The sequence below is a fragment of the Vibrio neonatus genome (genome assembly GCF_024346975.1).
GTDB lineage: Bacteria > Pseudomonadota > Gammaproteobacteria > Enterobacterales > Vibrionaceae > Vibrio > Vibrio neonatus.
In genome coordinates this window covers 1,672,473-1,787,815 of the sequence record NZ_AP024885.1, presented here as the reverse complement: position 1 = coordinate 1,787,815, position 115,343 = coordinate 1,672,473, and the positions used below count along the sequence as shown (strand labels likewise).

At 43.7% G+C, this 115,343-nt stretch carries 114 protein-coding genes and 1 pseudogene (2 of these 115 cut by a window edge); 89 read left to right on the top strand and 26 right to left on the bottom strand.

Features of this window, described 5'->3' with window-relative positions:
• The 31 genes from OCU38_RS08250 to OCU38_RS08105 all read left to right on the top strand — a co-directional run.
• On the top strand, window positions 1-485 hold the 3' portion of the coding sequence (locus OCU38_RS08250; protein WP_261822705.1) for a viperin family antiviral radical SAM protein. It extends 397 nt beyond the left edge of the window; the window shows 485 of its 882 coding nt (coding positions 398-882); the start codon falls outside the window, past its left edge; the stop codon is at window positions 483-485.
• A complete protein-coding gene (locus OCU38_RS17125; RefSeq protein WP_449357034.1) occupies window positions 482-766 on the top strand; it encodes a ParE family toxin-like protein in 285 nt (94 codons plus the stop codon). Before OCU38_RS08250 ends, OCU38_RS17125 begins: the two co-directional genes overlap by 4 nt.
• 80 nt (window positions 767-846) lie before the next feature.
• On the top strand, window positions 847-1,596 hold the full coding sequence (locus tag OCU38_RS08245) for a DUF4344 domain-containing metallopeptidase (protein ID WP_261822704.1): 750 nt from the start codon (window positions 847-849) through the stop codon (window positions 1,594-1,596).
• A gap of 146 nt (window positions 1,597-1,742) precedes the next feature.
• Window positions 1,743-1,925 carry a Flp family type IVb pilin gene (locus OCU38_RS08240; protein WP_261822703.1) on the top strand — a complete coding sequence of 61 codons (183 nt, stop codon included), beginning with the start codon at window positions 1,743-1,745 and terminating at the stop codon, window positions 1,923-1,925.
• A gap of 323 nt (window positions 1,926-2,248) precedes the next feature.
• The gene (locus OCU38_RS08235; protein WP_261822702.1) at window positions 2,249-2,428 is read left to right on the top strand and encodes a Flp family type IVb pilin; all 180 of its coding nucleotides are present in this window, start codon (window positions 2,249-2,251) and stop codon (window positions 2,426-2,428) included.
• Between the two features lie 15 nt (window positions 2,429-2,443).
• Complete coding sequence (locus OCU38_RS08230; protein ID WP_390625218.1) at window positions 2,444-2,881, top strand: prepilin peptidase; 438 nt, start codon at window positions 2,444-2,446, stop codon at window positions 2,879-2,881.
• 12 nt (window positions 2,882-2,893) lie between these two features.
• Complete coding sequence (locus OCU38_RS08225; RefSeq protein ID WP_261822700.1) at window positions 2,894-3,757, top strand: RcpC/CpaB family pilus assembly protein; 864 nt, start codon at window positions 2,894-2,896, stop codon at window positions 3,755-3,757.
• Window positions 3,757-5,076: a type II and III secretion system protein family protein gene (locus tag OCU38_RS08220; protein ID WP_261822699.1), complete on the top strand. Its 1,320-nt coding sequence runs from the start codon at window positions 3,757-3,759 to the stop codon at window positions 5,074-5,076. Before OCU38_RS08225 ends, OCU38_RS08220 begins: the two co-directional genes overlap by 1 nt.
• Entirely contained in the window at window positions 5,073-5,531 is a 459-nt protein-coding gene (locus OCU38_RS08215; RefSeq protein WP_261822698.1) for a hypothetical protein, read from the top strand. Before OCU38_RS08220 ends, OCU38_RS08215 begins: the two co-directional genes overlap by 4 nt.
• On the top strand, window positions 5,531-6,799 hold the full coding sequence (locus OCU38_RS08210; RefSeq protein WP_261822697.1) for an AAA family ATPase: 1,269 nt from the start codon (window positions 5,531-5,533) through the stop codon (window positions 6,797-6,799). The genes OCU38_RS08215 and OCU38_RS08210 overlap by 1 nt, the downstream gene beginning before the upstream one ends.
• Window positions 6,796-8,079: a CpaF family protein gene (locus tag OCU38_RS08205; RefSeq protein WP_261822696.1), complete on the top strand. Its 1,284-nt coding sequence runs from the start codon at window positions 6,796-6,798 to the stop codon at window positions 8,077-8,079. The genes OCU38_RS08210 and OCU38_RS08205 overlap by 4 nt, the downstream gene beginning before the upstream one ends.
• The gene (locus tag OCU38_RS08200; protein WP_261822695.1) at window positions 8,076-8,987 is read left to right on the top strand and encodes a type II secretion system F family protein; all 912 of its coding nucleotides are present in this window, start codon (window positions 8,076-8,078) and stop codon (window positions 8,985-8,987) included. The genes OCU38_RS08205 and OCU38_RS08200 overlap by 4 nt, the downstream gene beginning before the upstream one ends.
• Entirely contained in the window at window positions 8,987-9,829 is an 843-nt protein-coding gene (locus OCU38_RS08195; protein ID WP_261822694.1) for a type II secretion system F family protein, read from the top strand. The genes OCU38_RS08200 and OCU38_RS08195 overlap by 1 nt, the downstream gene beginning before the upstream one ends.
• 1 nt (window position 9,830) lies before the next feature.
• Complete coding sequence (locus tag OCU38_RS08190) at window positions 9,831-10,895, top strand: SPOR domain-containing protein (protein WP_261822693.1); 1,065 nt, start codon at window positions 9,831-9,833, stop codon at window positions 10,893-10,895.
• A 13-nt stretch (window positions 10,896-10,908) separates the two neighbouring features.
• Window positions 10,909-11,382, top strand: a complete 474-nt coding sequence (locus OCU38_RS08185) for a TadE/TadG family type IV pilus assembly protein (protein ID WP_261822692.1) — start codon at window positions 10,909-10,911, stop codon at window positions 11,380-11,382.
• On the top strand, window positions 11,369-11,902 hold the full coding sequence (gene tadF / locus OCU38_RS08180) for a tight adherence pilus pseudopilin TadF (protein ID WP_261822691.1): 534 nt from the start codon (window positions 11,369-11,371) through the stop codon (window positions 11,900-11,902). Before OCU38_RS08185 ends, tadF begins: the two co-directional genes overlap by 14 nt.
• Before the next feature lie 16 nt (window positions 11,903-11,918).
• Window positions 11,919-13,424 carry a TadE/TadG family type IV pilus assembly protein gene (locus tag OCU38_RS08175; protein ID WP_261822690.1) on the top strand — a complete coding sequence of 502 codons (1,506 nt, stop codon included), beginning with the start codon at window positions 11,919-11,921 and terminating at the stop codon, window positions 13,422-13,424.
• Window positions 13,425-13,431: 7 nt separating this feature from the next.
• Window positions 13,432-14,073, top strand: coding sequence for an OmpA family protein (locus tag OCU38_RS08170; RefSeq protein ID WP_261822689.1), 642 nt, complete (start codon window positions 13,432-13,434; stop codon window positions 14,071-14,073).
• Between the two features lie 111 nt (window positions 14,074-14,184).
• A complete protein-coding gene (locus OCU38_RS08165; protein WP_261822688.1) occupies window positions 14,185-15,645 on the top strand; it encodes an O-antigen ligase family protein in 1,461 nt (486 codons plus the stop codon).
• A gap of 254 nt (window positions 15,646-15,899) precedes the next feature.
• Window positions 15,900-16,802, top strand: coding sequence for a LysR family transcriptional regulator (locus OCU38_RS08160; RefSeq protein ID WP_261822687.1), 903 nt, complete (start codon window positions 15,900-15,902; stop codon window positions 16,800-16,802).
• Between the two features lie 271 nt (window positions 16,803-17,073).
• A complete protein-coding gene (ccmA, locus tag OCU38_RS08155) occupies window positions 17,074-17,691 on the top strand; it encodes a cytochrome c biogenesis heme-transporting ATPase CcmA (RefSeq protein ID WP_152819697.1) in 618 nt (205 codons plus the stop codon).
• Window positions 17,691-18,359, top strand: coding sequence for a heme exporter protein CcmB (gene ccmB, locus OCU38_RS08150; protein WP_261822686.1), 669 nt, complete (start codon window positions 17,691-17,693; stop codon window positions 18,357-18,359). Before ccmA ends, ccmB begins: the two co-directional genes overlap by 1 nt.
• Before the next feature lie 27 nt (window positions 18,360-18,386).
• Entirely contained in the window at window positions 18,387-19,136 is a 750-nt protein-coding gene (locus tag OCU38_RS08145) for a heme ABC transporter permease (protein ID WP_152819698.1), read from the top strand.
• Between the two features lie 3 nt (window positions 19,137-19,139).
• The gene (ccmD, locus tag OCU38_RS08140; protein ID WP_261822685.1) at window positions 19,140-19,346 is read left to right on the top strand and encodes a heme exporter protein CcmD; all 207 of its coding nucleotides are present in this window, start codon (window positions 19,140-19,142) and stop codon (window positions 19,344-19,346) included.
• Window positions 19,343-19,828, top strand: coding sequence for a cytochrome c maturation protein CcmE (ccmE, locus tag OCU38_RS08135; RefSeq protein WP_152819700.1), 486 nt, complete (start codon window positions 19,343-19,345; stop codon window positions 19,826-19,828). The genes ccmD and ccmE overlap by 4 nt, the downstream gene beginning before the upstream one ends.
• The gene (locus OCU38_RS08130; RefSeq protein ID WP_261822684.1) at window positions 19,825-21,783 is read left to right on the top strand and encodes a heme lyase CcmF/NrfE family subunit; all 1,959 of its coding nucleotides are present in this window, start codon (window positions 19,825-19,827) and stop codon (window positions 21,781-21,783) included. The genes ccmE and OCU38_RS08130 overlap by 4 nt, the downstream gene beginning before the upstream one ends.
• Window positions 21,783-22,337 (top strand): DsbE family thiol:disulfide interchange protein, encoded by a 555-nt coding sequence (locus OCU38_RS08125; RefSeq protein WP_261822683.1) that lies wholly within the window; start codon window positions 21,783-21,785, stop codon window positions 22,335-22,337. Before OCU38_RS08130 ends, OCU38_RS08125 begins: the two co-directional genes overlap by 1 nt.
• On the top strand, window positions 22,334-22,810 hold the full coding sequence (locus OCU38_RS08120; protein WP_261822682.1) for a cytochrome c-type biogenesis protein: 477 nt from the start codon (window positions 22,334-22,336) through the stop codon (window positions 22,808-22,810). The genes OCU38_RS08125 and OCU38_RS08120 overlap by 4 nt, the downstream gene beginning before the upstream one ends.
• Window positions 22,810-24,030 (top strand): c-type cytochrome biogenesis protein CcmI, encoded by a 1,221-nt coding sequence (gene ccmI / locus OCU38_RS08115; RefSeq protein ID WP_261822681.1) that lies wholly within the window; start codon window positions 22,810-22,812, stop codon window positions 24,028-24,030. Before OCU38_RS08120 ends, ccmI begins: the two co-directional genes overlap by 1 nt.
• A 74-nt stretch (window positions 24,031-24,104) precedes the next feature.
• Window positions 24,105-24,890 carry an MlaA family lipoprotein gene (locus tag OCU38_RS08110; RefSeq protein WP_390625217.1) on the top strand — a complete coding sequence of 262 codons (786 nt, stop codon included), beginning with the start codon at window positions 24,105-24,107 and terminating at the stop codon, window positions 24,888-24,890.
• 119 nt (window positions 24,891-25,009) lie between these two features.
• Window positions 25,010-25,696 carry a DNA-3-methyladenine glycosylase I gene (locus OCU38_RS08105; RefSeq protein ID WP_261822680.1) on the top strand — a complete coding sequence of 229 codons (687 nt, stop codon included), beginning with the start codon at window positions 25,010-25,012 and terminating at the stop codon, window positions 25,694-25,696.
• Window positions 25,697-25,796: 100 nt separating this feature from the next.
• Here the strand turns inward: OCU38_RS08105 and OCU38_RS08100 are convergent, their stop codons facing one another.
• The 3 genes from OCU38_RS08100 to OCU38_RS08090 all read right to left on the bottom strand — a co-directional run bounded on the left by OCU38_RS08100 (window position 25,797) and on the right by OCU38_RS08090 (window position 28,652).
• The gene (locus OCU38_RS08100; protein ID WP_261822679.1) at window positions 25,797-27,083 is read right to left on the bottom strand and encodes an OmpP1/FadL family transporter; all 1,287 of its coding nucleotides are present in this window, start codon (window positions 27,081-27,083) and stop codon (window positions 25,797-25,799) included.
• 281 nt (window positions 27,084-27,364) lie between these two features.
• Window positions 27,365-28,087 (bottom strand): DUF3379 domain-containing protein, encoded by a 723-nt coding sequence (locus OCU38_RS08095; RefSeq protein WP_261822678.1) that lies wholly within the window; start codon window positions 28,085-28,087, stop codon window positions 27,365-27,367.
• Complete coding sequence (locus OCU38_RS08090; protein ID WP_261824262.1) at window positions 28,080-28,652, bottom strand: sigma-70 family RNA polymerase sigma factor; 573 nt, start codon at window positions 28,650-28,652, stop codon at window positions 28,080-28,082. Before OCU38_RS08090 ends, OCU38_RS08095 begins: the two co-directional genes overlap by 8 nt.
• A 208-nt stretch (window positions 28,653-28,860) precedes the next feature.
• On the opposite strand from OCU38_RS08090, the gene fadI reads away from it, so the two are divergent.
• Together fadI and fadJ are read left to right on the top strand one after the other, a co-directional pair.
• Window positions 28,861-30,168, top strand: a complete 1,308-nt coding sequence (gene fadI, locus OCU38_RS08085; protein ID WP_261822677.1) for an acetyl-CoA C-acyltransferase FadI — start codon at window positions 28,861-28,863, stop codon at window positions 30,166-30,168.
• Window positions 30,168-32,279 (top strand): fatty acid oxidation complex subunit alpha FadJ, encoded by a 2,112-nt coding sequence (gene fadJ, locus OCU38_RS08080; protein WP_261822676.1) that lies wholly within the window; start codon window positions 30,168-30,170, stop codon window positions 32,277-32,279. The genes fadI and fadJ overlap by 1 nt, the downstream gene beginning before the upstream one ends.
• Window positions 32,280-32,513: 234 nt before the next feature.
• Here the strand turns inward: fadJ and OCU38_RS08075 are convergent, their stop codons facing one another.
• Both OCU38_RS08075 and OCU38_RS08070 read right to left on the bottom strand, forming a co-directional pair.
• Window positions 32,514-33,677, bottom strand: a complete 1,164-nt coding sequence (locus OCU38_RS08075; protein ID WP_261822675.1) for a threonine/serine exporter family protein — start codon at window positions 33,675-33,677, stop codon at window positions 32,514-32,516.
• A 109-nt stretch (window positions 33,678-33,786) separates the two neighbouring features.
• Entirely contained in the window at window positions 33,787-36,564 is a 2,778-nt protein-coding gene (locus tag OCU38_RS08070; RefSeq protein ID WP_261822674.1) for an insulinase family protein, read from the bottom strand.
• Window positions 36,565-36,781: 217 nt separating this feature from the next.
• Here OCU38_RS08070 and sixA point away from each other — a divergent pair, with 217 nt between their 5' ends.
• Entirely contained in the window at window positions 36,782-37,246 is a 465-nt protein-coding gene (gene sixA / locus OCU38_RS08065; RefSeq protein WP_261822673.1) for a phosphohistidine phosphatase SixA, read from the top strand.
• Between the two features lie 148 nt (window positions 37,247-37,394).
• Here the strand turns inward: sixA and smrB are convergent, their stop codons facing one another.
• The gene (gene smrB, locus OCU38_RS08060; RefSeq protein WP_023402758.1) at window positions 37,395-37,925 is read right to left on the bottom strand and encodes an endonuclease SmrB; all 531 of its coding nucleotides are present in this window, start codon (window positions 37,923-37,925) and stop codon (window positions 37,395-37,397) included.
• A 62-nt stretch (window positions 37,926-37,987) separates the two neighbouring features.
• Between smrB and prmB the strand changes: the two genes are divergently transcribed.
• The 5 genes from prmB (at window position 37,988) to OCU38_RS08035 (ending at window position 41,741) form a co-directional block, all read left to right on the top strand.
• Entirely contained in the window at window positions 37,988-38,920 is a 933-nt protein-coding gene (gene prmB / locus OCU38_RS08055) for a 50S ribosomal protein L3 N(5)-glutamine methyltransferase (protein WP_261822672.1), read from the top strand.
• 161 nt (window positions 38,921-39,081) lie between these two features.
• Window positions 39,082-40,170, top strand: coding sequence for a chorismate synthase (gene aroC / locus OCU38_RS08050; protein WP_023402760.1), 1,089 nt, complete (start codon window positions 39,082-39,084; stop codon window positions 40,168-40,170).
• Window positions 40,171-40,268: 98 nt separating this feature from the next.
• Window positions 40,269-40,796, top strand: a complete 528-nt coding sequence (locus OCU38_RS08045; protein WP_261822671.1) for an elongation factor P hydroxylase — start codon at window positions 40,269-40,271, stop codon at window positions 40,794-40,796.
• 3 nt (window positions 40,797-40,799) lie between these two features.
• Window positions 40,800-41,066: a YfcL family protein gene (locus OCU38_RS08040; protein WP_261822670.1), complete on the top strand. Its 267-nt coding sequence runs from the start codon at window positions 40,800-40,802 to the stop codon at window positions 41,064-41,066.
• 147 nt (window positions 41,067-41,213) lie between these two features.
• Window positions 41,214-41,741: an NADPH-dependent FMN reductase gene (locus tag OCU38_RS08035; RefSeq protein WP_261822669.1), complete on the top strand. Its 528-nt coding sequence runs from the start codon at window positions 41,214-41,216 to the stop codon at window positions 41,739-41,741.
• Window positions 41,742-41,814: 73 nt separating this feature from the next.
• On the opposite strand, the gene mnmC is transcribed toward OCU38_RS08035, so the two are convergent.
• Window positions 41,815-43,887 carry a bifunctional tRNA (5-methylaminomethyl-2-thiouridine)(34)-methyltransferase MnmD/FAD-dependent 5-carboxymethylaminomethyl-2-thiouridine(34) oxidoreductase MnmC gene (gene mnmC / locus OCU38_RS08030; RefSeq protein WP_261822668.1) on the bottom strand — a complete coding sequence of 691 codons (2,073 nt, stop codon included), beginning with the start codon at window positions 43,885-43,887 and terminating at the stop codon, window positions 41,815-41,817.
• A 119-nt stretch (window positions 43,888-44,006) separates the two neighbouring features.
• On the opposite strand from mnmC, the gene fabB reads away from it, so the two are divergent.
• From fabB to purF, 10 genes are all read left to right on the top strand, one after another.
• Entirely contained in the window at window positions 44,007-45,218 is a 1,212-nt protein-coding gene (gene fabB / locus OCU38_RS08025; RefSeq protein WP_261822667.1) for a beta-ketoacyl-ACP synthase I, read from the top strand.
• A gap of 121 nt (window positions 45,219-45,339) precedes the next feature.
• Window positions 45,340-46,473, top strand: coding sequence for a 4-phosphoerythronate dehydrogenase (locus OCU38_RS08020; protein WP_261822666.1), 1,134 nt, complete (start codon window positions 45,340-45,342; stop codon window positions 46,471-46,473).
• Window positions 46,470-47,483, top strand: a complete 1,014-nt coding sequence (locus OCU38_RS08015) for an aspartate-semialdehyde dehydrogenase (protein ID WP_021712638.1) — start codon at window positions 46,470-46,472, stop codon at window positions 47,481-47,483. The genes OCU38_RS08020 and OCU38_RS08015 overlap by 4 nt, the downstream gene beginning before the upstream one ends.
• A 228-nt stretch (window positions 47,484-47,711) precedes the next feature.
• Window positions 47,712-49,433 (top strand): FimV/HubP family polar landmark protein, encoded by a 1,722-nt coding sequence (locus OCU38_RS08010; RefSeq protein ID WP_390625258.1) that lies wholly within the window; start codon window positions 47,712-47,714, stop codon window positions 49,431-49,433.
• A gap of 68 nt (window positions 49,434-49,501) precedes the next feature.
• Window positions 49,502-50,287 carry a tRNA pseudouridine(38-40) synthase TruA gene (truA, locus tag OCU38_RS08005; RefSeq protein WP_261822664.1) on the top strand — a complete coding sequence of 262 codons (786 nt, stop codon included), beginning with the start codon at window positions 49,502-49,504 and terminating at the stop codon, window positions 50,285-50,287.
• Window positions 50,288-50,461: 174 nt separating this feature from the next.
• Window positions 50,462-51,385, top strand: coding sequence for an acetyl-CoA carboxylase, carboxyltransferase subunit beta (gene accD, locus OCU38_RS08000; RefSeq protein WP_023402770.1), 924 nt, complete (start codon window positions 50,462-50,464; stop codon window positions 51,383-51,385).
• A 41-nt stretch (window positions 51,386-51,426) separates the two neighbouring features.
• Window positions 51,427-52,701: a bifunctional tetrahydrofolate synthase/dihydrofolate synthase gene (gene folC / locus OCU38_RS07995; protein WP_261822663.1), complete on the top strand. Its 1,275-nt coding sequence runs from the start codon at window positions 51,427-51,429 to the stop codon at window positions 52,699-52,701.
• Complete coding sequence (locus OCU38_RS07990; protein WP_261822662.1) at window positions 52,691-53,305, top strand: SPOR domain-containing protein; 615 nt, start codon at window positions 52,691-52,693, stop codon at window positions 53,303-53,305. Before folC ends, OCU38_RS07990 begins: the two co-directional genes overlap by 11 nt.
• A gap of 63 nt (window positions 53,306-53,368) precedes the next feature.
• Window positions 53,369-53,866, top strand: coding sequence for a CvpA family protein (locus OCU38_RS07985; protein WP_021712644.1), 498 nt, complete (start codon window positions 53,369-53,371; stop codon window positions 53,864-53,866).
• 21 nt (window positions 53,867-53,887) lie between these two features.
• Window positions 53,888-55,405, top strand: coding sequence for an amidophosphoribosyltransferase (purF, locus tag OCU38_RS07980; protein ID WP_021712645.1), 1,518 nt, complete (start codon window positions 53,888-53,890; stop codon window positions 55,403-55,405).
• 190 nt (window positions 55,406-55,595) lie between these two features.
• Here purF and OCU38_RS07975 read toward each other — a convergent pair whose 3' ends face one another.
• Window positions 55,596-56,471, bottom strand: a complete 876-nt coding sequence (locus OCU38_RS07975; protein WP_040890039.1) for a LysR family transcriptional regulator — start codon at window positions 56,469-56,471, stop codon at window positions 55,596-55,598.
• Between the two features lie 218 nt (window positions 56,472-56,689).
• On the opposite strand from OCU38_RS07975, the gene OCU38_RS07970 reads away from it, so the two are divergent.
• From OCU38_RS07970 to recR, 6 genes are all read left to right on the top strand, one after another.
• A complete protein-coding gene (locus OCU38_RS07970; RefSeq protein WP_261822661.1) occupies window positions 56,690-57,760 on the top strand; it encodes a response regulator in 1,071 nt (356 codons plus the stop codon).
• Window positions 57,761-57,834: 74 nt separating this feature from the next.
• On the top strand, window positions 57,835-58,254 hold the full coding sequence (locus OCU38_RS07965; RefSeq protein WP_261822660.1) for a YbaN family protein: 420 nt from the start codon (window positions 57,835-57,837) through the stop codon (window positions 58,252-58,254).
• Between the two features lie 414 nt (window positions 58,255-58,668).
• Window positions 58,669-59,214, top strand: a complete 546-nt coding sequence (gene apt / locus OCU38_RS07960) for an adenine phosphoribosyltransferase (RefSeq protein ID WP_261822659.1) — start codon at window positions 58,669-58,671, stop codon at window positions 59,212-59,214.
• Window positions 59,215-59,239: 25 nt separating this feature from the next.
• Window positions 59,240-61,411 (top strand): DNA polymerase III subunit gamma/tau, encoded by a 2,172-nt coding sequence (gene dnaX / locus OCU38_RS07955; protein WP_261822658.1) that lies wholly within the window; start codon window positions 59,240-59,242, stop codon window positions 61,409-61,411.
• A 72-nt stretch (window positions 61,412-61,483) separates the two neighbouring features.
• The gene (locus OCU38_RS07950) at window positions 61,484-61,813 is read left to right on the top strand and encodes a YbaB/EbfC family nucleoid-associated protein (protein ID WP_021712651.1); all 330 of its coding nucleotides are present in this window, start codon (window positions 61,484-61,486) and stop codon (window positions 61,811-61,813) included.
• 16 nt (window positions 61,814-61,829) lie between these two features.
• Window positions 61,830-62,429: a recombination mediator RecR gene (gene recR / locus OCU38_RS07945; RefSeq protein ID WP_023402780.1), complete on the top strand. Its 600-nt coding sequence runs from the start codon at window positions 61,830-61,832 to the stop codon at window positions 62,427-62,429.
• A 71-nt stretch (window positions 62,430-62,500) separates the two neighbouring features.
• Here recR and aqpZ read toward each other — a convergent pair whose 3' ends face one another.
• Window positions 62,501-63,184 (bottom strand): aquaporin Z, encoded by a 684-nt coding sequence (gene aqpZ / locus OCU38_RS07940; RefSeq protein ID WP_261822657.1) that lies wholly within the window; start codon window positions 63,182-63,184, stop codon window positions 62,501-62,503.
• An 84-nt stretch (window positions 63,185-63,268) separates the two neighbouring features.
• Window positions 63,269-63,520 carry a YkgJ family cysteine cluster protein gene (locus OCU38_RS07935; protein ID WP_152819724.1) on the bottom strand — a complete coding sequence of 84 codons (252 nt, stop codon included), beginning with the start codon at window positions 63,518-63,520 and terminating at the stop codon, window positions 63,269-63,271.
• A gap of 175 nt (window positions 63,521-63,695) precedes the next feature.
• On the opposite strand from OCU38_RS07935, the gene OCU38_RS07930 reads away from it, so the two are divergent.
• On the top strand, window positions 63,696-64,133 hold the full coding sequence (locus tag OCU38_RS07930) for a YcgN family cysteine cluster protein (protein ID WP_315972564.1): 438 nt from the start codon (window positions 63,696-63,698) through the stop codon (window positions 64,131-64,133).
• A 3-nt stretch (window positions 64,134-64,136) separates the two neighbouring features.
• On the opposite strand, the gene OCU38_RS07925 is transcribed toward OCU38_RS07930, so the two are convergent.
• The 4 genes from OCU38_RS07925 to gap form a co-directional block, all read right to left on the bottom strand.
• Entirely contained in the window at window positions 64,137-65,105 is a 969-nt protein-coding gene (locus tag OCU38_RS07925; RefSeq protein ID WP_261822655.1) for a ChaN family lipoprotein, read from the bottom strand.
• A gap of 17 nt (window positions 65,106-65,122) precedes the next feature.
• Window positions 65,123-65,959 (bottom strand): 23S rRNA (guanine(745)-N(1))-methyltransferase, encoded by an 837-nt coding sequence (rlmA, locus tag OCU38_RS07920; RefSeq protein WP_261824261.1) that lies wholly within the window; start codon window positions 65,957-65,959, stop codon window positions 65,123-65,125.
• A 131-nt stretch (window positions 65,960-66,090) separates the two neighbouring features.
• The gene (locus OCU38_RS07915; RefSeq protein ID WP_261822654.1) at window positions 66,091-66,975 is read right to left on the bottom strand and encodes a D-hexose-6-phosphate mutarotase; all 885 of its coding nucleotides are present in this window, start codon (window positions 66,973-66,975) and stop codon (window positions 66,091-66,093) included.
• A gap of 148 nt (window positions 66,976-67,123) precedes the next feature.
• Window positions 67,124-68,119, bottom strand: a complete 996-nt coding sequence (gene gap / locus OCU38_RS07910; RefSeq protein WP_021712662.1) for a type I glyceraldehyde-3-phosphate dehydrogenase — start codon at window positions 68,117-68,119, stop codon at window positions 67,124-67,126.
• 325 nt (window positions 68,120-68,444) lie between these two features.
• On the opposite strand from gap, the gene msrB reads away from it, so the two are divergent.
• The gene (msrB, locus tag OCU38_RS07905; RefSeq protein ID WP_261822653.1) at window positions 68,445-68,858 is read left to right on the top strand and encodes a peptide-methionine (R)-S-oxide reductase MsrB; all 414 of its coding nucleotides are present in this window, start codon (window positions 68,445-68,447) and stop codon (window positions 68,856-68,858) included.
• A gap of 58 nt (window positions 68,859-68,916) precedes the next feature.
• A complete protein-coding gene (locus OCU38_RS07900) occupies window positions 68,917-69,222 on the top strand; it encodes a YeaC family protein (RefSeq protein ID WP_261822652.1) in 306 nt (101 codons plus the stop codon).
• Between the two features lie 202 nt (window positions 69,223-69,424).
• On the opposite strand, the gene ansA is transcribed toward OCU38_RS07900, so the two are convergent.
• Both ansA and sppA read right to left on the bottom strand, forming a co-directional pair.
• Complete coding sequence (gene ansA / locus OCU38_RS07895; RefSeq protein ID WP_261822651.1) at window positions 69,425-70,450, bottom strand: asparaginase; 1,026 nt, start codon at window positions 70,448-70,450, stop codon at window positions 69,425-69,427.
• A 133-nt stretch (window positions 70,451-70,583) separates the two neighbouring features.
• Window positions 70,584-72,445 (bottom strand): annotated as a pseudogene (gene sppA, locus OCU38_RS07890) (signal peptide peptidase SppA).
• A gap of 301 nt (window positions 72,446-72,746) precedes the next feature.
• Here sppA and OCU38_RS07885 point away from each other — a divergent pair.
• The 3 genes from OCU38_RS07885 to OCU38_RS07875 all read left to right on the top strand — a co-directional run bounded on the left by OCU38_RS07885 (window position 72,747) and on the right by OCU38_RS07875 (window position 77,493).
• A complete protein-coding gene (locus OCU38_RS07885) occupies window positions 72,747-74,750 on the top strand; it encodes an NADPH-dependent 2,4-dienoyl-CoA reductase (RefSeq protein ID WP_261822650.1) in 2,004 nt (667 codons plus the stop codon).
• 56 nt (window positions 74,751-74,806) lie between these two features.
• Window positions 74,807-75,355: an NAD(P)H nitroreductase gene (locus OCU38_RS07880; protein ID WP_261822649.1), complete on the top strand. Its 549-nt coding sequence runs from the start codon at window positions 74,807-74,809 to the stop codon at window positions 75,353-75,355.
• A gap of 185 nt (window positions 75,356-75,540) precedes the next feature.
• Complete coding sequence (locus OCU38_RS07875) at window positions 75,541-77,493, top strand: DNA topoisomerase III (RefSeq protein WP_261822648.1); 1,953 nt, start codon at window positions 75,541-75,543, stop codon at window positions 77,491-77,493.
• A gap of 94 nt (window positions 77,494-77,587) precedes the next feature.
• Here the strand turns inward: OCU38_RS07875 and OCU38_RS07870 are convergent, their stop codons facing one another.
• Both OCU38_RS07870 and OCU38_RS07865 read right to left on the bottom strand, forming a co-directional pair.
• Window positions 77,588-78,274: an SDR family oxidoreductase gene (locus OCU38_RS07870; protein ID WP_261822647.1), complete on the bottom strand. Its 687-nt coding sequence runs from the start codon at window positions 78,272-78,274 to the stop codon at window positions 77,588-77,590.
• Between the two features lie 83 nt (window positions 78,275-78,357).
• Window positions 78,358-79,098 carry a YciK family oxidoreductase gene (locus OCU38_RS07865; RefSeq protein ID WP_261822646.1) on the bottom strand — a complete coding sequence of 247 codons (741 nt, stop codon included), beginning with the start codon at window positions 79,096-79,098 and terminating at the stop codon, window positions 78,358-78,360.
• A gap of 88 nt (window positions 79,099-79,186) precedes the next feature.
• Between OCU38_RS07865 and sohB the strand changes: the two genes are divergently transcribed.
• Window positions 79,187-80,245 (top strand): protease SohB, encoded by a 1,059-nt coding sequence (gene sohB / locus OCU38_RS07860; protein WP_152819736.1) that lies wholly within the window; start codon window positions 79,187-79,189, stop codon window positions 80,243-80,245.
• A gap of 153 nt (window positions 80,246-80,398) precedes the next feature.
• Here sohB and feoB read toward each other — a convergent pair whose 3' ends face one another.
• The gene (gene feoB / locus OCU38_RS07855) at window positions 80,399-82,669 is read right to left on the bottom strand and encodes a Fe(2+) transporter permease subunit FeoB (protein ID WP_261824260.1); all 2,271 of its coding nucleotides are present in this window, start codon (window positions 82,667-82,669) and stop codon (window positions 80,399-80,401) included.
• A 570-nt stretch (window positions 82,670-83,239) separates the two neighbouring features.
• On the opposite strand from feoB, the gene cmk reads away from it, so the two are divergent.
• The 6 genes from cmk to pyrF all read left to right on the top strand — a co-directional run bounded on the left by cmk (window position 83,240) and on the right by pyrF (window position 88,541).
• Window positions 83,240-83,917, top strand: a complete 678-nt coding sequence (cmk, locus tag OCU38_RS07850; protein WP_261822645.1) for a (d)CMP kinase — start codon at window positions 83,240-83,242, stop codon at window positions 83,915-83,917.
• Between the two features lie 121 nt (window positions 83,918-84,038).
• On the top strand, window positions 84,039-85,709 hold the full coding sequence (gene rpsA, locus OCU38_RS07845) for a 30S ribosomal protein S1 (RefSeq protein WP_021712674.1): 1,671 nt from the start codon (window positions 84,039-84,041) through the stop codon (window positions 85,707-85,709).
• A 79-nt stretch (window positions 85,710-85,788) separates the two neighbouring features.
• Complete coding sequence (gene ihfB, locus OCU38_RS07840) at window positions 85,789-86,073, top strand: integration host factor subunit beta (RefSeq protein WP_152819737.1); 285 nt, start codon at window positions 85,789-85,791, stop codon at window positions 86,071-86,073.
• A 200-nt stretch (window positions 86,074-86,273) separates the two neighbouring features.
• Window positions 86,274-86,579 carry a LapA family protein gene (locus OCU38_RS07835; protein ID WP_261822644.1) on the top strand — a complete coding sequence of 102 codons (306 nt, stop codon included), beginning with the start codon at window positions 86,274-86,276 and terminating at the stop codon, window positions 86,577-86,579.
• A gap of 8 nt (window positions 86,580-86,587) precedes the next feature.
• Window positions 86,588-87,757 carry a lipopolysaccharide assembly protein LapB gene (lapB, locus tag OCU38_RS07830; protein WP_261822643.1) on the top strand — a complete coding sequence of 390 codons (1,170 nt, stop codon included), beginning with the start codon at window positions 86,588-86,590 and terminating at the stop codon, window positions 87,755-87,757.
• A gap of 91 nt (window positions 87,758-87,848) precedes the next feature.
• Window positions 87,849-88,541: an orotidine-5'-phosphate decarboxylase gene (gene pyrF, locus OCU38_RS07825; RefSeq protein WP_152819738.1), complete on the top strand. Its 693-nt coding sequence runs from the start codon at window positions 87,849-87,851 to the stop codon at window positions 88,539-88,541.
• A 70-nt stretch (window positions 88,542-88,611) separates the two neighbouring features.
• Here the strand turns inward: pyrF and miaE are convergent, their stop codons facing one another.
• Complete coding sequence (miaE, locus tag OCU38_RS07820; RefSeq protein WP_261822642.1) at window positions 88,612-89,382, bottom strand: tRNA isopentenyl-2-thiomethyl-A-37 hydroxylase MiaE; 771 nt, start codon at window positions 89,380-89,382, stop codon at window positions 88,612-88,614.
• Between the two features lie 158 nt (window positions 89,383-89,540).
• On the opposite strand from miaE, the gene cysB reads away from it, so the two are divergent.
• Both cysB and OCU38_RS07810 read left to right on the top strand, forming a co-directional pair.
• Window positions 89,541-90,515 (top strand): HTH-type transcriptional regulator CysB, encoded by a 975-nt coding sequence (gene cysB / locus OCU38_RS07815; RefSeq protein ID WP_261822641.1) that lies wholly within the window; start codon window positions 89,541-89,543, stop codon window positions 90,513-90,515.
• 50 nt (window positions 90,516-90,565) lie between these two features.
• The gene (locus OCU38_RS07810; protein WP_261822640.1) at window positions 90,566-91,756 is read left to right on the top strand and encodes an SAM-dependent methyltransferase; all 1,191 of its coding nucleotides are present in this window, start codon (window positions 90,566-90,568) and stop codon (window positions 91,754-91,756) included.
• 6 nt (window positions 91,757-91,762) lie between these two features.
• Here the strand turns inward: OCU38_RS07810 and ald are convergent, their stop codons facing one another.
• Complete coding sequence (gene ald / locus OCU38_RS07805; RefSeq protein ID WP_261822639.1) at window positions 91,763-92,887, bottom strand: alanine dehydrogenase; 1,125 nt, start codon at window positions 92,885-92,887, stop codon at window positions 91,763-91,765.
• A 156-nt stretch (window positions 92,888-93,043) separates the two neighbouring features.
• Between ald and lrp the strand changes: the two genes are divergently transcribed.
• The 5 genes from lrp (at window position 93,044) to serS (ending at window position 100,239) form a co-directional block, all read left to right on the top strand.
• Window positions 93,044-93,535: a leucine-responsive transcriptional regulator Lrp gene (gene lrp / locus OCU38_RS07800; protein ID WP_021712683.1), complete on the top strand. Its 492-nt coding sequence runs from the start codon at window positions 93,044-93,046 to the stop codon at window positions 93,533-93,535.
• 116 nt (window positions 93,536-93,651) lie between these two features.
• On the top strand, window positions 93,652-96,855 hold the full coding sequence (locus OCU38_RS07795) for a DNA translocase FtsK 4TM domain-containing protein (protein WP_415846798.1): 3,204 nt from the start codon (window positions 93,652-93,654) through the stop codon (window positions 96,853-96,855).
• Window positions 96,856-96,887: 32 nt separating this feature from the next.
• Window positions 96,888-97,490, top strand: coding sequence for an outer membrane lipoprotein chaperone LolA (lolA, locus tag OCU38_RS07790; protein WP_023403594.1), 603 nt, complete (start codon window positions 96,888-96,890; stop codon window positions 97,488-97,490).
• 9 nt (window positions 97,491-97,499) lie between these two features.
• Window positions 97,500-98,846, top strand: coding sequence for a replication-associated recombination protein A (locus OCU38_RS07785; RefSeq protein WP_261822638.1), 1,347 nt, complete (start codon window positions 97,500-97,502; stop codon window positions 98,844-98,846).
• An 85-nt stretch (window positions 98,847-98,931) separates the two neighbouring features.
• A complete protein-coding gene (gene serS, locus OCU38_RS07780) occupies window positions 98,932-100,239 on the top strand; it encodes a serine--tRNA ligase (protein WP_023403596.1) in 1,308 nt (435 codons plus the stop codon).
• Window positions 100,240-100,309: 70 nt separating this feature from the next.
• On the opposite strand, the gene OCU38_RS07775 is transcribed toward serS, so the two are convergent.
• The 4 genes from OCU38_RS07775 to bioA form a co-directional block, all read right to left on the bottom strand.
• Window positions 100,310-100,624 carry a helix-turn-helix domain-containing protein gene (locus OCU38_RS07775; RefSeq protein WP_261822637.1) on the bottom strand — a complete coding sequence of 105 codons (315 nt, stop codon included), beginning with the start codon at window positions 100,622-100,624 and terminating at the stop codon, window positions 100,310-100,312.
• Window positions 100,611-100,943, bottom strand: coding sequence for a type II toxin-antitoxin system RelE/ParE family toxin (locus OCU38_RS07770; protein WP_021712689.1), 333 nt, complete (start codon window positions 100,941-100,943; stop codon window positions 100,611-100,613). The genes OCU38_RS07775 and OCU38_RS07770 overlap by 14 nt, the downstream gene beginning before the upstream one ends.
• 459 nt (window positions 100,944-101,402) lie before the next feature.
• On the bottom strand, window positions 101,403-101,696 hold the full coding sequence (locus tag OCU38_RS07765; RefSeq protein ID WP_261822636.1) for a hypothetical protein: 294 nt from the start codon (window positions 101,694-101,696) through the stop codon (window positions 101,403-101,405).
• Between the two features lie 445 nt (window positions 101,697-102,141).
• A complete protein-coding gene (gene bioA / locus OCU38_RS07760; protein WP_261822635.1) occupies window positions 102,142-103,422 on the bottom strand; it encodes an adenosylmethionine--8-amino-7-oxononanoate transaminase in 1,281 nt (426 codons plus the stop codon).
• A 121-nt stretch (window positions 103,423-103,543) separates the two neighbouring features.
• On the opposite strand from bioA, the gene bioB reads away from it, so the two are divergent.
• From bioB to bioD, 4 genes are read left to right on the top strand one after another with little or no spacing between them, the layout of a single operon-like run.
• Window positions 103,544-104,596, top strand: coding sequence for a biotin synthase BioB (gene bioB, locus OCU38_RS07755; protein WP_261822634.1), 1,053 nt, complete (start codon window positions 103,544-103,546; stop codon window positions 104,594-104,596).
• Window positions 104,583-105,767 carry an 8-amino-7-oxononanoate synthase gene (gene bioF, locus OCU38_RS07750; protein ID WP_261824258.1) on the top strand — a complete coding sequence of 395 codons (1,185 nt, stop codon included), beginning with the start codon at window positions 104,583-104,585 and terminating at the stop codon, window positions 105,765-105,767. The genes bioB and bioF overlap by 14 nt, the downstream gene beginning before the upstream one ends.
• Complete coding sequence (bioC, locus tag OCU38_RS07745; RefSeq protein ID WP_261824257.1) at window positions 105,767-106,561, top strand: malonyl-ACP O-methyltransferase BioC; 795 nt, start codon at window positions 105,767-105,769, stop codon at window positions 106,559-106,561. Before bioF ends, bioC begins: the two co-directional genes overlap by 1 nt.
• Entirely contained in the window at window positions 106,558-107,235 is a 678-nt protein-coding gene (gene bioD / locus OCU38_RS07740) for a dethiobiotin synthase (RefSeq protein WP_261822633.1), read from the top strand. The genes bioC and bioD overlap by 4 nt, the downstream gene beginning before the upstream one ends.
• A 50-nt stretch (window positions 107,236-107,285) precedes the next feature.
• On the opposite strand, the gene OCU38_RS07735 is transcribed toward bioD, so the two are convergent.
• On the bottom strand, window positions 107,286-107,450 hold the full coding sequence (locus OCU38_RS07735; RefSeq protein ID WP_261822632.1) for a hypothetical protein: 165 nt from the start codon (window positions 107,448-107,450) through the stop codon (window positions 107,286-107,288).
• Between the two features lie 320 nt (window positions 107,451-107,770).
• Between OCU38_RS07735 and htpX the strand changes: the two genes are divergently transcribed.
• From htpX to OCU38_RS07685, 10 genes are all read left to right on the top strand, one after another.
• The gene (gene htpX / locus OCU38_RS07730; protein WP_152819746.1) at window positions 107,771-108,646 is read left to right on the top strand and encodes a protease HtpX; all 876 of its coding nucleotides are present in this window, start codon (window positions 107,771-107,773) and stop codon (window positions 108,644-108,646) included.
• A gap of 236 nt (window positions 108,647-108,882) precedes the next feature.
• Entirely contained in the window at window positions 108,883-109,305 is a 423-nt protein-coding gene (locus OCU38_RS07725; RefSeq protein WP_261822631.1) for a nuclear transport factor 2 family protein, read from the top strand.
• Window positions 109,302-110,072: an SDR family NAD(P)-dependent oxidoreductase gene (locus OCU38_RS07720; RefSeq protein WP_261822630.1), complete on the top strand. Its 771-nt coding sequence runs from the start codon at window positions 109,302-109,304 to the stop codon at window positions 110,070-110,072. Before OCU38_RS07725 ends, OCU38_RS07720 begins: the two co-directional genes overlap by 4 nt.
• A complete protein-coding gene (locus tag OCU38_RS07715) occupies window positions 110,069-111,364 on the top strand; it encodes an NAD(P)/FAD-dependent oxidoreductase (protein WP_261822629.1) in 1,296 nt (431 codons plus the stop codon). Before OCU38_RS07720 ends, OCU38_RS07715 begins: the two co-directional genes overlap by 4 nt.
• Entirely contained in the window at window positions 111,361-112,122 is a 762-nt protein-coding gene (locus tag OCU38_RS07710; protein ID WP_261822628.1) for a DUF1365 domain-containing protein, read from the top strand. Before OCU38_RS07715 ends, OCU38_RS07710 begins: the two co-directional genes overlap by 4 nt.
• A gap of 25 nt (window positions 112,123-112,147) precedes the next feature.
• Window positions 112,148-113,386, top strand: coding sequence for an SAM-dependent methyltransferase (locus tag OCU38_RS07705; protein ID WP_261822627.1), 1,239 nt, complete (start codon window positions 112,148-112,150; stop codon window positions 113,384-113,386).
• Window positions 113,387-113,409: 23 nt separating this feature from the next.
• Entirely contained in the window at window positions 113,410-113,949 is a 540-nt protein-coding gene (locus OCU38_RS07700; protein ID WP_261822626.1) for a DUF2878 domain-containing protein, read from the top strand.
• Window positions 113,930-114,484: a hypothetical protein gene (locus OCU38_RS07695; protein WP_261822625.1), complete on the top strand. Its 555-nt coding sequence runs from the start codon at window positions 113,930-113,932 to the stop codon at window positions 114,482-114,484. Before OCU38_RS07700 ends, OCU38_RS07695 begins: the two co-directional genes overlap by 20 nt.
• 2 nt (window positions 114,485-114,486) lie before the next feature.
• Complete coding sequence (locus tag OCU38_RS07690; RefSeq protein ID WP_261824256.1) at window positions 114,487-115,023, top strand: DUF3833 domain-containing protein; 537 nt, start codon at window positions 114,487-114,489, stop codon at window positions 115,021-115,023.
• A gap of 177 nt (window positions 115,024-115,200) precedes the next feature.
• A protein-coding gene (locus OCU38_RS07685) for an alpha/beta fold hydrolase (protein ID WP_152819753.1) crosses the window boundary here: on the top strand, window positions 115,201-115,343 show its beginning. It continues 667 nt past the right edge of the window; 143 of the gene's 810 nt are visible here — the first part of the coding sequence; it begins with the start codon at window positions 115,201-115,203; the stop codon falls past the right edge of the window.

The window sequence follows — 115,343 nt, the reverse complement described above, 5'->3', positions numbered from 1 at the left end:
AGCAACAAATTGGTCGAGTTACCCCTAAGAGTCAAAACTTATCTTCAGAGCGTTTACAGTCCATCTTTCAAAAAGTGAGGCATTACTCGCCCACGACCGAGTTGAAAATCAATACAGTAGTGAATCAATTTAATCACCAAGAAGATTTCACAAGCTTAATTGGTGATCTTCAACCCGACAAGTGGAAGGTGTTGCGCGTTCTGCCTGTCTTCGACTCTATCCAAACCATTAGCAATCAAGATTTTGATGCCTTTGTTGAACGTCATCAGTTGGTGGCGGATGTCATGTCGGTCGAAAATAATGATTCAATGACCAATTCGTATCTGATGCTAAGTCCTGACGGCGCGTTTTTCCAAAATGGAAATGATGCACAAGGTTATTTTAAAAGCAGTCCTTTACTTAGTAGCAACGTTGAGGTGGCATTGGCAGAGACAGGGTTTAATGCTGCGAAATTTGCCCAGCGTTATGAATTGGTGGCGGTATGAATCGTCAAAAAATAATAGTGGTCGATGGAGTGACGATTCAAGTCAGTACGCCTAAAGGGCAGCCTAGAGTAGTAACTATGGCTAAGAGTATGGTTTCGAGAATAAGAACGAATGATATTCAGAGGGGTATGAGGCCAAAGGTGCTGCAAAAAAATAAAAATTGGTTGAGCTACCGTATTAATCGAAAATATCGTCTATTGGTTGAGCGAACGTGCAGGAACACAGGCCCTTACTATTGTATGAGTCGTACTGAATTTGACTATTGGATTAGTACTTTATGAGTCTGTTTGTGTTTTTCAGTTTTTGTAAGTTGATTTTTACTACACTTAACTTAACTTATCTATCAAATCAAGAGGTTAATATGCTAAGGACAGCATTGGTTGGATTGCTTTTTGTTACGTCTTCTGTGTTGGCGAGTGAGTCGGTTGAGCTTAAGTATCAATCACCGAAGGGGGAGGATGAGCAAGCGGCTTACCAGTTGATTGTAGAGAGCGGCATTAACCAACAATTTTCTGCGTTGGTGGAAGAGGTGTTTCCTTTTAATAATGCTATGACGCTGGTTTATGGTGGTGATGAAGGCCCGCTGTATGATCCTAGTATCCATACTTTATTTATCCCTTATAGCTTTATCCTTGAAGCGCAGCACTACTTTTCTCAAAACATGCCAGCAGATGAAGTTAATCAAGGCGTGTTAGATACTTTGATGCATACCTTATTGCATGAAGCTGGGCACGCTCTTGTTGCCGATATTGAAATCCCTATTCTTGGGCGAGAAGAAGATGCGGTTGATAACCTTGCGACTATTATCATGCTTGAGTATTTAAAGAATGGCGCACAAGCGGCTATTAATGCGGCGGATATGTTTAGCTATGAATCCGAAGAGGGGAGTGAATATTATGATTTTGGTGAGTATGTTGGTGATCACAGCTTTGATTTACAGCGTTACTTTTCCACGCTTTGTTTAGTTTATGGCCGTGATCCTAAAGCGCATGAAGATTTATTAAATGAGGTTGAAGGCGATTATCTTGCTGAGCAAAAAGAGGTGTGTGAAGAAAACTATCAGCAATTGAGAGTTAATTGGCATCAGTATTTAAAGGAAGATAAAAATTAATACTTATTCAGTAAGTCACACATTCATATTAATAGTTATTTTTAATTGTATGTAACCTTATAAAGAAGCAATGCTTATTTTGAAGATTTTGTTTTAGTCCTTCTTATTTTTTAAAATAAACTATCACCCACTTTAATTTTTAATTAATGTTTGAATTATTTAAACGATTCCTAGCAGACCAACAAGGTGTAACTGCCATCGAATATGGAATGATGGGAGTTGCACTCGCTGGCGCACTTGCTCTGATTATGGGCAATCAAGAAAGTGGCTTTATTGCTGCTCTTTCTTCACTTTACGGTAGCATTCTCATCGCAATTCAATCTGCATAATAAACCACCTGAAAATGTATGTTATTTCATCATGAAAATTTACATGTTGATTACACATCACTACATCAAGATTAATGTCCCAAAAATTTAATTATCAGAGCTAGGTTAATCTTTATTGATAAAGAGTTAGATTGTGATGCTTGTCAATTTTTAGATGTCTATCACATGCTTATTGTTTTTTAGTTTTTATAAAAGTGTTAACAGCTTGTTTCCTTTGCTTGTGGTGGCGATTTGGTCTCTCTTGGGTGTTGTTCTAGCTCGATTTATTCTGAACAAGATTTCTGGGATTTCCCTAACATGATGATTTAATAAGGAACATGAACATGTTTAAAACTTTTTTGACTCGTTTTATTAAAGATGAACGCGGTGTTACTGCGATTGAGTATGGTCTGATTGCTATTGCTATTGCAGTTGTAGTTGGTGCTGCAATGACAAATGTTGGTGACAATGTTAAGACAATATTTGACGCAATAGCCGCAGCCATTAGTACTGCAGCAACCTAATAATTTGGTATTATATTGATAGTCGCTTATATAACAATAAATCTATATATAGTTTTTTCTGATATTAGATTCCGAGTGATTGATAACTATTCGATTATTTTGCTATTAATTACTAATTTAGTTATTAGCGGAGAATGGATGTTATTTAGTGAAATGATTAAGTCAATATTCATTTGCTCGATATTTGGTAGTTTATTGTTTAGTATGCGATTTTGGGCAGGTGGTGATAGTAAACTTATTATTGCTCTTGCCCCTTTATTTCCATTTTATCTGTTAGATGAAATATTATATTTAATAATATTGTTTGGTGGAATTTTATCTTTGATATATTGGATTAAATATCGACTGATTTTTATTGAAAAAAAAGATAGAGGTGTTCCCTATGGCGTAGCAATATTAGCCGGGTCTAATATATACCTTTATGGAATATTGAGTGGTTTAATTATTGTCTAGAGTTGTCGCATTATGAGTTCACGTGTTATTTTTTTTCTGTCTTTTATATGCATATCCATTGGTTTATTTGCATTATTTCAAAATGTTAATTCGAGAGCTGAAGCACAAGCTAAAAGACAGGCTCAAACTCAGGTAGTAGAAAAAAAGGAAATAAAATTTGCTGTTTGGCGTAGCAAAGAGCAAATAATGCGAGGTCGAGTTGTAAGCGAAAACCAGTTAGACCGAATTATTTTATCAGAGAAAGAGGCTAACGCTATCGGTGTAAATCGCGATGTTGAGCTTAAATTAGAGCAAGATAGTAGGGCGAACAATCTAATTGAAAAAGGAGAATATGTATTCCCTGAGATGTTTACTGCTCCAGATAAGCCCGGTTATTTAGACCTTTTAGCTTCTGAAGGAATGATTCTATACCCACTTCCTATTTCCACTATAAATTTAATTAATAACTATATTCGTCCTGGCGATATGATTGACATCATTTCTGTAAGCTCACCATTGACTAATTTAGCAGATACAGGCGCACGTATTACTCAATTTCAGGGGGTAAAAGCTCGCACCATTAAACGTGGCGTACGAGTACTTGCTTTTGAACAAAACCCCGTTGATTCAAAAGAACAGTCTAAACAAAGTGGTAACTCGTTAAGCCCAAGAGTTTCCGCCTCAGGAAATTCAAAAACCACTGTTGTCATTGAAATAGAACCTAATTTCGTTTCTCGCCTTTCGTTAGCTCAGCGAACCATGCACTTGGAAATCTACCGGTCGCAATCAACAGGAGAAATTCCTCCTGCAAATATGAGTGATGTGATTGAAAACTACCAAGGCATTCGAGAGTTGCGCGGCGCAGAAACTCAGACCACCAATGTAGAGGTTTACTAATGCTTAATAAATGGTGTAGCAAACTGATATTGGTGCTTTGCTTTGTTTCAACGCAAGCGTTCGCCTATTTGATTCCGCTGAATGACGCTCGCTCAGTGCGTACTAAACAGCAAATCGGCACGGTTTTTATGAGCCAACCGACGATTGCGGATTATAAGGTAATCAACGAGCGTCAAATTGTAGTGTTTGGCAGTTCCCTCGGTCAGACACGTTTGATGATTTACGATATCGATGGCCGCCTTGTAGTCTCAAGAGTGGTTGAAGTCACCCAGCCCCTCAATAAAGTTCGTGATGAAATTAAGAAGCGCTATCCAGAACTGGATATCGAAGTGGTCTCTATGGGCTCTAAAGTTGCGGTGAATGGGTTCGTATTTACCGAGAAACAGCGCGACGGCATTTATGCGTTAGTTGCTAGCATGCTCGATAAACAGCCAGTGGCACGTTTTCCCACTACTGATGCGCCTTTGACAATGGCCGATCCTCAAACTGAGTTTTATCGAAACAATACTTATGATGGCTTGATTGAAGGCTTAGAAATGAGCTCTCCGTTTCAGGTCAATGTACGTACTACCATTGCCGCTGTAGGCAGTGAGTTTCGTGAAACAGTCGGCATTGATTGGACTTCTGGCGGATCTCCCGGCGTATTTACTTTCCCCGACCTTACTGCTTCAGATATCTCCGCCACCATTACTGCATTAGCTAATGATAATTTAGGTGAAGTATTGGCGGAGCCAAATCTAACGGTACTCTCTGGTCAAGAAGCCTCTTTTTTGGTTGGTGGTGAAATCCCTATGATCACCTCAGATACCAATGGTACAACCATCAGTTTTAAAGAGTTTGGTATTGGCTTAGATATTGCGGCAAAAGTGCATAACGAGCAGGAAATACGCTTGCGCGTACAGCCAAGTGTCAGTGTGGTAGAGCAAATCTACAAAACGACCACAGCAGAAGTACCTCAATTGGCAACCCGGAAAGCCAACACCACGATTCAAATCGCTGATGGTCAAACCTTTATGATTGGTGGTTTGATGAATACCGAAGACATTGAATCATTACAGAAAATCCCTTTATTGGGCGATATCCCGCTGTTTGGCGCTTTATTTAGTAAAGCGACCACTAATAGAAAAACCACCGAAGTGGTTATTATCGCCACAGTGAATTTGGTTAAGCCGACCAAAGCGAATGAATTGGTTATTCCTAGAATCCATAAAACCAACACCTTAAGCCGTTGGATGGGTATGAGTAAAGAATTTGCTGAGCAAGATCAACAAGACTCTAATTTGATAGAGCTTCTTAATAGCGGAGGTTTTGCACAATGAAACCCTTATTAATACTACTTGTATTGGTTATCGCTGGATGTGCGGATCACGCTCTGCAGCATAGAGGCACTGAAACTGTCGCCTACCAAGAGCAACATAAATTTGAGCTTAGTTTTGAATCTTTGGCGCAGAAAATTGAATTCGAGCGTATTCAAGAAATTGTAAGTCAGTTTGATGAAAAGCAAGTTCGTTATGATCTTTACGTGCCAGCACAGTTTCAACAGCAAGGTGAGCAAATTGTGCAGTTTTTAAAGTCAATTCATGTTCGCCCTGATTGGATAGAAAGTCATTCACAGCAGCAAGGACAATCTCTCACTTTAATTGTTTCTCAATGGCAATCAGTGGTTGATTATTGCCGTCCTCTGACGATCGTAAAGCCTCATCCTCAAGCGGGTTGCGCGGTAGAAACCAATAGAACGATTCAACTTGTTAATCCTGGTACGAGAGTAAATTAATGGCCAATATGTTCGATCTCTCCGAAGAGCTCTCTCTTGATATAGATAAGAAAAAAACAGCCACACCAAAAAGCGTTGCGCCGAAGCAAAGTGGGGGGGCAACGCTGTTTTTCTCCGATAACGAATGTAAAGAAGCGGTTATCGAAGCGTATGTTTTCGAAGGTTTAGAAGAACCCAAATGTTTTAAAGGCACTCCTCAACCTGAAAAAGATCAAGCGTTAGGTGATGTAGTACTAGTGCAATTAACTTCGTCCGTTGATATTGAAGCGGACGCGCAAGAGATTAATGCCACACTGCCGAATAACAAAACCGTGATTTTACTGGGTCAAACAGATTCAATTCATGTATTACGCCGACTTGAAAAACTCGGTTTTTATTATCTGCCATGGCCGGTAGATAGAGCTGAGCTGATTGAATGTTTAAAGCAAGCCAGCCTTGATGAAAGAAAACGCTATGAAAGTGGCTATTTTCGAAAAGCCAAGCGAGTTGCGGTAGTAGGTACAAAAGGCGGTATTGGTACTTCGGTTATTGCAACCGAGCTGAGTGTGCTACTGGCTAAAAAAGGCAGTCGTACGATCTTGGTCGATCATCATTACACACAGAGCAATATAGACATCATTCTTAGTCAAAAAGATCTTGAACAAGTTGATGTTAGCAGTATTACTGTTGAGCCTAGCAAGCTTGATGAAGAGTCAGCTACCAGTTATCTAAATGAAGTGGAGCATAATTTCTTTTACCTTGGTTTTACTGGCAAAGACAAAATTGAAGAGCTAGAAAAATACACCAATATCATCAGTGAAAAATTGGCTCGTCAAGCTAACTTTATGATCAGCGATTTTTCTGGTTCATTAGATTTTCCTTTAAATCCGCAAAAATTAATGTTCGAAAACGATGTCGTTGTATTGGTGACAGAGCCTTCTGTATCTGGCGTACGAGCGACTCAAAGGCTGTTAGATAAGATAAAAGATATTGCCATTCCGCAACTGGTTCGCCCGCGTGTCATGGTGGTAGTTAATCATCATCGCCCAGAGGGTTCGTTTAACCTTAATCTTGAAGAAGTTGAACGCTTTTTGAAGGTAAAAGCTGATGTAATAATTCCATTCTACAAAACAGCATCCAAGCAGCTAATTGATGGAAAAAAACTGCATCAATTAGAAAAAGGTAAGCAAACGCCATTTACTCAATTGTCGATGGCGATCAACGGACAAAACCCTAATAAAAAATCGGGATTATTTGCCAAGTTTTCTTTAAAGCGAGGTAAGAAATGAGCTTAACCCGAGAGTTATACGAACAATTTAGAGCCAAAATTTTTGAAGTCATTGATGCGGGAATTCTCAATGACATGACTCGAGAAGAGCTTACTAAACAGATAGAAAGAGCTATCGCTAAGTTGTGCGAAAACTATCCTGTCCCTGTGCCCTCAGTAACTCGCAGTGAGCTTACCAAAAATTTGGTTGATGAACTGATTGGCTTAGGGCCATTGCAACAGTTAATGGAAGACGAATCGATTTCTGACATTATGGTAAATGGTGTGGATGAGGTATTTATTGAGCGTAACGGTAAGACGCAAAAAGCCGACATTTCGTTTATCAACCATAAACAGCTGTTAGAAATTGCCAAGCGAATCGCCAATAACGTCGGTCGCCGCGTGGACGAATCTAGCCCTTTATGTGATGCCCGTCTTGCTGATGGTAGCCGCGTAAATGTTGTGATTCCACCGATCGCGTTAGATGGGGTTGCCATCTCGATTCGTAAGTTTAAAGAGCAGAAATTAGGTTTGCGAGAGTTAGTAGGCTTTGGCGCTATGTCTCCTGCTATGGCTCGTGTATTGATGATCGCAGCTAGGTGTCGTTTAAATATCATTATCTCTGGTGGTACAGGCTCAGGAAAAACCACCATGTTAAATGCTCTTTCTCAATACATTGGTAATGATGAGCGCATTTTAACCATTGAAGATGCCGCGGAACTTCGTATTCAGCAGCCTCACGTTGTGCGCCTAGAAACTCGCCCGGCCAGTACAGAAGGCTCTGGCGCAATTACTCAGCGTGATTTAGTAATAAATGCCCTACGTATGCGTCCTGAACGCATCATCCTTGGCGAGTGCCGCGGCGCGGAAGCGTTTGAAATGCTCCAAGCTATGAATACAGGTCACGATGGTTCGATGTCAACGTTGCACGCCAACACACCTCGTGATGCATTATCTCGAATTGAATCCATGGTAATGATGGCAAACCTTGCTTTGCCTCTTGCGGCTATTCGTCGAACTATTGTATCTGCAGTGCATTTAATCATTCAGGTTAACCGCTTGCGTGATGGTAGCCGTAAAGTCACCAGTATTTCTGAGTTGTATGGATTGGAAGGTGAAGCACCGGTAATGGAAGAAATTTTCCGTTTTGCGCCGGATGATGAACAAGGAAAAGATAAGGTAAGTGGACAATTTGTCACCTCTGGCTTGCCGAGTCGCTCACAGATTCACATTAGTGCTTCTGAATACGGGTTATCTCGTGAATTAGAAGCTGCCTTCGAGATGGAAGCGGAGCCAGTATGATGAGTTGGGCGTTTTTAACTATTGCTGTGTTAGGGCTGGGCTTAGCGCTATATTTTAAGCGCAAACCTGACCCCCGTTATGTATTTTTGGAACACGCCACTCAGAAAAAAAACAAAGAGGTATCTGCCGTAGATATCAAAGGACTGACTAAGTCTCAGTTTTTACAGAGTTTAACTAGTTTGTGGAATGTTATTTCAGCGGCTCTTGGTAAGTTTCCCATCCCCAAAATTATTGTTTTTATTACGGTGATTAACGCTGCCGCAGTGTTTGTTAACCAGAAGTGGCTGAGCTTTCCACAAACTGAAATTTGTATTGCTGTAACCGTGCTAGGTTTGTTCTTTGGCATTCGCTCGCTGGTTGATAAAAGACGTAAAGCGTTTGATACCGATTTTCCCGATGCGTTGAACATTTTAATGAGTGCAGTAACGGCAGGCGAGAGTATTAACGCTGCTTTTGCTTACGTTTCTAAAGTATCAGATAACGATGTAGGTAGAGAGTTTAAAGATATTTCAGATCGTATGCGGCTCGGGGAGGAAGTTGCAACTATTTTCGAGCGCTCATGTAAGCGTTTCCCTTATCCTGCATTTTTGTTTTTTGTGATTACCATTCGCGCCAACATGGAGCGAGGTGGTCAGCTAAAGAGCGTTCTTGGGAAGTTGATTCGAGTTCTGGTAGAAGCCCGCAATCTAGAAAAGAAAAAGATGGCAATGACTTCTGAAGCTCGTATATCAGCAAAAATAGTAGGGGCAATTCCGTTTCTTTTTTTAATTTTCCTCAATTGGGTTAATCCAGAAGATCTTAATTATGTTTTATTTCATCCAGATGGACGTTGGATTCTCTATTATTTATTGATAAGTGAGGGAGTTGGTATGTTCCTAGTTTGGTGGTTAGTTAAGAGTATTCGTTGATGATAGTTATTACATTTTTTATATTGATATCTGCAATAATAGCGTATGGAATTACTCGTTATCTAGAGTATAAAGCTAATAAATATAAGGTTAAAACTTTTCTAGACGATAGGAAGCATATCAATTTTAGTTTATTTCATGAGATTATTGGTAGTTTTGGGAGAATCAAACAGCGAGAAATGCGTGATAAGTTTGAAGATGCTGGAATATATAATCGTGAGTTACTTCGCTATTATACACCAATAAAAATAGGTCTATTAATTTTATCAAGTATTTGTATATTATTATTTGTCTATGAAACAAAATCCATGTTAATTAGTGTTATGATAGCTATTGTAACTGTTATTATTATTCCAGATAGTTATTTAGCGATGCGAAAGAAAAAACTAATAGAAAAAAACTCTCGTCAACTTCCTTATATGATTGACATGATGTCAGTATGTGTACAAACAGGTATGACATTAGAGGCTGCATTCAGATATTTAGGTAATGAGCTGAAGAGTTTTGATAAAGACCTTTGTTATCAAATTCGTAAAACCTCTGATGCAGCGGAAGTAAAAGGTATGGAGGCTGCTTTGTCTGATCTTAGCAGGCGAGTTCCTACTCCTCAAGTTCGAAGTTTTACATTGACGTTAACCCAAAATATTCAATATGGTACATCTGTAGCACCTGTATTATCTGATTTAGCGGAAGACTTTCGTAATGAACAAATATTAATAATGGAAGAGAAAATAGGTAAGTTAGCCGCAAAAATGAGTGCGCCATTAATTTTATTTATTATGTTTCCAATTATTATATTGATTTTGGCTCCAGGTATATCCCGTATGATGTCAGGTAATTAGTATGAAGTATTTAATTATTGCTTTAGCTCTGTTTGTAACTGGATGTACGACTACAAACAAGGTCTCAGATCAGCAGGCAATTAGTCAATTTACTGTAAGCCAAAATTACCCAGGCTTAATTGAGTTTTATAAAAAGAAAGTGATTGATGATCAAAGTGATTGGCAAGCACAGCAAGATTTAGCGCAGGCATATTTAAGTTACGGCGACCTTGAATCTGCTGATTTTTATATTCAGCGAGTATTGTCATTGTCACCAAATCCATCTGCAACTGCGTATTTTATTAAAGGGCAGGTTCAGGCTCGCAATCTAGACTTTAGCAGTGCATTAGTAAAATATAAGCAAGCTATTGATAAAGGGTTAAACAGTGCCGAGCTATATATGCAGCAAGGTATTGCTCTTGCGCAAACTAAACAGTATTCAATGGCAATTGATAGCTTCAATAAGGCAAGATTGCGCGGCTATGACGATGTAAGTGTTAAAAATAATATCGCCATGGTGTACATTTATCAGCGCGATTACCAATCGGCTATCGATATTTTACTGCCGCTTTATGAAAAAGATTCGAGCAATGAAACGATTAATGCCAATTTAGAAATTAGCATGTTGAAGCAAAAGAAAGAGGAACAAGGTGAAAACTCTTCTTTACTCACCGATATATCTTCTGTTGATGAAAATGCGGATAGCTCTGTGGTGACTTTGAAGAATGATGTTGTTAGCGATGAAGTGGAAGTCACCACCATTTCAGCTGAAGAGTTTTTTACCGCTCAGTCTGTTGAACAAAAGTCTCAAAAAAAACCTGTAAAAAAGAGTGCTTCAAAGTCTAAAAGAACCTATCACATTCAGTTAGGTGCATACGACACTATGGCCGAGGCTCTAGAAAAAAGAAACGGCTTATTGAGTACTCAATTACCTATTACTATTCGTCCTGTAGAGCTGCAAAACTCTGAAACTTGGTATCGACTGCTTAGTGGTAATTTTGCCTCTTATCGACAAGCGATGAGTTTTGCTAAGCAACACCAAGAAATATTAAACCCCCATGAATATTTTATTCAAGTAACTCGATAAGTGGTTGGCATTAATGAATAAGCAAAAAGGCGTGATATCAATTGAATTTGGCTTAGGAGGGTTCGCTCTTTTCTTTGTATTGTTCGCTGTGTTTGAAATGGCACGTTTTGGTTATTCCGTGAATATGACAGACACAACTTTGTCTGAAAGCACCCGAAAAGTTCGGATTTTCGATGGTCAAACATTGGAAGTGGCTTATGAAGATCGTTTACAAGAAATCTTTGAAGATGACGATTCTTTTTGGAATCAAATTGGCTTAGTTACCGCTGATAACTTTGAATTTACCATTTTCCGCTATGCATCTTTACCTGATGTTGCTTCAGATACGGTCGAAAAAGGATGTGGAGAACGGTGTCCTATTGTCATCTATGAATTGACTTATCGCTATAGCCCAGTTGTGTTCGATACCTTGCTTCCCTCGGCTAATATCACTCGACGCATTATGACTGTGCAAGAGCACGAAGGCTGGGAAGATGAAGATGCATAATCAAGACAAGCAAAAAGGCGGTTTTACCGTCGAAGCGGTATTTGGCATGACGGTGCTGGTCATTATGATGTTTTTTATTGCAGATTTGGCGCAAATGATCTCAGCGAAGACCCAAGCAAGCCGTGTCAGCTACTCATTAGCAACAGCAACTAAAGAGCGTTCTCGTTTTTTTGATGCTAGGCACAGTCTTAATCAAGCTGACTTTGACTTAATCAACGATATAGCGGCTGACTTGTTACGAAGACAGGCTCCAGAGAAGCAAGATGGATATGGGCTAACTGTAGAGGGTTATACCGACGGTAATCCTAATGTAGTCAGCTTTAGTAAGGATTTAGATAGTGGAGAGGAGTGTATGCCTCAAACTGCTATTTCAGAATTAGATCATTTGCGCCCAGTGCGTGAAGACGGTGTCACTTTCCCTATTTATCAAGTAACAGTGTGTTTGAAAATGGAAGGTTTCTCTCAATATTTCCCCGGTATGAGGTATGTCAATAGCTCATCGGTGTTGCCGGGAAGGTAAACAAGGAAGGTAGGGTATGAAGAATTTTAAGCGTCAAAAAGGTGTCGCGGTAATTATTGTTGCCTTGAGTATGGTGGCAATTGGCGGTATGGCGCAATTGACCATTGAAGGCGGTCGAATGATCCAAGAGCGAGATCGATTAGCTGATGCCACTGAAGCCGCGACGCTAGCCGTTGCGATTGCTAACAGTGATGAACAGCATGTGTCAGATGAACTTGCGCGTAAGTATCTTGAAAATTATCTGCCTAATATAGATATTGGTGATGTTCAGGTAACTCGCACCGAAGGGAAAGAAGAGATCGATGGCAACCAACTTTATTATGTGCAGTATGAAGTGGGTGCCGATGTGGGCTTTGAACGACAAATGGGCTTTATTGATAGCTCGTCAGACAGTTCATCTTATAAAGTTGGTAATGATGCTATGGCGCGAACTTATATGTTGCCATCGGATTTAGACCTTGTGTTTGTTGCTGATTTTTCTGGGTCTATGGCCGTGAATAAGTGGGGTGACAAATATCGCATTGACCATTTGAAGGAGCAAGTTGGTATTATATCCAAAGACCTTTTGTCTAGTGGTGCTACTAACGCTGGTTATGCACATCGAATTGGATTTGTACCTTTTAACATGCGTACCCAAGAAAAGCTCAATGATCAGATGCGCTGTGTAACTGAACTTGAGTATGTGACTAAATCGGTTAATGGTGTTTCTGTTCCGTACGGAGATATAAATTGGGTTCAATGGGGGGCACATTCATGGAATGATGTAACTAAGTGCTATAGTTCCGGCTCCAAGTGCCCGAGTTACCTGACTCAAGAGGATGCTCAGCGTCAGGCGGCAATCATTCGAGATGTGTTCTATGAATCTAAATATGAAATAGAGGCTGAAAATATTAAGACTGATTATTACCGCTATCCAGATCCAAAATCCTATGTTGATATTAAGAAAACGGTAGCAAATTGGCGTATTAGTAAGACAGAAAACTTGAATCTGCATCCTAGATCTAACAGCAACGGCACAGAACTGTATGATACTGGATTTTGTAATACTAACTCTGGTTTTTATACCCTACCTCTATCCCTTGAGGCACCTAATATACAGAATATGGAGGCCAGTGGTTGGACATCTGTGTACCAGGGCCTGATTCGCGGAGCACAGTTACTTGCTGACGGTAGACCGACGGTGGAAAATGAAGAGGCCCTAGAAGATTATTACAAAAGAGCACAGATGTTACTAATATTGAGTGATGGTGAAGAGAAACCTTTTACACAAACTTTTTCTGAGTTGGTTAATGCTGGGCTCTGTGACAAGATCCGTAAACATTTTGAAGATCATGATCGTCTTCCTTATATTGGTGTGATCGGCATTGATTTTGAAGCCTCGGCTGAAAAGACTTTTGAAGATTGTGCAGACGAAATTATCGATGTAGATGACAGCAAAAAGCTACTCGAAAAAATCCAAGAACTGATCCAAAAAGGTGCCGCTACCAATGGAGTTTCTCGTTTATATGATAAAAATCTCTAGGAGCACTATGAAATTTTCTTTCGCCCCTTTTATTGCGTGCTTAACTATCGCTTCAATGCCCGCTATTGCGGCCAATGAAATGAATGACAAAATTGAACAGCTTTGCGCAACAGAGCATATGTTGATTAAACATTCAGTGAATATTGGTCAGGCAAACGCGGTTGCCGGAAACAGGGCGCAGCATTATCAAATTCAACCGGCATTGACTGAGCAACAAAAAGCGAATTTAAAAACGACCCAAGTAAGCCTTGGTGATGATTGCCTAGAGTTTTTAAGTCAGCAAGATGTGCTTTCTATTGATACAGAAGGCGTCATAGCCAGAGTGTATTTTAATTTTGATAATAGTGATTTAACACAAGCGTCTAAATTAACACTTACTGCTTTAGCTAAGCGCATGCAGTCATTAAATGAAGTACCAAAACTTAATGTAGTGGGGCATACCGATAATGTTGGCTCTGAAAGCTATAATCAAGAACTAGGTAAGCATAGAGCCATGTCGAGCAAAGTGTTTCTTGTTGAATCTGGAGTGGAAAAAGAGGTGCTGCAACCACACTCGGAAGGATTCAATAAACCACTGCGAGACAATCAAACCGAGCAAGGGCGTGCAACCAATCGACGCGTCGAAATTGTTGTGGCTGAATCATCTTAACCTGCATGTTTTCAATATATTAGTATAAACTGGAGTTAGGTTACGAGTCAGTCTATTATCATTTTGTAAGGTATCCACTAATTAGTAGTTCAAAGACGGTTAGTTGATCGTATGCCACAGTTTTTATTCAAACAAGTGTCTCTAGTTAACCTAGAGACACTTGTTTTTCTTTCTACTAAAGTAAAATTTTATTCTATGCACTTTTTAAAACAACGATATGCTTTAAGCACCATTATTCTCGTTATCGTCGCTCTATTTAGCTTCAATTTGTATGTGCTACCTGATCAGCAGGTGCTTATGTACGATTATAAGCGATTGTTTTTATGTGCTATTTTAGTCTTTGTTGCCTTGAGTCTAGTATTCAGCCATACCTTGAGAGAGAGGTTGGTAGGACGATTTGCAAGTAGCAGTTATTTAGTAAAAAGTCTCGTAGTGATATTTTTTGGTTTTGCGTTTTTTGCCGATCTGTTCGGTTTATTTCCGCACAAGGCGATTCCGCTTTATTTCTATTTCATCGGTTTGTGTTTTTTGATTGTAACTTTTGCCTTAGAAAGGCCATCGTCCAAAACCTTTAGACTCTTTTCTTGGATTATAGTCCTTTGTTTCCTTTCGGTATTTGTTGGATACACAGTTGCTACTTTTTACGGTGAAGGCACCACTATTTTTATGATTCTTAGCTATGTGAACCCAAGGTTTCTTAATCAAGTTCAAATATGGCTGATTATCCCATCGTTATACATTGCACTGGTATCAAACAAACGCGTTAGCTATTTATTACCGATTTTGAATTTTGCCATGATGTTTGCGTTAGACGCTAGAGGACTAGCGATTGCTTCATTCGGTGGAATCGTTTTATGGATGATGGTAGATCGATCTCAAAGATGGAAGATAGCTAAGGTCTCACTAGTCTCATTACTACTTGGGTTATTGGTTGCTGTTATTTTCTTAACGCCATTACCGAGTTATTTGATGCATGGAGAAGCTACACCTTCATTATTAGATATGCGAGATACAACCAATGATCGCTTGCAGGTATGGCGCAATGCTATCGGCATGTATCGATTTTGGGGACTCGGTGGGGATGGCTATTTTTGTACTTCTATACTTGAGATCAGACCTCATAATTCAATAATTAGTGTGTTATTAAATTGGGGTGTTATTCCTACACTTTGTTATATCACCTTAACTTTGATTTTGTTGAAACAAGTATTTAATGAGACAAATAGACGATATCGAGTGATAGGTTTATCTGTGCTTTCAGGTTTAGCATTGAGCTTAGTATCAAATGTTCTAGATTCACCCTTTAGCTTATTACTCGCCTGTATGTTTACAGGTTGGTTTTGTGGTCGAACCAAATTGACTTCAACTAAAATACATAGTAAATGGATTCATGCTTTATTAGTGGTTGCTTCTATACTTACTATTGTATGTATTTCATACAAGGTATCAGATAGAGTGAAAAATAACTTCTATCTTGATCTAAAGCAAGAAACTTTAGTACCACAATTCTGGCTAGCAAATAACTGCCCAGACATAAGGAATGTCAACACAATACCCACTAATAAGCACTAGGTTGCAGTAAATTTAATGGCTCAGTCGACAATATTAATCAAAACAATTTGTCATGCGTCAAATTATTGATTTTCTTAACAATCATGCAATAGAAATATGCATCAAAACACTGTATAACCGATGGATTATTTCACCCATTAATAATTCTGGTGCATATTAATGCATCCAGTAAAAATAATAAAAGTCAGTCAAAAATCGATAGCTAGTTACTAGAGATATTTGAAGAATTATAAATATTTGGATATGGGAACATCATGATTGAAGCAATTGAAGCTTTCATATTAGCAGCCGAACATAATTCGTTCAGTATTGCTGCAAAAAAATTAGGCAAGAGTCAATCGGCGGTCAGCCAACTTATTCATAACTTAGAGATAGATCTTGGTTATGAGTTATTTGATCGTCGTGGACGCTTTATTTCCCTGAATGACAATGGTCATGCTTTGTTAAAACAAGCGCGTATGGTTAAAGCGCAATATTCACGCTTTGTGTTACACGCCGAGCAACTAAAAACCAACCAAAAACAGAGGATCAATATTGGTATTGACCCTTTGCTTTGCCCTAAAAACACCACTCGATTGATTCAACAATTTGAAGTTACTTTTTCATCAGTCGAAGTCCATTTAGTTTATCGCGATAGTCAGTCATTAAATGACTTATTGTTGGCTAAAGATTTGGACATAGTGATTGGCGGAAATGATGCCTTTTTACCAGCATCTGAGTATCATACGGAAAGTATCGGCACGGTTGAGAATGTGTGGATTGCCAAAGAAGATGCGATTCAGCGCATTAACTCGGCAGAGCAGTTGTTTGAATTGAGCACTTATCGCTACTTGATACCGCCTCAATTTGAAACAGAGTCATTAAAATCTATTACTGAGATTGCCTCAGTTTGGCGCATTGATGACATTAATACCTTGTTTAAAATGTGCGAGTCGGGTTCAAACATCGCCTGTATTCCGCACAATGCACTGACAGTGTTGCCTATGTACGAAGAGTTGCGAGTGGTCTCTTCGCGCTTATTGCCAAAGGTGAAAAAAGGATTGGTGTTAAGCTGGCACCTTGATACGCGCACCGCGCCTTTCTGCAAATGGATTAGTCAATCTCTGCAGCAGAAAACTCAAACTAATACGGTCACCAGAGTGTTAGAAAGCGCGTAAATTGAGTGTTTTTTTACCACTTATCGCGCTCATATTAATCAAAGCCTAGTATTTACTAGGCTTTGTTGCGTTTAAATACCTATAAACTGTGATTTAGCAAGTGTATAAGGGGAGAATCTAGGTTGCTGAGTCAGAAACTTGATGCGCTTCAAATCATTACTAGCTTGTTACTGAAATTAGGCGATTTCGCTTATAACTTAATCGCTTAGGCTGTATGGGAGTTAACAGCTTGTGATAGTATATTGACTCTTTTTCATAGATGAATTTGTTGATGCTACAAGTTACGGAACTATCTGCAATTAGAGATGAAAGAATTTTGTTTGAAAACCTGTCTTTTACTATGCAGGCAGGCGATCTTGTGCAAGTTGAAGGGCGCAATGGTACTGGCAAAACGACGTTATTACGTATCATTGCCGGGCTTGGCGACAAAGAGTCTGGAGAGATTGAATGGAAGCAACAGTCCATTTTTTCAGATAGAGACAGCTTTCATCAAGACTTGTTATTTTTAGGCCATCAAACCGGCATTAAAAGAGACCTTAGTGCATTCGAAAACTTGTCTTTTTATCTTAACATTAGTGGGCAGTCCTATACCCATGATGAAGTTTGGCAAGCGTTAACCAAAGTAGGTTTAGCCGGTCGAGAAGATGTGCCAGTGGCGCAATTGTCGGCAGGTCAGCAAAGACGGGTGGCGCTAGCAAGGCTGTGGTTGAGTAAACATCCGCTGTGGATTTTAGATGAACCATTGACCGCAATCGACAAACAAGGTGTTAAAGTCCTTGAACAACTGTTTTTACAGCATACAGAGCAAGGAGGCATGGTGTTGTTAACTACCCATCAAGATATGTTCGAAAATTGCGCTACGCTTCGTAAAATAAGGCTGGGGCATTAATGTTAAGTCATATGTGGGCGATCATCCGTCGTGAGTTGCTCATCGCATTCAGACGCCGAGCAGACATCTTTAACCCGCTGTGGTTTTTTATCATAGTCATTACTTTATTTCCTTTAGGTATTGGGCCTGAGCCAAACCTTTTAGCGCGAATTGCGCCTGGGGTGGTGTGGGTTGCTGCGCTGTTAGCTGCATTGTTGTCATTGGAGCGATTGTTTCGTGATGATTATCAAGATGGCGCTCTTGAACAACTGATGCTGATGCCGCTACCATTGCCTTTAGTGGTGATTTCAAAAGTCATTGCGCATTGGATTCTGACTGGCTTACCTCTTATTCTGATTAGCCCATTACTGGCAATACTATTAAGCCTTAGCTGGGATTCTTGGACTGCCGTGGTTATTACCTTATTACTTGGTACGCCCACATTAAGCTTTCTTGGCGCGATTGGTGTTGCGCTTACAGTAGGGCTCCAAAAAGGTGGCGTGCTACTGAGCCTTCTGATCTTACCTTTGTATATTCCGGTACTTATCTTTGCCACATCAGCGATTGATGCGGCGGGTATGGGAGGTTCGTATAATGGTCAACTTGCCATTATGGCTTCTATTTTGGCTGGTTCTATAACATTAACGCCTTTTGCAACTAGCGCGGCATTGCGCGTGTCGGTAAATTAACTTTAATTTTCTCTGAGAGTAAAAAACATGTGGAAGTGGCTCCATCCTTACGCAAAATCTGAAGCAACTTACAATCTTTGTGGCAAGTTGCAACCGTGGTTTACAGCTTTAGCTTTAATTCTCCTTGCCTGTGGCAGTGTATGGGGTTTGGCATTTGCGCCCAGTGATTACCAACAAGGGGATAGCTTTAGAATCATTTATATTCATGTGCCGTCGGCGATTTGGTCGATGGGAGCGTACATGGGAATGGCCATTGCTGCTTTCATCGGGTTGGTTTGGCAATTAAGGTTGGCGAGTTTAGCCGCTCTGGCAATGGCACCAATTGGCGCGGTGTTTACCTTTATCGCGCTAGTAACAGGCGCGATATGGGGCAAACCAATGTGGGGAACTTGGTGGGTTTGGGATGCACGTTTAACGTCTGAGCTAGTATTGCTGTTCCTCTATCTGGGTGTTATTGGCCTATATCATGCCTTTGATGACCAAAAAACGGCCGCCAAAGCAGCGGGTATTTTAGCGGTTGTTGGCGTGATCAATTTACCAATTATTCATTTTTCTGTTGAATGGTGGAATACCCTTCATCAAGGCGCAACGATCACCAAGTTTGCTAAACCTTCTATTTCTAACGATATGTTGTGGCCTTTACTGCTTAATATTTTCGGCTTTGCCTTCTTCTTAGGCTCAGTGACCATGATTCGTTTTAGAACCGCGATTTTGCAAAAAGAGGGTCATAGACCTTGGGTGCAGGAACTCGCTAAACGTACTTTCAGCAAAGGGTAACGCATGCATTTTGATTCTTTTTCAGAGCTATTTTTTATGGGAGGTTACGCCTCCTACGTTTGGGGTGCCTTTTTCATTACCTTTGGCGCCCTTGGATTGATTTTTGTATCGAGTTGCTTAAGTAGCAAAGCAACATTAAAAGAAGTGAAAAATAAAATGGACCGCCAAGCGCGAATTGATGCCGCTAAGAATATGGAGAACACGTTATGAACCCTAGACGTAAAAAAAGGATGGGCTTGATTGTCGCGCTGTTAGTCGGTTTAGGGTTAACCGTGGGATTAATGCTGTATGCACTCAATCAAAACATGGATCTCTTCTATACTCCTACTGAAATAGTGAACGGAAAACCTAACGGTGAAAAACCAGAAGTAGGACAGCGTCTTCGCATCGGAGGCATGGTAGTTGCCGGTACGGTTTCTCGTGATTCACAATCTTTGCGCGTGTCGTTTGATGTTGCCGATGTAGGCCCTTCAGTAACCGTGGTGTATGACGGCATTTTGCCTGACTTGTTCCGAGAGGGGCAGGGCATTGTTGCTCAAGGTGTATTGGTTGATAGCCATACCGTAGAAGCGTTTGAAGTCCTTGCAAAACACGATGAAGAATATATGCCACCAGAAGTTGCTGAAGCAATGAAGGTGACTCATGAACCTCTTCAATATACTCAAGAACAAAAACAAGGAAGCGGTCAATGATTGCTGAATTAGGGCATTTTGCTCTTATCGTCTCACTGGCGATGGCGGTGCTGTTAAGCGTGCTGCCTTTGTGGGGGGCGTCAAAAAATAATGCTTTGTTGATGAACACGGCAAGACCTTTGTCTTGGGGCATGTTCATCTTACTTGGGATTTCTTTTTTCATCTTGTGTTGGTCGTTTTACCACAACGACTTTACCTTGCAATACGTCGCAAGTAACTCAAATAGTAATCTTCCTTGGTACTACCGAATTACAGCAGTTTGGGGAGCGCACGAAGGCTCTTTATTGCTTTGGGTATTAATCCAAGCGGGATGGACAGTAGCGGTAGCAACCTTTAGCCGTGGCATGCCGCAAGAGTCTGTGGCGCGCGTGTTAGCGGTTATGGGTATGATAACGGTCGGTTTCTTACTGTTTATCATAGTCACATCAAACCCATTTGATAGAACCTTGCCGTATTTCCCAGTTGATGGCAGAGACTTAAACCCGTTACTACAAGACCCAGGGCTGATTATTCACCCTCCAATGTTGTATATGGGCTATGTTGGTTTCTCGGTAGCGTTTGCGTTTGCGATTGCTTCATTGATGGCTGGCCGTTTAGATACCGCATGGGCTCGTTGGTCAAGACCGTGGACCATTGCCGCATGGTCATTTTTGACTGTGGGCATCGCACTAGGTTCTTGGTGGGCGTATTACGAGCTTGGCTGGGGCGGCTGGTGGTTCTGGGATCCAGTAGAAAACGCCTCTTTCATGCCATGGCTTGCAGGCACCGCATTGATGCACTCTCTTGCTGTAACAGAAAAACGCGGCACGTTTAAAGCATGGACCGTATTGCTGGCTATCTCGGCATTCTCGTTAAGTTTGCTTGGTACCTTCTTAGTTCGTTCAGGTATTTTGGTGTCGGTGCACGCCTTTGCCTCTGATCCGGCACGCGGCATGTTCATTTTGGCATTCTTAGTGGTGGTGATTGGCGGTTCGTTGCTGCTGTTCGCCCTGAAAGGTGCATCCGTACGAGTACGTGGTAATTTTGATCTAATTTCTCGCGAGAACGCTCTGCTGGCCAACAATGTGTTACTGATAGCGGCACTGGTTGTGGTCTTGGTCGGGACTTTACTGCCGTTAGTACATAAGCAGTTGGGGCTAGGCTCAGTGTCTATTGGCGCGCCTTTCTTCAATATGCTATTTACATGGTTAATGGTGCCATTTGCGTTCCTATTAGGTATCGGTCCATTAATGCGCTGGAAGCGCGATAGCATTAAACAATTTGCTAAACCTCTATTAATCAGTGGCGTCATTTCATTGACGTTAGCGGCAGTGATGGTTTGGCTGTTGAGCGAACGTTTCACTGGACTTGCCTTTCTTGGCTGGGTAATGGCGCTGTGGATTGTTTGTTTGCATATCTTTGAGCTTCACCAACGCGCCACACATCGTCATTCATTTGCGGTGGGGCTGACTAAACTCCCTCGTAGCCATTGGGCAATGATGAGTGCGCATATTGGTTTAGCTGTGACCGTTATCGGCATTGCTATGGTGCAAAATTACAGTATTGAACGTGATGTGCGACTTGCTCCGGGTGAGAATTTTAATATCGAAGGTTATAACTTCCATTTTGAAAACCTGAGAGACAATGACGGTCCAAACTACGACGGTTACATTGCCGACTTTAAAGTGACTAAAGACGGTAAGTACATTAATACATTGCACGCTGAAAAACGCTTCTATACCACAGCTCGTTCAATGATGACTGAAGCGGCGATTGATGCTGGCGTCACACGCGATCTTTACATCGCGATGGGTGAAAAGCTCGATGACGGAGTTTCATGGGCAGTGCGCATTTATTACAAACCGTTTGTACGTTGGATTTGGGCGGGAAGTTTGTTTATGGCATTGGGCGGTGCTATCGCCATCAGTGATAGACGCTACCGTTTTCGCGGTAAAACAGTTAAGAAGGAAGCGTAATGAATAAGAAAGTATTATTTGTCCCTTTGCTGCTGTTTATCGTGTTAGCTGTGGTGTTTGCCACTCAGCTAACTCGAAATGCTGGTGGCGACGATCCGACTAAATTGGAATCGGTGTTGATCGGCAAGAACGTACCAGTGTTTAAGTTAGAAGATCTAGAAACTCCAGGGTTGTTGCATGACCAAGCCATTTTCACCGGACAACCACTGCTGTTAAATGTCTGGGCGACTTGGTGTCCAACGTGTTATGCCGAGCATCAATACCTGAATGAGTTGTCATCTCAAGGGGTAAAGATCATTGGTTTGAATTACAAAGATGACCGTGGCAAAGCCATTAAATGGCTACAAGATCTTGGCAATCCTTACATGGTGAGCTTGTTCGATGGCAGAGGAATGTTAGGGCTAGATCTTGGCGTGTACGGCGCGCCAGAAACCTTCTTAATTGATGCTAAGGGCGTGATTCGTTACCGTCACGTGGGCGATGTTAACGTTAAAAACTGGCAAGAAAAACTCGGCCCTATGTATCAACAAATGCTCGATGAGGTGAAATCATGAAGAAATGGTTTATCGCTATTATCGCATCCATGATGTTCAGTATTACCGCACACGCGGTGATTGAAGTACATGAATTTGATACCCCAGAGCAAGAACTGCAATTTCAAGAATTGAACCACACTTTGCGCTGTCCTAAGTGTCAGAACAACACTATTGGTGATTCGAATGCTGAACTGGCATTAGATCTTCGTGAAAAAGTGTATGAAATGACCAAAGAAGGCAAATCAAAGCAAGAGATCGTGGATTATATGGTGGCGCGCTACGGCAATTTTGTGACCTATAAACCGCCGTTTACCTTAGGTACCGCCATTTTATGGTTGGGACCGGTTTTTGTCGTGCTGATTGGCTTTGGCTTTATTTTAACTCGAAGCCGACGTAAACCTGCTAAAGCAGCAGGTAATGCCACCTTAAGTGAAGAAGAGCAGCAACGCCTAAATGCTTTGCTAAAAGACGATAATGGAGACAACAAATAATGACGTTGTTTTGGATTTCTACCTTAGTTATTGTCCTGTTTGCAGCGGCCTTAATTATAATCCCACTAGTTAGAAAGCAGGTGGTTAACGATGCTGAGCGTCGTGATGAGCTCAATAAAACCATCTTTAGAGAGCGAGTTGCTGAGTTAGCAGTTGAAGATGAAGAAGGTATCGTTGTTGATAAAGAAGAGTTGATTGTTGATCTTAAACAGGCACTTCTTGACGATATTCCTGCTGAAAAACAATTGGCTTCCACAAAATTGAGCTCTCCAGTGTTAGTAGCGGTTGTTTCTGCGGTATTACTGCTTGGGGTGTCATACGGTTTCTATGCTAAGTTTGGCGCAATTAATGAGGTTAAGCATTGGCAAGATGTTAGTGCTAACTTACCTGCGCTAAGCAAGAAGTTAATGGATAGCAATGGTCAAACATTAACTGACCAAGAGCTAAACGACTTGACGTTAGCACTGAGAACTAACCTTCATAAAAACAGTGATGATGCGACCGGTTGGTTATTGCTTGGACGTATTGGTCTTGCCAATCGCGATATGCAAACAGCCATTGGCGCAATGAAACGTGCGCGTAAATTGGAGCCAACCAACGTTGATATTCAATTGGGGCTTGCACAAGCATTGACCTTATCCAATGATGAAGTCGACCAACTTGAATCAGAACGTCTATTGCATGACCTATTGCGCCAAGACTATGTTGATTTGCGAGTCTTTTCTTTGTTAGCATTCAGCGCCTTTGAAAAACAAGACTATGCGGGCGCCATTCGTTACTGGCGTACCATGCAACAGTTAATTGGTGCTGATGACAGCCGTTACGAAATGTTAGAGCGCAGCATCAATAGTGCACGTAGTAAAATGGGCGACACCGCAGTAGCCATTCCTGGCGTTACCAGAATCGGTATTTCTATTGCCGATAACGTGACTTTGCCAGAGCAAGGCGTGTTAATTGTATCGGTTCATCGTGAAGATGGTTCACCAATGCCGATAGCGGCTGCTCGTTATGGTTTAGGCTCTTTTCCTCGTATGATCATGATGGATGACGGCAATAGCATGCTTGAAGGGCTAAAATTATCGAGTTTAGATAAGTTTATTGTTCGTGCTCGCATAGATACCGATGGCGATGTGTCTACTAAGGATGGCGATTGGTTTGGCGAAAGTGCTGTTACTGCGAAGGGAGAAGATGTAACTTTAGTCATTAATAGTCAATACTAATACTATCAATGATGGGTGTAGCGGCAACTCCGCTACACCTCATTTAATTATTCGAAAGGGAACGGATATCCTACATGCGAAAAATCTGGATATTAATTGTTATATTAATGGCTGGTTGTGCCTCTCATTCTCAGCAAGATCAGTCTCAACAAGGACAGTTGCAACAAGAGAGCGCAGAGTCAGACACAACAAGCAACGTTAATGACCCTTTCGAAGGTTTTAACCGCATTATGTGGGATTTTAACTATGAGATCCTCGACCCTTACTTGGTGCGCCCCGTATCATTGACCTACACAGGTTACACTCCTCGTTTTATCCGTACCGGTATCAGTAACTTCTTAGCCAACCTTGATGAACCAGCAAGTATGGTGAATAACTTATTAATGGGTAACGGCAGCCTTGCTTTAACTCATTTAAACCGTTTCTGGATAAATACCACCTTTGGTGTTGCCGGGCTGTATGACGCTGCATCTCACGGCGGTATCGCTAAACAAGATGAGCGCGCATTTGGTGACGTATTAGGTAAGTGGGGCGTTGGCAATGGGTGGTACTTTGTCTTTCCTGCTTATGGTCCTTGGTCACTGCGAGAAGCCGGAGACTTTGCTGATGGTCTCTATCCACCGTTATCTTACTTAAACTTCTGGGCAGGGCTTGGTAAATGGGTCTTTGAAGGCATGGAGATACGCGCCGCGTTAGTGTCTCAAGAAAGCACTCTTGAAAACTCCCCTGATCCTTATGTGTTGACTCGTGATGTATTCTTACAGCGCAGAGACTATAAAGCTGAGGTGACTGATGAAGAAGCGGTAGATGAAGACCAAGAAGATTATCTGGATAGTTACCTTGATGATGATGACTTTTAAATTCAGTACATCATAAAATTTGCAGACAATTCTCTCTATACGTGTAATCCTTTTGTGCAGTTAACTGCCAAGTGAAGTTATTCACTGCTGTTGTTTATTAGACAGACACTAGGTTCTTTATGCATCTCGAAAAATTTTCCGATATCTATCGCCGTGCTTCTCATCGTAAAGGTGGGGATGCACAGCTTGAGCTAAGGCTCACACATCCTGCAACCTCCGATGAAATACGACAAATTCCTGATGACCGTTGGTTATCTGAGTTCAGCATGAAGGTCTTTCAATGCGGCATTTCATGGCAAGTCGTTAGAAACAAATGGCCTAATTTTGAGGAGCTATTCTTTGAGTTTAAGCCAGAGCTACTATTGATGCTTTCTGACGAGCATTGGGAAATGAAAGCCAAAGAACCTAAAATTATCCGTCATTTAGCCAAAGTGATGACCATTAAAACCAACGCTGAAATGTTGATGAACGCTCGCCTGGAACATGGCTCTTTTTCGCAAATGGTGGCGAATTGGCCGGCAGAAAATATCACCGAATTGTGGGATTACTTAAAGAAACATGGCAGTCGTTTAGGCGGCAATACTGGTGCTTATGCTTTAAGAGCAATGGGCGTAGATACCTTCATTTTATCTTCAGATGTAGAAAGTTACCTGCGTAGTTACGATATTATTGATGGCGGTCGTGATACTAAAAAATCACGCTTGGCAGCCAATAAAGCTTTTTGCCACTGGCAGAAAGAGTCGGGCAGAAGTATGAGTGAAATTAGCCAGATTATTGCTTTTGGTGGTGGGGATAATCGAGTTTAGATTGTCGTTGATGTTCTAAGTTATCTATAAATAGAAAAGGTGTTGAGATTGCTCTCAACACCTTTTTTTAAACGTTAGCAAATGTGCCTATGCGTTTATATTAGAATTTTTGGCTGTACTGTAGGCCTACTAGGATTGCATCAGCACGAGTGGTTGCTGTAATCGTGTTATTACCAAGGCCAACTGAACCATCTGGAAGTGGAGCAGGGAATTGCGTTGATTCACTAACATTTTGATCAGAGCCAATCAGGTAGGTGATACCAAAGTCTAGAGTTGAGTTTTCGGTAAAGTGGTAACTAGCACCTGCGGAAATCCAGTTACGATCCGAATCTGGTACAGAGATAGATGTTAGCTCATCTTGAGCGCTAGTATCGTGCATGTAACCTGTACGTAGTTCAACTTTATCCGTTACGTACCAAGTACCACCGATAGCAAAGTGCCAACCGTCTTGCCATTGGTATTGTTTATTGTACTCACCTTGGATATATCCACTACTTAAGTTGTGGAAATCGATTTCATCAAATGCACCCCAACCAATCCACTGTACAGAGTAGTGAACTGCGAAGTCGGTATCTTTGATGTGGTGGTAACCCGAGAATTCAGCCATATCTGGAAGAGGCAATTCAATTTCTTGTCCTTTGTCATCCGATACTTTTATATCTGGGCTATAACGGTAAGATAGGCCCCAGCGGTTGTTTTCATCTAGTTCATAAACAGTACCGACATTAAAGCCTACAGCCCAACCATCTGCATCTTCTACATCAACTGTTTGCATTGGAGCAGGAAGACCAAGTTCTGTGCCACCACGACGGAAAGTACCTTGACCGTAGATAACATCAAGGCCGGCACCAAAACTCCATTGTTCATTCAGGCGATATGAACCTGCAAGACCAATATTCATGCTCTTGATGTCAGTCTCACCGCCATATACAGAGTTGGTATAGTGTGAACTTCCTGAGAAGTCAGTGCTAGTTCCGAAGTTAGAATAAGCGTTTACACCCACTGCAAATTTTTCATTGATTGGTACGATAAGGTGAATGTTTGGAGCAAATGCTGTGCCACCCACATCGTCGTAATCTTGGTAATCGGTAGTCGCAATAGTTGTTCCATTTACGGAAGTTGTACCACTGCCATTTGATACCGAGATGTCAGTAATGATAGTTTCGAAACCAAGCGACAAAGATGTTTTATCAAAAAGGGCCATCGTTGCTGGGTTACGAGCCATAGAAGACGCGTTGTCTGCGATTACAGCATCACCTGCGAATGCACGACCAATACCAGTAGCTGATTGTGCGTTAAGTTGGAAGCCAGCAGCATGTGCTTGAGAAGTCGCTGCAACTACTGCAACTGCAAGTAGGGAGCGTTTAAGAGTACGCATCTTATTCATTAATAATTTCCTTTTGTTTTACGCTAAAATCCTAGCGTATCAACCGGTCTTAAATTTCGAAGTCGGCTGATACTATTGCTAAATATAGTTTTAACAACTCAGACCACTACTAAAAATAGTGCGTTTGTTCATTTTTGCGACAAAAAAGGCTTAATTTTAGGTATTTATTGTGTTACTTAGAGTTATTGCTCTAAATCAATGATTGGTGCGATAAATTAGTAGAAATTGATAACCCCTTAACATATCTACATGTAAGGGGTTGAAATTATAGAGATAATTATTTAGGAGAGGGGTTTTATCATTTTAGACAACTGTTTTGCAATATCTGTAACATTTTCACCCTCTTCGCCGACCAAAATCATGGAGGCAGAGCCTATGGGCATTACAGCACCGGACAGTTTATTTTCATGAAAGTTCACTGACTGATCGGAGCTAACATCGGTAATAAACAGCGTAATTCGCCCTTTTTCTCCCTGAAAAACCATGTGCAAGGCGTTATTTCCACCAAATCCACAGTGATTTAAGTAGTAGACATGGTAAGGGAAGGTTTCCGTAAACTGATAAGCAAAAGGTGTCAATTTGGTATTAATTTGACTGGACTGTACTTGCTCATCAAGTTTGTCGGTAAATGGGCGTTCATCAATCACATGTTTTACCGCAGTATCAGCCAAACTGGCATGAGCGCTAGAAACAATCTCAGGAGTCAAATTAAATTGACCCACTAATACGCCAACAGCAAAAGCAACGGAGGCGGCAATAGCAAAACTGCGTTTGGCGAAAGTTGGTCGCACTACGTTAGTTTCACCGCTCTGGTTGAACAAAATCTTATCCGCCAAATTATCAGGTACATCGACACGCATTGCTTGCTCGATTCTGGCGTCTAAGCTCAGTATATCGTCAGTAAACTTGGCATTTTGTTCACTGCTGGCAATCGCATTGAGTAACTCTTCGTCTCTCGCTTTCGGATCCGACATAATACGGCGGCGAAATTCTAAATCATCCATTTTGCCTCCCCTGATTTGAAGTGGTTGAATCTAGTAATTCTTTTAGTTGGTTTCTAGCCCTAAACAGGCGGGTCATCACAGTGTTTTTATTCAGATCTAAGATATCGCCAATTTCTTCACCGCTGAATCCGCCAACAACTTGTAAAAACAACGGTTCACGATATTCCAAATCAAGACGCATAATTTGAGCTTGTAACCACTCACTTTGATGAAAGCCATCATCGCTAATATGTGCTTCATTTCCAGGATCGTCGATATCAACAAGATCTAACTGCTTTCTTTCAAAGCGTCGTGCGTTTTCACGCCTTAATATGGTGATAAGCCATGATTTAGCGGCTTTTTCATCTAAAAGAGAATCTAATGCTTTCCATGCACGCAAGCAGGTTTCTTGTACTAGATCTTCGGCGATAGAACGATCTTTACATAACCAATAAGCGTAACGGAACAGGTCTCTGTGATAAGCGCGCACCAGCGCTTCATATCTTCTTTGTTTATCCATATTAGAGTTGACCTGAGAGAGCGACTTTTTCTTTCGAGATTTCGCTTTCTTGTCGAAAATCTGCATAAGTGCCACACAAGCTCCTTTTTATGTGTGTCTAGGTTCTTATGAACTTTACAAGAATATAAAACGGACGCAAAGCCAATATGTAGAAGAATTGCGTCTTATTTAGGTGATAGCACCCACATTTAAGATCTAATTCAATCACACACTTTGATTTTGTTAACAATTTTATTACAATATTGAGGTCTGACCTCTTAACTAAGGAAGTGTAATGGGATTACAGCAGTTAACTACTCGGCAGGGAGATAGGGTAGCAGTGGTGGCAGGGTTAAGAACCCCCTTTGCCAGACAAAGCACTGAGCTAAAAGATATGCCTGCATTGGATCTTGGCAAGATGGTGGTCAGTGAAATGCTTGCCCGTACCGATATTGATGCCTCTTTAATTGAGCAGGTTGTGTTTGGACAAGTGATTCAAATGCCCGCTGCGCCAAACATTGCCCGAGAAATCGTGTTAGGCACAGGTATGAGCATCAATACCGATGCGTACAGTGTAACGCGAGCTTGTGCGACCAGCTTTCAGGCTACCGCGAACGTTGTTGAATCAATTTTGGCGGGCAATATCGAAGTCGGCATTGCAGGAGGGGCTGATTCCTCGTCAGTGCTACCGATTGGCGTTACGAAATCTTTAGCCGCAAACTTATTGGCGCTGAGTAAAGCGCGCACTTTGCCGCAGAAGCTCAAAGTGATTAGCCGTCTTAAAATGAAAGATCTTATGCCTGTTCCTCCTGCGGTAGCGGAGTATTCAACAGGTTTGTCTATGGGGCAAACCGCAGAGCAAATGGCAAAGACTCACTCTATTTCTCGCGCAGATCAAGATGCACTGGCGCACCGCTCACACGCATTTGCTGCTAACGCATGGAATGAAGGAAAAATTCGCGACGAAGTCATGACCGCCTATCCAGAACCTTACAAAAATTGGATTGATACAGACAATAACATCCGTTTTGATTCCACCATCGAAGGCTACGCTAAATTACGCCCTGCCTTTGACCGCCAATTTGGTTCAGTTACCGCCGCTAATTCAACGCCACTGACTGATGGTGCAGCTGCCATTATGCTAATGACCGAAAGCAAAGCCAAAGCGCTTGGTCTAGAGATATTGGGTTATATCCGCTCTTATGCCTTTTCGGCAACCGGTGTCGAAAAAGATATGTTGATGGGACCATCTTACGCCACACCGATGGCATTGGATCGCGCAGGGCTGACCTTAAACGATTTGACCTTGATTGACATGCACGAAGCTTTTGCCGCGCAAGCGTTAGCTAATGTGAAGATGTTTGCTAGTAATAAGTTTGCTCAAGAAAAACTGGGCAGAGACAAAGCCATTGGCGAGATTGATATGGATAAGTTCAATGTCTTGGGCGGCTCTATTGCCTACGGACATCCATTTGCAGCTACTGGCGCGCGCATGATTACTCAAACATTAAGAGAGCTTAAACGACAAGGCGGAGGCTTTGGTCTCAATACCGCCTGTGCCGCTGGTGGACTTGGCGCGGCAATGATTTTGGAGGTGGAATAATGACTGAGCTTAAAACCTTTAATTTAAGCATAGATGAAGAGCAACTGGCTTGGTTATCTATTGATGTGCAGGGTGAGAAAATGAATACCTTGCAGGCCGCATTCGCCGATGAAATGAGTGACATTTTGTCGCAACTTGACCAGGAAAAGTCAGACATAAAAGGGCTTATCATTCATTCGTTAAAGCCCGATAATTTTATTGCTGGCGCTGATGTGCGCATGTTAGACGCATGTACAACCGCAACTCAAGCCACAGAGTTAGCCACTACAGGGCAGAAAATGTTTGCCCAGCTTGGCGATTTTCCTTTTTCGGTGGTTGCCGCCATTCATGGCCCTTGCTTAGGAGGCGGTTTAGAGCTTGCTCTTGCCTGTGACTACCGCATTTGCAGTGATGATGATATTACTCGCTTAGGCTTACCTGAAGTTCAGTTAGGTTTGCTACCCGGCTCTGGAGGTACACAACGATTACCTAGGCTTATTGGGTTAATGCAGTCATTGGATTTAATTCTGACCGGCAAACAAGTGCGCGCCAAGAAAGCCAAAAAACTGGGCTTAGTGGATGCGAGTGTGCCAAGCAGTATCTTCCTTGAGGTTGCGAAATCCTATGCCCTAAAATCTAAGCCTAAACGTAAATCCCCAGCGAAAGAGAAGCTGATTTCAAGTATTGGGCTGAGCCGTAAAGTCATTTTTGATCAAGCAGCAAAGAAAACTCAGCAGAAAACTCGCGGTAATTATCCTGCCACAGAGAAAATTCTTGAAGTGATGCAATTTGGTTTAGAGAAAGGGCTAAAGCGCGGTCTAGAAAAAGAGGCGCTAGAGTTCGGACATTTGGTTATGACCTCAGAATCAAAGGCATTACGCTCGCTGTTCTTTGCTACCACTGAAATGAAGAAAGAGCATTTTGGCAATGCCACTCCAGCTAAGGTAAACCACGTTGGCGTATTAGGTGGTGGATTGATGGGAGCAGGTATTGCACATGTATCGCTCGCCAAAGGTAAGTTTGCCGTTAACTTAAAAGATGTCGCGCAAGATGGGGTGCTAAACGCTCTGAGTTACAACTACAAGTTATTGGAAAAACAGCGCAAGCGTCGCATCTTATCGAAAGCGCAAGTGCAGTCAAAAATGTCGCAGTTGCGCGGCAGTACCGATTACCTTGGTTTTAATAAGGCTGATGTTGTTATTGAAGCGGTGTTTGAAGAGTTGTCCTTAAAACAAGGCATGGTGCAGGATATTGAGCAGCAGTGTCCTGAGAATACGATTTTTGCCTCGAATACTTCATCATTACCTATCTATCAGATAGCGGAAGGAGCAAAAAGGCCTGAAAATATTGTGGGTCTGCATTACTTTAGCCCTGCAGAAAAAATGCCTTTGGTTGAAGTTATTCCTCACGCCACGACATCGGCAGAAACGGTGGCAACGGTCGTTGCCCTTGCTCGTAAACAGGGTAAAACACCGATTGTGGTAAAGGACAGTGCCGGTTTTTATGTAAACCGCATTTTAGCACCGTACATGAACGAAGCCGCGCAAGTGTTAATGGCAGAGCAAGAGATTGAGCATATTGATAACGCTTTGCTGAACTTTGGTTTTCCAGTTGGGCCAATCACTTTGCTTGACGAAGTTGGCGTGGATATTGGCGCCAAAATAATGCCTATTTTAGTCAGTGAACTTGGTAAGCGTTTCCAAGGGCCTGATTTATTTGATGTGCTGCTTAATGATGGACGTATTGGGCGCAAAGCAGGCAAAGGTTTTTATCAGTACAAAGGTAAGGATAAAAAAGTCGATAAATCTGTGTACAAACTATTGAGGCTAACTCCTTCACGCAGTATTGCCGAAGAGGACATTGCGCTTCGCTGTGTGATTCCTTTGCTCAATGAGGCGGTGCGCTGTTTAGATGAAGGCATTATTGCCAGTGCCCGAGATGGCGATATTGGCGCTATCTTTGGTATCGGATTCCCACCGTTTAGCGGCGGACCATTTAGGTTTATGGATACCTATGGTCTAGATAAGTTAATCGAGAAAATGCGCCAGTTTGAGCTAACTTATGGTGAGCGATTTGAGCCGTGTCAAGGGCTGATTGATAGGGCAGAGGCAGGGAAAACCTTCTACAGCTAACTAAAATTGAAGTATTAAAAATAACTGCAAGGGAAGCCGATATCATTTCGTCTTCCCTTTTTGTTTATTATACCAATCGTACTAAATAACTGGTCATTCTAGCTTGTTAAAATGCTCGATAACGGCGTTAGAATTTTTGATTGTAGAATAACTACTCATCGAAAAATTCTGCCTTGTTCTCGAGCATTTTTCCTGCGCTAGCTCTGATCACTTACTTAGTGTGATTGGTATTGGCTATCTTTCTATTTTTGGTGAATAGATAGAGTAGGCGGTAATTTGACCAGCCATGATAGCGGCAAACATAAATAGCGCAGATAAGCCGATACTTGGGATCGGTAAAATGGGTTGTTCAAATACTGATTGGCTAGCACTCACTAACACGCGACTTCCCGGTACTAAGATAATGATGCCTTGCAGTATGTAAATCGACCCGGTTAGGTGCATCTTCTTTGCCATCCAAGTGCCGTATAGGGTAATGATCACTGTCGTTAGCCATGTACCAACAATCCAACCACTGCCAAATCCTAGATAATAAGGGCCCCACATGCCCAATATAGCCACTGGAAAACCTAGTAGCATGTCCTTTGGTCTGGCATTGAATATGATTCCGATAGCAAGGGAAATCACAGGAAGTCCTGCAATGTGCATCCACGTTGGCACATCATTGGTATAAGTTAAATAGTCACTGACGCCCCAAATTGTTTCGCCAATGTGCACTCCCATAAAAATGCCAATAAAGAGCTTGATCAGAGTGAGCATACTTTGCCCTAATAAACTGGTGCCAGACACAAGATCATTAAATGCTAAACACTCTAAAGCATTGGCGATGGATAAGCCGGGGACAAACAGTATCACGGCGGCGATGCACAAGGCATAAATGGGCATGGGATAACCAAGGCTACTGATACCCGCTACACAAATCCCTGTTAGCAGCGCGGCGATAAATTCAACCGCAATGGTGCGGCGTCCAGTCAGCACTCGCTGGCATCCCCATACTAAAACCCCAAGCAGAGTGGCAAAAATAATGGCTTCAAGGGTACTGCCGATAAGCATTAGATAAGCGGGTGGGATAGACATGTTAGCCAGTGCAACGCTCCATTTTGGATAATGGAAAGGCTTTTGCACCTTAGCACCGTTTCTATTGTCGAGCCGACCAATGGTGTGCGCAAGCAAACTAAGATCAATAGAGGCGGGTGCTAAGCGCTTCATAATGACCTTATTATTATCTTCAGGAAATTGATAATTGATGGAGGTAGGGAGCGCTTGCACCATCGAAGGCATACCTTGTTGCCTTGCATAATATTGAGTGAATTTTTCTACTTTATACGGAGGACATCCACTGCGATGCAGAGTATTCCCAAATTCAACAATATCATTGATGGATTCTTGATTGGCCATAGTGAACTGTTTGGATGATTGAGGCTAAGTAGCGCGAATGTATCAAATAAAAACACATCGCGCCAAACTCATGCCTCAGCTTTGTAAGCAAGCTCAAGGGATTGCTAAATTACCCCAGTTCAATATCTTTCGGCATTAGCTGAAACTCTTCAATTGAGCCAATTTCTTGACCCAGTTCCAGTGGTGGTGCTTCGTGATGTTGGTTGCCTTGAGTGTGCATGACTAATCTATTTGCCGTTCGAGGTTTTAGCTGGCTTACCACAAAGCGAATCATATCGGCGCGAGTTAAGGTGCGGATATGTTCAACCACTAACTCTCGGTTATTAAACTCTTGGTCTTTATTGCCAATGGATACCCAAAGCCTTTGGCCTTTAGTTCTTAGGTTGTTGTCTGGCGCCATGATTTGGTTTAATAAACCTTGTTTACTGTTTTGCCATTGCGCTTCAGTCAGTTCAAGGAGCACCATATAAAAGGCATTCAGGAATTCATCAATAGAAGCGACTAAATCAATCGGTGCAGCCACAGGGGATTGCACATAAATGACAATTCCGGGAATGCGGTTTAATGGCATATTCCCAGTACCTACCATATAGCCAAGCTGTTGCTTGGTGCGGATTTCATTGAAAAACGCCGATGACATTAAGTGGTTGGCAAGGGTAAAGGTGGCGATAGTGCCTATTTGTGAGTCTTTACCTTGATAGTAAATCGCCACAGCGGAATCATCTTGATCGCAATGGATTTCATGCTGGAAGGTGCCGTTACTACCTAATTTCACCAAAGGTCTGAGTGATTCTTTGTATTTTTGGTTTTCAACGCGCAGCGCATTTTTAAGCTCATCGGCAATGCCTTGCGCCGCTTGTTGTGTCCAATCTCCAAATACAAACATTTCGACATATAACTTGCCTAATAGGCTAGAGACAAACTCAGGTAGTTCTTCAATTTGCACTTTCTCTAAGGCTTTTACCAGCACGCCAGCGGGTGGGTTATTCGGTTGTAATATGCCCGATAAGTGGTTGAACAGTTGCGATAAGGGTCTGTCTTTACTGGCGTTACGCAGCTTTCTGAGCATTTGGGTCTTGATGCTATCAAAACGCTGCTGCTCAAAATGTCGCGTGGCAAATTTTTCTAAAATCATTTGCAGTAGCTGCGGCTGCTTCTCACTAAATCCGGATATGGTTAAAGTGAGTCCGCCTTGATGGGCATAGATGTTGTAGCTCATACCGGCGATTTCAGCTTGATAAGATTGCCTAGACAATGACTCCATAAACAGTTCAACACACAAACGCAATTTGACAATGTTTTGTGGATTGTTGACTGAGCAGGGGCTATCAATCGCAATGTAGAGTGAGCCTTTTGGCACGCGAAAATCAGGTTCTTGTAAGTGCCACAAACGAAAGCCCGGCAACTCTTCTATGACTTTAGGTAACTGCTGTACTTCTTGTAATGGCTTAGGGTCTAAGTCATAACAGATAAATGGGTTTTTGCTGGGTAGGGAAAATTCAGCAAACTTGGCTGGTTTTTTCCAACGTTTAATCTGTTCAGCGCTAAATTTCTTGGCGGAATATGGGGTGAAATACCACTTGGCTTGGGTGTCGTATTCGAGCTCTTTAGCAGTGACCCATACTCGAAGGTTCTCTACACAGAAGTAAGGGACAAAACTTTCAATTAAGGAATGGTCAAAATCACTCATGCGATAGTCGCCATACAAGACTTCACTCATCGGGAAGCGTTGTATGCTCATCACCAGATAACTGGCAAGGTCGATAGCTTTAACCGATTCTTGAAAACGAAACGCAGATTCTAATACCGCTTGTTTTTCAGTGTAGCGCCACTGCTCAATGCCTTGTTCAAAGACCAAATTCATATAAGAAAAGATTGTTTCTACAATCTCATCTATATGTTTAAGCCCTTCTGCGGTAAGCAGGCAACCAATGCTAAATTCTCGAAAATTACTGCCACTGATGCCGCCACCTGCGGCAAGAGAAGTCACCCAGTGTTTGTTTTTCAGTAACAAGGTCAAACTACCTGGACCTTCATAACCGATAAGGTGTGCAAAATAAGACAGAGGTTTAGTTGCGTAATGCTTCTCCATATTGGGGAAAGAAAAAGACAAGCTTAGTTTACGCGCTTCTTTTTCTGGCTCGACTTGCACATACAGCTGTTGTTCATTTTGTGTGAGCAATGGAGTGGTGATGGTTTTTGCCTGTAGGTGATTGTTTTTTACATCACTAAACAAGTGAGTTGCCATCTGTTCAAGTTCATCTAAAGATTGCGGGCCAACGAGCACCACACTCATGAGATCGGCAGAATAATGTGTTTGGTAAAACTGAATAATTTCATCACGAATAGAGCCGCTTTCTCTATCACACAGCGTCTCTTCATTGCCGACTGAAAATTTTGCAAATGGATGTAGCGGATTGACCAACTCTTTTTGCACTTGATAAAAACGGCGCGAATCGTCGTGTATCTTCATCTGATATTCAGAGTTAACCGCTTGGCGCTCTTTATCCAGTGCTTCTTGATTGAAGAGGGGAGAAACAAAGAACTGGCTAAAACGAGACAAGGCTTGTTCGAAGAAATCAGGCAGGACATCAAAAAAGAAGCAGGTATGTTCTGTGCCTGTCCACGCATTATTGCTGCCGCCATGCTGGCTGATGAAGGTTTGAAACTCGCCAACTTGTGGATAATCCTTAGTGCCTAAAAACAGCATGTGTTCAAGGTAGTGAGCAAGCCCTTCACGATCGGCTGGGTCGTCAAAGTGTCCCACTCTTACCGCTAGCGATGCTGCAGAGCGTTGCACGGTAATATCTTGAACCAATATGACTTTAATTTGGTTATCTAAGGTGATGTCACGATAGTGGTTTTTGTCATTCGGACTTTGATGCACTTAGATGCTCTCCTTGAATTACCTCAGCCCCGATCTTTAACACAGAAGATTTAAAAATAGGCTGAGATAAACTATTGTTTTATATGTTAAGTATGGCGGAGCAATGTCTTCTAGCAAACTTAAAAATAAAATTTTATTGAAATGCTGCCTCAATCAGAGAATACCAATAGTATTATGGTGTACTCTTTGAACAGACAGTCACAAGTTTAGGACAAAAATGAACGTATATATCATGCGCCATGGAGAAGCAGGAAGCTTTGCATCAAGTGATGCTGAACGCACTTTGACCGCACGCGGAGAAGTGCAATCATTGCAGGTAGCACAAGAAGTGGTTAAGCAAGGGGTGTCGCACTTCGATTTAGTATTGGTAAGCCCATATATTCGCGCGCAACAAACTTGGGATGTGATAAAAGGTCTTTTTTCTGCGGATAAGGTAGAAGAGTGTGCAGATATTACCCCTTATGGACATTCTGAAGATGTGTATCAATACGTTTGTGCGATGGCCGAAATTCAAAAGCCGCAGTCGGTATTATTAGTTTCTCATTTACCTCTAGTGGGCTATCTGACGGCTGAATTTGTCAATGATATGGCCGCGCCTATGTTCCCAACCTCTGGCTTTGCTGCTATTGATTTTGATCTTGCCAGCAGTAACGGTGAATTGATGTGGCATCTTGCTCCATAGTGCTCACTCATTATCAAACGAATACTAAAACGGCGACCTAATTAAGGTCGCCGTTTTACGTTTTTGTTTACTATTTATGTTTATAGGCTTTTCAAAGGAGATGACAGCGAACGTGGATGCGCCTATTTAATGAGTGCGGTTAGGCATTTTATTTTTCAGGAATAGACAACAACACTAGCAACGCACCACTGCCACCAAACTCTAGCGGCGCTTGATGGTAGGCCATCACATCAGGGTGCTGAGCCAGCCACAATGGCACTTTTTGCTTTAAGATGTGTTTACCTATGCCGTGCATGACGCTAGCACAATGCACATTTTGTTTGATGCAATGCGCAATCATAGCGCCAAGTTCGCGTTTCGCTTCCATTTGCGTCATGCCATGCATGTCTAAATACACGTCTGGCACATACACGCCACGACGCAGTCTTTTGACTTCATACTTAGAAACATCGCTACGAGCATAACGGGTTGGGCCGTCCTCATTGAGCAAAGGTTCAAATTCATCAGAGAAGTAAAATTCGTTATCTTTTGCTTCTCGATCAAACCTTTGCTGTTGTTTTTGTTTTGTTTCTCTTGTTGGCGGTTGGATTATGGTATCCTGTTGTAACTTTTTAACGCCTTGTACTGCTTCTTTAAACAAAGAAAAGTCATCAATATTTGGCTTGTCTGATTTGTTCATGGAATAAAGTTTCTGATCTATCTTTAGATTAGGCAGTATTGTAGCGCTTTTTGGAGAAACTTTTGGATAAGATTTTTGTAGATGAGGCAGTGGCTGAACTTCACACACTGCAAGACATGATTCGTTGGACAGTAAGCCGATTCAACGCAGCGGGCTTATTTTACGGTCACGGCACGGATAATGCTTGGGATGAAGCGGTTCAATTAATTTTGCCTTCACTCTATTTGCCTCTCGACGTACCTGCGCACGTTTTAAATTCTCGCCTAACAAGCAGTGAGCGTTTGCGTTTGGTTGAGCGCGTAATTCAGCGTATTAACGAGCGTACTCCTACCGCTTACATCACCAACAAAGCTTGGTTCTGTGGTATGGAATTCTTTGTTGATGAACGTGTATTAGTGCCTCGCTCGCCAATTGGTGAATTAATTGAACATCAGTTTCAGCCTTGGTTAACGGGTGAACCTGCTCGCATCATGGATATGTGTACCGGCAGTGGTTGTATCGCGATTGCCTGTGGACACGCTTTCCCAGAAGCTGAAGTCGATGCGATTGATATTTCAAGCGATGCACTAGAAGTAGCGGAGCAAAATATCCAAGATCACGGTCTTGAAGCGCAAGTGACGCCAATTCGTTCGGATCTATTCCGTGATTTGGTGCAAGAGAAATACGATCTCATCGTGTCTAATCCGCCGTACGTGGACGAAGAAGACATGAACAGTCTACCTGACGAGTTTAAACATGAGCCTGAGCTTGGTTTAGCCGCTGGTACTGACGGTCTAAAATTAGTGCGCCGCATTTTGGCGAATGCGCCAAACTATCTAACAGACAACGGCATCTTGATCTGTGAAGTGGGCAACTCTATGGTGCACATGATTGAGCAATACCCGCAAATTCCATTTACTTGGATAGAGTTTGAAAACGGCGGTCACGGCGTATTCATGCTAACCAAAGAGCAGTTGCTAGCATGCGCTGACGAGTTTGCACTTTATATTGATTAATCCATTCGGATAAAAAGAACATAACGGCACCCACTAGTTATATAGTAACTAAAAGGGTGCCGTTTTTTGTTTACACAGTACAAAGCTCTTTACAATAGAGTGTGATAAAGCCAGTATGAAAGGCATTAGACCGTTTAAAATAGACTTACAATGAGGAAGTAATGGCAGGAAACAGCATTGGCCAACATTTTCGCGTGACCACTTTTGGTGAAAGCCATGGTATCGCATTGGGTTGTATCATTGATGGATGCCCTCCAGGCTTAGCTTTAGAAGAGGCCGATCTGCAAAAAGATCTCGATCGTCGTCGTCCTGGTACATCCCGCTATACCACAGCACGTCGTGAACCAGATGAAGTTAAAATTCTTTCAGGCGTTTTTGAAGGTAAGACCACAGGCACTTCGATTGGGCTTTTGATTGAAAACACTGATCAGCGTTCTAAAGATTATTCTGAGATCAAAGACAAGTTCCGTCCCGGTCATGCCGATTACACCTATCATCAAAAATACGGTGTGCGTGATTACCGAGGTGGTGGTCGCTCATCGGCTCGCGAAACAGCAATGCGAGTGGCGGCTGGCGCCGTAGCTAAAAAATATTTAGCGCAAGAGTTTGGCGTTGAAGTGCGTGCTTATTTGACGCAAATGGGCGATGTAAAAATCGACACTATCGATTTTGATGAAATTGAAAATAACCCATTTTTCTCTCCAGATGCCGCTGCAGTCGATAAATTTGACCAGCTAATCCGTGATCTTAAAAAAGACGGCGATTCGGTTGGCGCTAAATTGCAGGTGGTGGCTACGCGCGTACCTGTCGGTTTGGGCGAGCCTATCTTTGATCGTTTAGATGCTGATATCGCACACGCGTTAATGAGCATCAATGCGGTAAAAGGCGTTGAAATTGGCGATGGTTTTGCAGTTGCTGCGCAAAAGGGCAGTCAACACCGAGATGAACTGACTCCAGATGGCTTTGCTTCTAACCACGCTGGTGGCATTTTAGGTGGCATTTCAACAGGTCAGGACATTGTGGCGAATATTGCCTTAAAACCGACCTCAAGCATTACCGTGCCGGGCAATACGATTAACCGTCAAGGTGAAGCGACTCAGCTTATCACTAAAGGTCGTCACGATCCTTGTGTGGGTATTCGCGCGGTGCCGATTGCCGAAGCGATGCTAGCAATTGTATTGCTGGATCATTTATTGCGTCACCGTGGTCAAAACCATGGCGTAGTAACCGAAACACCAAAAATTGTATAGATAAACTAAAGAGCTGTTGGATGCATCCGATTGTAACATCGGCATTCAGCGCTCTTAATTCTCCGCCCGTTCCTCTTTCCTTTCTGTAAGATTTTCCCATGCACGACTATAACGACCTTATTACTATCTTTGATAATACTTTCTATGACTCTTTTAACACTCGATTGGTGTTAGGGGGAGACGAGCCCATCTATCTTCCAGCAGACGATGAGTTTGCGTATCACCGCATCATTTTTGCGCGAGGTTTTTATGCTTCAGCTTTACATGAAATTGCGCATTGGTGTGTAGCGGGGCCAAAGCGACGATTGCTTGAAGATTTTGGCTATTGGTATGAACCTGATGGTCGTGATGCCAACACCCAAGCGCAATTTGAAGTGGTCGAGATCCGCCCGCAAGCGTATGAATGGATATTGGCACAAAGTGCAGGGTTTCGTTTCCAAGTTAGTTGTGACAACCTAAGCGGAGATTTTGAACCGGATAGATTAGGTTTTACGAACAAGGTTCATCAAGAGGTTATCGATATTTTAGAGAAAGGCTTGCCAACTAGGGTTGAGATGCTTTCTAATGCGCTTCGGGATTTTTATCGCGTCCCGCCACTTACTCAAGAAGATTTTAAGGTACTTTGAACCATGATTTTACAACTCGAAGAACAGTTACTTGACACGATTGACCAAACCGTTGCCACTGCGTCGGATGACGAGCTGTTTGCGGGTGGCTATTTACGTGGTCATATCTCTTTAGCTGCGGCTGACTGTGAATACGAAGCGGTAACGGATGTTGCTGTGTTTAAACAAAAAATTGAACAAAGCCTTGCCGATGCACAATCAGAGCTAACGCCAGCGGATCGCGTTATTGTGGCTGACATGTGGCATGGTTTATCGAAAGCATTGGTTTAGTCTAACTTTTTGCTACTAATGCTGACTCAATGCTGATTAGTTAGTATGTTGGGAAAGTATATGAATATGCTGTGATTCAGATAGGAGTCACAGCATTTTTTTAATGCAAGACGCGCACTCTAATAGGGAAATAACAGGGAATTAGTTATGAAAATTATCGCCTTTGCCGCCAGTACCAGCTCAACTTCAATCAATAAAACGCTGGCTTCATACGCCGCTCATCAACTAGTGAACGCCGATATTGAAGTGCTTGATCTTATAGATTATCCCGCGCCGATTTTTAGTGAAGATACTGAAAAAGAGCTCGGGCACTCTGAGTCAGCGAAAAAGTTGCTGGCTAAACTGGGCCGAGCCGATGCCATTATTGTTTCTTTTGCCGAGCACAACGGCAGTTATACCGCCGCCTACAAAAACTTATTTGATTGGGCGACGCGCATAGAACGCAATGTATTTCAAAACAAACCTGTGATGTATATGGCGACATCACCTGGCCCAGGCGGTGCTAAATCTGTATTGGCGACTGCCGTGGCTTCTGCCCCTTATTTTGGTGCGGATGTGAAAGCCTCGTTATCCGTACCTAGTTTTTACGATGCATTTGATGTGCAGAAGAATGAATTTAAAGACGCGCAGTTACAGCAACAAGTGATGGACGCGCTAAGTAAGCTCATCGCTTAGTTTTGGGTGTAGCTAATTTTCGCTAAAAATAATGGGCCCTTTATGGGCCCATATTGTTGGTGTTACAGATTGCTTATTTAACTGGCTTAGCCAGAGGTCTACCTTTGATCAGTTTTCGTACCCACATGCGACTTGGATGCAAGGCATTCAAGATTGAGGCAGGCATAGGTAATGGATACCCCAGCATTTGTGAAGCCAAGATTTCGGCGCTTAATGGCGCTGAAGTTAAGCCCCTAGAACCAAGACCAATTAAGCAAAATAGATTTGAATATTGGCTAACTGTGGTTGCAGGTATTTTTTTCTGCGGACTTAAATTCGCGTATTGGGTGACTATGTCTGCAAATTTACCAACATTGCCGATAAACGGCAGATGATCTCTAGAAACAGAGCGTATGCCTTGTCTTGCATCTTTAGCACTCACATCAACCTCAGTCGGCCATTCTTGATCAGGTAGGCACTGTTGTAATTTTGCGGCATTTTGCTGTTGGTGCTGCTCATTGTAATCGGTGCTGTGATCGCGACTGTCGTAGCTTGCGCCAATGCAGTGCTGGTCTAGCGGGCTTTTTGGCGTTAAGTAGCCGTCGTAACACAATACAGTATTCAGTTTTTGCAGTTGAGTTGTCGTAGGAATATGGCTCACTTGCCCTTTTACTTTGCCAAGGGGAATAGACTGAGCTTGCGTAAATTCGTCAAAACTGTGCCCATTTGCAATCACTACCGCAGTGTATTGCTGTTGACTATTTTGCTCGCTTGTTTGTTCGTCCATTTGCTGACTGGTGACTAACCAACCTTGCTCATTTTGCTCTAAATGGGTCACTTTACACGGCTGTTTTAACGTTAACTGTTGCTGTTGGGCAAGAAACTTAATGATCCCTTGCGTGCATTGTGAGGGTGATAGCCAGCCGCCTTGCGGATACAGTACCGAACTGTACGAGCAATCAAGTCCGATAGTTTGCGTAGTTTGTTCTGGGTTTAATTGGCTGACTAATTCCAGTGGATATTGCCCTTGCACAATGCGCGATAGCTTGGTTTGCTCCGCTTCATTCCAAAATAGTTGGGTAACGCCGCACCAGTCATGATCAAAGCTGACTTTAGCCGCCACTTGGTCATAGAATTGGCGCGCAAACACAAAACCATTCGCAAAGACTTGAGACACAGCGTTGTGCTCGCTGTTTAACAGCGGATACAGCGCCCCTTGTCGATTGCCGGATGCGCCCTGAGCCAGTTGCTCATCTTGGCAATACAGTGTCACTTGTGCGCCTTTTTGCACTAAAGAGTAGGCAAGGCAAGCACTGGCGACACCGCCGCCAATAATCGCAATATTATCGACTGATTTTTCGGTCGTGTTTGAATCAAGGACAGACGTCAGAGGCTCGCGGGCAAAGTGAGGCAAAATATTGCTGTACGGCTGTTTGTCGCGCATGCTACCGACAATCATATCGCGCTTATGCCCAAAGCCTTTAGCTTTGCCCATATCAAAGCCTGCTTCAATTAATCCTCGACGCACAAATCCTGCCGCAGTAAAGGTGGCAACGGTACAATCTTGTTTTGCCAGCTTCGCCATACCGTTGAACAGATCTTGATTCCACATCTCGGGGTTTTTACTCGGCGCAAAGCCATCTAAGAACCAAGCATCGACAATCCCATCATTGGGAGTCGGAACATCGGGAAGATTATCTTTGATATCCCCCAGCCATAGGTCTAAAGTGATAGCGCCATCAGCAAGAATCAGGCGATGGCACCCAGAAAGCGCCATAGGGTAGTGCTGCTGTAATTCGGTCGCATATTTCTCTAGCTCTGGCCACGCTTTATGCGCTTGTTGCAGATCATTTAATGTGACAGGGTATTTTTCAAAGCTGATAAAATGCAGTTGAGTGAGGGGCGCTTGTGGATATTGCGCTCTAAATAACTCAAACTCTTTCCAGACTGCGAGAAAGTTTAGCCCTGTGCCAAAGCCAGTTTCCGCAATAACAAAACGGGATTGGTTGAACGTTGGCCAGCGAACAGGCAGTTGATTTTGGGTGAGAAACACATAACGAGTCTCAGCAAGACCATCGTTGTTCGAGAAGTAGACATCATCGAATTGCTCTGATACCGGGGTTCCGGAGTCATTCCAATCGAGTTGAGCGTGTTTAATTTTTGGCATATAGATCATAGAATGAGACGTTAACTGAAGTGATTGTACAAATATCTAGGAAAGCTGACCACTTGATCCGCTCTTTCTAGGTATTATCTAGCGGAAAATTTGAATTATAGGAATGTCACATGAAACGAGTCGTGATCACTGGTATGGGTATTGTTTCCAGTATCGGTAACAACGTCGAAGAAGTACTAGAGTCTCTAAAAGCTGGCAAATCTGGTATCGAAGCCTCAGAACAATTTAAAGAAAAAGGGCTACGTTCACAGGTTTGGGGTAGCTTGAAGATCAATCCAGCGGAACACATTGACCGTAAACAAATGCGTTTCATGGGTGATGCTGCGGCGTATGCGTTCATTTCTATGGAGCAAGCAATTGCTGATTCTGGTTTGGCTCCTGAGCAGGTGTCTAACGAACGCACTGGTATCGTAGCCGGTTCTGGCGGTGCATCGTCTCTAAACCAAGTGGCAGCAGTTGATATTCTAAGAGAAAAAAGCGTTAAACGAGTGGGTCCATACATGGTCACTCGTACAATGGGTTCTACTGTATCCGCTTGTTTGGCAACGCCGTTTAAAATTAAAGGCGTGAACTACTCAATGAGTTCTGCATGTTCAACTTCAGCTCACTGTATCGGTCACGCGATGGAGCTTATCCAACTTGGCAAACAAGACGTGGTCTTTGCTGGTGGCGGTGAAGAACTGGATTACAGCATGTCTATGATGTTTGACGCTATGGGCGCACTATCAACTAAATACAACGATGAGCCAACTCGCGCATCACGCACTTATGATGCAAACCGTGACGGTTTCGTTATCTCTGGTGGCGGCGGTATGATGGTTGTCGAAGAGCTAGAGCATGCACTTGCTCGTGGCGCTAAGATTTACGGTGAACTTGTTGGCTACGGCGCAAACTCAGATGGTCACGATATGGTGGCTCCATCAGGTGAAGGCGCAGTACGTTGTATGAAGATGGCACTGCAAAACGTAGATTCTGTGGATTACGTGAACACGCACGGCACATCAACTCCTGTAGGTGATGTGAAAGAGCTTGGCGCTATCCAAGAAGTCTTTGGCGGTAACAGCCCTGCAATTTCAGCGACTAAAGCGATGACAGGTCACGCACTAGGCGCTGCAGGCGTACACGAAGCTATCTACACCGCATTAATGCTAGAGCACGGTTTTGTTGCACCAAGCATCAACATCGAAACGCTAGATGAAGCGGCAGCAGGTCTTGATATCGTGACTGAAAAACGCGACCAAGAACTGAAAACTGTAATGTCAAACAGCTTCGGCTTTGGCGGCACTAACGCAACATTGGTATTTAAAAAGTACGAAGGTTAATCCTTTAGGCTCAATTAAATACAAAAAAGCACATAAATAATGAGACCCGACAGGCATTGCTTGTCGGGTCTTTTGTTTATGATTATTCTGTTACTTATTCAAATCAGCTGAAGTATTACCAATGAAAATCGTAATTGATGAAAATATGCCGTATGCCAAAGAACTGTTTGGCAAGTTGGGTGAGGTTGTCGCCTTATCGGGACGCACAATCAGTGCTGACGACTTAGTGGACGTAGACGCGCTAATGATTCGCTCCGTCACTAAGGTCAATCAAGCATTGCTGGAAAAAGCCAACAAACTGAAATTTGTCGGCACCGCCACCGCAGGTTATGACCACCTTGATCAGCAAGCGTTACAAGACAAAGGTGTGGCGTATACGCATGCACCGGGCTGTAACAAGGTTGGCGTGGCGGAATACGTGATTTCATCGTTAATGGTACTGGCTCAGCAACAAGGTTTCTCAATTTTTGATAAAACCGTGGGTATTATCGGTGCAGGGCAGGTAGGCAGTTATTTAGCAAAATGTCTGCAAGGCATTGGCATTCAAGTGTTAATCAATGACCCGTTAAAAGAAGCCGAAGGCGACCCACGTCAATTTACGCCACTAAATGAACTACTTGAGCGCAGTGATGTGATTTCTCTGCACACGCCAATTACGCGAGACGGTGAATACCCAACCCATCACTTAATTGATAGCAAGCGTTTACAAGCAATGCGACCTGAGCAGATTTTAATTAATGCCGCTCGCGGTCCTGTGGTGGATAACCAAGCCCTAAAACAGCGTTTACAACTTAACGATGGTTTTACTGCGGTATTGGACGTGTTTGAATTTGAGCCAGAAGTGGACTTGGAGTTATTGCCACTGCTTGCGTTTGCTACTCCGCATGTTGCGGGCTACGGTTTAGAGGGTAAAGCGCGCGGCACAACCATGATCTTTAATTCATTTTGCCAGCACATTAACAGCCCATTAGCAGTGGGCGCCGATGAGTTATTGCCGACCGCTCCCGTACCAAAAATGCATTTATCACGCCAGTGGGACGAAGCAACACTGCACAACCTCACGCAATTGATTTATGATGTGCGCAAAGACGATGCACTGTTTCGCCGCGAAATCGGTAAAACAGGGGCATTTGATAAGATGCGTAAAGAGTATTGGGACCGCCGTGAATATGGTGCGGTGACGCTAACAGGCGATGCGTCTTGTAATTTGCAACCCTTGCAAGAGCTAGGATTTAAGGTAGAGGTAGGTCAATGAGTCAACAATTTAATGTAGCCATTTTAGGCGCAACAGGCGCTGTCGGTGAAACACTTTTAGACGTTCTAAAAGAAAGAGAGTTTCCGATTGGCGAACTGCATCTACTGGCCAGTGAACGCAGTAAGGGTAAAACTTACCGCTTTGACGGCAAAAGTATTGAAGTACAAGACGTGGCGGAGTTCGATTGGTCTCAAGTGCACATTGCGCTATTTTCAGCGGGCAGTGAATTGTCTGAAAAATGGGCTCCTATTGCCGCAGATGAAGGCGTAGTAGTTATCGACAATACGTCACAGTTCCGTTACGACTACGATGTGCCGCTAGTAGTGCCTGAAGTCAACCCTGAAGCCATTGCCGAGTTTCGTAACCGCAACATCATTGCAAACCCAAACTGTTCTACCATTCAAATGCTAGTGGCATTGAAGCCTATCCATGATGAAGTGGGTATTGAGCGCATTAACGTATCGACTTACCAGTCAGTGGCGGGTGCGGGTAAAGCGGGCATTGATGAGCTTGCAGGCCAAACGGCGAAGCTATTAAACGGTCGACCTGTAGAAGCGGAAGCGTTCTCACAGCAAATTGCGTTTAACTGTATTCCACAAATCGATACCTTTATGGATAACGGTTACACCAAAGAAGAGATGAAGATGGTTTGGGAAACCCAGAAAATCTTTAATGACCCTTCTATCATGGTGAACCCAACGTGTGTTCGTGTGCCTGTATTCTATGGTCATGCTGAAGCGGTACACCTAGAAACGCGTGCCCCGATTGATGCAGAGCAAGCGGTGCAGTTACTTGAGCAAACCGACGGCATTGAAGTGTTCCACGGTCAAGATTTCCCAACTCAAGTTCGTGACGCAGGCGGTAAAGATCATGTCATGGTAGGACGTATCCGTAATGATATTAGCCATCACAGCGGCCTAAACATGTGGGTTGTCGCAGATAACGTGCGTAAAGGCGCGGCGACTAACGCTGTACAAATTGCAGAACTATTAATTCGTGATTACTTTTAAATATTAAAAGCCGTTAATTGCCAATTATTGTTTTAACAAAAAAGCCATTAGTTAGGTGACTGACTAATGGCTTTTCTATTTTTGGTAACTCAAGAACCACTACTTGACCCGTAATCCAATTTTAGGCACATTTTTGATGTAAATAATCATCCTATAGTTGTCTTTTGCGCAAAACTTTAGCAAATTAATACTATTCACCGCTTAAGGGAAATCTAGTTGCGAACTCAAATGGAATTGTATCGTCGTACTCTTATTGTAATTGCGTGTTTGTGTGTTTCTATCGTGGCACATGCAGAAGACATCCGTCTTGTCGGCCCAAGTGGTCATTTGCAAGCCGTTCCTACTTATATTGTTCCTGATTCGCTAGACGGAACTAAGCTCAATCGAGATCAAAATAAACTCTCTAGCCAGCGCACTTACGGCCCCACCGCTATTGATGAAACTTTATGGTCGATAGGGCAAACCGTAAGAACCAGCGAGCAGCAATCGGTTTATAAAGTGATCTTGGCTATCTACAAAAATAACTTAGCGGATTTTGAAGATAGAAACATCCACTTGCTCAAACCGGGCAGTATCATCACTTTGCCAACCGATGCTGAAATTGATAAACAGAGTGTCGCTGAGGCAGTGCGCTTATTAAAAATTCATGCGAAAAAGCCCAGCTATTTAGCCAAAATTGCTCAAGACAATGCGCCGACTAAAATTAATGTAGAAGATTTAGGCGCGCGTCAAATACAGCAAAAGCAAATCGAATTTTTGCAGCAACAATTACAATCCTCACAGCAAGAGTTCAGCTCATTACGCCAAAATAACCAAGATCTTCTGCAAGCATTAGGCTCAATTCGTACTGATGTCGTGCAATTAAAAGGTCAACTCGATTTAGAAACCCAGCGCCGCGCCGCCGCAGAGCAAACTTTAAAAGCAGAAAATGCCAATCTTCCTGCGCCTGCACCAAATTCAAGTTTATTGACCAATGTATGGGTGATTGTGGCGCTATCGGCCGCTGTAACAGCGCTTATCATGCTACTTATCATCAAAATGACCTTATCCGTCAGACCGGTTCCGCAAATTGGTAAAGAGCCTACAGAGCCAAAGGCGTTAAACCCAGTGCCAAGCGTGAAAGGCGATAACGACCCTGAAATTGAAAATGTAGAACCTATCGCAACCGTTGTGGCATCGTCAGAAGAAAATACCGAAGCGCAAGACGTTCAAGAACAAGGCGATGATGGTCAAGCATCAGACGCCGCTATTGAAATGCCTGCTCGAGCGCAGATGGCGCAAAGTACGGTTAACCCACTGGATAAAGAGTTTGAGCAAGAGCTGGATAAAATCTTAGCGGTTAAAGTTACAGGTGAGACGGCTACCCCAGACAACACGGATTCTGATGGCGATAGTGATGAGTCTACAGAGCAAGAATCTCATCTCGATGAGATCGTAAACGTCGCGGATTTGCCTGAATATGGCGAAAGAGAAGCGCTTGCGGATGCTAAAAAAGAAGCGTTAGCACTGTTAGCAGAAGATGATCTAGATTTAGGTGATGCAGTCGCAGAGAGTAACTCCACTCTTGAAAAACCGGTGGTTGCTACAGGAAATGATGACGCGATATCGGAATCAGCAGAGCTAGCACAAGAAGATCCAGAGTCTACAACTCCCTATAAATCTATCGATGAAGTGATCGCTGAAGCAGATGCCGAACCTGTCACTAACCCTGATGACGAAGAGCTGGATCTGAGAGTCGGGCTAGAAGAGTTCCCAGATGTGATCGGCAATGTTGAGCTTAAAGATGTTGACGTAGAAGGTGAGCTTTCAAGTCAGATAGATTTAGCTTCTGTGTACATTCAAATGAATGATTTGAATCATGCGGGTAAGTTACTGCGCGATGTCATTGATAAGGGTAATGAACATCAACAGCAACGTGCACAAAAACTACTAGATTCGATTCATTCATAATAAGAAATTGAGACCGTTAAACGCTTCGTTTATACTGCCGACCCTAATTTCTAACTGGATTGTTTCTGATGAGAATCGCACTTGGCATCGAATACGATGGTGCAAAATACTATGGCTGGCAAAGACAAAACGATTTTGACTCTGTTCAGGGGCGTTTAGAAAAAGCATTATCGATAGTAGCGAATCATCCAGTTGAGGTTCAATGTGCTGGTCGTACCGATGCCGGCGTACACGGCACCGGACAAGTGGTTCATTTTGATACTACTGCTTCTCGTAAAATGGTGGCGTGGCAAATGGGCGTTAATGCCAATATGCCAAGCGACATTGCGGTGCGCTGGGCAACCGAAGTCTCTGAAGATTTTCACGCTCGTTTTAGTGCGACCGCAAGACGATACCGTTACGTTATCTACAACCATTCATTACGCCCTGCAATTTTGGCAAAAGGCGTCAGTCATTATCACGGCGACCTTGATGTTGAAAAAATGCATCAAGCGGCGCAATCTCTACTCGGTGAGAATGATTTCAGCTCGTTTAGAGCGGCTCATTGCCAATCGCTAAGCCCATTTCGTAATATGATGCACATTAATGTCACACGTCATAGCCAATATATCGTAGTGGATATTAAGGCGAATGCGTTTGTGCACCATATGGTACGTAATATTGTCGGCAGTTTGTTGGTGGTAGGGCGTGGCGAACAGCCAGTTGAGTGGATTGAGTGGTTGTTAGCACAGAAAAATCGCACATTGGCAGGTGCAACGGCAAAAGCACATGGATTATATTTGGTGAGAGTCGATTACCCGGATGAATTTGCTATACCAGAATATCCAATGGGTCCGTTGTTTCTACCTGAATAAGTGTGACCAAAAGCAAACTTAGCATCAATTTGGCGTCATTTTATTGTCATAATTAAGTATTAAGGGATAGGTACAACCAGTTTTTTATCTACACTTGAGTAGATCTATGGTTTAATCCTTGCAAATTATCAACCTCTTGCCTTTGGGGCGAGAGCTTAATGAAAAAGGTCTTTCATGAGTTGGCTTGAGAAGATTTTCAATAAAAGCAGTATTTCACCGTCTCGCAAGGCGAATGTTCCAGAAGGTGTATGGACGAAATGTACCTCTTGTGAACAAGTTTTATACCAAGCTGAGCTACAGCGTAATTTAGAAGTGTGTCCTAAATGTGACCATCACATGCGCATTTCTGCTCGTATGCGCCTTGACAGCTTTTTAGATGCGGACGGCCGTGAAGAACTAGGCGCAGAATTAGAGCCTAAAGATAAACTAAAATTTAAAGACACCAAGCGTTACAAAGATCGTATCGTTGCTTACCAAAAGAGCAGTGGCGAAAAAGATGCTTTGATTGCGATGAAAGGGACTTTAAACGACATGCCTATCGTGGCGTGTGCGATGGAATTTAAGTTCATGGGCGGATCTATGGGTTCGGTTGTGGGCGCACGTTTTGTTCGCGCAGTTGATGCTGCCATCGAAAACAACTGTGGCATGGTGTGTTTCTCTGCCAGTGGTGGTGCTCGCATGCAAGAGGCGTTGATGTCTTTGATGCAAATGGCTAAAACCAGTGCTGCACTAGAGCGTCTTTCTAAGAAAGGTCTACCGTTTATCTCAGTAATGACCGATCCGACTATGGGTGGCGTTTCTGCAAGTTTTGCTATGCTAGGTGACATCAACATCGGTGAGCCGCGTGCGGTTATCGGTTTTGCAGGTCGTCGCGTTATCGAGCAAACGGTTCGTGAAGACTTACCCGAAGGCTTCCAAACCAGTGAGTTCTTACTTGAGCATGGCGCAATTGATATGATTGTTGATCGCCGTGAAATGCGTCAGTGTGTAGGTAACTTAGTTGCAAAAATGACTAATTATCCAACACCTCTAGCGACTTCTGGGAATAAAGGCTCAAAAGAGGCTGAATACGAAGTACCCGTAGCGCCAGAAAAATAGTACAGTACTCATTATCTACAGTTTTAGCGTTTAATAGATTGATGAGTCCATATATCCCACAAGCCACATCATCCCTTAAGGTGTGGCTTGATTATTTACAATCCATTCATACCAGTGCTATTGACCTTGGTCTTGATCGCATTTCTCAAGTTGCTCAAAAAGCGACCCCAAGCTTAACTAAGCCTGCACCTAAAGTGATTACCGTTGCCGGAACAAATGGCAAAGGTTCTACTTGCGCCATCATGGAAGCCATATTGCTTGATGCTGGTTACAGCGTCGGTGTTTACAGCTCTCCGCATTTGATTCGTTATAACGAACGCGTTCGCATTAATGGGCAAGAACTCGATGATGCGCAGCACGTCTCGGCATTTTGCGCCATTGAAGCACTGCGCGGCGAGATCAGTTTAAGTTTCTTTGAATACGCAACACTAGCGGCTTTGCATTTGTTCCAAGAACAAAAAGTGGATGTGGTACTGCTGGAAGTGGGTTTAGGCGGACGCTTAGATGCCACTAACATTGTTGATCATGATGTGAGTGTGATTACTAGCCTTGCCATTGATCACGTTGATTGGCTTGGTGATGACATCAATGTGATTGGCTTTGAGAAAGCGGGCATTTTCCGCTCAGGCAAACCGGCGATCTGTGGTCAACCTGATGCGCCGATGACCGTTGCCGCGCACGCTGATGATATTGGCGCTAAGTTGTACCAAGTGGGCTACCAGTATTCATACCAAGAACACGGCACACTGTGGGATTGGCAGTCAGGCAGTTTTGATGTCAAAGACCTGCCTAAACCAAACTTGCCACTTGCTAACGCCGCCACGGCATTGATGGCATTGGGTGTCTCTGAATTAGATCTGACCGATGTGAATATCGTTAATGGGCTTAACAAGGCTCAATTAGCCGGAAGAATGCAGGTTTTATCACAGCAGCCAACACTGATTTTGGATGTGGCGCACAATCCACATTCTGCACAATATTTAGTTGCTCAACTGCAGCAACGTTATCCACAAAAGAAAATTCGCGCTGTGATTGGTATGTTGCATGACAAAGATGTGGCATCAACGCTGAATGTATTATCGGATTGCACAGAGCATTGGTATCCAGCCTCTCTAGAAGGCCCACGCGCGGCATCAGCACAAGAGCTATGCCAATACCTTGCTCAAGGCACCAAAGCTTATGATAACCCTGTCGCGGCCTTTGAACAGGCACTTTGCGATGCTGGCGAAGATGATGTTGTCGTCGTCATGGGTTCATTTTTTACCGTAGGGGCCGTGTTAGAGCACTGGCAAACAAGGAGAAACAATGGCGAGTAAATTTCAAAGTCGCTTAGTCGGTACCATAGTACTGGTTGCAGTAGGGGTAATTGTACTTCCTGATATATTAGACGGTGAAAAATCGCACTATCAAGAAGAAACCGTCGCTATTCCTATCAAGCCTCAACTTGAGTCAGAAGTAGAATCGTTTGAAGTTCTAAATCCGGTCGAAGAAGACGTTTCGTTACCTCCTGAGCCAGTTGAAGAAGTGATTCCTGATCACAGCGCGTCAAAAGCACAGCACACAGCTGAAGTGAAACACGAAGCCAAAGCAGCGCCGAAGCACACGACTAAACATGTAACCAAACATAAACCAGAAGTGGTGAAAGTGAAGGAGCATAAAGTTGTCGAACGCAATCACTATCAAGACAGTGCATGGATTATTCAGCTGGTTTCATTAAGAAATGCTGAAAACGCTGAGAAGATGGCAAAAGATCTGCAAAAAAGCGGTTATCGAGCCAGTGTGGTGAAAGCGAATAACTTTTATCGCGTAATTGTAGGGCCAGATGTTTCTCGTTCAAAACTGGAAGCGGAACTGCCGAAACTAAATAAACTGCTTGGCGCAAATGGTCAGATTCAGACATTTAAGCCACTAAAACCATAAAGAAAACGTTTGCGTCGCGCATTTTTCTGTTAGAATGCGCGCCAGCATGAGGAAGTAAAGCTCATGAATTGGATAGATTTTACTATTTTAGGTGTGATCGGCTTATCTGCGCTGATCAGCTTGGTACGAGGTTTTGTTAAGGAAGCCCTGTCTTTAGTGATTTGGTTTGGCGCCTTTTTTATTGCCAGTCAATATTACACAAAACTCGCGGTGTACTTTACAAACATCCAAGACAATATGATTCGAAACGGAGCTGCGGTAGCCGCTTTGTTTGTTGCAACATTGGTTGTTGGTGCTGTAATCAATTACACCATCGCCCAATTAGTGCAAAAGACCGGTTTGTCAGGTACAGATCGCGTGCTTGGAGTTGTATTTGGTACTTTACGTGGCGTACTTATCGTCGCTGCCGTACTGTTCTTTATGGATGCATTCACCAGTCTTTCAAATGCCGACTGGTGGCGCCAATCGCAGTTGATCCCAGAGTTTAGTCGTCTGATCGCACCGTTTTTCGAACATCTTAAAGAAACGTCAAGCTTTTTATCCGGCGTGGGTAAAGCTTAAACCAATACTGAGGGTTTAGACATGTGTGGTATTGTTGGAATTGTAGGCACAACTCCTGTTAATCAATCGATTTATGATGCGCTTACGGTTTTGCAGCATCGTGGCCAAGATGCAGCGGGTATTGTTACCATAAATAGCAATCGTTTTCGTCTACGTAAAGCGAACGGCTTGGTTAAGGATGTGTTTGAAGTAAAACACATGCAACGCTTACAAGGTAACGTGGGAATTGGGCATGTTCGCTACCCAACCGCAGGAAGCTCAAGTGCTTCAGAAGCTCAACCTTTCTACGTAAACTCACCTTTTGGTATTACGCTAGCGCACAACGGTAACCTTACCAATGCTGCCGAAGTGCGTCAGAACCTATTTGAGAAAGACCGTCGTCACGTAAACACCACTTCTGATTCAGAAGTACTATTGAATGTATTGGCTCATAACATTGATATGACCAAAACCTTTAATATTACTGAGAAAGACGTGTTTGATGCGGTAGAGCGTGTACACCAAACGATTCGTGGTGCGTACGCCGTTACGGCAATGATCATTGGTCACGGCATGGTGGCTTTCCGCGATCCAAACGGCATTCGTCCACTTTGTTTAGGTAAACGTGAAGTCGAAGGCGCTACTGAGTACATGGTAGCTTCTGAGTCTGTAGCGCTAGATGCTGTCGGTTTCGACTTCATGCGTGATGTAGCTCCTGGTGAAGCGGTTTACATTACCTTTGATGGTCAGCTGTACACACAGCAATGTGCGCACAACCCACAATTGAATCCATGTATCTTTGAATTCGTTTACTTTGCTCGTCCTGATTCATTTATCGACAAGATCTCTGTTTACAGCGCTCGCGTTGAAATGGGTAACAAGTTGGGTGAGAAAATCAAACGCGAATGGAGTGATTTGGATATCGATGTGGTTATCCCAATCCCTGAAACATCGTGTGATATCGCACTGCAAATTGCGCAAATTATTGATAAGCCATACCGCCAAGGTTTTGTGAAAAACCGTTATGTTGGTCGTACCTTTATCATGCCAGGTCAGCAACAACGTAAGAAATCAGTACGTCGTAAGCTCAATGCTATTCGCTCTGAGTTCAAAGGCAAAAACGTATTACTTGTTGATGACTCTATTGTTCGCGGTACAACGTCTGAGCAAATCATCGAAATGGCGCGTGATTCTGGTGCAAACAAGGTTTACATCGTATCAGCGGCTCCTGAGGTTCGTTTCCCGAACGTATATGGCATCGACATGCCAAGTGCTAACGAGTTAATTGCCCACGGACGTGAAGTAGATGAAATTTCAGCACTGATTGGCGCTGATGGCCTGATGTTCCAATCCATTGAAGATTTAGTCTCAGCGGTTGGCCTAGGTAACCCTGATATCAATACCTTTGAAACATCGGTATTTAGCGGTCAATACGTGACTGGTGATGTGGATCAGAAGTATCTGGATTTCCTAGATTCACTTCGTTCAGATGATGCCAAACTTGAGCAAAACATTGCCCAAGATCTTGCTAACTTGGAAATGTATAACGAAGGCGCTTAAGCTCTTTCGCTTTCTAGTTCTAAGTATTCGCAAACAGAACAATAAACCAGTGGCTTAGGCTGCTGGTTTTTTTATGTTTGATAGAATGACTGATAACAAAAAGGCTCAGCAATTGTGCATTGCTGAGCCTTTTTATATCAGTGGTGATTCAATATCAGCTGCGATGGAGATGGAACTTCATCGCGGACAATTAATTGAAGTAATCTCTGATGTAATCGATGAACAAACGTGTTTTCTCAGGGATATGGTCTTTATGGTTGTATAGCATAAAGATATCACGAGGGTTAGCCGTCCACTCTGGAAGCACTTGTACAAGGCCACCATTTTCGATGTGATGGTCAACCATAACATCAGGCACTAGGGCAATACCTACGCCACAAGAACAAGCGTGTCGTACTACGTTGAGATCGGAAGCTTCTAACTTACCTTTCTCTTTGTTCACTACCGTTTCACCGTGAACGTTCACCAGAGACCAATGAGTCAAAGGCAAGCCTTTTAGCAAAGAGTGACCGGAAAGATCTTCGGCGTGTTGTAAAGAAGCGGTGTTCGATTTTAGGTAGTCAGGGCTAGCCACTAAAATATCTTTTACTTCTGTCAGCTTTCTTGCGATTAGGTTTGAATCGCGCTGTGGGCCAACTCGGAAAATCATGTCCCATTCAGTAGGGTCAAGCTCATCCGCTCTGTTGGTCATGTTAAGGTCTATTTGAATATCAGGGTAAGTGGTCATGAACCCTTCAATAAGAGGCATTAACATACGCTTAGTTAAGTTAGCTGGAGAAGAAACACGTAGGCGACCTGCGGCTCCTCTGCACTCTTCACCAAGCTCTACAGCAGAACTAGAGAGTTGTTTGAGTAATGGACCACATTGCTCATAAAAGCGTTGTCCTGCTTCTGTTAGCGTCAATTTGCGAGCGTGTCTATTCAACAGTCGTAAGTCGATAGCATCTTCCAATGCTTGTATGCGTCTAGTGATAGTTGCAACCGGAATTCGAGTTGCGCGTGACGTAGCTGTATAGCTTCCATGCTCCACGACTTGGCGGAACAGATTGAGGTCATCAAGTTTCATTGTGTCTTTCATGATCTAGATATGCACTCACTTATATGAGGGGGTAAACCCAATGGGCCAGGTGATTAAGTGTTTATTATCAATCAGTTTACACAATTTGTCGTTAAAATAAGTGATTTATCTTTGTTATTATTTCAACGGACATCTAATGTTATAGCTAAATAGGTAGACTTAAAGAGCGTAAAGTGCACGTACAAAGCATAGTAGTGGAACCGCAAATGATTGAAAAACAAGCCGGAGATGTACTAATTCTAGATGACGATATCGTATTTAGGAAATTAGTAAGCTCGCTATTAAAGGCAAAAAATTATCGCGTCTTTGAAGCAGATAATGGTTTGGTTGGACTGCAACATCTGGCTAAACAAGTTCCAGATCTAGTGATCTGCGACATAGAAATGCCTGTACTAGATGGAATCGAATTTGTCGAAGAAGTCAGCCACCAATATCCGTCTTTGCCAATGATCGTTATTTCCGGCACCGACAAAATATCAGTTGTTGCCAAAGCCCTCAAGTTTGGAATTAAAGATTTTGTTACTAAGCCGATAGTAAATCCCACTCATTTGCTCAAAACGGTCGAAAGTACCCTCTCGGAAGCCAGAGATTCCGTGGATATTGGTCGAGATTTCACCAGTCAATGGTTTCAGTTAAATCAACAGGGCGAATTGCCTGAAGATCAAGAATTACACTGGCATTTAGAGTATTTGCACAATCATCCCGCAATTTCTCGAGAACTATTACAAGCGCTAGTACCGGAAGCAAAAACCAGTCAAGGGGTATGGGATTGTCATTTTCGTGTGTTGCAAAGTCTGGAAAGCATGCCCTTGGTCTACGATTACGCATGGAGCATGAATGGTCAGTTCTTGTTTTATATTTTGGATACCGATTCTAGTGAGCAATACGGAGTTTCAACCACTTTGCTAATCAGAGCCTTGTTTAACGATTACATTCGCAGCCAAGAAGGGCAGGTGTTCCACATTCAGGATCTGGTCAGTACTTTAAACAAAGGCATTCGTTACGCAGAATACGGTGAACCGATTAACGCCATTATCGGGTTGGCAAACTTTCCCAATCAAGAGTTGCAACTGCTTAACGCTGGACTTGATGGTGTGTGGAGTGCGCCGGAAACTCAAGGCAAGTTGATGCCACTGTCTTCAAAAATTAGCTTAGGAGAAGAGGGCGCTTTTGTTCAGCAGTCTCTTTCGCTATCGCGAACGGGTAAAAATACATTTAGATTGAGCGGCTTACCTCACGCTAACTGTCAAATCGTTATCGAAGGAAAAGAGTCATAGGATCTGCTTCTTTTTTCCGGCGACTTCAGATACTCTTCCGCTTAATGCTTTGAGTTAACGCGGACATAAACTTGGTGAATAGTGCAGGGACCTCTATAAAAAGAGTTTTTTTAATCGTCTTTGGGGTACTGAGCCTACTATTGGGTATCCTAGGGATTATACTGCCTCTGTTGCCAACCACTCCGTTTGTGTTATTGGCCAGCGCTTGTTTTATGCGAGCCTCTCCACGCTTAAATCGCAAATTAAGAGCGCACCCAACCTTTGGGCCTATGATTGATAATTGGCAGCAAAATAGAAGCATGCGACCTTCGATTAAACGAAAAGCCTACCTAATGATGTTAATCAGCTTCTCCTTCTCTATTTATTTGGCACCTATAGTGTGGATTAAAGGGATGTTAGTACTGCTTATGCTGGTATTATTCATCATGATCAGACGATTACCTGACGCCCCTGAGCCATCAAGCAGTGAAAACTTGAGTTACCCCAAAGAGTAACTTGCTCAAAATTGATAAACTCACTAATATGACTTCCACTAATACCAATCACACTAAGTAAGTGATCAGAGCTAGCGCAGGAAAAATGCTCGAGAACAAGGCAGAATTTTTCGATAAGTAGTTATTCTACAATCAAAAATTCTAACGCCGTTATCGAGCATTTTAACAAGCTAGAATGAACAGTTATTTAGTACGATTGGTATAAAATCAATCTGATTGAGCAATAATTAACCCTTGCATTAGATTGATATCAATTAACCCAACCTAATCGTAAATCTAAATCAACACAGCTAATTAATACGTTAGAGCATGACTGAATCGCAATAGGATTTGGTTAATACTATGACTCGAACAAAATGTGAATTTAGATAAGTTTGTAATGGTTAGGCACTGAGATAAACAGTAAGAATAACTATGAATATTGAAAAGCAAGCTTTGGTTAAAGCAAGTATTAAAAGCATCACTGATTACCCAAAACCAGGCATCTTATTCCGTGATGTCACCAGTTTGATGGAAGACGCCGCCGCTTATAAAGCCACTATTGAAATGTTCATTGAACGTTATCAAGGTATGGGTTTTACTAAAATTGTTGGTACAGAAGCCCGCGGTTTCTTGTTTGGTGCTCCTTTAGCGCTAGAGCTAGGCATTGGTTTTGTGCCAGTGCGTAAGCCAGGTAAATTGCCAAGAGAAACGATTTCTCAATCTTATGAATTAGAATACGGCACAGACGTATTAGAAATTCATACCGATGCGATTGTTGAAGGCGACAAAGTGTTGGTTGTAGACGATTTGCTTGCCACAGGTGGCACGATTGAAGCGACCACTAAGCTGATTCGTCAACTGGGCGGCGTGGTAGAACATGCGGCTTTCGTTATCAACCTTCCAGAAATTGGCGGTGATAAACGTATCGAAAAAATGGGCATTGAAGTATTCAGCCTATGTGAGTTTGACGGACACTAATTTACAAGCCCTATCAGGATAATTAATGAGTTATTTAGCGTTAGCGCGTAAGTGGCGACCTAAGCAATTTAAGGAAGTTGTTGGACAAGAGCACGTTTTAACGGCGTTAGAAAATGCTCTTGATCAGAATCGACTTCACCACGCTTATTTATTAAGTGGTACTCGCGGCGTAGGTAAAACGACCATAGGTCGCTTGCTTGCCAAAGGTCTGAACTGCGAAACGGGCATTACTTCTACGCCATGCGGTCAATGTCAGAGCTGTATCGAAATCGATCAGGGACGTTTTGTTGATTTGCTAGAGATAGATGCAGCGTCTCGAACTAAGGTTGAAGACACTCGCGATCTTTTAGACAACGTGCAGTACAAACCGGCTCGGGGACGCTTTAAAGTGTACCTGATTGATGAAGTACACATGTTGTCTAAGCACAGCTTCAATGCGCTACTTAAAACGCTCGAAGAGCCACCTGAGTATGTGAAGTTCCTGTTAGCGACCACAGATCCACAAAAACTGCCGGTTACTATTTTATCTCGCTGTCTGCAGTTTCATTTGAAGCCGATTAGCGTTGAAAATATTCAGCAGCAATTGGATCATGTACTGGAACAAGAGGGCGTAGCGCGAGAAGAGCGTGCGCTAGGTATGCTCGCGCATGCCGCTGATGGCAGTATGCGTGATGCATTAAGTTTGTCAGATCAAGCGATTGCTCTTGGCAATGGTTCGGTGGTTACCGAGCAAGTATCAAGAATGCTCGGCACGCTAGATAGCGAACAAGCCCTGTATCTTATTGAAGCCATTATCAAGCGCCAAGCATCAGCAAGCCTTGATGCCTTAGAGCAACTGGCAAACAATGGCGTTGATTGGGATGGGTTGCTACAAAAGCTTTCCATGCAGTTGCATCGCATTGCCATGTATCAAGCCTTACCTGCTACGCTAGATGCCTCTCATTTAGATGCAGAGCGAGTACAGCACCTTGCGACAGAAATATCTCCGCAAGACGTTCAGCTGTACTACCAAATTGCTTTGAAGGGACGCAAAGAGTTATCTATTGCCCCAACAGAGCGCGCTGGCGTAGAAATGACCTTGTTGCGTATGCTCGCGTTTAGTCCTGTGGAAAAACCGGCGGCCAATACCATTTCAACAGCAAGTCATGCACCTGCTGCGCCGTTACAGTCACTGCCTATTGTTGATGTTGCTCCAGCGATGGAAAGACCGTCTCCAATACAGCAAGCTAAAAAAGCGATGGAGCAAGCACCTGCGGTAACGCCTAAGCCAGCTGCAAGCCCAATGGCTAATAGAGCGCCACATGCGTCAAATATGCACGAGCAGGCGCCTCATGTGACTCGTAGTGTGCCTAATGAGCAAACAAGCTCACAACAGGTTAGCTTGTCTTCAACAAACACGACTCCAGTGGATGTAGCACAAACAAGTGCGCCTACGGCGAGTCACGGCGAGTCAAGCCAACCTGCCAGTGAAGGAACAAAAAGCTCACTAGTCGGCCTTCGTCATCAACTTCGCTCTAAACGACAAAGCAAGTCATCGACACAAGCGACACAAGGTGATAGCAACGTAAAAAAGGGTGAAGCAACACCGACCAGAAAAAAAGAAAGTGTTTTACAGCGTGTGACACAACAACACCCGCCTAAAGCACCGTCACAGTCAGTGTTGCAGCAACAAGTGGATACCAGTAATCAGCCGTATCAATGGCAAGCATCAGAAACCTTTCAGCCAGAGGAAAAAAAGCCGAGCTTAACGCCCGCTTTACTTAAAAAAGCCTTAGAGCATGAAAAAACACCTGAAATGGTGGAGAAGCTGCTTAACGAGTCTGTAGAAAAAGACAGTTGGAGCGCACTGATTGCCAAATTGAACACTGCAAAACTGGTCGAACAGTTGGCCTTAAATTCTCATTATGAAGAAAATGACAGTGGCATAGTGCTACATTTAAGAGCAAGTCAAAAACACCTTGATAGTGAAAAGTCACGCCACGAACTCGCGTCAGCACTGACTGCTGTGACAGGGCAACAGCGTGCGATTAGCGTTCAGGTAGACGAGCAAGGTCAAACACCACTTGAACTGCGTGAAATTTTGTATCATGCCAAGCTAGAAAAGGCGTTTGAAAGTTTAGAAAACGACGAGCACATCAAATTTATTGAAGCTCGCTTTTCAGCTGAGCTTGATAGAGAGAGTGTTCGCCCAATTTAGGGTTGAAATGGGGTAGAATAGCCCCCACTTTTAATAGTAATTATCAATACCGATATCAAAGAGAGATTCAGAATGTTTGGAAAAGGCGGTATGGGCAACCTAATGAAGCAAGCCCAGCAAATGCAAGATCGTATGGCGAAACTTCAAGAAGAAATCGCACAAATGGAAGTGACTGGCGAATCAGGCGCAGGTCTTGTAAAAGTAACCATTACAGGCAGCCATAACGTACGTCGTGTCGACATTGATGAAAGCTTGATGGAAGACGACAAAGAGATGCTTGAAGACTTGATTGCAGCAGCATTTAACGATGCAGCACGTCGCGTTGAAGAGACTCAAAAAGAAAAAATGGCGGGTGTGACTGGCGGTATGCAACTACCACCAGGCATGAAAATGCCGTTCTAACGCAGAATTTAATTCAATGCGTACCAGTAATATGCTGGAACAATTGATGGAGGCCTTACGTTGTCTACCTGGGGTGGGTCCCAAGTCGGCGCAGCGTATGGCCTTTCATTTATTGCAAAGAGACCGAAGCGGCGGGGTTAAGCTTGCCGATGCACTCAGTCAAGCAATGACCGAAGTGGGTCACTGTGGCGAATGCCGTACTTTTACTGAAAATGATGTTTGTCATATTTGTAGTAACCCTAAAAGACAGCAAACCGGACAAATATGTGTGGTAGAAAGTCCTGCGGATATTGCGGCAGTAGAGGCAACAGGTCAGTATTCAGGACTGTATTTTGTGCTGATGGGGCATCTTTCACCGCTTGACGGTATCGGGCCTAGTGATATTGGCCTAGATAAGCTGGATTTTAAGCTGCAAGAAGGCGAAATCAAAGAAGTGATTCTAGCCACTAACCCAACAGTCGAAGGCGAGGCCACGGCGCAATATATCGCTGAGCTTTGCCATATTCATCAAGTGGGTGCTTCGCGCATCGCGCACGGTGTACCTGTTGGTGGAGAGCTAGATTTGGTGGATGGCACTACGCTTTCGCACTCTCTTTTAGGGCGACATAAGCTGTAAAAGCAAACTAATAAAAAGGCCGTTTAGTTTTTAACTAAACGGCCTTTTTCATATCGATAGGACTGAAATAATTATTCTTTACCAACTACAGTTTTATATACCAGAGCACCGATAATGCCGCCAATAATAGGGGCAACCCAGAATAGCCATAATTGGCTAAGGGCGTAATCACCGACATACACCGCAACCGCTGTACTACGAGCTGGGTTAACAGATGTGTTGGTTACTGGAATACTGATAAGGTGGATTAAGGTTAGGCAAAGACCAATAGCCAGTGGCGCAAAACCTGGTGCAGCGCGTTTATCTGTTGCGCCCATAATGACAAACAAGAATACCGCCGTTAGGGTGATTTCAGTTACCAGTGCCGCTAGCATGCTATAGCCGTGCGGGGAGTGCTCTCCATAACCATTGGTTGCGAAGCTGCCAATATCTGCGCCCGCTTTACCAGTGGCAATGATGTATAAAACGCCACCAGCAACGATGCCACCAATCACTTGAGCAACAATGTAAGGGATCACATCTTTAGTCTCATGGCGACCACCCACCCATAGTCCTACAGTAATTGCAGGGTTTAAGTGACAGCCTGAAATGTGACCGATAGCGAACGCCATAGTGACCACAGTTAAACCGAATGCAAGAGCGACACCTAGGTATCCAATACCTAAATCAGGAATGCCAGCCGCTAATACAGCACTACCACAACCGCCTAGCACTAACCAAAATGTGCCAATTAGCTCGGCCATGTACTTGTTCATAAAACATCCTTTGAATCTAGTTGAGTTCTGAAAATAAAAATATACGCTATTTGCCATATAGGCAAAGTTTCCGTGGATATTTATTCAGGCGGTAATGTATTCAAGTTCTGTAAGGATCTCAATAGCTTGTTTGGAGTCTTCACCGCAAACCCATTTTGCAGCCTTGAAATCATGGCAAACATCAGGACGTTCTTCTTTACCAAATAGCTTGCATAGATTGTCATCGGTGAGTTGCTTACAACGTTCACCTGCTTTTTTCCCATGCGGGTGTAGCGGGAAACTACTAGAGATACTCGGTGCAATACAGCACGCCCCGCAATACAGTCGACATTCCATACAATTTGGTCTCAAAAATTCAAAGAGTGGATTATCAACATATTTATCAAGATTGAAAGAAGTTTTACTCAAACCGTGCAAACTAGACTTGTAAGCCTTTGATTATCGCTTTTGCTTGTATTTTAGGCGTCAAATAGGTATAAAACGCCTCCAAGTTCACGACGGTAAATTAATGATGACTTCTCCATTTTGGCAAACAAAAACCCTAGAACAAATGAGCGAACAAGAATGGGAAGCTCTTTGTGATGGCTGTGGTAAATGTTGTCTGCACAAATTAATGGATGAAGACAGCGACGAAGTGTATTACACCAATGTCGCGTGCAGTTGGCTAAACAGTAAAACCTGTGGCTGTAAAGATTACCCAAATCGTTTTGAATCAGGCGAAGAGTGCCTAAAACTGACCCGTGACAAGATCCATGAATTCCACTGGCTGCCAGAAACCTGCGCCTACCGCTTATTTTCCGAAGGTAAACCACTGCCATCATGGCACCCATTAATCACAGGCTCAAAATCCGCCATGCACGCCGCAGGTGAAAGTGTGCGAAATAAAGTGGTGTATGAGATTGATGTTGTGGATTGGGAAGACCACATTTTGAATCATCCCAACCGATAATCGCTACTGACAATCAGGCTGACTACTTGAGTGTGGATGACTAAAACCGCCATGCTCATGAGTATTCATCACTTGTGTCGGCAAGGGCAATACCAGTAGGCGATGCTCTGGGTATTGGCTCATGCCTAGTGGTTCATCCAGCGATGATACCGGAGTGATCAATACGATTTTCAGTTTAGGGGCGCGTTTATGCAGTGAATAGGCGATACCCATTCCATTTTCTACGTGGAATCTTCCGGCAATATGCAGTATTTGCTGGTGGGGATATTTGGCGTGGTGCATGGCGATACTTTCGGCCATGGTTTCATCCCATGCTACCTGCGCGGCGTACATTTTCTCAATGCTTGCTTGCTCAACGCCTTCCATCACCTGTTGGAAATTGTTTTTATACGGCCTATCAGTAATATCCAGATTGGCGGCGATAGTTTGGCGTTGTTCTGCGTTTAAACTCTCAAGATAATCGACACCGACTTGCCCGATACATCGCACTATCTCTCTTGGCGCATTAGCGGCAATGACAGGCATACTTTCTGATTTGGCTTGTTCTACAAGAGCGCGATAATCACTGCTGTAATTGGGCCATGCTTTGGCATGTGCAATTAATGCTAATTCACCAATCTCACTTTTAAGATATTGATCCAATACGTTTTGCACTGGACGGCTAAATTGCTCCATCGAAAGGGCGACCTGCGTGTTGTGCTCAAGCAATTTCTGGTAAAGCTCGGCTTGAAATCTGTGTATTGCAGAATGACTGTGCCATTCGCCCACTAACACAACATCAGCATTGATGATGGTACTGGGTAGCGAGGTTAATGGTTTTGCTGTTGTTTGCGGCGCGTCTTTGGAAATGGCGGAATAAAGCTGATAATCGTAAAAGGTGTGAATAGGAGAGGCGGCGTTGCTGGCAAGTGCGTTGGCAATTGAGTTCGGTAAAACGAAGAGCAGAAGTACACTTAACATTTGTATGCGCATTTCTACTCTCCCATAGATTAAATGACCCGATAGGTTTGAATATTAAAATCGGCTTCACAGTCAAAACTGGTGCATTGTTTTAGCTCAGCTTGTAATTCGGGTGACGCTTTCCAAGCAAATGGCGTCATTTGCAGTAAATCAAACGCTTGTCCATCGACAAGCTGCATTGAATAATTGAGTTTAGCTTGCTCAATCAATTCTAGCCCTGCAAATTCATCCGCTTGTTCTTCGTGCAAGCGCACTTCTTGATAAATACGTTCTCTAAGCTGATACAGGTGTCTCGCGCCCGGAGTCACGGTCACTAAAACTGCGCCCGGTTTTAGGCAACGTAATAGCTCTTCTTGCTTGCTCGGCGCATACACTTTAACGATGGCATCTAGGCTGTGATCGTTAAACGGCAGTTTATAGCTAGAGGCAACGCTAAAGTGGCAATTGGCATACCGTTTTGAGGCATAGCGCACCGCTACTTTTGCGATATCTAAGCCGTAAACTTGCGCACTCTCGCCCAATGTATTTGCTATTTCATTGGTGTAATATCCCTCACCGCAACCAATATCTAGGATAGTCGGCTGTTCGCTATGTTCTAAGGGATTTGCTACAGAATTTGTGATGGACTGCTGCACGGTATTCGCCAGTTGCTGTTGCAGTTTTTGGTAGTGTCCAGACTCTAGGAAAGCGCGACGAGATTGCATCATCTCTTTGCTGTCACCGGGGTTTTTTGAATGCTTATGGTGCGCAGGCATTAGGTTTACGTAACCTTCTTTGGCTTTGTCGAACATGTGGTTGTTTGAGCACTTAAAAGTTCGAGAATCTAACGTTAAAGGCTGTGAGCAAAGAGGGCAGGCGTAAATCATAATCACTGGAGTCAAAAAATGTTAAGCAGATAGTAGTCGGAATTGCAGAGCGAGACAACGGTTATACAAAGCGTGAAGATAAAATAGAGAGGAAAGTGGCTTCAATTCTAGAGCTGAAGCCACTTAAGCGCTTATTGACAGCGAATCGTTGTCGATAAGGTGTAGCTATCACCGGCTTTCACCACTGTGCCCGCTTCTAGGCTAGGTGCATGATGGCTCGACTCAATACAAAGGAATGTTTTGTAGCCGTCATCTTGCATATCGCCCATACCTTTAGCGCCGTCAGCCCAAGGGTTCCATATTACTGCTGAGTTTGCACCTTGATTTTCTACGATGATATCGCGTTTAAAATCAGGGTCACTTAGAGTAATGAGTGGTTTAGGCTGAGTGTAAACACGATCGATAGTATCGGTCAGAGTCAGCACATCTTCACCTTGGGTTAGGGCTGCATCGTTTAAGCTATCGATGTATTCAGGGCCCATACCTCGGGTTTCTACTTTCTCAATATCAGAGAGATTAAGGTAAGTGTGAAGCGCGGCAGAGAAGCGCCAGTCAGTGTTGTCGGTGTTGGTCATTACCAAGCTTACTTTAAGCTCGTCACCCACCTCTACGTTAAGCACAGCTTCAAATTGATGTGGCCATATAGCTTTTGTCTCTTCGCTAGCGTTAAGACCAAGACTGATAATGACGCCACTGTCATTTTCACGATGTTCAATGAGTTGCCATTGCGCGGTGCGAGCAAAACCGTGTGCAGGTGCGGCTACTCGACCAAACCATGGCCAACATACAGGGATCCCACCACGAAGTGCTGCTTTGCCATCAAAATTAGCTTGTTCGCTCATCCAGATAACTTCTTGTTGGCCTTCTGGAATATAAGAGATGACGTGACCGCCGTGAAGGGTGATTGCTGCGCGTGCTTTTTCATGTATTACGCGGACAATTTTAAGTTGCTCGTGCTGAGCAATAGTGACGTTGTCAGAAAGTACCGCCACTGCGGGGAGTTGATATACATCCATATTGAGTTCTCACAAAAAAGGGCATACCTATGTTTGCGGATCCAACAGCCCAAGTTCTGCGTTGAACTAGCAAGTGTTCTTTTGCCCTAAAAATTGACAAAAAAAAGGCGACTCGAGAGCCGCCTTACGCAAATTTCTTAACTAATGCTTACTTAGAGATGTGAGCGATTAGGTCTAGAACTTTGTTTGAGTAACCGATTTCGTTATCGTACCAAGATACAACTTTAACGAAGTTATCAGTTAGAGCGATACCAGCTTTAGCATCAAATACTGAAGTACAAGTTTCGCCGATGAAGTCTTGAGAAACAACTGCATCTTCAGTGTAACCAAGAACGCCTTTAAGAGCGCCTTCAGAAGCTTCTTTCATTGCTGCACAGATAGTTTCGTAAGAAGCACCTGTTTTTAGGTTAACTGTTAGGTCAACTACAGAAACGTTAGCAGTTGGTACGCGGAAAGCCATACCAGTTAGTTTGCCGTTTACTTCAGGAAGTACAACGCCTACAGCTTTAGCAGCACCAGTTGAAGATGGGATGATGTTTTGAGAAGCACCACGACCACCACGCCAGTCTTTAGCAGAAGGACCATCTACAGTTTTTTGAGTTGCTGTAGTAGCGTGAACTGTAGTCATAAGACCAGACTCGATACCGAATGTGTCGTTAAGAACTTTAGCGATAGGTGCTAGACAGTTAGTAGTACAAGAAGCGTTAGAAACGATGTCTTGACCAGCGTAAGTGTCGAAGTTAACGCCGTTAACGAACATTGGAGTAGCGTCTTTTGAAGGACCAGTTAGAACAACTTTCTTAGCGCCTGCAGTGATGTGCTTACGTGCAGTCTCGTCAGTTAGGAAAAGACCAGTTGCTTCAGCAACAACGTCAACACCGATTTCGTTCCACTTAAGGTCTTCTGGGTTGCGCTCAGCAGTAACACGTACAGTGTTGCCGTTTACGATTAGGTTACCGTCTTTAACTTCAACAGTGCCGTTAAAGCGACCGTGAGTTGAGTCGTATTTTAGCATGTAAGCCATGTAATCTACGTCGATTAGGTCGTTAATACCTACTACTTCGATGTCGTTACGTTCTTGAGCTGCACGGAATACGAAACGGCCGATACGGCCAAAACCGTTAATACCTACTTTGATAGTCATTATAGTTGCTCCACAACTTATTTTAGATTAATTATAAACTGGTATTGAAGTTACAAAACTCAGTTTCCTTCCGCAATAGATAATCAAGTTTATTTTGTTTAAAGTCAAAAAAAAATACGATCTTATCGTTCATATGATTGCAGATGGTGATTTATTGCACTTATTTGAAGGCTTTGAGCCAAAAAAATGTGCGTTGCGCTACAAAACATCATGTTGAAACGCAAATTACTAACTATTTCACATAAGTGGAGGGAAGTATGTGCTACAACACGACGTGAGGCAAGTGTTCAAAACATAAATTTCATTAAACACAGTAGGACCCGATTTGAGCAAAGGTAACAACACGACGACCGAGCAAGAATGGCGTCAAAAATTAAGCAGGGAAGAGTACAGAGTTTGCCGAGAACAGGGCACCGAAGCCCCTTATAGCGGTAAATTATTGCACAATAGAGCGTCGGGAGATTACTTATGTACCTGTTGTCATTCGTTATTGTTTAAGTCTGACAATAAATACGACTCTGGCTGTGGTTGGCCAAGTTTTGATGCGCCAGTGTCAAACGAGGCGATTCGTTATATCGAGGACAATAGCTTTGGTATGAAGCGTGTCGAGATACGTTGCGCCGAATGCGATAGCCACCTTGGACATGTATTCACCGACGGCCCTGAAACCACAGGTGAACGCTATTGTGTCAATTCAGTATCTTTGAAATTTAACGATGAAGGGAATGAACAGGGTTAAGCGTATCGCGGATGTCAGTGAGCGTGGATAACTTTAGAGGGAAACTATGAGTCAGGATATGAGTCAGGAACAATCAAATCAAGAAAAGCCCAGTGTGGAACAGATGATCGATGCCATCACTCCACAAGCGTATCAAAGGCTAACTTTTGCTGTAGAAACAGGACGTTGGCCAGAAGGTGCTACCTTGAGTGAAGAGCAGCGTGCGTACTGCCAGCAGGCAATTATGCTGTATCAAAGTAAGCATAATATTGATGCGCAACATATGACGGTCGCGGCAGGTGGTGAGATCAGTTTTAAGTCGAAAAGTGAGTTAAAACGTCAGTTTACTGAGCAAGAGACCATCACTAAAGTAAAACTCGATTGAGCATGAAGTTAGCGGCAGTTTATAGGCATTTATCCCCATTTTCGCACCCATTTAGCCTAATTATAGCCATCTAAACTGAAAAACAGCCTTATCGGTACAAATTGTAAGGATTTGTTAAAAGTGCCAGAGTCGACGCCATTAATGGCTATTTGTCGACTCTGGTGTTTGTTTTGTGCTCGGTATTTAAGTGAGGTTTGCTTGCTTACAGGCTCATTTCACCGCGCAATACACGATGCATTTGTGTTTTTATCTCTTCGTAAGCCAGCCCTTGGCTCAGTAAAAAGTGCAGTTTGGCGAGTGCCGCTTCCGGTGTCATGTCATAACCACTGATGACACCCGCATCGGCTAAGGCACAGCCTGTGGCGTAGCCGCCCATGTTTACTTTACCTGCCAGACACTGAGTTAGGTTAACCACAATGACGCCACGCTCAGAGGCTTCTTTTAAGTGACCTAACAACTCAGGGTTTTGCGGCGCATTACCCACGCCAAAGGTGAGCAGAATCATCGCATTGACCGGTTGTCTCAGAGTATTGCGGATCACTTCATGTGAAATCCCCGGATACATAGTGATAACCCCGATAGGTTGCGGAGTAATGGTGTGCACTTTAAATTCACCAACAGGTTTGGCATCAACGGCGGCGTGCGCGCTGACTTGAATGTTGATCCCTGCTTCCAAAAGAGGTGGTAAGTTTGGTGAGGTAAATGCCGAAAAACCATCAGCGTGTGATTTAGTGCTTCGGTTACCACGCATCAATTGGTTGTTGAAGAAGAGCGTTACTTCATTAATTGGGTAATTGGCGGCAATGTGTAATGCGTTGAGCAGGTTAGCTTGTCCATCCGAGCGCAATTCAGCCAATGGAATTTGCGAGCCAGTCACAATTACAGGCTTGCTCAAGTTCTCAAACATAAATGATAAAGCGGAGGCGGTGTAAGCCATGGTGTCTGTACCATGCAAAATCACAAAGCCATCGTATTTGTCGTAGTTTTGCTTGATGTCATTGGCAATTTGTTGCCAATCAGCAGGAGTCATGTCAGAAGAATCAATCAGAGGAGCGTACTCATGAATGGTATAAAGTGGCATTTCTGGACGGTTAAACTCAGGCATACCTGCAAGTTGTGATTCCATAAAACCGGCAACAGGAACATATCCTTTTCCTGATTTTTGCATACCAATGGTGCCGCCAGTGTAGGCGATATAGATGTGTTTACGAGTGCTATTTTGAGACATAAATGCAGGCGCTTATTGCAGATAACGGAATGACGCGCAGTATAGCGGATTTGGACGGGCAAGCAATGTGAGCTCAAAAGCATAAAAATAAAAAAGCCCAGCGAGGCTGGGCTTAAATTCAGATTATTTGCGTTTACTCAACCTGACAAGGTAAACACAAAGTGTAATAACCTTTCGGATCGTTAAACTCACTCATCAAACTGAGGTCTTGTTGCACTTTGCTTGCCAATGGCACTAATGAGCTTGGTAGCCAAGTATTAATGTCCACTCCAAGAGACACAGAGATGCGTTTGCTAAAGTCTTGTAAGAACTGCTGAGCTGGCGTTAACGATTTTTGTAGCCAGTTGAGCGAGTAAGTATCAATTTTAGCTAAGCTTGCAGCGCGAACAATTGCGTCATCAAAGTCGCCAATGGAATCCACTAATCCTCGTTCAACCGCGTCTTGACCTGTCCATACTCGACCTTCAGCAATGCTTTCAACCGCTTTTGGATCAAGATGACGGTTCTCTGCTACAAGTCCTGTAAAGCGGCGGTAGCCATTTTCGATGCCTAACTGCATAGCGCGTTTAGCGCCTTCATTTAAGCCAGAGGTAAGGCCAACACCCGAGAGTGGGGAAGTGCCTAGACCATCACTGTAGACGCCGTATTTATTTAGCCCTTTTTCAAAGGTAGTGATAACGCTAAAGATACCAATCGAGCCTGTTAGCGTAGTTGGCTGGGCTAAAATCTCATCGGCTGACATTGAAATCCAGTAACCGCCAGAAGCGGCAAGGCTAGACATAGACACAACCACAGGTCTATTGGTCGCTTTAAATGCCATAATTTCGTTGCGAATTACCTCTGAGGCAAATGCACTGCCCCCTGGGCTGTCCACACGTAGCACTAATGCTTTTACCTTATCATCAAGGCGCGCTTTACGAATGAGCGCAGCAGTGGTGTCTCCGCCAATTGAGCTTCCTTGTTGCTTACCATCCATAATCGCGCCGCTGGCAACGATTACTGCAATTTCGTTATCAGATTGAACAGTAGGTTTAGTGATTTGATCTTTGTAGGTGTAGTAGTCAACGGCTTTAAAACCGTGTTCTTCGTCCCCACCAAACGCCTCAATCATGGCCGCGCGCGCTTGTTGACGTGTGGGGCTAATTCATCCACCATTTTCAGTTTGACAGCCAGTTGAGCAAGATCGCCCTTAGCTTGTTCAAATTCACTGATAAATCCGTCCATACTTGGGTTCAGTGTTGCTTTATCAATGTGACGGTTACGTGCCACATCTTCAACATAAGCACCCCACAATTGACCCAACCAAACGCTGGCCGCTTCTTTAGCAGGCTTAGACATATTGTTGCGAGTAAAAGGTTCTACCGCTGACTTGTAAGTACCGACTTTAAATACATGCGTATTCACGTCGAGGTTATCGAGTAAGGTTTTGTAATACAAAGTGTATGAGCTATAGCCTTTTAGCAATGCGCCACCATCGGGAGAAAGGTAAATCTTATCCGCATAGCTGGCTAGGTAGTATTGGCTTTGATTGTAAAAATCCCCGATGGCATAAATTGGCTTGCCACTGGATTTGAATTCATTGAGCGCTTTAGCAATATAGCGCAGTTTAGTCAGATTGGTTTCTGGCATGCGCTTAAGGCTAAGCACTAAACCGGAAACATTACTGTCACTGGCGGCATGGCGTATGGTTTCTCGAATGTCATATAAGACATTTTCTTGTGGCATATCTTTGCCGAGCAAAGAACCAGTAAGTGAGTCCATTGGGTTGACGAAACTACGACCTTCAACAATTTTTCCAGAAAGGTTTAGTACCAATGCTTTGGGTTCTTTATCGGCCACAGAGGCTTGGTCTTTGGTATCTACTTGAGAAAAACTAAAATAGATAACGGCAATAGCAAGGATAAATAGAAGGTTTGCTAGGGCAATACGGGTAAAGGTAATTATCTTCCAAATTCCTTTTACGATCTTACCTATAAAGCGAAACAGTGTTTTCATTATATTCTCCGCCTGATCCTTCAATAATCAGAGAGTTAGGGGGGATGATTATTAATGCTAAGTGATAATTGCGCTGATCACAAATTACCGAGCGTTAATTATGCAAAAGAGTCAAATAAAATCATAGACCTACAATGGACTTGTTGCGGGATGAATTCAGGGTTTTCATTTATGAAAAATACTTCTCAAGATTGTGACTTATTCTGAGTTTTGTTATCGAAATGTAAAATTATATTTGCCATATTGATAATTGCGTCTTATCGTGGTCAGACCAGAGTATAAAAAGCCAACAGGGGATGCTATGTACCCAAACCTTCTTCAACCTCTTGATCTAGGGTTTACACAATTAAAAAACCGAGTATTGATGGGCTCAATGCACACAGGGCTTGAGGATAGTGTTAAAGGGCTACAAAAGTTAGCTGCTTTTTATGAAGAGCGCGCCAAAGGTGGTGTGGGTATTATTGTTACGGGAGGCTTTTCGCCAAACCTGCGTGGACGCTTGTACCCCACGGCGGCGCAATTTAGCCGCGCCAAACACGCCCAAGCACACAAAGTAATTACGGAGGCTGTGCACCGTCATCAAGGCAAAATAGCCCTGCAATTACTGCACGCTGGTCGTTATGGTTATCATCCCTTAGCGCAAAGCTCGACGCCTGCCAAAGCGCCCATCGCTAAGTTTGCTCCTAGTGAAATGAGCTCTCGTCAGGTCAAAAATACCATCGAAGATTATGCCAATAGCGCGGCTCTTGCTAAAGAAGCGGGTTATGACGGCGTAGAAGTAATGGGCTCCGAAGGATATTTGATCAATCAATTCATCTGTAAACGCACCAATCAGCGTGATGATGAGTGGGGCGGCTGTTATCAAAACCGAATGCGTTTTCCTCTTGAGATAGTTAAGGCAATTCGCCGCTCTGCGGGTGAAGATTTTATTATTATCTTTCGTCTGTCTATGCTCGATTTGGTCGAAGAAGGCAGTACGCTTGAGGATGTGATTTTGCTTGCCAAGGAACTGGAAGCGGCAGGCGTAACTATTATTAATACCGGTATTGGTTGGCATGAGGCGCGAGTGCCTACAATTGTCACCTCAGTGCCAAGAGGTGCCTTTACTTGGGTGACCAATAAGATCAAACCGCACGTTTCTATTCCGGTGATTGCAACCAATCGTATTAACAGCCCAGATCAAGCCGAGCAAATTATCGCGCAAGGTGCAGCAGATATGGTATCGATGGCGCGTCCGTTTTTGGCTGATCCTGAATTTGTGCTCAAAGCGCAAAACAATGAACCCGAATTAATTAATACCTGCATTGGATGTAATCAAGCCTGCCTTGATAATGCCTTTAAGGGTAAGCGTGCCAGTTGCATGGTCAACCCAAGAGCGTGCTACGAAACTGAAATGCCGATTGTTAAAGCCACTCTGCGCAAGCGAGTTGCAGTGGTTGGCGCTGGCCCTGCTGGACTTAGCGCGGCCTTATATTGCGCCAAGCGCGGGCACACGGTACATCTGATAGAAAAAAATGATCGTATTGGCGGGCAATTTAGGCTGGCAATGCAAATTCCGGGTAAGGAAGAATTTAGAGAGACCATTCGTTATTTTGCCAATCAATTGGACAAATATGGCGTGCGTCTGATGCTCAATACTGAAGCCTCCGCACAAGTGCTACAAGAGTACGATGAAATTATCATGGCAACTGGGGTTAAACCTCGTCAGATTGATATCGAAGGTTTGTCTGAAAGCAGCAAAGTGTATGACTATCAAACCCTTATTCGTGATAAAAGCTACTTAGGGGAAAAAGTTGCAGTTATAGGTGCTGGCGGCGTTGGCATTGATGTTGCTACTATGCTCACTGAGCCTAGTCGGTTCTCACTGCAAGAATGGATGCATGAGTGGGGCATAGATCAAGAATACAATCATGCGGGCGGGTTATACCCGTTCCCAGAAATCCATTCCAAAACAGAAGTATGGCTACTGCAACGTAAAGAAGGCACGGTGGGCAAAGGTCCCGGTAAAACCACAGGTTGGGTACATAGAGCCACATTGAAAAAACGCGGCGTACATTTGCTTGGCGGAGTAGGCTATCAGAAATGGGATGATGCAGGTTTGCATATCTCAATAAAAGGCGAACAACAACTGCTCGATGCCGATAGTGTGGTGGTCTGCGCAGGTCAAGAATCAGTGCGCCCTTTTGAGGAGCATTGGTCAGAACGGGAAGAACATGTACACGTCATTGGTGGGGCTGAGTATGCCGGAGAGTTGGATGCGGTGCGTGCGATTCGTCAAGGCTTTGAAATTGCAATTAAGATCTAGTCTCATTTAGATGTTACACTGTTTGAGTTTTAAAATTTAACTGTGGAATGAATGACATGGACGCACTGGATCTTTTATTAAATCGCCGCTCAATAGCAAAGTTATCAACGCCAGCTCCTAGTGGTGAAGCGCTAGATAATATTTTAAGAGCAGGGCTTAGAGCGCCAGATCATGGCGGATTAACCCCGTGGCGTTTTGTGATTTCACAAGGTGAAGGCTTGCAAAAACTGGCGGATATTTTGGTGTCAGCCGCGCATAAATCTAATGCCGAGCCGAGCGTTATTGAAAAACTGTCTAACGCTCCGTTTCGCGCGCCAATGGTGATCACTGTGATTGCCAAAACCAAACCACATCCAAAAGTCCCTGAATTTGAACAATACTTGTCGGCAGGTTGCGCCGCGCAAGCCATGCAAATGGCCGCCGTTGCACAGGGTTTTCAAGGCTTTTGGCGCTCTGGCACTTGGATGTTTGATGACAATGTGGCTAGCGCACTGGGCTTGCAAGGCAAAGATAAAATCGTTGGTTTCTTATATTTAGGCACAGCCGATTGTGTGGAAGCAAAAGCGCCGATACGCGAGCTTGATCAATTTGTTGAATATTTATAGTTCTGAACGTAAATAGGCATTGTTGTTATAACGTTATATTTTATCTGTCTCACTTTTCCCTGCCTTATTTGGATTCTCTGAATTGAAATGAGGCCGGTGGCAAGATAATGCTTTAATCATTCTTGCACTTAAAGTACTGGCTATGTATATTTATCCAGTACTTATTTCAACTTAGTTCCCCCTCTATGACTCGACTTTTTGTAGCAGAGAAACCCAGCTTAGGTCGCGCTATCGCCAGTGCACTGCCTAGACCACATAAAAACGGTCAAGGTTATATCGAATGTGGCAATGGCGACATAGTGACTTGGTGTATTGGACATCTGTTAGAGCAGGTCGAACCCGATGTGTACGATCCTAAATATAAACGCTGGGATCTGGCGGATCTGCCGATTATTCCCGAACAGTGGCAACTCAGACCTCGCAAAAGTGCCGCCAAACAATTGGCGGTGGTAAAAAAGTTGCTTAAATCATCACAACAGATAGTCAACGCAGGCGATCCTGACCGAGAAGGGCAATTGCTGGTGGATGAGGTGTTTGATTATTGTAAGGTCAGCAAAACCAAAAAAGAATCAGCGCAGCGTTTACTGATTAGTGATTTAAACTTGGCGGCGGTAAAACGTTCGCTGACAAATATGCGCAGTAATCGTGAGTTTGTACCTCTGTCAGTGTCTGCATTGGCGCGCTCTCGCGCCGATTGGTTGTATGGCATGAATATGTCCCGCGCTTATACATTGCTTGGGAAAAAAGCTGGCTACAACGGCGTGCTGTCAGTGGGAAGGGTTCAAACCCCAGTATTAGGTCTGGTGGTGCGTCGAGACCGCGAAATCGAAAACTTTGTGCCGCGAGACTATTTTACTCTAGATGCATTAATCCCGTATCAAGATGGCAATCAAGCTTTTGATATTCGTGCCAAATGGGTGCCTAGCGAAGCCTGTGAAAAATGGCTCGATGAAGATGGGCGGGTTTTGAGCTTGCCATTGGTAGAAAACGTCGCCAATCGCATCAAAGGTCAGCCTGCGGTTGTGGTCAAATCGGAGCAGAAAAAAACTAAGCAAGCGCCGCCATTACCGTATTCGCTCAGTGCTTTACAGATAGATGCCTCCAAGCGCTATAACATGAGTGCGCAGCAGGTATTGGATTTGTGTCAGTCGCTCTATGAAAAATATAAAGTGATCACATACCCTCGTTCAGACTGTCGCTATTTACCGAAAGAACACTTTAAAGAAGCAAAATCCGTTTGTGATGTGATTTTAGCCAATACAGCAGATCAACAAACGGCGGTGGCGAACGCCGATTTATCACTGCGCTCAAAAGCGTGGAACGATGCTAAAGTGGATGCCCACCACGCGATTATCCCTACGCCGAAAAAAGCCAATAATCTTCCTGCGCAAGAAGCAAAAGTTTACCAACTTATCGCCACTCAATATTTAATGCAGTTTTATCCGCCAGCAGAATATGCCGAATCTAAATTAGAGTTTGATATTTTAGGTGGCAAGTTTACCGCCTCTGGTCGTCAGTTATTGCTACCCGGTTGGAAAGTGCTTTTTCCGGCTAGAAAAGACAGCGCCAATAAAGAGTCGCAAGCACCGCTAGTACCTGCACTGGAAAAAGGGCAACAACTGACTTGCCGAGAAGGTGAAATCAAAAGTAAGAAAACTGAGCCGCCAAAACATTTTACCGAAGCGACATTGCTACAAGCGATGACCGGCATAGGAAGTTTTGTACAAGACAGTTCGCTGAAAAAGATTCTACGAGAAACCGACGGCATTGGCACAGAAGCCACTCGCGCTGGCATATTAGATACTTTGTTTAAGCGAGCACTACTGATGCGCAGTGGTAAATCTGTGCTGAGTACGCCTGCTGGAAAAGGGTTGGTTGAAGCCTTGCCTGATTTATCGACCTATCCAGATCTTACTGCGCATTGGGAAAAGCAGTTGCAAGATATGGCTGAGAAGAAACAAGCCTATCAGCCTTTTATTGCTCAGTTGCAGCAACAATTGGCGCAGCTAATGGATACCGCCAAAACAGGCCCAGTCCCTGATTCGCTACGTTCATTGCCAGAGGTGAAGAAGCCCGCGTATAAAAAGCGTCGAGTGAGCCGTAAGAAAACACCGACTAAATCGACGCCTAAACGCTAGTGCTTTTCAACGATAGGGTTTCGCTATTTGATTTGAGCGTTACAGCGTCTCGATGGTTAGTCGACAATATAAGCCTTTACCAAATAATATATTTCTACCAAGCAATATGCTTGCCATCGTAATTGAAAAAGCCACCCGATTGCTCTGGTGTCGAGTGCTCGATAACGTTAACTAACCCTTGTACCGACTCTGCAACGTCAATCAGCGCATTTGGCCCGCCCATTTGCGTTCTTACCCAGCCCGGATGCAAAGCTAATACAGTGAAATCCTGCTCGTTAAGATCGTTATGTAGGCTTTTAACCACCGAATTGACCGCCGCTTTTGATGAGCGATAAATGTATCCACCGCCAGAGGTGTTTTCAGCCATGCTACCAACGCGAGAGGATAAAATAGCGATGCGTTTTTCGGTGCTTTTTTGTAGAACAGGGTAGAGGGCTTCGACTAATTTAAGTGGAGCAATGGAATTGATTTCAAATACTTTACGCCACTCTTCTACGTCTATATTGCCAAAACCGCTGCCTTTCGGCCCGTAATATCCTGCGTTGTTGATCAACAGATCCAACTTTTCAAACTGATTCACAAACAGTGTTACTGCCGCATAATCTGTGACATCAAGTTGTCTGACTCGCAAGTTTTCATAGGTTGCACAAAGGGCGAGTAGCTCTTCGCTGGTGGCTTGGGTGCGGTAGGTGGCGACAACGTCCACGCCCATTTTCAAGTAATGGATGGTCAGTCCAAGCCCGATGCCACGATTGGCACCTGTAATTAACACTGTGCGCATAATGCCTCCTGTACGCTGGTTCCTTTTTATAAATTGAGATAGCACAGCCAAACAAGCGGAGACTATCTCATTATAGTGAGTGGCTACTTCGGCTGAGCGTCCACACACAAACCGCTAATATCTTGTGATTGCTCGCTCATTAAATATAAATAAAGGGGCATGATATCTAACGGGGTTTTGAGTTTAGATGCGTCTTCAGCAGGGTAAGCGCCTGCACGCATTGAGGTGCGAGTTGCGCCGGGGTTGATGGCATTCACACGCACGTTAGAATTGCTTAATTCATCAGACAGCACTTGCATCATGCCTTCGGTAGCAAACTTAGAAATTGCATAACTGCCCCATAGTGCACGCCCGATATGGCCGACAGTGGATGAGGTAAATACAATGCGGCCAAACTCGGCTTTTTTAATCAAAGGCAATAAGGCTTGAGTCATCATAAATTGCGCTTTGACATTGATTTGCATCACTTCATCAAAAGTACTTTCTTCAATTTGATCAAATGGGCTGATCATGCCAAGTACGCCAGCATTGTGTAATAGGCCATCTAGCTTGCCATATTGTCCTTCAATGGTGTCTGCCATATCCACATAGTGCTGTTTGCTTGCACCCTGCATATCCAATGGAATAATCGCAGGCTCTGGGTAGCCAGCATTAACGATGTCATCGTAAGTTTGCTCAAGCTTATTGACGGTGCGCCCCAATAGAATCACGGTAGCGCCATGCTCAGCGTAAGAAAGAGCAGCTTGTTTACCTATGCCGTCTCCGGCACCTGTCACGAGAATAACTTTATTTTTTAAAGCGTCAGTTGCAACTGCGTAATCCACAATCTGAGTCCTTTTGTATGCGGTTTTGATTTAACGAAGATGAATAGAGAGTTACAATACAACAATATTTATCTTCAGGGACAAGACATTGGAATTTTTGTTAGATTACGGCCTGTTTTTGGCTAAAATTGTTACGTTTGTCGCGGCTATTATCGCGATTTTGCTGATTGCTAAATCCACCTCAAGCAAAGGCGGCAGTAAAGGTTCACTGGAAGTGACTAATTTGTCTGAACGTCATGAGCAAAACATTGAGTTAATGGAACATCATCTACATGATGAAGCCTTTCTAAAAGCTCGTGATAAAGCGACCAAAAAACAGCGTAAAGAAGAAGAAAAAGCGCGTGAAAAAGAGATAAAAGAAGCAGTGAAAGGTGGGGAGCTAGACTCAATACGTAAACCACATCTGTTTGTCTTAGACTTTATTGGCAGTATTGATGCTAAAGAAGTGACCAATCTACGTGAAGAGATCACTGCAATTCTAGCTTGTGCCCGTGAAGGCGATGAAGTGCTAGTTCGTCTTGAATCGGGCGGCGGTATGGTGCATGGCTATGGCCTAGCAGCCTCTCAATTAGATCGCATTAAAGCGGCCAACATTCCTTTGACTATTTCAGTAGATAAAGTGGCGGCGAGTGGCGGCTATATGATGGCGTGTGTGGCAGATAAAATTGTCGGCGCACCGTTTGCGATTGTCGGTTCTATTGGCGTTATCGCGCAAATTCCTAACTTCAATAAATTGTTGAAAAAGAGCAACATTGAATTTGAGCAAATGACCGCGGGCGAATACAAACGCACATTAACCATGTTTGGCGAGAATACCGATAAAGCGCGTGAGAAATTCAAACAAGAATTGGAAGAGACTCACGTATTGTTTAAAGATTTCATTCGTGAACGTCGCCCTGAACTTGAGCTTGAAAAAGTATCAACAGGTGAGCACTGGTATGGCTCTCAAGCCCTTGATCTTGGCTTGATTGATAAAGTACAAACCTCGGATGATTTAGTAGTAGAAGCGTGTAAAGACAAAACGGTACTTGCCGTTCATTACGTGCAGAAAAAGAAACTGGCGGACAAGTTTGGTAAAGCAGCGGCCGAAGCGACCGATTCTGTATTGTTGAAGTGGGTTCAGCGCGGTCAAAGACCGATTTTGTAAGCCTCTTTTAACTGTACACAAGCTGGCTTTAAAATAAACGTAGGGCTCTAGATGGTGACATCTAGAGCCCTTTTATATGCAGCGTTTTAAGTTTATTCCCCTAGTTTGTTTTGGCTAGGGGAGTTTGCCCTTATCTCAGCTTATATAGCTTGATTATATCGCTTCGATATTTAAACTTTCGTCTTTGCTTGCTTTCCACTTCAAGCCAAAGAAAGTAGCCAAACCAATAATTATAATCGCGACTATCCAACTACTGCTGTATGCAGGGTGTTGGTTAAAGCTGGTGATTTGTTTATAAAGCACCGCACTTAAGTAGGCTAAACTAAATGTCCAAATCGCAATAAATCGAGCAAACTTAGCGCCATATTCACGCACATAAGCACCGATAGCCACCACACAAGGCGTATAGAGAAGAATAAAAATCAAGTAAGCAAACGCGGAATCGGCAGAGCCAAATCTATGACGAAGATTGCTAAATATTGATACATCCACATCTTGCTCTTCTGCGGCGGCGGCCGTGTCATCGACATCACCTACCTGAAGGTTAAATGGGTCGGCTGGATTGATGCCGGCTAGATTTTCAGGGATAGACATTACGGCATCTTTTAAACTGCCAAAAAGGTCATATTCGGCATTGTCATCTGCTGGTGTGGTATAGAGGCTATTTAACGAGCCCACAACGGTTTCTTTCGCAAAAATACCGGTCACAATACCTACGGTGGCAGGCCAGTTGTCTTGTTCGATACCCATAGGTTCAAATACAGGAGTCACCCATTCTGCCGCTTTTGACAATACAGAGTTATTACTGTCCTGATTACCAAAAGTGCCATCAACACCGATTGAGTTAACAAAACTTAAAATGGCGGCCACCACGACAATGGTTCTACCCGCACCAAACACAAAGCGTTTTAATTTGTGCCAAGTTTTTATCAATACGTTTTTAATTTGCGGGATCTCGTAGTCCGTCATTTCCATGATGAAACTGTCGTTATTCCCCGGGTAAATAGTGTATTTCAGGATCAAGCCAGTAAATATTGCTGCCACAATACCTAAGAAATAAAGAATAAAGACAATATTTTGTCCAGAGCTTGGAAAGAATGCCGCAGCAAACAAAGCGTAGACGGGTAAACGAGCACCACAAGACATGAATGGCGCCATAGATGCCGCAAGACGACGCTCTCTTTCTTGGTCTAGTGTACGGCTTGCCATAATCGCGGGCACGTTACATCCAAACCCAAGTACCAACGGAACAAAGGCTTTACCCGGCAGGCCTACTTTTAACATGACTTTATCTAAAATAAAGGCGGCGCGAGAGATATAGCCAGAACCTTCAAGCAGGGTTAGAAATAGATATAGCCCACCAATAACAGGTATAAAAGTGGCAACCAGTTGAATACCACCGCCAATACCATTGGCAACGATAGTCACTAACCATGCGGGTAAATTACCGTCTAACAGATAATGTGCGCCATCCACTAATACAGTGCCAAATGCAATGTCAAAAAAGTCTTGGAATGCACTGCCAACATTAATCGAGAACATGAACATTAGGTACATCACACCGAAGAAGATAGGTACACCTAACCAACGGTTGAGAACGATAGCATCAATCTTTTCACTGATACTGCGGCTTAATCGGCCTACTTGATGACAATTGACCTTAGTAATTTCATGCACAAAAGAATATTTCACATCCGCAATCAGCATTTCAATATCTAAGCGACTGGTGCTGTGTATTTGTTTGATTTTCTGTTGCGCGGCAGAGGACGAATTCTTCAAAATTAATTGATCTTGTTCCAAAGCACGTATCGCAATAGCGCGTGGTGAAACTAAGTCATAATCGAATAAGCTAGAAATATCTTGGATATAAGACTGCAGCTCTTCTCCGTACTCTAAATCTAATGGTTGAGTGTGAACACCTTGCGCGAGCATGTGATGTAAATCAGTCTTAAGAGTATTTACTTCATGCTGATTAGTTGCACTAACGGCTAATACCGGACAACCAATCGCTTTAGAAAGCCCCTTAAGGTTGATCTTACGTTTTTCTTTTTCAACCGAATCCATCTTGTTTAGTATGACCACCATAGGGCGACCAAGCTCACGCAGTTGCATCGTCATATATAAACTACGTTCAAGACAGGTTGCATCAATAACATTGATAATAATATCGGCTGGAGTAGAAAGAACCGCACTAGAGGCAATCATTTCATCGACACTATTAACATCATTACCGCTATCTAGTGAATAAATTCCGGGTAAATCGGTTAACACGAACTGATCACCGGCTAATTCATAGCGTCCCGTTTTCTTCTCAACTGTCACCCCAGCCCAGTTACCGACTCTTTGATTCGCGCCAGTAAAAGCATTGAATAACGTGGTTTTCCCGCTATTAGGGTTACCAACAGTGAGGATTGAATATTCCATCATGCTACCTCGATAGATGTGTGATTTGTACTAGAAGAGATCATTGCCAAACGATAAACAGATTGAGAGATGTGTTGTATATGTTTGACTTTGCTATCTTGCTCTAAACTTAAGTTGTTTGTTTCATAAATTAAATGCCAATTATTTTCATTAGCATTGCAAAGAGTAAGGTTAATGAAAATACATCATGATGAAAGGCAAAAATGCGTTATTTCAAAGGGAAAAGTGAGAACTTATATGCAGTAAATGATAATCACTCTCTTTTACGGTTCGCTTTATAGGTTGGATGTGTGTGGATAGACAGCCTTTTTTGAGCCAAGAGTTCATGAGCTGTTGTTTATGCAACTTAGAAAAAATGCATTTACGATCCCATCGTCATGCCGTGATTGTCGTTAAGCAGGGTATAAATCAGGCATGCGGTCACGGGCGAGCGGTATCACGCTAATTTGCTTACTAATCTTTGACAAACTTTCCTCGCACCACTGCCTAATAACCACTATAATATGCGCGCTCTCGATAGAGAGGTACACGGGCAAAGACCCACAATCACAAGAAACATCTGGAGTAATTATGTCTTCTCTTTCTCCTGTCATTACCGTCGACGGCCCAAGTGGGGCAGGTAAGGGCACTTTATGTATGATGTTGGCTGAAAAATTAGGCTTCCAGTTGCTTGATTCTGGTGCAATTTATCGTGTTCTAGCTCTAGCGGCGATTCACCACGGGGTGGATATGGAATCTGAAGACGCTTTAGTTCCACTTGCGACGCATTTAGACGTGCAGTTTATTGCCCAAGGCGATCTAGTGCAGGTGGTGTTAGAAGGTGAAGATGTTTCCGGTGAATTAAGAAAAGAAGAAACCGGAATGGCGGCCTCTAAAGTGGCGGCATTGCCTCGCGTTCGAGAAGCATTATTGCGTCGTCAACGCGCTTTTCAAACCCAGCCCGGCTTAGTGGCTGATGGCCGTGACATGGGAACCGTAGTTTTTCCAAGTGCCGTTGCTAAGATTTTCCTTGATGCGAGCGCGCAAGAGCGTGCCCAAAGACGCTTTAATCAGTTGCAAGGCAAGGGCTTAGAGGTTAGTATTGACCACCTTTTGAGCGAGATCCAAGAGCGCGACGACCGAGATCGTAACCGAACGGTTGCACCTTTACGTCCTGCGGATGACGCTTTAGTGCTTGATTCTACTGAACTTTCTATTGAAGAAGTCGTAGAAGAAGCCTTAAAATTTATAGAATCTAAGTTGTCTTGATCGTCTTTATTTAGGCTATCGGGACATTAAGGTACGTTGGTTGCAAGGATGATAACCGGCGAATTTATCAACCCCTCGTGGCAGGATGCCCGTGGACGTTTAAATATTGAAGATCAAATTAATGACTGAATCTTTTGCTCAACTCTTTGAAGAGTTTCTAAACGAAACTGAATTCCAACAAGGCAGCATCGTTAAAGGTACTGTAGTAGCTATCGAGAACGGTTTCGTTCTTGTTGACGCTGGCCTTAAGTCTGAATCTGCTATCCCTGCTGAACAATTCAAGAACGCTGCTGGCGAACTTGAAGTTGAAGTTGGTTCTGAAGTAGACGTAGCGCTTGACGCTGTTGAAGATGGTTTCGGTGAAACTCAACTTTCTCGTGAGAAAGCTAAGCGTCACGAAGCTTGGATCGTACTTGAGAAAGCTTACGAAGAAGCTGAAACTGTTGTTGGTATCATCAACGGTAAAGTTAAAGGCGGTTTCACTGTTGAACTAAACGGTATCCGTGCTTTCCTACCTGGTTCTCTAGTAGACGTACGTCCTATCCGCGACACTGCTCACCTAGAAAACAAAGAGCTAGAGTTCAAAGTTATCAAGCTTGACCAGAAGCGCAACAACGTTGTTGTTTCTCGTCGTGCTGTTATCGAATCTGAAAACAGTGTTGAGCGTGACGAACTTCTTGAGACTCTACAAGAAGGTACTGAAGTTAAAGGTATCGTTAAGAACCTTACTGACTACGGTGCATTCGTTGACCTTGGCGGCGTAGACGGCCTACTTCACATCACTGATATGGCTTGGAAACGTGTTAAGCACCCATCTGAGATCGTAAACGTTGGTGACGAGATCCTAGTTAAAGTTCTTAAGTTTGACCGTGAGCGCACTCGTGTTTCTCTAGGTCTTAAACAACTTGGCGAAGATCCATGGGTAGCAATCGCTAAGCGTTACCCAGAAGGTCACAAACTGACTGGTCGCGTTACTAACCTAACTGATTACGGCTGCTTCGTAGAAATCGAAGAAGGCGTTGAAGGTCTAGTACACGTTTCTGAAATGGATTGGACTAACAAGAACATCCACCCTTCTAAAGTTGTTAACGTAGGCGACGAAGTTGAGGTTATGGTTCTTGAGATTGACGAAGAACGTCGTCGTATCTCTCTAGGTCTAAAACAATGTAAAGCTAACCCTTGGCAGTCATTCGCTGAAATTCAAGCGAAAGGCGACAAGGTTACTGGTAAGATCAAGTCTATCACTGACTTCGGTATCTTCATCGGTCTAGAAGGCGGCATTGACGGTCTAGTACACCTATCTGACATTTCTTGGAACGTTGCTGGTGAAGAAGCAGTACGCGAATACAAGAAAGGCGATGAAATCTCAGCAGTTGTTCTTGCAGTAGATGCAGAGCGTGAGCGTATTTCTCTTGGCGTTAAGCAAATGGAAAACGACCCGTTCAACAACTACGTTGCTGACAACAAAAAAGGTGCTCTAGTTTCTGGTACTGTAACTGCAGTTGACGCAAAAGGTGCTACAATTGAACTTGTAGACGGCGTTGAAGGTTACATCCGTGCTTCTGAAGTATCTCGTGACCGTATCGAAGATGCGTCTCTAATCCTAAGCGTTGGCGATAGCGTTGAAGCTAAGTTCACCGGTGTAGACCGTAAGAACCGCGTAATCAACCTATCTATCAAAGCTAAAGATCAAGCTGAAGAGCAAGAAGCAATGGCTTCACTGAACAAAGCTGAAGACGGCGGTTTCGGTAACGCTATGGCTGATGCATTCAAGGCTGCTAAAGGCGAATAATCACTTTTTTAATTAAAAGTTAGACGCTAAGAGGGAGCCCAAAAGGCTCCCTTTTTTTGATTTGTGAATGAGGGAAACTATGACTAAGTCTGAGTTGATAGAAAGACTGTGTGCAGAGCAGACACATTTATCTGCCAAAGAAATTGAAGATGCTGTAAAAGAAATTATTGAACATATGGCTGACACCCTTGAAACGGGTGAGCGAATCGAGATTCGCGGTTTCGGTAGTTTTTCTCTTCATTATCGTGAGCCACGTATGGGACGTAATCCTAAGACAGGCGATCAAGTTGAGTTGGACGGAAAATTTGTTCCTCACTTTAAACCAGGAAAAGCATTACGCGAACGTGTAAATGATGGCTTATAGTCAAACCTATTAATAAAACGGCACTTCATTCGTGAAGTGCCGTTTTTTCTTTAAGCTTTACTCAGCGCATGCAAATTTGACGTCAAAAATTTCATTTTTGGATACTCAAGTTGATGATAATTATTGATTTAACATGGTGTAGAGTGGCGAATTACTGCATAATCAAAGTTATTACATTGATTTAAAAAAGGGTCATCCTAGTGAAAATATTGAAGATAGCGTTAGTGTTGGTTCTGTTTTTGATTGCCTTAGCATTAGGTGCACAAAATCAAGAAGTTGTCACCTTTGACTATTTATTAGCAGAAGGCACCTTCCATCTATCAACGCTGATTGGCGTGGTATTTGTGGTGGGTTTTGTCATAGCTGGTGTTATTTTCGGTAGTATGCTTTTTAAATCTAGACTTCAAGTAAGAAAACTTAATCGTAAGTTGAAAAAATTGACTCCTCAAATGACTTCAGCAACGACAACTGCACCCGTCCCAGCGACAAACAAGTTAGATAAGTAATCTGTTAAATGCTTGAGTTACTGTTTCTACTCTTACCAATTGCAGCAGCCTATGGGTGGTACATGGGGCAGCGCAGTGCACGTCAAGATAATCAGAGACATTCCAATCAGATCTCACGCCAATACGTTCATGGTTTAAACCTGCTGCTTTCAGAGCAGTCAGACAAAGCGGTTGACCACTTTATTGAGCTATTACAGGTCGATGATGAGACCATTGATACCCACTTAGCCTTAGGTAACTTATTTCGCTCAAGGGGTGAGGTGGATAGAGCTATCCGCATTCACCAAAGTTTGATCTCTCGTACCGAGCTGACCATAGATCAAAAGAATATTGCCCTGCAACAGCTGGCAAAAGATTACATGGTGTCAGGTTTCCTAGACCGTGCAGAGAAGATCTACGAGCAGCTGGTGGACGAACCCGATCACAAAGAGCCTGCACTACAGCAGCTAGTGGCTATCTATCAGCAAACCAAGGAGTGGAATAAAGCCATTCACTATGCAGGTATGTTGGTGAAAATGGGGCGCAAAAAGATGCGCACCAGTATCTCGCATTATTGGTGTGAATTAGCCATTCATGAGAAGGCGTTTGGCAAGCGCAATAAAACCATTCAATATTTCAAAAAAGCGTTATCAGAAGATGCTAAATGCGTACGTGCCAATATCTCTTTGGGGCGCATTTATATGGAAACCGAAGAGTACCCGAAAGCACTTCGATACCTAGAAGCGATTTTGGCGCAAGATGTCGATTATATTAGCGAAGTTCTACCAAATATTGCCGATTGTTATCACCATCTAGGCTTAGAGTCTGACTTACTTTCCTTTTTAAGAAAGTGCATGGAAAAAGACGCAGGCGTATCGGTTGAATTGATGTTGGCACAAATTGTTGCTCAACATGAAGGGAGCGTTGCCGCGCAAGCCTTGCTAACCCGCCAGCTTACCAAAAACCCTACCATGAAAGGTTTTTATCGTCTGATTGGTTATCACGCATCAGAAGCTGAAGAGGGAAACGCAAAAGACAGCCTGACTCATCTGCAAGCTATGGTGGGCGAGCAGCTAAAAGTAAAACCTCATCATCGATGTCGTAAATGTGGCTATTCGACCCACGCGCTACATTGGCATTGTCCTTCTTGCCGCAGTTGGGGCAGCATCAAGCCTATTCGTGGCTTAGACGGAGAATAAAAGCACCGCTAGATCTAACATTCTGTTTGATAGGAGGTTAGAATAGGCGCGCTTTACTCTTTATGCCCCCCTCTAATTAGGAGACCCTTCGATGGATCAAAAAGTGATTGTTGCCTTAGATTACGACAACAAAACCGACGCTTTAAACTTTATTGACCGAATTGACCCAGCTTCTTGCCGCCTTAAAGTGGGTAAAGAAATGTTTACTTTATTTGGTCCTGAGTTTGTAAAACAACTCCATCAGAAAGGCTTTTCTGTATTCCTAGACCTTAAATTCCATGATATCCCGAACACGTGTTCAAAAGCCGTTCGTGCGGCCGCTGAAATGGGTGTATGGATGGTGAATGTTCACGCCAGTGGTGGTGAGCGCATGATGACAGCATCACGCGAAATCTTAGAACCTTACGGTAAAGACCGTCCGCTATTAATCGGTGTGACTGTTTTAACCAGTATGGAACAAGCTGATTTAGCCGGTATTGGCTTAAATGTAGAGCCTGCTGAGCAAGTATTGCGTTTAGCGAATCTGACTAAAAATAGTGGTTTAGACGGTGTAGTATGTTCAGCTCAAGAAGCTAATTTCTTAAAAACCGAACTGGGTAAACAGTTTAAATTGGTGACTCCGGGCATTCGTCCTGCAGGCGCTGATGTTGGCGATCAAAAACGCATCATGACTCCAGTTGATGCTATCCAAGCCGGTTCTGATTACCTTGTGATTGGTCGTCCAATTACTCAAGCCGCTGATCCTGCGCAAGTATTAGCGCAAATTAATGCCACTCTGGCTTAATTGTTAACAAACCAATACCAAGCATGCAGAGCTTCTCTGCATGCTCATTTCGATTTATAAAACTGCTTATCTATAACACAGCCTCGTTAACCGGTACGCCGCTATGAAATTTAAATTCATGGTCATCAGTACTGATAAGTTGCGCTTCTACTTTCGCAAAATATTCAATACGTTCACTGATATCTTCCCCTGCAATTTGTTCAGCTAAACTCAAGTAATCCTGATAATGACGTGCCTCAGAGCGAAGTAGCGAAATATAGAAAGTGCGAATATCTTCATCCATATAAGGGGCGAGGGCAGCAAATCGTTCACAAGAACGCGCTTCGATAAAGGCACCGATAATCAGCTTATCAATTAAGGTTTGCGGCTCATAAGTGCGAACGTGTTTCAGTAGACCTTTCGCATAACGACCGGCAGGTACGTGTTGGTATTCAATACCTCGACTGACCATAATTTCTAGTACTTGATAAAAATGGTGTAACTCTTCTTTTATTAGCAATACCATTTTATCAATAAGATCTTGGCTGTAAGGAGAGTCTGACTGCGCAATGATCCCCTTTGAGATATTACTTTTGCCTTTTAAACTCGCCAGATCGCCAACGCCTTTATAAGCAAACTCTTCATATGGTTTAAACCAATTCAGAAGCTGTTGTTTACTGTCATTATTGGCCGCGTATTTGCGAATTAAAAACATCGCAGATTGACCGGCTTTTAATTCACATAACAGGTGATCAATCAGCACAATCGGTAAGCGCTCAGTTTTTTTTGCTTCGTCTATCCATTGTGTGGGAGTGGCGCAGTTGAGAAATTGATGAATAGGAGCGAGCAGTTGTTGATACATGTGAGATCCAAGGTGATTACAGCTAGGTGTAGCCTAAGAAATTTGATCTAGTATGTCTATAGTGCCGAATTGTTTGTGATAATTTACGAAACTACTATTCAATATAAACAAAAAGCGTTATAACTAATCATTATATATGAAGGAGTCCGAGGCATAATATGAAGCTACAGCAACTAAGATACATAGTAGAAGTTGTTAATCATAACCTGAACGTATCCGCTACTGCTGAAAGTCTTTATACCTCTCAGCCGGGTATTAGTAAACAGGTTAGATTGCTTGAAGATGAACTAGGTGTTCAAGTATTTGAGCGAAGCGGTAAGCATTTAACTCAAGTGACTCCAGCCGGTGGTGAAATCATTAAGATTTCACGTGAGATTTTATCACGCGTTGAGTCGATTAAGTCGGTTGCCGCAGAGCATACTCATCCAGAAATGGGTACTTTAAACATCACCACCACCCATACCCAAGCTCGTTATGCGCTTCCGGATGTGATTAAAGGCTTTACCACGCGCTACCCTAAAGTATCTCTTAACATGCACCAAGGTACGCCGTCACAAATGTCGCAAGCCATTGCCAAAGGCACCGCTAACTTTGCGATTGCCACCGAAGCCCTGCATTTGTATCACGACGCTATCATGTTGCCGTGCTACCACTGGAACCGTTCAATCGTTGTAACTCGTGACCATCCTTTAGCTGCTAAATCTCATGTCACGATTGAAGACCTTGCCGCCTACCAACTGGTGACTTACGTGTTTGGCTTTACTGGGCGCTCAGAGTTAGACACCGCCTTTAACGCCGCAGGATTAACGCCAAGAATTGTATTTACCGCAACGGATGCGGACGTCATCAAAACCTATGTACGTATGGGCATTGGTGTCGGCGTAATTGCCAGCATGGCGATTGATGCGGAACAAGATAAAGATCTGGTTGCTATTGATGCTAGCCATATCTTCGGCGCAAGTACCACAAGCATTGGCTTTAGACGCGGTACTTTCCTAAGAAGCTACATGTTTGATTTTGTAGAGCGTTTTGCGCCTCACTTAACTCGACCTGTGGTTGAACAAGCGATTTCATTGAAAAATAATCATGAAGTCTCTGAAATGTTTAAAGATATCGACCTTCCAATTCGTTAATCATTCCTAATTGACGGACTTCCCTCTAGAATAGCCGTCTAGGGGGAAGCATGCGCACACAATACAAACAACTTGACCATCTATTGCTTGAGCACCAACACTATTGGCGCTTTGAGCCTTTTCATGCCAGTCAAACATTAGAACATCGTTTTACTCATACTGAGCTTGGAACATGGCTCGATGGCCTTAGCATGTCTGATGTGCAAGGTTTTAAGCAAGATCTCCCGAGTTTATTAAGCCAATTAACCAATTATCTGCCACAGCTCACAGAGCTGACACAGTTTTGCCAACTAGATAAAAGTGCGCTGACTTCGTTAACTTTGGATTCGCATTTAAGCTCAGGTATTCCGGGGCGAAAGCTGTCGCAAATTACCGCCATGGGCTCACAGGCGTTGGCGACTCATCATGGTAGCGAATGGCTTGAATGGTGCGCGGGTAAAGGCTTTTTAGGTCGAATATTAGCTCATCATAGCCAGCAAGCTGTCACTAGTTTTGAATGGCAAGAGTCTTTGTGTCAGCAAGGGCAACTTGATGCGGATAAACAGCAGTTACCCGTGCATTTTGTGCAGGGTGATGCCTTTGCGTGCGATCATCGCAATGTATTCAATCACAATCAACATGCGGTGGCCTTGCATGCCTGCGGAGATTTACATGTCTCTTTGATGCAGCATGCAACCAAATATCAGCTTCCCGCGCTATCGATCGCTCCTTGTTGCTACCACCTTATCCAAGCAGACCGTTATCAGCGTTTGTCTAGCTTAGGTCAACAATCGAATTTAGCCCTGTCAAAAAGCGAACTGCGTATTCCGCTGCAAGAGACTGTTACGGGAGGGGAGCGGGTGCTAAAACATCGCTTCTTAGAAATGAGTTATCGATTGGGGTTAGATGAACTGCTACGTAAAGAGTTGGGGTTTGCTGAATATCAACCAATCCCGAGTGTGAAAAAATCACAATTGCAGTTGGGTTTTGAAGCATTTTGCCAATGGGCGGCTGAGCGAAAAGGGCTGACATTGCCTCATTGCGATTTTACTTACTATCTAGAGTTAGGTGAGCAACGGTTTGCGCGAATGGAAAAGCTCAGTTTAATTCAAATGGCGTTTCATCGTCCGTTAGAGATGTGGCTGATATTGGACAAGGCTCTCTTTTTGGAAGAGCACGGCTATCAAGTAGGCTTAACCGAGTTTTGCAATAAAAAAATAACACCGCGTAATATTTTAATACATGCGGTGTTATCTAGATAAACAGAATTAGTGGACTTTTGCGATAGCTTCGGCCGGATCTACGTATTCAAGGTTAAAATTCTCTGCCACTTCTTTGCATGTCACCATGCCGTGAATGACGTTTAGACCGTTTAAGAAGCCAGCATCTTGAGTTAAGGCTTCTTTGTAGCCCATATTCGCCAGTCGAAGAATATACGGCAAGGTAGCGTTATTTAGCGCATAAGTAGAGGTTCTTGCTACTGCGCCTGGCATATTTGCCACACAATAGTGAACCACATCGTCAACGATGTAGATAGGATCGGCGTGAGTTGTGGCGTGTGAAGTTTCAAAACAGCCGCCTTGATCGATAGCCACATCCACAATTGCTGCGCCCGGCTTCATAGATTTTATGTGTCTTTTTGTTACAAGCTTTGGCGCCGCCGCGCCGGGTATAAGTACTGCGCCAATCACTAAATCAGCATCCAGAACGTGGCGATTTAATGCTTCTTCGGTGGAGTAAACCAACTTGGCACGTCCTTGAAATTCTTCATCTAATGTGCGCAATGTGTGAATGTTGCGATCTAAAATAGTCACGTCAGCACGCATACCGACCGCCATTCTAGCTGCGTTTGATCCCACAACGCCGCCACCAATCACTACTACTTTGGCAGGTTCAACTCCCGGTACGCCACCTAATAATAATCCACGTCCAGCGTTAGATTTTTCTAATGCTTGTGCGCCTGCCTGAATCGACATTCTGCCAGCAACTTCTGACATTGGAGCCAAAAGAGGTAGCTGATTTAAGTGGTCGGTCACGGTTTCATAAGCAATGCATACCGCTTTGCTATTGATTAGTTCCTCAGTTTGTGGAAAATCAGGAGCTAAGTGTAAATAAGTAAACAATATTTGCCCTTCGCGAAGCATTGCTCGCTCGATGGCTTGAGGTTCTTTAACTTTCACGATCATCTCTGCTTGAGCAAAAATTTCCGTTGCGGTTGGAAGAATGGATGCACCTGCTGCGATATAATCGTCGTCGCTGAAACCAATGCCTGAGCCGGCTTGTGTTTCAACTATAACTCGGTGCCCGTTAGAGGTAACTTCTCTTACGCTGTCTGGGACCATACCTACACGATATTCATGGTTCTTGATCTCTTTAGGGATACCAATGATCATCCTGACTCCTTATTGTTTTATAGTTATATAAGTTGTATATCTAACGCCTGTAGGGTGTTATTTACTAGTATAATGTTATTTATATAAAATTTAATGCTGAATATTTTAATATTGTAGTGTATGTCGTTGCAAGGAAGTAAAAAGGTGGAGCAAAGCATGATAGAAGCGAGTAAACCGTCCAAGGAACTGGACCGAATAGACAGAAATATTCTTAGTGAGTTACAAAAAGATGGTCGAATCTCTAATGTAGAGCTGTCTAAGCGTGTTGGTTTATCTCCAACCCCTTGCTTGGAAAGGGTGCGACGTTTAGAGCGTCAAAATTATATTTTAGGATATACCGCGCAGTTAAACCCACAATATTTAGACGCATCATTATTGGTGTTTGTCGAAATTACTCTCAATCGTGGTGCGCCGGATGTGTTCGAACAATTTAATGAAGCGGTACAAAAACTGGATGATATTCAGGAATGTCACTTAGTTTCAGGTGATTTTGATTACTTGTTAAAAACTCGAGTGTCAGATATGGGAGCATATCGTAAATTGTTAGGAGATACTCTTCTTCGTTTACCGGGTGTTAATGACACTCGTACATATGTTGTCATGGAAGAAGTAAAACAGAGCAACAACCTAGTCATTAAGACTCGTTAAATGACTATTCCCCAAGGTTCTATTTGGGTTTTTGCCTCTGCATGTGTTTAAATGAAGATACTCATGAGCGACAGTAGTCGCTCATGTCATTTTTGTCCGACCTAGACTCACATGCAATGGATATGTTGAAAAGAAATCCTAAAATTCGAACTATAGTTCACACGTCTCCAAAAAAATCGACCGCTCATCTTTCAGGTATACAACGCCTGCGTGAAGGGTGCTTAATTCTTGGGGTACTCATGGCCGTCTTAATGGCGGTATCTTTGATGTCGTTTAGCCCAGCTGATCCCTCTTGGTCTCAGACCGCTTGGGGCAGTGATGTGTCCAACGCCGGTGGACTGCTCGGCGCATGGGTAGGGGATACGCTGTTATTTACCTTTGGCGTATTGGCTTACTTTATTCCTGCCGTTATCGTATTGCTATCTTGGATCGTTTTCCGTAAACGCTCTCACTCCGAACCGATTGATTTGATGCTGTGGGCAACAAGGTTGCTTGGCGGCGCACTATTGATAGTGACAAGCTGTGGTCTGGCGGATTTAAATTTCGATGATATCTGGTATTTCTCATCAGGTGGGGTAGTGGGCGATGTGATCGCAAGCCTAGCTCTGCCAACATTAAATACCTTAGGAACAACGTTAGCACTGCTGTTTATCTGGGGTGCTTCGTTCACGCTATTTACTGGCATTTCTTGGCTATCCTTAGTTGAACATATCGGTCAGGGTACATTGTCCTTTATTAGCTCATGCCTAAACTTTGTGCGTGGCGATAAAGAGCAAGTCATTGAACCAACCCGCCTTGATGATCAAAAACTGGTATACGCAGACACTACACCAGAAGTGACGGCGCCAATTGATGCAGAATCAGTGCCTAGCGTATCTACAGCTGACGTTGATGCCGCCTCTGATGATGAGCCATATAAAATCTACATGCCTGAGAGCAGTGACGACAAGACGTTTGCCTTTGATCGCGTGAACAACTTAAACGCACCTATCGATCAGCTAGAGCGTGACGCACAACTGGCGAACGACTATGTGGATTTAGATCCATTAATGGATGAAATGCCTCCACTAGAGCCTGCGCCGCTTGCTAATCAAACAGCAGCTCAAACCCCTGTACATGCGCAAGAAACACAAGCTCAGCCACAAGCACCAGCCGACCAAGCAACAGCTGATATAGCTGTGCCGAGTCCAGCCCAGCCTCAAGCAGCCCATGTCGCTACAAGCGCAGTTGCGGGTGTTGCCGCTACCGTGGCATCGCAAGTTGCACCCGCTACACAGCCGCCGATTTACGAAGGTTCGTCCGCTGCTGTAAATCACGCTGAATTTGAAGCAACCAACATTCAAGCCGATGATGTTGATTTTGACGATGAGTTTATTGATTTTGATATCAATGAAGATGACAAGGTCACACCGGGCTTCTCTTCGCACAGCTTTGACGAAGTTGATGATAATACCGGTTCAATTGAGCTTGAAGATGAGTTAGACGAGGTCACTGCGCCAGCAATGACCTTTGAATCAGAGCAGGCGATTGAGCCACAACCTATTTCTACTGAAGCGGTAGCAGCAACTGCCGAACCTCACACAGAGCACTTTCAACAATTTGACGAGCACGTTTCTCCTGAAGCGTCCTTTGAACCTCAAGTAACCGCAGAACCAGAAGCGATAACTGAGACCGAAGAAGAGCCAATGCTTGAAGACGAACCCGTTGTCGAAGAAATGAGTGAAGCGGAAGCCTTTGCCAAGCAAGTTGAACGAGCCAGAGCGCGCGACGCGGCATCGCAAAACCCGTTCTTAATTCGTCAAGACGAAGATTTGCCAGCGGTGACGACACCACTGCCAACGTTAGAATTGCTCTATCACCCTGAGAAGCGTGCCAACAATATCGACCGAGAAGCCTTGCAAGGTATTGCTCGCTTGGTGGAATCAAAACTGGCGGATTATAAGATCAAAGCAACTGTGGCAGGCATTTTCCCAGGGCCGGTAATCACACGCTTTGAACTTGATCTCGCTCCTGGGGTCAAAGTTTCTAGGATCTCAAGTTTATCTATGGATTTAGCTCGTTCACTGTCTGCATTAGCAGTACGTGTGGTTGAGGTTATTCCGGGCAAACCTTATGTGGGTTTAGAGTTGCCAAACATGACGCGTCAGACGGTGTACTTATCTGACGTTATCAGCAGCCCGCAGTTCCAAGAAAATAAATCACCGACAGCAGTGGTATTAGGTCAAGATATTGCAGGTGATGCAGTCGTCGCTGATTTAGCGAAAATGCCACACGTATTGGTTGCCGGTACCACAGGTTCAGGTAAATCGGTGGGTGTGAACGTCATGATTCTGAGTATGTTGTATAAATCAACGCCAGAAGATGTTCGCTTCATCATGATCGATCCAAAAATGCTGGAGCTATCCATCTACGAAGGTATCCCTCATCTTCTTTCAGAAGTTGTGACGGATATGAAAGATGCATCTAACGCATTGCGTTGGTGTGTTGGTGAGATGGAACGCCGTTATAAACTGATGTCAGCATTGGGCGTGCGTAACCTAAAAGGTTTCAACGACAAACTGAAAATGGCGGCTGATGCAGGTTATCCAATTCAAGATCCATTATGGAAGCCGGGCGATAGCATGGACGAAGAAGCGCCTATGTTGGAAAAACTGCCTTATATCGTAGTGGTGGTGGATGAATTTGCCGACCTGATTATGGTAGTTGGTAAAAAAGTCGAAGAGTTGATTGCTCGTATCGCGCAAAAAGCGCGTGCGGCAGGTATTCACCTTGTACTGGCAACGCAACGTCCATCGGTTGATGTAATTACCGGTTTGATTAAAGCCAATATTCCAACTCGTGTGGCGTTTACGGTTTCAACCAAAACCGATTCACGTACCATTTTGGATCAAGGCGGCGCTGAATCCTTGCTTGGTATGGGTGATATGTTGTATCTACCACCGGGTTCAAGCCATACCATTCGTGTACACGGTGCCTTTGCCTCAGATGATGATGTGCATGCGGTCGTGAACGATTGGAAAGCGCGTGGTAAACCGCGCTACATTGAAGAAATCACCAAAGGTGAGCCTTCACCAGATACGTTATTACCGGGTGAGAAAATGGAAGGTGCGGAAGATACCGACCCATTATTTGACCAAGTGGTTGAGCATGTCACAGAAACGCGTCGCGGTTCAGTGTCAGGCGTGCAACGTCGCTTCAAAATCGGTTATAACCGAGCGGCACGTATTGTTGAGCAACTTGAAGCTCAAGGTATTGTTTCGGCGCCAGCACACAACGGTAATCGTGAGGTGCTTGCGCCACCTCCAATTAAAGATATGTAATGGGCCTTTTGGCCCAGTTTTCAGAGAGTAATATGAAAAAACTATTAATTAGCGTTTTAGTGTTAGTTTCCAGCGCAGCCTTTGCCAACCCTCAACAAGAGTTGGTACAGCGTCTTGATAAAACCGATGGTTTTACCGCCAACTTTGCGCAAACTGTGGTCAGCCCTGACAACGAAGTGGTCATGCAAGGTACTGGCACCGTTGAAATTGCCAGACCGAGCATGTTCCGTTGGTCAACAAACTCTCCAGATGAAAACCTGTTGGTGTCAGATGGTGAAACGCTTTGGTATTACAGCCCATTTATCGAACAAGTGAGCATTTACAAACAAGAGCAAGCCTCTGAGCAAACGCCGTTTGTACTATTAACTCGCAACAAAGCCAGCGATTGGGATAAGTACAGCGTGGAACAAAACGGTGACAGCTTCACCTTAACGCCAACCGACAAAGCCTCAACACAAGGCCAGTTCCAGCTAAACATCGATAAAGCCGGTGAGATCTCAGGTTTTAACGTGATTGAGCAAGACGGTCAGCGCAGTAAATTTACGTTCAGTGATTATCACTCGCAAGTATCACCGAAAAACCGCTTTGTATTTACTATCCCAAATGGGGTAGAAGTTGATGATCAGCGAAACTAAGTCGCTATCATGAGCAATATGCAGTTTGATTTCTCATCGGGCGAAGACTTTCGCCCGTTAGCCGCTCGAATGCGTCCTCGCACCCTTGAAGAGTACATCGGTCAGCAACATGTATTAGGGCCAGGTAAACCTCTCTACAGAGCCTTACAGGCAGGTCAATTGCACTCCATGATTTTATGGGGGCCTCCGGGCACAGGTAAAACCACCTTAGCCGAAGTGGCAGCCAGTTATGCCGATGCCCGTGTCGAGCGAGTCTCAGCAGTCACCTCTGGGGTGAAAGACATTCGCGCCGCTATCGAAAAAGCTCGTGATAATAAACTTGCCGGTCATCGCACCATCTTATTTGTCGATGAAGTACATCGCTTCAATAAAAGTCAGCAAGATGCCTTTTTGCCACATATTGAAGACGGCACAGTGACATTTATTGGTGCAACCACCGAAAACCCGTCCTTTGAGCTTAATAACGCACTGCTGTCTCGCGCACGCGTGTACAAACTAGGCTCGCTAAACACCCAAGATATTGAGCAGGTGATAGAGCAAGCCTTAAATGACCAAGAGCGAGGCTTAGGCAAGCTACAGGCTCAGTTTATCGATGAAAGTGATAAACGCCTTGCCGAGCTTGTCAGTGGCGATGCGCGTATGGCGCTGAACTATCTTGAATTACTTTTCGATATGGCACCGGAAAAGAACTCGGTCAAACAGATCGACCTTGAGTTATTGGCGCAGGTGGCGGGCTCTAAAGTGGCGCGCTTTGATAACAAAGGCGATATTTGGTACGACCTTATTTCAGCGGTGCATAAATCCATTCGCGGCTCTGATCCCGATGGCGCTCTGTATTGGAGCGCACGCATGCTCAAAGCGGGATGCGACCCTTTATATATTGCGCGCCGTTTATTGGCGATTGCCTCTGAAGATATTGGCAATGCCGACCCAAGAGCAATGCAAGTGGCAATCAGTGCATGGGATTGCTTTACTCGTATTGGCCCTGCCGAAGGCGAGCGTGCCTTAGCGCAAGCGGTGGTGTATTTGGCCTGTGCACCGAAAAGTAACGCGGTGTACAAAGCATGGAAACAAGCCTTGCAAGATGCCGAAGATACCTCTGAGCTTGAAGTGCCTCATCACTTACGTAATGCGCCCACTAAGCTAATGCAAGATTTAGGCTATGGGGAAGGGTACCGATATGCCCATGATGAACCGGGCGCCTATGCCGCAGGCGAGAGCTATTTCCCGCCAGAGATGCGCGACACACGCTACTATTTTCCAGAAAACCGTGGCTTAGAAAGCAAAATTGCTGAAAAGCTGAACTATCTGCATTCATTAGACGAAAAAAGCACACGAAAGCGCTACAAAAAGTAGTGGTTTTTCGCTATCTTTGTTCGGTTGAAATTTTCCCATTTTTTGGCTCCTTGAGAGTTATCGTTAACTACACGCAGGATTAGCAATGCTAGATTCTAAATTATTTCGTACAGAGCTGGACGAAACAGCAGCAAAACTAGCCCGTCGAGGTTACACCTTAGACGTTGATACCATTCGCCAACTGGAAGAACAGCGTAAAGCTATTCAAGTTGATGTTGAGAACTTGCAATCCACGCGTAACTCCATCTCCAAGCAAATTGGTCAAAAGATGGCTGCTGGCGATAAAGCAGGCGCTGACGAAATCAAAAAACAAATCGGTACTCTAGGCTCAGATTTAGATGCGAAGAAAGTAGAGCTAGCAGAAGTGCTTTCTCAGCTAGAAGACATCACTCTTTCTGTTCCAAACTTGCCAGACGACTCTGTACCAACGGGTAAAGACGAAAACGAAAACGTTGAAGTGACTCGTTGGGGTACACCAAAAGAGTACGACTTTGAAGTGAAAGATCACGTTGATCTTGGTGAACTTGCAGGCGGTCTAGACTTCGCAAGCGCAACCAAAATCACTGGCGCTCGTTTCATTGTGATGAAAGGCCAGTTTGCGCGTCTACACCGCGCGATTGCTCAGTTTATGCTAAACCTTCATACCGAAGAGCACGGCTACACAGAAATGTACGTACCGTACCTAGTAAACTCAGACAGCCTATTTGGTACAGGTCAATTACCTAAATTTGGTGAAGACCTATTCCACACAGAACCACTGACTGAAAAAGTAAACGATGAAGAGCCACGTAAACTGTCTTTGATTCCTACAGCAGAAGTACCAGTGACTAACATGGTACGTGACACCATCGTTGATGAAGCAGACCTGCCAATCAAGATGACAGCACACACCCCATGTTTCCGCTCTGAAGCGGGTTCTTATGGTCGTGATACTCGCGGTCTTATCCGCATGCACCAATTCGACAAAGTTGAACTTGTGCAAATCACTCGTCCAGAAGATTCAATGGATGCGCTAGAAGAGCTAACAGGCCACGCTGAGAAAGTACTGCAATTGCTAGAACTTCCTTACCGTAAAGTGGTTCTTTGTACCGGTGATATGGGCTTTGGCGCTCGTAAAACTTACGACCTTGAAGTTTGGGTTCCAGCGCAAAAAACATACCGTGAGATTTCTTCATGTTCAAATACATGGGATTTCCAAGCACGTCGTATGCAAGCTCGCTTCCGTCGTAAAGCCGAGAAGAAACCAGAGTTGCTACACACACTAAACGGTTCAGGCCTTGCAGTTGGTCGTACTATGGTAGCTATCCTTGAAAACTACCAACAAGCAGACGGTCGCATCGAGATCCCTGCGGTACTACAACAGTACATGGGCGGATTAACTCATATCGGTTAATCCTGCTAGGTTGTAAAAACCGGCTGACTTATTTGAAACCACCTAGCAGTATTGTTAGGTGGTTTTTTTGTTATAGCTCAGCTATGTATGACAGAGTTTCTGGATGACGCTGAACCAATTTTAGAAGGGTTATCGCTTGTCCATTTGGTGCGCTACGCCCTTGTTCCCAATTTTCTAATGTACGAGATGACGTATGCAGTAAACGAGCAAACACACCACGAGACATATTAAATTGTTCGCGAATACTCACGATCTCATTAGGTGAAATATCTAACTCACTGATATCGTTAACTTGGTAAGTTTTAAGGGTTAACTTACCCTCAGAATGTTCTTTAGCCTCAATCAGAGCTGAACTTAACTCTGTAAACAGATCACGACTGCTCATTACGCCACGCCTCCATAAAAGCTTTCAATTGTTTCTTCTGGTCTGCGGTTAAATCAGACATTTCATTCTTGCCATAAATCGTCAGCAAGTAGAATCGACGCTTTTCGTCGAGGAAATAATAGATAACACGAGAGCCGCCACGCTTGCCTTTACCTTTACTTGCAACTCTAATTTTCCGCAAACCACCTGTACCTTGAATTACGTCACCTTGTTTCGGGTTAGACATTAACTCAGATTGAAAAAGCCTAAACTCATCATCGCTGAGATATTCATTACGGTACTTTTCAAATATGGTTGATTCGACAAATATACTTTTCATACGTAAAGTATACGCAAGCAACGTATAGATAGCAAAGCTATACGTGATTAACGTAGTTATGATTTTTAAGAAGGCGGGGCTAGGCTGAGCTATCACGCTTTGTTAAGCGGCGATAAAGCAGGGTCAGGTCTTGAATTTTGCGTTTGAAGGTTTATTTTGTGCAAAAAGAAAGACCTGACCCCGTTTACAACGGTACATGGGCGGATTAACTCATATCTGTTAATTCTGCTAGGTTGTAAAAACCTACTGTTTTTTATTTTATAAGTGCAATACAGATAAATTTCTATGCGGCTTTTTTAATATTGAATATTAGGGGGCACTTTAGCACCTAAGATAAACAGACTTCAGCTGAAACCGTTTGGATGAACGTTAGGCAAGGTAAGATTTAGAAATGGCCTAACGTTAAGCTAGGCCATTGATTCAGTTGGGAAAAGGCAAAACCTGACCCCGTGATTACTACTAATCTACACAGGTTAGCTTTTTATTAATATTTGAGGCTACGATATGCATATTGATACTCTTGAAGAATGGGTGCCAAGGGCGTGGAGCAAGGAAATTGAAACGATTACCGAACTCCCAAACCAGGCATACTTTTCCAGCCAAACCTGCATCATTAGCATAATATTGAAATGATTGACTTAACTCATTTCTTTGTTGTTCGGACATTGAATGAACTTTAGAAGATACAGGTATGATGATCATATCTTGACCTTGCTCTTTAATATGTGCTATTTCGTATGTTTGGTTAGCCATTAGTTACCTCGTAGACTATTAATAGAAGTTTTTAATACACAAGGGGACTCATATTGCTATGCGTATCCCTGTTCTATTTCAAATGATAAACACCAATGTTTTCAGTGGCTTATAGTATTCGGTTGCTCGCTAATACCTAAGCTATTTCATGCGCTCCTTTTTGAGAGAATCTAGTTCAGAATGATTTTTTGATGATGAATTAGTGACTGTACGTTTGTTTTTTTACGGGTTTATTAAAAAAAAGCTACAACTGTGTGAGTTGTGGTTTTGGATCTTTCTAAGAGAAAGGAGTCTTTTATAGGGTCTATTCGAGGATAAGTTAGAGTTGGCATCAAGCAGAACCTTATTCGGGATAAGGTTCTACCTCAACTATTGCCAATAGCAGTTTATTTAGATGGATAGGGGATGAGCTTTTTGTTTAGCGATGTGTATTCACCAGCAACCACTACAACTGAAAATTATCAGGAGCAGCGACTGCACTCTCAACAGCATCTATCAAGCGTGCTAATTCGTCTGGCTGGATAATGTAAGGAGGCATCATATAGATAAGTCGTCCAAACGGACGTATCCACACGCCATGCTCCACAAAGTGCGCTTGAATACGTTGCATGTTGACGGCTTGATGAGTTTCTATGACGCCAATTGCGCCTAAATAACGAATATCTTTCACCATCGGCTGTGCTTTTAGTTTGGGTAGTGATTTGGCAAAGATGGATTCAATTTGCGTGACTTGCTTGCGCCATTCTCCCGTTTGCAATAGCGACAAACTTGCGGTTGCCACGGCGCAGGCGAGTGGATTGCCCATAAAGGTAGGGCCATGCATAAAGCATTGCGCTTCACCTGAGCAGACGGTATTGGCTACTTTTTTGCTGGTTAGGGCAGCGGAGAGCGTCATATAGCCTCCCGTTAGCGCTTTACCAACACATAAGATATCTGGCTGTATATCGGCGTGTTCAACGGCGAACATTTTGCCGGTGCGGCCAAAGCCTGTGGCGATTTCATCGGTGATCAGCAGCAGATCATATTGGTCGCATAACTCACGTACTCGCTTTAGATAGGTAGGATGGTAAATACGCATTCCGCCAGCCCCTTGCACAATAGGCTCAAGGATAATGGCCGCAACTTCTTGGTGATGCAGTGCTAATGCATCAACTAGCGGAGCGATATCAGATTCATCCCAAGTATCAAAGAAGCCCGTCTTTGGCGACTCTACAAAGATATGTTCAGGCAAAAAACCTTTATACAGGGAGTGCATTGAATTATCAGGGTCGGTGACGGACATGGCGGCAAAAGTATCGCCGTGATAGCCGTGTCTAAGGGTGAGAAACTTAGCGCGTTTTTCGCCTTTTGCGTGCCAGTATTGCAGTGCCATTTTTAAGCTGACTTCCACCGCCACCGAACCCGAATCGGCAAGAAAGATATGCTCAAGATTATCAGGGGCGAGATCTAATAGCTTTTTACCGAGCTCTATTGCCGGCTGATGGGTGATTCCGCCAAACATTACATGCGACATAGCATCGATTTGCTGATGAGCCGCTTCGTTTAATGCAGGATGTGAGTAACCATGAATCGCTGACCACCAAGAAGACATGCCATCAATTAACTCTCGCCCATCTTCTAAGGTCAATTTGACGCCTGTAGCTGAGGTGACTGGGTAACAGGGGAGAGGGTTAAGGGTTGAGGTATACGGGTGCCAAAGGTGGTTTTTGTCGAATTCTAAATCCATAAAAGCGCTCAAATTGTACAATTAATGTTCGTTAGTAAACAAAGTTACCTTTGTGATGTTGACAGTGTATCGCTTCGGGTTAGACTAGCCAAGCATCAAAACAGCCCAAAAGGATAACAGCGTGGAAGTTCGCCATGATTGGACAGTTGCAGAAGTCCAACAATTACTTAGTCTCCCTTTTATGGATTTGCTCTATCAAGCGCAGACCGTTCACCGAAAGCACCAGCAACATAACTATGTGCAGGTCAGTACCTTACTTTCAATAAAAACAGGCGCTTGCCCTGAAGATTGTAAGTATTGTCCGCAAAGTGCCCATTATCGTACTGACGTTGATAAAGAGCGTTTGATGGAAGTTGAGCGAGTGCTTGAAGCCGCTGAGAAAGCGAAAAACTCAGGTTCAACGCGTTTTTGTATGGGCGCAGCATGGAAAAATCCAAAAGCGCGCGATATGCCGTTATTAACGGACATGATCAAAGGCGTGAAATCTATGGGTTTAGAAACCTGTATGACGCTGGGCATGTTAACCCCAGAGCAAGCCTCTGAGCTCTCCACCGCTGGCCTTGATTATTACAATCATAACTTGGATACCTCTCCAGAATATTACGGCAACATCATTACCACTCGCACCTATCAAGACCGTTTAGATACGCTCTCTCACGTGCGTGATGCAGGAATGAAAATCTGTTCTGGTGGCATTATTGGTTTGGGTGAAGGTTCAGCCGATCGCGCGGGGCTGTTAGTGGAGCTCGCCAATTTACCTGTGCACCCAGAAAGTGTGCCAATCAATATGCTAGTGAAAGTCAAAGGGACGCCACTGGAAAACGTGGAAGATGTCGACCCATTTGAATTTATCAAACTTATTGCGATTGCTCGCATTATTATGCCGCAATCGGCAGTACGTCTTTCAGCAGGCCGTGAAAGCATGAACGAGCAAATGCAAGCGCTGTGCTTTATGGCGGGTGCAAACTCCATCTTCTACGGTTGTAAGTTGCTGACTACGCCAAACCCTGATGAAGACAGCGATATGCAGCTGTTTAAAAAGCTTGGCATTAATACCATTGCCACCAGTCAAAAGCCGGATGAAATTCAAGAGCAAGATTTGCTTGAGCAAGTGAATGAGCGCGTGGCGGCAAGACCAACGAAAGATGACTTATTCTACGATGCTACCGTTTGAGTCACGCCCTTTTGCATCGCGAATAAATAAGGCACTGCAACAGCGCAAAGAGCAGGGCCTTTTGCGAACGTTAAACCCGGTGGTCGGTGGCAATACCGAGCAAATCATTGCTGATGATAAAGCGTTTGTTAATTTCTCCAGCAATGATTATTTAGGGCTTGCGAGCAATGAAAGTATCAAAAGTGTCTGGAAATCGGCTATTGATGATTACGGCGTAGGCAGCGCGGCGTCGCCAATGGTCACAGGGTATTCATTGGCTCACCAAGCATTGCAACAGAGCTTATGCCAATGGTTAGGTTACGAGCAAGCAGTGCTGTTTAACTCTGGATTTAGCGCCAACCAAGCGGCGTTATTTACCTTGTTAGAAAAGAACGACACTTTATTGCAAGACAAGCTCAATCACGCCTCATTAATGGAAGCGGGCATGTTAAGCCCCGCCAAGATGCAACGCTTTCCGCACAACAACACTGACAAACTACGTGCTTTATTAGAAAAAAATGGCAGTAGTTTAGTGGTAACGGAAGGGGTATTTAGCATGGATGGCGATACCGCTCCACTCGATGAAATTGCAACGCTTTGTCAGCAGCACAACTCTTGGCTAATGGTCGATGATGCGCACGGCATTGGCGTATTAGGCGCGCAAGGTCGCGGCAGTTGTCATGCCTTGGGCGTAAAACCAAATATCTTAATCGTCACTTTTGGTAAAGCAGTGGGCGTGCAAGGCGCTGCCATTTTATGTGACACGCAAACGGGCGAGTATCTACATCAATATGCGCGCCATTTTGTGTACTCGACAGCGATGCCTGCGGCGCAAGCTGTGGCGATTAACCATTCTATCCAGTTAATCCAAACACAAGCATGGCGTCATACCGCTTTAGCCAATCTGCAAAAAACTTACGCCGAACAGCTTGGACATCTTCCCGGATATATCGCTACAAGCACGCCGATTAAGCCTTACTTGGTCGGCTCATCGAATCGAGCGATGCACCTTGCGCAATACTTACGTGAACAGGGCTTTTGGACGACAGCCATTCGCCCACCGACTGTGCCACAAGGCAGTGCGCGAATTCGCATTACCTTGTCAGCAAAGCATCAGCCCCATCAGATCAAGGGACTTGCTGAAGCGATTGAACGCTTTGAAAAGCAGTATCCCGATGAGGACTCACTATGATGTCAGAGCATGGATGTTTGAATCTTAGCGCAGACAAATCGGCGATTGCTTATGCGTTTGGTCGAGCCGCCACACATTACGACAAGCACGCCAAATTGCAAAGAGATGTGGTAGAGAAGCTATTGCAAAAATTACCGCTTTGTCTGACCGGTATGCGCATTTTAGATGTTGGGTGCGGCACAGGCTACTTTACGGAAAAACTGCTGGCGCGTGGGGCGCAGGTGGTGGCTCTTGATCTCTCATCACAGATGTTGCAACAGGCACGTTTACGTTGCCAAGCGCGAGCCACTTATTGTTTGGGCGATGCAGAAGCCTTGCCATTTGCGGAGCATCACTTTGATTACGTGGTCTCAAGCTTAGCCTTGCAGTGGTGCAGTGATTTGAGTGTCCCTGCCACTGAACTGCTCCGAGTCTGCAAACAAGGCGGTGAAGTGCTGTTTTCAACATTGGCGGAAGGCTCTTTGTTTGAATTAAAAGAAGCGTGGCAGTGTGTGGATCAGCATCAGCATGTCAAAGAGTTCATTTCTGAAAATGCGATAAATATTGCGTTAGCTCAAGCGAATGGTAATCGATATCAAGTAGACTCGATCAAGATGACATATTGGTACGACAGTGCGTTTAGCTTGATGAAAGATCTTAAAGGTATAGGCGCAACCCAGCTTGATGGGCGCTCTCAAGGGTTAACTAAGAGAAGTGCGCTGATTAAAGTGGAACATGCGTATCAAAGTCTCTTTCAAGATAATCTCAAATTACCGGCAACTTATCGTGTTTGCCTAGGGTTAATAAAGAAATGAAGAAGACATTTTTCGTTGCAGGTACAGATACCGATGTAGGTAAAACCGTTGTCTCAAGAGGTTTGCTACAAGCATTTAAAGCCAGAGGGCTTTCCACTATTGGTTATAAGCCAATTGCCGCAGGTTGCGAAGAAACAGAACAAGGTCTGAGAAATTCAGATGCATTGTATTTACAAGCCGCTGCCACAGCCGATTTACCGTATGAAGAAGTGAATCCTGTTGCCTTGTTGACTCCGGCCTCTCCGCATATTGCCGCAGAGATCGATAACACTGAAATCGATACTGAGTTTTTGTCACAAAAGCTGTATCAGCATCAACAAAATGCCGATGTGGTATTAGTTGAAGGTGCGGGCGGCTGGCGTGTTCCTATCAGTGCTGACCGTTATCTTTCGCAGTGGGCTGTGGCTGAAAAACTGCCTGTTATTTTGGTTGTGGGTGTGAAACTTGGCTGTCTAAACCATGCAGTGTTAACGGCTGAAGCGATTCGTAACGATGGCTTAGAAGTTGTGGGTTGGGTAGCAAACCGTATTAATCCTTGTGAAGAGCACTATCAAGATATTATTGCCTTTTTAGAAGCACAAATTGGCGCACCAAAAGTGGGAGAGATCCCTTACATGCGTAGTGTGAAGAAAAAAGACATTAGCGAATACATCAACCTTGATGCCATTATGTAATTAATCTTTATTAAACAAAAACGCCCTTTAATGGGCGTTTTTCAATAGAATCAGTGCGATGTGTCGTTAGCGACTTGAGATTGCGCATTGATCACTTGCTGTTCAATACTCGGCATCTCTTCTAGTCCAAGCTCTTCTAACGCTTCTTGCTTACTCATCCCTAAGTGACAACGAAGCATATCTACTGCCATTTCATGATTTGCAGCATTATCCATAACTTACTCCTTTTGTTAATGAATAGTTAAATCTCTTTATTGTGTGCTTAATATTTATACTCGTTCATTGATTTTAAGCAAGATACTTTAATAAAAAATGCGTCAACTTTGGCTTGAAGTCTCATTATTGTAGCAATTTGTTACTGCTATTAAGTTTGCGTGACGTAGGCTCCTGTATACAATATGCCGACAACGGGGAATCGACATCTTAACGGTGAGTGCCGTGGACTTCTGTGGGAACAAAGAGTGTTTTTCTTTGTCTACACTATCGATTAAGCCCCACAATGATATAGATTTAGCTTCTTACTTGGAGAACTCAAATGAAGCGCGTAGCGTTATTTTTACTGACCAACCTTGCTGTAATCGCAGTATTGAGTGTGGTGTTAAACCTTGTATATGCCTTTACTGGAATTCAATCTGGTAGCCTTTCTGGTTTGCTTGTGTTGGCTGCTGTGTTTGGTTTTGGCGGATCTATTATTTCTTTGATGATGTCCAAAGGCATGGCGCTTCGCTCTGTGGGTGGACAGGTTATTGAAAGCCCTCGTAATCAAACAGAACATTGGTTGCTAGAAACGGTATCTCGTCAAGCGCAGCAAGCGGGCATTGGCATGCCAACGGTTGCGGTTTATGATGCGCCGGATATTAATGCGTTTGCGACAGGCGCAAAGCGTGACGATTCATTAGTGGCAGTGTCGACTGGATTGCTAAACAGCATGACTCAAGATGAAGCCGAAGCGGTATTGGCTCACGAAGTTAGCCACATCGCAAATGGTGACATGATCACTATGACCTTAATGCAAGGCGTGGTGAACACCTTTGTTATTTTCCTTTCTCGTTTTATTGCCAACATTGTGGCAAACAACAATAACGACGAAGGGGAAGGCGGTTCTAACATGATGGTTTACTTTGGCGTATCTATGGCGTTAGAGCTTGTGTTTGGCTTTTTGGCAAGCTTCATCACTATGTGGTATAGCCGTAAACGTGAATTCCATGCCGATGCAGGTGCTGCGGAATTAGTCGGTAAACATAAAATGATTGCCGCTCTTGAACGACTAAAAACCAGTCATGAGCCTCAACTGGAAGGTTCTATGATGGCATTTGGTATCAATGGTAAACGCTCACTAACCGAGCTTCTAATGTCACACCCACCATTGGATAAGCGCATTGAAGCGTTGAGAAATACTCAAAACTTCTAACTCTAGCGCTTTTTGCTAATAGCTCTTGCAAATAGCCCTTGGTAAGACGACTTGCTAATAAACGAAAAAGCTTGGTGTAAAAACCAAGTTTTTTTTTGATCTTAATTCACCCAAGTCACGTAGTTAAAGAGAGCAAGGTACTCTACCTTTATATTTGGCACCTCAAAAAAGTGGTCAAAAAAACAGGTATTAAGCTGATAGGAAAGGACTCCTTAAACGGTGATTAGGAATAGACAATGAGCATTGATAGCGTAGCAGATGTATACCAAAAACTGACCAAAGAGACATTGAGCGATTTAACGCAAATTTATCATCAAGATGTCATCTTTGAAGATGCCGTACATAAGTTAAATGGCTGGGAAGCCCTGTCTTTATACTTTGAAAATCTTTATCAAAATGTGATTGATTGTCGCTTTGAGATTGAAAGCAAGCATCAAACCGGCGAAGCGGGTTTTATTATTTGGACCATGCGTTTGCGTCACCCCAAATTAAAAGGCGGCAGTGAGGTGGCAGTGAAAGGCATTAGCCACTTGCAGTTTAGTGACGGCAAGATCATCCACCACAGAGATTATTTTGATATGGGTGAAATGCTGTATGAAAATTTACCTATTTTGGGCTCTGTGGTAAAAGCGATTAAAAAGCGCATGGGTGAGTTATGAGTGCGCTTCTCATCACTGGCGCGACCTCTGGCATAGGAGAGCAACTGGCCTATGACTATGCTCAATCTCATGCCCAGTCTCATGCGCTAGAACAGGCTCATCCTAAGCGGGTTATCTATGTATGCGGTCAAAACCAAAGCAAATTAGAAGCTCTTGCCGCGCTGGGTGAGCATGTCATTCCCCTTAACTTTGATATTACCGATTTAACCGCCTGTAAAGAGGCGCTCCATTCATTAGACCCTATTCCGAGCACATGGATCTTAAATGCAGGAAGCTGTGAATATATTGACGATGGCGTGATGGATGCCGCGCTGGTGGCAAGAGTCATGCAGATAAATGTAGTGGGGCTGGCGAATACGATTGAGGCGGCGCAGCATCACTTTACCGCAGGTCATCACTTGGTGGTAATGGGTTCAATTGCCAGTGAATTAGCACTACCGAGGGCAGAAGCGTATGGCGCTTCTAAAGCAGCGGTCAGTTATTTAGCCAGGACACTGGCGCTTGATTTATCCAAAAAAGGAATTTTGGTCAGCACGGTGTTCCCCGGTTTTGTAAAAACGCCACTTACTGATAAAAACGACTTCCCAATGCCAATGATGATCAGCGCAGAGCAAGCCTCAAAAGCGATTCAAAAGGGCATTGCTGATAAAAAAGCACACATCTATTTCCCCAAACGTTTTACATGGATTTTAAGACTACTTGGCAGCTTGCCGTATTCCATACAGCAACGCTTATCAAGCAAACTGATTAAGGATAAAGCCGAATGAAAATTGCAATTATTGGCACCGGGATCTCTGGTTTAACTTGTGGCTATCATTTACATAAAACCCATGATGTGACTTTGTTTGAGGCCAACCATTATATTGGCGGGCACACTGCCACCGTGGATGTTGAAGTGGATGGAAAGCCGTATAGCGTGGATACGGGGTTTATTGTCTACAACGACAGAACCTATCCCAATTTCATTAAAATGATGAATGAAATTGGCGTGCGCGGTAACCCGACGGAAATGAGCTTTAGTGTGCGAAATGACAGCAATGGATTGGAGTACAACGGACACGGTATATCGAACCTGTTTGCGCAAAAACGCAATTGGCTGAACCCTAAATTTTACCGCTTTATCTTGGAGATTTTACGCTTTAATAAATTAGCGAAAGCGTTTGCCGCCGATGATTCAGTACAAGATGACACTTTAGGAGACTTTTTAAATCAGCATCAATTCAGCGATTATTTTTGTGAGAATTATATCTTGCCAATGGGCGCGGCGATTTGGTCGTCTACCCTTGCGGATATGCGCGCCTTTCCATTGTCATTCTTCCTGCGCTTTTTCTTAAATCATGGTTTGCTGGATATTAAAAATCGTCCGCAGTGGTATGTGATTGAAGGCGGCTCTAGGGCTTACATTAAGCCGTTAATTGCAGGTTTTGCCGACAATATTCACCTTAGTTCACCCGTTGAGAAAGTAGTGAGAAGCGAGAATGGGGTGAGTCTTTTGGTCAAAGGGCAATGGCAGCATTTTGATCAGGTGATTTTTGCCTGCCATAGTGACCAAGCACTGCGCATTTTAGGTGAAGAGCGCACAGAGACTGAGTCCGATATTTTAGGGGCTATGACATATCAAGCCAATGAGGTGGTATTGCACACCGATACTCGCCTATTGCCTAAGCGCACTAAAGCGTGGGCATCTTGGAATTACTACTTAGAAGGGGCAAGCGATCAAGAATCTCGTTTACCTACCTTAACTTATGACATGAATATACTGCAGCACATTCAGTCACAGCATACCTTTTGTGTTTCATTAAATAACAGCCCCAATATTGATAAAGACAAAATCTTAAAATCTTTTGTTTATCACCATCCCGTATTTACGCGTGAATCCATTGCCGCGCAGCAGCGTAGCCCTGAGGTGCAAGGTCAACATAATACTTGGTTTTGCGGCGCGTATTGGCGCAATGGCTTTCATGAAGACGGCGTAGTAAGTGCGTTAAACGTGGTTGAAGCGATTGATAAGTTGTTGCCTGTCACCTCACAAGATTTGCAACAAAAGGGCGCGGCATGAACCCCGCTTCAGTTCAGCAAGTCACAAACAGTGCCATCATGGTCGGTGAGGTCAGACATAGACGTTTCTCACCGGTAAAGCATGCACTGAATTACCCCTTGTTTATGCCTAGCATTGATTTGGACGAACTGGCTTGTTTAAAAAAATCGGTATGGGGCTTTGGTGAGCGCTGGTGGCATTGGGCAAGGTTTTGCCGTGGTGATTATCTAGGAACAGGCTGCCTTAAAAAAGCGGTGCAAGATAAAGTATTTGCCCTGACTGGAGAGCGGCACACTGGCAAAGTGATTGCGGTGGTGCATCTTCGTTATTTGGGTCTCTATTTTAGCCCTGTGAATTTTTATTATGTGTTTGATGATAAGGGACAGTGGAGAACCTTGCTGGCAGAAGTGAGCAATACACCGTGGAATGAACATCATTATTATGCCGTTGATGCCAATGAAGGTGAGCAAGGAGAGAATTGGCAACACGATAAAGCCTTTCATGTGTCGCCGTTTAATCCGATTGACCAACAATATGTATGGAAACTAAAACCCTTGTCTAAAAAATTGATGGTGCATTTAGAGTGTCATCGAGAGGGTAAAGAGTTTGACGCAACATTATCGATGAAAGCACAGGCTTTTAATTCAAAAAATTTACTCAAACAATTGATCTCAACGCCAATAATGGCAGTAAAAGTAGTTATCGGTATTTATTGGCATGCATTGAAGTTGTGGATGAAGAAAGTGCCTTTATATCCCCATCCAGCCAAAAATAAATAGAAGATTAAGCAGGAGGCTTTTTGTAATGTACAACTCTCAATCTTTAGTGATCGAAAAGGAATTCTCGCCATTACAACGCTCAGCCCGAGCAATGGTGTTCAAACAACTACAAAACTTAAAGCATGGCCATTTAACCATTAGTGAGTGCTTTGATTCGTATTCATCAGAGCAGAGCTTCGGTAAGCCCTCGCAGGCTTTAAACGGCAGTATCCAAGTATTACATCCCGACTTTTATTCTCGAATGCTAAGTGGCGGAAGCATTGCGGCTGCCGAGGCTTATATGGATGGCTGGTGGGAAAGCGTTGATTTGACCGTGGTAATGAAGATTATGGCGCTCAATCTAAATGCACTGGATGACATGAACAGCAAGCAAAGTTTGTTGACCCGTTTCGCTTATAAATTAGGACACTGGCTAAATCGCAATACTCAATTAAATTCAAAGAAAAACATCAGCGCTCATTACGATTTAGGCAACGATTTATATCAGCGTTTTTTGGATAAAAACATGCTGTATTCAGCCGCGGTGTATCACAGCGCAGAAGACAGTTTAGAGCAGGCGCAAATTAATAAAATGGAAAGGCTGTGCCAACAATTGCAACTTTGTGCTGATGATACAGTTATTGAAATTGGCACAGGTTGGGGAGGTATGGCGATATACATGGCGCAAACCTATGGCTGTCATGTTACTACAACTACGATTTCCCAAGAGCAGTTTTTGTATGCCAAACAACAAATCCAGCAGGCAGGTCTCACCGACAAAATCACCCTGCTACAACAAGATTACCGTGATCTCGATGGGCAGTACGACAAGCTTGTGTCCATTGAAATGATTGAGGCGGTAGGGCGTGAGTATTTACCTTCCTATATCCAAAAATGCCAAGCATTGCTTAAACCCGGCGGTTTGATGGCAATTCAAGCGATCACCATTGCTGACCAGAGATTTGTGTCATACAGCAAAGGTGTCGATTTTATTCAAAAGTACATCTTCCCAGGTGGTTTCTTGCCTTCGGTTTCGCATTTATTACAGCAAACCACTCAACACAGCCAATTGGTGGTGCACGATCTGCATGACATTGGTTTGGATTATGCGCGCACTTTAAAAGAGTGGCTACATCGCTTTGAGTTGGCTGAAAATGAGCTATCTAAGCTCGGCTATGATGAACGTTTTATGCGTATGTGGCGTTACTATTTGTGTTACTGCGAAGGTGGATTTCTTGCGCGACGAATTAGCACAGTGCACCTTACTTTTAGAAGCCCTGTGTAGTTTGCCTATAGGCGAGGTTAGTTATGAATAAGAAACTATTATTGATTTCCATTTGGTTTCAATGCTTGTGGTTTTTAGCCGTCATGGGGCAACAAAGCACACAACTGTTGCTTTTGGTCTGTGTGATTGCGACGGTGGCTTTGTCATATCGTTATCGCGGCCTACCGCTGAGTTGGCTATTTATGATCGCCTGTGTGGGTGTGGCGATGGATGTGATACACGGCGTTACCGGTTTATTTGTGTTTTCTTCGATACCAACGGCTGGGATACCCCTGTGGCTGGCGCTGTTATGGGTCAGTTTTGCTTGGTATGCCTATCAGATGCGCGCTCTTTTGATCCGTTTCCCTTTTGCCATCGTATGTATGGTTGGAGCGTTAGGAGCCGCCGCCAGTTATTTTGCTGGCTTGCAATTAGGTGCGGTGCAATGGCCTTATTCCAACACAATGACTTTCGTAATTATTGCATTGGAATGGGCACTGGTTTTTGCATTGATTATCTACTCCTTAAACGTGTTACAAAAAAGACGCCATGGAGTAAAGCCACATGAGACTCACCCTAGCTAGAACCTTATTCTGTATTAGTCTTGCTTTAGTCAGTGCAGTAAGTTTTGCCACGCCGAGCAAAAGCACGCTACAGCAGTGGCAGCAGTGGCCGACCGTAGGCTCGGCTGATTTAGACTTTATGTTTTTCGATGTTTATACCTCACAGCTGCGCTCACCAGAAGGTCAATATCAAGTCGGTAATGATCTCTCTCCTCATCCGGTTGCTCTGGCGATTACTTATGAGCGCAATATCTCTAAGAAACATTTACTCAAAGAGACTAAAAAACAGTGGGCGCACCTTGGTTATAACACCAACCAATCATCCCAGTGGCTAGTGCGCTTAGGCAATATTTATCCTGACGTAGCACTAGGCGATCAGTTGGTGTATATCACGGACGGATTATCGGGTGCCTTTGTGTACATTCAAAAAGACGGGCTAACCCAATGGCGAGGTGAGATCACCGATGAAGCCCTTAACGATGCTTTTTTAGCCATCTGGTTATCGCCAAATACCGAATATCCTAAGCACAGACAGCAACTTATTGGGTTGAATTAATGATGATCAAAACACTGAAACTATTAATGATAAGCGCGCTGTTGTCCCTATCAATGGCAGGATGCACCGCAGATGTGAATGAGTATCAAGGGGAAGGGCCTGATTTTGATTTGTTTGGCTATTTTTCAGGTAGTGTCACCGCATGGGGTATGGTGCAAGACAGGAGCGGTAAGCAAACACGACGCTTTGAGGTCGCACTTCAAGGCAAGGTGCAAGGCAATACATTGACGCTGCATGAAGACTTCGTGTTTGCTGATGGCGAGCAATCGACGCGCATTTGGCGGATCACCCGTTTAGCTGATGGCAGTTACGAGGGAAAAGCCGATGATATTGTCGGAGTTGCTATCGGTGAAGAAGTGGGTAATGCACTGCGCTGGCGCTATGACTTTGAATTGCCAAGAGGGGATTCGAGTGTGGTGGTTCACTTTGATGATTGGCTATATCGACAAGATGATAAACACGTCTTTAATTTAACCTCCATAAGGAAATTAGGCATAGAGTTTGGAACCTTAACCTTGTTTTTCCAAAAGGATCTTTAGATTGCTTGTGTTGAGCACCCGTGGCGTTATTCGTGTTTAGGGTGCTATTTGTACTGCTAATGACGCCTAACTTGCATTGCGACTCACTATTTGTTACAAAATCAACGACTAGGGCAATCTGAGTGCTCGTCATTTATGTTACTATCAACTAACTTAATATTTCCCTCTGTGTGATCAATGACCGCTATTGCTGAATCCAATCCAATGTTATTCCATAAAGCCTATCGCCATTCTGAATCTCAGGAGTGGGTAGTATTTGTGCATGGTGCGGGTGGCAGTTCGTCAATTTGGTTTAAGCAAATTAAAGCGTACCGCGAGCA

Excerpts from the sequence above, each read along its gene's own strand:
- OCU38_RS08090 (WP_261824262.1), bottom strand. The coding sequence starts at position 28,652 with ATGCAGATTTTCGACAAGAAAGCGAAATCTCGAAAGAAAAAGTCGCTC.
- OCU38_RS07695 (WP_261822625.1), top strand. The coding sequence starts at position 113,930 with ATGAGACTCACCCTAGCTAGAACCTTATTCTGTATTAGTCTTGCTTTA.
- bioA (WP_261822635.1), bottom strand. The coding sequence starts at position 103,422 with ATGGATTTAGAATTCGACAAAAACCACCTTTGGCACCCGTATACCTCA.
- OCU38_RS08190 (WP_261822693.1), top strand. The coding sequence starts at position 9,831 with ATGAAGTATTTAATTATTGCTTTAGCTCTGTTTGTAACTGGATGTACG.
- ihfB (WP_152819737.1), top strand. The coding sequence starts at position 85,789 with ATGACTAAGTCTGAGTTGATAGAAAGACTGTGTGCAGAGCAGACACAT.
- OCU38_RS07880 (WP_261822649.1), top strand. The coding sequence starts at position 74,807 with ATGGACGCACTGGATCTTTTATTAAATCGCCGCTCAATAGCAAAGTTA.
- OCU38_RS08225 (WP_261822700.1), top strand. The coding sequence starts at position 2,894 with ATGAGTTCACGTGTTATTTTTTTTCTGTCTTTTATATGCATATCCATT.
- OCU38_RS07770 (WP_021712689.1), bottom strand. The coding sequence starts at position 100,943 with ATGAAAAGTATATTTGTCGAATCAACCATATTTGAAAAGTACCGTAAT.
- OCU38_RS07970 (WP_261822661.1), top strand. The coding sequence starts at position 56,690 with ATGATTGAAAAACAAGCCGGAGATGTACTAATTCTAGATGACGATATC.
- OCU38_RS07715 (WP_261822629.1), top strand. The coding sequence starts at position 110,069 with ATGAAAATTGCAATTATTGGCACCGGGATCTCTGGTTTAACTTGTGGC.
- cmk (WP_261822645.1), top strand. The coding sequence starts at position 83,240 with ATGTCTTCTCTTTCTCCTGTCATTACCGTCGACGGCCCAAGTGGGGCA.
- OCU38_RS07765 (WP_261822636.1), bottom strand. The coding sequence starts at position 101,696 with ATGGCTAACCAAACATACGAAATAGCACATATTAAAGAGCAAGGTCAA.
- OCU38_RS07785 (WP_261822638.1), top strand. The coding sequence starts at position 97,500 with ATGAGCAATATGCAGTTTGATTTCTCATCGGGCGAAGACTTTCGCCCG.
- gap (WP_021712662.1), bottom strand. The coding sequence starts at position 68,119 with ATGACTATCAAAGTAGGTATTAACGGTTTTGGCCGTATCGGCCGTTTC.
- OCU38_RS07775 (WP_261822637.1), bottom strand. The coding sequence starts at position 100,624 with ATGAGCAGTCGTGATCTGTTTACAGAGTTAAGTTCAGCTCTGATTGAG.
- OCU38_RS08095 (WP_261822678.1), bottom strand. The coding sequence starts at position 28,087 with ATGGATGATTTAGAATTTCGCCGCCGTATTATGTCGGATCCGAAAGCG.
- OCU38_RS08040 (WP_261822670.1), top strand. The coding sequence starts at position 40,800 with ATGATTTTACAACTCGAAGAACAGTTACTTGACACGATTGACCAAACC.
- OCU38_RS08175 (WP_261822690.1), top strand. The coding sequence starts at position 11,919 with ATGAAGAATTTTAAGCGTCAAAAAGGTGTCGCGGTAATTATTGTTGCC.
- OCU38_RS08200 (WP_261822695.1), top strand. The coding sequence starts at position 8,076 with ATGATGAGTTGGGCGTTTTTAACTATTGCTGTGTTAGGGCTGGGCTTA.
- OCU38_RS07810 (WP_261822640.1), top strand. The coding sequence starts at position 90,566 with ATGCGCACACAATACAAACAACTTGACCATCTATTGCTTGAGCACCAA.
- OCU38_RS08145 (WP_152819698.1), top strand. The coding sequence starts at position 18,387 with ATGTGGAAGTGGCTCCATCCTTACGCAAAATCTGAAGCAACTTACAAT.
- apt (WP_261822659.1), top strand. The coding sequence starts at position 58,669 with ATGAATATTGAAAAGCAAGCTTTGGTTAAAGCAAGTATTAAAAGCATC.
- accD (WP_023402770.1), top strand. The coding sequence starts at position 50,462 with ATGAGTTGGCTTGAGAAGATTTTCAATAAAAGCAGTATTTCACCGTCT.
- OCU38_RS08075 (WP_261822675.1), bottom strand. The coding sequence starts at position 33,677 with ATGGCCAATCAAGAATCCATCAATGATATTGTTGAATTTGGGAATACT.
- OCU38_RS07710 (WP_261822628.1), top strand. The coding sequence starts at position 111,361 with ATGAACCCCGCTTCAGTTCAGCAAGTCACAAACAGTGCCATCATGGTC.
- OCU38_RS17125 (WP_449357034.1), top strand. The coding sequence starts at position 482 with ATGAATCGTCAAAAAATAATAGTGGTCGATGGAGTGACGATTCAAGTC.
- OCU38_RS08160 (WP_261822687.1), top strand. The coding sequence starts at position 15,900 with ATGATTGAAGCAATTGAAGCTTTCATATTAGCAGCCGAACATAATTCG.
- OCU38_RS08205 (WP_261822696.1), top strand. The coding sequence starts at position 6,796 with ATGAGCTTAACCCGAGAGTTATACGAACAATTTAGAGCCAAAATTTTT.
- OCU38_RS07705 (WP_261822627.1), top strand. The coding sequence starts at position 112,148 with ATGTACAACTCTCAATCTTTAGTGATCGAAAAGGAATTCTCGCCATTA.
- folC (WP_261822663.1), top strand. The coding sequence starts at position 51,427 with ATGAGTCCATATATCCCACAAGCCACATCATCCCTTAAGGTGTGGCTT.
- cysB (WP_261822641.1), top strand. The coding sequence starts at position 89,541 with ATGAAGCTACAGCAACTAAGATACATAGTAGAAGTTGTTAATCATAAC.
- bioC (WP_261824257.1), top strand. The coding sequence starts at position 105,767 with ATGTCAGAGCATGGATGTTTGAATCTTAGCGCAGACAAATCGGCGATT.
- fabB (WP_261822667.1), top strand. The coding sequence starts at position 44,007 with ATGAAACGAGTCGTGATCACTGGTATGGGTATTGTTTCCAGTATCGGT.
- OCU38_RS08195 (WP_261822694.1), top strand. The coding sequence starts at position 8,987 with ATGATAGTTATTACATTTTTTATATTGATATCTGCAATAATAGCGTAT.
- OCU38_RS08015 (WP_021712638.1), top strand. The coding sequence starts at position 46,470 with ATGAGTCAACAATTTAATGTAGCCATTTTAGGCGCAACAGGCGCTGTC.
- OCU38_RS08220 (WP_261822699.1), top strand. The coding sequence starts at position 3,757 with ATGCTTAATAAATGGTGTAGCAAACTGATATTGGTGCTTTGCTTTGTT.
- OCU38_RS08235 (WP_261822702.1), top strand. The coding sequence starts at position 2,249 with ATGTTTAAAACTTTTTTGACTCGTTTTATTAAAGATGAACGCGGTGTT.
- OCU38_RS07700 (WP_261822626.1), top strand. The coding sequence starts at position 113,410 with ATGAATAAGAAACTATTATTGATTTCCATTTGGTTTCAATGCTTGTGG.
- OCU38_RS08185 (WP_261822692.1), top strand. The coding sequence starts at position 10,909 with ATGAATAAGCAAAAAGGCGTGATATCAATTGAATTTGGCTTAGGAGGG.
- OCU38_RS08130 (WP_261822684.1), top strand. The coding sequence starts at position 19,825 with ATGATTGCTGAATTAGGGCATTTTGCTCTTATCGTCTCACTGGCGATG.
- mnmC (WP_261822668.1), bottom strand. The coding sequence starts at position 43,887 with ATGCCAAAAATTAAACACGCTCAACTCGATTGGAATGACTCCGGAACC.
- ccmE (WP_152819700.1), top strand. The coding sequence starts at position 19,343 with ATGAACCCTAGACGTAAAAAAAGGATGGGCTTGATTGTCGCGCTGTTA.
- OCU38_RS07690 (WP_261824256.1), top strand. The coding sequence starts at position 114,487 with ATGATCAAAACACTGAAACTATTAATGATAAGCGCGCTGTTGTCCCTA.
- OCU38_RS08210 (WP_261822697.1), top strand. The coding sequence starts at position 5,531 with ATGGCCAATATGTTCGATCTCTCCGAAGAGCTCTCTCTTGATATAGAT.
- purF (WP_021712645.1), top strand. The coding sequence starts at position 53,888 with ATGTGTGGTATTGTTGGAATTGTAGGCACAACTCCTGTTAATCAATCG.
- OCU38_RS07990 (WP_261822662.1), top strand. The coding sequence starts at position 52,691 with ATGGCGAGTAAATTTCAAAGTCGCTTAGTCGGTACCATAGTACTGGTT.
- ansA (WP_261822651.1), bottom strand. The coding sequence starts at position 70,450 with ATGTCTCAAAATAGCACTCGTAAACACATCTATATCGCCTACACTGGC.
- recR (WP_023402780.1), top strand. The coding sequence starts at position 61,830 with ATGCGTACCAGTAATATGCTGGAACAATTGATGGAGGCCTTACGTTGT.
- lolA (WP_023403594.1), top strand. The coding sequence starts at position 96,888 with ATGAAAAAACTATTAATTAGCGTTTTAGTGTTAGTTTCCAGCGCAGCC.
- sixA (WP_261822673.1), top strand. The coding sequence starts at position 36,782 with ATGAACGTATATATCATGCGCCATGGAGAAGCAGGAAGCTTTGCATCA.
- OCU38_RS08020 (WP_261822666.1), top strand. The coding sequence starts at position 45,340 with ATGAAAATCGTAATTGATGAAAATATGCCGTATGCCAAAGAACTGTTT.
- OCU38_RS08035 (WP_261822669.1), top strand. The coding sequence starts at position 41,214 with ATGAAAATTATCGCCTTTGCCGCCAGTACCAGCTCAACTTCAATCAAT.
- dnaX (WP_261822658.1), top strand. The coding sequence starts at position 59,240 with ATGAGTTATTTAGCGTTAGCGCGTAAGTGGCGACCTAAGCAATTTAAG.
- pyrF (WP_152819738.1), top strand. The coding sequence starts at position 87,849 with ATGGATCAAAAAGTGATTGTTGCCTTAGATTACGACAACAAAACCGAC.
- OCU38_RS08125 (WP_261822683.1), top strand. The coding sequence starts at position 21,783 with ATGAATAAGAAAGTATTATTTGTCCCTTTGCTGCTGTTTATCGTGTTA.
- OCU38_RS07735 (WP_261822632.1), bottom strand. The coding sequence starts at position 107,450 with ATGGATAATGCTGCAAATCATGAAATGGCAGTAGATATGCTTCGTTGT.
- rlmA (WP_261824261.1), bottom strand. The coding sequence starts at position 65,959 with ATGATTTACGCCTGCCCTCTTTGCTCACAGCCTTTAACGTTAGATTCT.
- OCU38_RS08245 (WP_261822704.1), top strand. The coding sequence starts at position 847 with ATGCTAAGGACAGCATTGGTTGGATTGCTTTTTGTTACGTCTTCTGTG.
- OCU38_RS07885 (WP_261822650.1), top strand. The coding sequence starts at position 72,747 with ATGTACCCAAACCTTCTTCAACCTCTTGATCTAGGGTTTACACAATTA.
- htpX (WP_152819746.1), top strand. The coding sequence starts at position 107,771 with ATGAAGCGCGTAGCGTTATTTTTACTGACCAACCTTGCTGTAATCGCA.
- serS (WP_023403596.1), top strand. The coding sequence starts at position 98,932 with ATGCTAGATTCTAAATTATTTCGTACAGAGCTGGACGAAACAGCAGCA.
- OCU38_RS07900 (WP_261822652.1), top strand. The coding sequence starts at position 68,917 with ATGAGTCAGGAACAATCAAATCAAGAAAAGCCCAGTGTGGAACAGATG.
- OCU38_RS08165 (WP_261822688.1), top strand. The coding sequence starts at position 14,185 with ATGCCACAGTTTTTATTCAAACAAGTGTCTCTAGTTAACCTAGAGACA.
- OCU38_RS08120 (WP_261822682.1), top strand. The coding sequence starts at position 22,334 with ATGAAGAAATGGTTTATCGCTATTATCGCATCCATGATGTTCAGTATT.
- OCU38_RS07720 (WP_261822630.1), top strand. The coding sequence starts at position 109,302 with ATGAGTGCGCTTCTCATCACTGGCGCGACCTCTGGCATAGGAGAGCAA.
- aroC (WP_023402760.1), top strand. The coding sequence starts at position 39,082 with ATGGCAGGAAACAGCATTGGCCAACATTTTCGCGTGACCACTTTTGGT.
- OCU38_RS07950 (WP_021712651.1), top strand. The coding sequence starts at position 61,484 with ATGTTTGGAAAAGGCGGTATGGGCAACCTAATGAAGCAAGCCCAGCAA.
- truA (WP_261822664.1), top strand. The coding sequence starts at position 49,502 with ATGAGAATCGCACTTGGCATCGAATACGATGGTGCAAAATACTATGGC.
- OCU38_RS07985 (WP_021712644.1), top strand. The coding sequence starts at position 53,369 with ATGAATTGGATAGATTTTACTATTTTAGGTGTGATCGGCTTATCTGCG.
- ccmA (WP_152819697.1), top strand. The coding sequence starts at position 17,074 with ATGCTACAAGTTACGGAACTATCTGCAATTAGAGATGAAAGAATTTTG.
- ccmI (WP_261822681.1), top strand. The coding sequence starts at position 22,810 with ATGACGTTGTTTTGGATTTCTACCTTAGTTATTGTCCTGTTTGCAGCG.
- OCU38_RS07915 (WP_261822654.1), bottom strand. The coding sequence starts at position 66,975 with ATGGATGTATATCAACTCCCCGCAGTGGCGGTACTTTCTGACAACGTC.
- OCU38_RS08105 (WP_261822680.1), top strand. The coding sequence starts at position 25,010 with ATGCATCTCGAAAAATTTTCCGATATCTATCGCCGTGCTTCTCATCGT.
- ccmD (WP_261822685.1), top strand. The coding sequence starts at position 19,140 with ATGCATTTTGATTCTTTTTCAGAGCTATTTTTTATGGGAGGTTACGCC.
- miaE (WP_261822642.1), bottom strand. The coding sequence starts at position 89,382 with ATGTATCAACAACTGCTCGCTCCTATTCATCAATTTCTCAACTGCGCC.
- OCU38_RS07795 (WP_415846798.1), top strand. The coding sequence starts at position 93,652 with ATGGATATGTTGAAAAGAAATCCTAAAATTCGAACTATAGTTCACACG.
- OCU38_RS08045 (WP_261822671.1), top strand. The coding sequence starts at position 40,269 with ATGCACGACTATAACGACCTTATTACTATCTTTGATAATACTTTCTAT.
- OCU38_RS08240 (WP_261822703.1), top strand. The coding sequence starts at position 1,743 with ATGTTTGAATTATTTAAACGATTCCTAGCAGACCAACAAGGTGTAACT.
- OCU38_RS07930 (WP_315972564.1), top strand. The coding sequence starts at position 63,696 with ATGACTTCTCCATTTTGGCAAACAAAAACCCTAGAACAAATGAGCGAA.
- OCU38_RS07870 (WP_261822647.1), bottom strand. The coding sequence starts at position 78,274 with ATGCGCACAGTGTTAATTACAGGTGCCAATCGTGGCATCGGGCTTGGA.
- bioF (WP_261824258.1), top strand. The coding sequence starts at position 104,583 with ATGCTACCGTTTGAGTCACGCCCTTTTGCATCGCGAATAAATAAGGCA.
- OCU38_RS07975 (WP_040890039.1), bottom strand. The coding sequence starts at position 56,471 with ATGAAACTTGATGACCTCAATCTGTTCCGCCAAGTCGTGGAGCATGGA.
- bioD (WP_261822633.1), top strand. The coding sequence starts at position 106,558 with ATGAAGAAGACATTTTTCGTTGCAGGTACAGATACCGATGTAGGTAAA.
- lrp (WP_021712683.1), top strand. The coding sequence starts at position 93,044 with ATGATAGAAGCGAGTAAACCGTCCAAGGAACTGGACCGAATAGACAGA.
- OCU38_RS07935 (WP_152819724.1), bottom strand. The coding sequence starts at position 63,520 with ATGGAATGTCGACTGTATTGCGGGGCGTGCTGTATTGCACCGAGTATC.
- tadF (WP_261822691.1), top strand. The coding sequence starts at position 11,369 with ATGAAGATGCATAATCAAGACAAGCAAAAAGGCGGTTTTACCGTCGAA.
- lapB (WP_261822643.1), top strand. The coding sequence starts at position 86,588 with ATGCTTGAGTTACTGTTTCTACTCTTACCAATTGCAGCAGCCTATGGG.
- OCU38_RS07725 (WP_261822631.1), top strand. The coding sequence starts at position 108,883 with ATGAGCATTGATAGCGTAGCAGATGTATACCAAAAACTGACCAAAGAG.
- aqpZ (WP_261822657.1), bottom strand. The coding sequence starts at position 63,184 with ATGAACAAGTACATGGCCGAGCTAATTGGCACATTTTGGTTAGTGCTA.
- OCU38_RS07925 (WP_261822655.1), bottom strand. The coding sequence starts at position 65,105 with ATGCGCATACAAATGTTAAGTGTACTTCTGCTCTTCGTTTTACCGAAC.
- OCU38_RS08170 (WP_261822689.1), top strand. The coding sequence starts at position 13,432 with ATGAAATTTTCTTTCGCCCCTTTTATTGCGTGCTTAACTATCGCTTCA.
- OCU38_RS07875 (WP_261822648.1), top strand. The coding sequence starts at position 75,541 with ATGACTCGACTTTTTGTAGCAGAGAAACCCAGCTTAGGTCGCGCTATC.
- feoB (WP_261824260.1), bottom strand. The coding sequence starts at position 82,669 with ATGGAATATTCAATCCTCACTGTTGGTAACCCTAATAGCGGGAAAACC.
- smrB (WP_023402758.1), bottom strand. The coding sequence starts at position 37,925 with ATGAACAAATCAGACAAGCCAAATATTGATGACTTTTCTTTGTTTAAA.
- OCU38_RS08010 (WP_390625258.1), top strand. The coding sequence starts at position 47,712 with ATGGAATTGTATCGTCGTACTCTTATTGTAATTGCGTGTTTGTGTGTT.
- fadI (WP_261822677.1), top strand. The coding sequence starts at position 28,861 with ATGGGATTACAGCAGTTAACTACTCGGCAGGGAGATAGGGTAGCAGTG.
- ccmB (WP_261822686.1), top strand. The coding sequence starts at position 17,691 with ATGTTAAGTCATATGTGGGCGATCATCCGTCGTGAGTTGCTCATCGCA.
- OCU38_RS08215 (WP_261822698.1), top strand. The coding sequence starts at position 5,073 with ATGAAACCCTTATTAATACTACTTGTATTGGTTATCGCTGGATGTGCG.
- OCU38_RS08110 (WP_390625217.1), top strand. The coding sequence starts at position 24,105 with ATGCGAAAAATCTGGATATTAATTGTTATATTAATGGCTGGTTGTGCC.
- OCU38_RS08100 (WP_261822679.1), bottom strand. The coding sequence starts at position 27,083 with ATGAATAAGATGCGTACTCTTAAACGCTCCCTACTTGCAGTTGCAGTA.
- ald (WP_261822639.1), bottom strand. The coding sequence starts at position 92,887 with ATGATCATTGGTATCCCTAAAGAGATCAAGAACCATGAATATCGTGTA.
- rpsA (WP_021712674.1), top strand. The coding sequence starts at position 84,039 with ATGACTGAATCTTTTGCTCAACTCTTTGAAGAGTTTCTAAACGAAACT.
- fadJ (WP_261822676.1), top strand. The coding sequence starts at position 30,168 with ATGACTGAGCTTAAAACCTTTAATTTAAGCATAGATGAAGAGCAACTG.